Raw genomic sequence first — 115,343 nt, forward strand, 5'->3', positions numbered from 1 at the left:
AGTGCGTTAATCGCGGATTTAGCTCCTACTGAAACTCGTGGTGAAATCATTGGTTACATGACCCTGGCAACTCCCCTTGGTTTAGCAATTGGCCCTGCCTTGGGAGGATATTTAGAAGCTACAAGTGGTTACGGGATATTATTTCTGTTATCTGCTGAATTGGGTTTTGTTGCCCTTCTGGGGATTGTACAAGTCACTAATCCACCAGTGCAGATACAGGAGCAAACTGAGGCAAACAAGCGCAACTTTTGGCAAATTTTGGGCAGTCCCCGGGTGAGAGTTCCAACTATAGTTATGTTACTGATTGGTTTGTCTCTTGGTGCTGTACAGACCTTTGTGTCGCTGTTCCTCAAATCCACTCACGTGGACTTCAATGGCGGACTGTTTTTTACAGTTGGGGCAATTTCTAGTTTTAGTATCAGGGTGTTTGCTGGTAGGGCAAGCGATCACTTTGGTCGTGGTTTGTTTATCACCTTTGGTATTTTTTGCTATGTTTTAGCGTTAATACTACTGTGGCAGGCTGACAGCGCGATCATTTTCTTATTAGCTGCGATCGCTGAAGGTGCTGGTGGTGGTACACTCATCTCCATGATGATCACGATGATGGCAGACCGCTCACTGCCGCAAGAACGGGGGCAAATTTTTGCTATATGTATAGCTGGACTTGACCTGGGGATTGCGATCGCCGCTCCTCTTCTGGGTATCATCGCAGAACTTGTAGGCTATCGCGATATGTTTGGCTACGGTGCTGTGATCACTTCTGTTGCACTTGTGATCTTCCTCACCCAGTCGAGCAAAAACCTATCCAACTCGCTGCGCTTTGCACTAGGTCGTGCTCCAGATGCTTACGCCTTGAACAACTTAAAACTTAGGAGTGAGGAACTTTAATTTCTCACTCCTAACTTTCAACTTTTAACTTTCAAAAACGGGCGAGGAGGGATTCGAACCCCCGACACCGTGGTCCGTAGCCACGTGCTCTAGTCCACTGAGCTACACGCCCTCACCGACAATCTATATTAACACGTTCTAATTAAATGATGCAAGATAATTCTCCATCTAATTTTGCCAACTTAACCCATCTAGATCGCCAAGGACAGGCACAAATGGTGGATGTGTCTGATAAAGCACCCACCGTCCGCCAAGCAGTAGCCGCTGCCAATGTGCGGATGCTGCCTGCAACCTTCGCTGCCATTCAAGCCGGAAATGTGCCAAAAGGAGATGTGTTAGCAACTGCAAGATTGGCTGGGATTATGGCAGGCAAGCAAACAGCCACTTTAATTCCTTTGTGTCATCCGTTGCCTTTACAAAAAATTGCAGTCGAAATTATACCCGATCCGCAACTACCTGGTTATCAAATTCAAGCCACAGTCAAAACCAAAGCTGAAACTGGTGTAGAGATGGAAGCCTTAACTGCCGTTTCTGTGGCTGCCCTGACTTTATACGATATGGCAAAAGCCCTAGAAAAGTCGATTCAAATTGAATCGATTCGTTTAATCAGTAAGAGTGGCGGGAAATCAGGAGATTATTTCCTGCAAGAGCATTAGATAAGAGCGCATTTTACTTTGAAAAAAATCTGTAAGTATTCTGCCAACTGTTCTGCCCGTTGGCTTTTTTAATTAGATTATGACTGGTTATAGAGGTCTAATAGCAACCGCTGTCCCAAAAACCTTAGAATGAGTAAGTGTATTTAAATCTGTAACAAATATTTATGCCTCCTCGTTGGCCTCGCGAACCTGATCGCAAAGACCCTGATTACCGCAAGATAGATGACCGAATGAATTTTGCCATCCATGTGGCGATCGCTGCTAGTATTAATTCTGGCTTGTGGTTTTTCCACATTTTGAAAGCCACTGCCTGGGAGTGGCTGCCTGGGGTGACTTTAAGTTGGACAGGAATATTGTTAGTACATCTAATTTATATTGCTGCGATCGCTAACTACAGTGATCCATCTAAATCCATCTGAAGACGGACTAATGATGCTGGGGCGATTGTAACCTGTGGTAGTAGGACTAGCCTCTCAATTGAACGATAATCTGAAAAAGCCTGAGATTTTGCGCTCTTTTTTAATGTAGGGTTATTTTATGGCTAAGACTAACACCACAGAACTACTAGAAGCCCTAGCAGCTGAAATTGGCGAAAACGTCTACATAGATATTGCCAAATGGCACCTTTATTTATCTAATGCCAAATTGCATACCCTTGTTGCTGAACAGTTGTATCCCTTAATTACTTCTAATAATGTAAATGAAGACCAAGTTATAAAAGTCTTGAAATCAATTCCCGTAAAAATTGGTGGAGGTAAAAGCGAACTTCCTTTAATCGATTTACTACCACTGCAATCCCAAGTCACCTTAGTAGATATTTTAGAAAAATATCAACGTGAAATATAATCGCTAAAATCAAGATTATTTATTTTAGTTGGACAATGTTTTAGTCACCATTCCCTTATTCGATTTGAGATGCTGAATTGGGAATTTATTTGGTGTGTCAATTTTATAAAAATAAAAACTACAAATATATATAGATGAATTTCGGATAATTTATATGTATGTAGAAAAAATTTCCTTTATCAATTAAGGAATGTCGGTGTTCTAAATCAGTTTAGATTTGAGCAACTTTATCTTGAGACTCGTTTTGGACTTTCATGCAAACTCATTGAGGCAATTTCTATGCTTTTACAAGTCAAAGATAGTGGAGAATTGGTAAAAATTCTTGAAATTCAGGAATTACTTGACCCTAATACTGATGTTGTTCAGGCAAAAGACCAAGAAGGTCAAGAAGAACAGCAACCTGAAACTTTTAAAAAAGAAAATCTCATTTTCCCTTCAGGTGAAGTTTTACCACGCTGTTGGTTAGATGCCGACTATAGACATGACAACGCTTAATAATTTTAAAATCAGATAATTGGTAATAGGAGTAAACTGATTCCCTAATCTTATCAAGCCATAGATCCCCGACTTCTCAAAGAAATCGGGGATCTGCTTTTTCACAAACAATTTATGATTGCTATATATAACTATGTGCCAGATGATGACGCAGCTTTTTCTCCTACCGTCACCGCTTCATTGTGCTGAGATTTTGGGAAAAATGTCTTAGTAATCCAGCTAGTCAAGATGTGAGACAGTAATCCCAAAGGGCCAGCAAAGAAACACAGTGCAAGGGAGTGAATTGTCCAAATACCTGTTTTTTGTCCTTCCCAATAAATCCAGCGACCGACAAATAAATCCATCGCTAAAAAATGAATCCAACCCGTTGCAGCAGCCGTTTCATTTGCAAAAAATCGTGCAATATCAGCTAATTGGGGATTCGATAAAGCTTGGGCATTTTCTGGCGTAATGCTGTTGATAAACAAATACAAATATGCTCCAGCTAACAGCACAAAAGGCAGATATGATTCCATTATCCGCCGTGTCACTTTCCAATTTGGCAAGAGAATCATCAATGTCCAAAAAGGTAACACGAAAAGATTGGCAACGTTAAATAGTTGAGAAATAGTCATAGTTTTGTAAAGTCAGGATTGTTGTCTTCGACTGCGGCTTGGAATCCTAATAATATAGATATATCAAGTTGAGAACAATCGCTCTCAACAATCTTCACCACTCTGGGCAACTGTTGTTTAATCAATTCCTCAACTCTAGCTTTTGTCTCAGCATCTACCAAGTCAATTTTATTCAACATCACCAAATCTGCACAAGCAAGTTGGTCTTTCTTCAAACAGTTCTTGCAAAGGTGTTTCGTGTTCTAGACTATCATCTGCTTGGCGCTGGGCTGCGATCGCCTCTGGATCACTGGCAAATGTCCCTGCTGCTACCGCCGCACAATCCACTACCGTAATCACGGCATCCACAGTGGCCGCATTCCGAATTTCCTGCCAGCGAAAAGCCTTCATCAGCGGTTTTGGTAAGGCTAAACCAGAGGTTTCAATCAAAATGCAGTCGATGCTATCTCGCCGCTTGATTAACTCTTGGATCGTCGGGTAAAACTCTTCCTGCACAGTGCAGCATAAGCAGCCGTTGGTTAATTCAAAGATATTACTGTTGCCCTCAGCATCTTCCGGGCAAATTTGACAGGATTTTAACAATTCGCCATCAATTCCGAGTTCGCCAAATTCATTGACTAAAACCGCAATGCCGCGTCCTTGATTGTTTTGTAGCAGGTGGCGAATTAGACTGGTTTTTCCACTACCTAAGAAACCTGTGATCACTGTGACAGGAATTTTTGTTGCCATTATTTAATCAATTGTGCCTGTTTATATCTTCCTTGATCGCTGACTAGATTAGGAATCAGTGTTTATATATTCTGTAAATAGAATTAGCTAACAAACAGCAGTAGGGGCAACATCCCCGCGATCGCCTGATTTTATTCAGGTGAACCCAGAGAGGTTACCCCTAGATTTACAAAATTTTACTTAATAAAGTTTACTCAGCGGTGACGAGTTCAGTACTACCGCGTGTACGACGCCGTGTCAGGCTGTTGTACACCATCACACCGATCGCCTTGATCAAATTGCCCTCCAATTCTTGGAACATATTCATGTTCGTGCCAAAGGCGGCGTTAGCTTCATCAACGATGCGATCGGTTGTAGCATCATCAAGGGGTAATTCATCCAAAGTTTGACGATATTTCGCTTTGAATGCCTTCTCATCAGGAATCTCTGGAAACTCATAAAAGGCTGTTCCTTGCCCATCAGACAAATTCATCGCCGTTACAGCAATATTTTTGAGAATTTGTCCCCCAGATAAGTCACCCAAGTAACGAGTATATGAATGAGCGATTAAGAGTTCCGGTTCTGTGGCAGATATTTCTCGGATGCGCTTTACATAAGCTTCACCTGCGGGAGATAGTTTGATTTGCTCTTTCCAGTTAGCACCAAAGTAATAACCCAGGTCTTGCTCTAGGGTATACTTGCGGTTTAGCTGGGGAAAGTTAATTTTAGAAAGAATTGGGTGCTGGCTATGCTTTTCCATTTCCTCTTCCATCGCTGAGTAGACGAAGTAGAAGTTAGCAACTAGTTTTCGGTAAGAGTTTTTCTCGACTACTCCTCTTAAAAAGCACTTGACAAAACCTACATTTTCTGCCATTGTGTGGGCTTTCTTAGTGCCTACACGTAATTTGGTTGCTAAATTGCTGCTCATACTAAAATTCTCAACTTTAAAAAGTTAACTGCCGGAGTTTCGATTCACTAACGGCTAAAAAAGCCATTAAAACGTTACCTTAAAACTATTTGATGAGAATTTATATTAAAATTTTTTAAGCCACCATCGTTTTGTAGTTTTTTACACAGCAACAAGGCTAATACCAATTACCTGTGAGGTTGCTCCGGAACTGGGGGATTTTGCCCCAAGTCTGACCAAGCTTGGTTTTGTGCAGTTTCACAAAGAAGGAGATATAACTTTACAATTTTTTGTTGTTATTAGCTAAATTTCGCTTTCATTCTCAGCTTTGCTGAAAACACTTCAGAGAGAATTATGGTAATATTTATTACAATTGTTCTGAGGAAGTAAAATTGCAAAGTGTGAATTAATACAGATAAAAATCAAGACTAAAGTTGAGGGCATAAAAGGTTAAAAGGTGGAAACTTTACTAATAACGTAAAAACTAATACTGACTTCATGAAAGATTTACAATTAGATTTATTTAAGTATTATTACGTAATATAATTTTGATTTAGAATGAATTTCTCAAGATAAAAAGCATATCGAAATTGCTGAACAAAGTCTTAAGTGCTATTTTTCAGTGTGATTGTGTGGAGTATTTAAACATATGGTTTCATCTATAACTCGGACACCAGGCATTCCTGGGGATTCTGCTTCCGAAGCTGGCGAATTGGACAAAGGGATTGAGAGCAGTTTTGCATTGAATTTAATCCCATTACCAACAAATCCTTTATTTGGCACAGATGGTATTCGTGGACGAGTCGGAGAATTGCTAAGTGCGCCTCTAGCATTACAAGTTGGTTTTTGGACAGGTATTGTTTTACGTAACAATGCTACTCAAATAGGGCCAGTCATTCTCGGACAGGACTCTAGAAACTCCAGCGATATGCTGGCAATGGCTTTGAGTGCAGGTTTAATAGCAGCGGGGTTAGAGGTTTGGTATTTGGGATTATGTCCCACTCCTTGCGTTGCTTATCTTACCAGCATCAGTGATGCCATCGGCGGAGTGATGATTTCTGCCAGCCATAATCCCCCAGAGGACAATGGCATTAAGGTTTTTGGTGCGGATGGTGGGAAATTACCTCAAATATTGCAGGCAGAAATTGAAGCGGGACTGCGTGGCAAGATATCACCTATTGCTATCAGTAATTGCGGACGGCATTACTCACGTTTGGAGTTAGTGGGGCATTATAGCGAGGCGTTGAAAAAACCCTTAACCAGTGCCCTAAATCTTCAGGGAATGAAGATTGTCTTAGACTTGGCGTGGGGAGCAGCAGTAGGATTAGCACCATCAGTATTTACAGAAATGGGGGCAGAGGTGATCTGCTTGCATAACGAAGCAGATGGCGATCGCATTAATGTTAACTGCGGTTCTACTCACCTAGATATTCTTGCAGCAACAGTACAAGAACACAATGCTGACATCGGCTTTGCCTTTGATGGCGACGCTGATCGCGTCTTAGCTGTAGACAATACCGGAAGGCAAGTTAACGGCGATTACATTCTCTATCTATGGGGAAGCCAATTACAACAAAACCAACAACTGCCAGATAACCTGATTGTATCTACAGTCATGGCTAATTTAGGTTTTGAGAAAGCTTGGCAACAAATAGGTGGTAAGTTGATTCGCACCGCAGTCGGTGACCAATATGTGCAAGCAGAAATGCTGCGGACTGGGGGAATGTTAGGCGGCGAACAATCAGGTCATATTCTTTGCCGTCATTATGCCGTGACTGGAGATGGCTTGTTAACAGCCTTGCATGTAGCAGCTTTGGTGAAACAGGCGGATATTTCCCTAGCAGAATTAGTAGATCAAAGCTTCCAGACCTATCCGCAACTGTTGCGGAACGTGCGAGTCGTAGATCGCGATCGCCGTTTAGGATGGCAAGATTGCCAACCTGTACAACAAGCGATCGCTCTTGCTGAAGCAGCAATGGGTGATTCCGGCAGAATTTTGGTTCGCGCCTCAGGCACAGAACCAGTGATCAGGGTTATGGTGGAAGCTGCCAATGCCGACCTTGCCAACCACTGGACAAATGAATTAGTTTGGCAAGTCCAGCAACACATAGCGGTCTAAGTTACTCCCTTCACCGTCTAAGATTACCTATCTACTTTTTCTTCTTCCTTCTCTTCTCTACCAGAGGTGCAAGGAAGGCGTCTTCACGGTTAGTTAAATTAGGTATTCTTAGTGGAGAAGGGAGTGGCTACTATCTCACCTTTCAAAAGTGTAACTTTTTCGTCGTCACAACTTCTGTAAATTAACCAGCCTTGGTCATCTCTGGAAGATGTAGTATTTGCACTTTTAGGTATATTAGACCTCTTGCAAAAGTCGCTCAGGAAGATTTGATTTTCGGCAGAAAAAGCTCGTAATTGTAGAGAGCAGCAATCAGATTAAACCGCAAACTAAATCTTTTTCGGCGATTTCTATAAGTAAGAGACAAAACTTTAAATACCTTTAACCTACGATTTACATGCTCACCTAAAACTCTAATTTTGGCTAATTCTTGATTACTCTTTTTATCTTCATAACTTAATTTACCGCCCCTGGGTTTTTTCTTGGGAATCCGACTATTGCTATGCATTTTTTGAATACCTTGATAACCTTTATCTCCCAAGCACTCTATGTTTTCTCTTAACCTAACTTTACTATTTTTAAATATCCGAAAATCATGCTCTCTACCCTTGCCATGAGCGGTACAGATGATTTGACCATTGGCTTGGTCTACTATTACTTGTGACTTGAGCGTATGCTGTTTCTTTTTCCCACTGTAGAAGTTTTTCTGTTTTTTTTAGGACGTTCAATTGGACTTTCTGTCACATCTACCACTACCACTTCTAACTGATAATTAGAACTAGCCAACTTTTTCTTCCCAGGAAGAGTAAAAACTCTGGATTTAACCAGTGTATCTTCTATTTTTCGGATAATTCGGTATGCTGTAGACTCGTTTACTCCCCAAGTTTGACCAATATGAAAGTACGTGCGATATTCTCTCCAATATTCCAATGTCATCAACAATTGGTCTTCCATGCTGAGTTTACCAGGCCTTCCTGTTTTTTGTTTTGTTTCCTTTTGCGGTAAGCAAAGCCATGCCGTTAGGCTTATCGCACGATCTTTAGCATGTGGTTAAAAGTCTCTGGGCGTACACCACACAAGCGTTTGAAGTCTTCCGACTTTAGGCTCTTTACTTGTTCGTAGGTCATTCATGTTACCCAACTCTAACTTATTTGTCCCACGCATCTGGGACTTTTGCAAGAGGTCTATTGTAAACCTCTTTTCTAACAAGGAAAGAGGTCTGTGCGTATTCTTTGGTTATCTTCTATAGCAATCCGAATTGAAATGTGAGAAAATACGGAGATTAAAAGTACGTATTTATAGGCATCTCAGCGATTTTATCTCTCACGAATGATTTAGGATTGCTATATAAGGTAATAAAATGCTTGTTTTTGTTATCCCACTTAAAAGTCCGCAAGTTTCCAATTCCTGGGAGCGTGTCACACAATCATTTGAAAGATGTATCAAATCAATTTGCAATCAAATCTCTCCTGATTTTCACGCTATTGTCGTTTGTCATGAACAGCCAAAAATAGAATTTAATCATCCCCAGATTACATACATTACAGTTGACTTTCCTCCTCCCAATGAGACAAACCCTATAGCTAGAGGAGACACAGATAAAGGGCGAAAAATCTTGAAGGGATTAATATATGCTCGTCAATTTTCTCCAACTCACACTATGGCAGTTGATGCAGATGATTGCATCAGTAAAAACTTAGCCACATTTATTAAGCAACATCCTAACTCTAATGGATGGTTTATCAATAAAGGTTATAAATATAAAGAAGCTAGTAAATATATATATATTAAAAGAAAAAATTTCTATTCAATGTGCGGGACATCCAACATTATCCGATATGACTTAAATTTCCTACCAGAAAACGCAGAATATAATCGGGGTTATGGATACTACAAATATTATATAGACCACGGTAAAGTTAGAGGTATATTAGAAAACAAAGATAAACCTATTGAACCATTACCATTTCCTGGGGCAGTTTACATTGTAGAAACAGGGGAAAATCTTTTTTACGGTTCAATGAAGTTAAACTTCAATATTTTTGATCGAAAATCCTTAACTCAATCAGTTAAGGATGAATTCGGCTTGTATAGACTATAGCCATTGTAATCCATTTGTATGTAAGCTATAGATTGTTTTTAAGGCTGATAGGCTACAGCGCCACTATGCCGAAATCCAAGTCAAAAAATCAAAAATCAAAAAAACAGGCTAAAAAAGAAACTCCTACTCTTAGCCTCAAAGAACAGTTAGCCCAAAAGCGCAAAGCAGCCCAAGCACGTAAAGAATTCACTAGCTTACTCACCACTGCCACTATTAGCGGTGTCTTCTTTGGCATTGTGCTTTTTTTTGTAGGTGGAATTAAAGCGGCAGTTCCTGGTGTTTTGGGGATACTCGTCATCTCCCTTTCCTACAAATACCCGCGCCAAGCGCTATATGCCTTCATCATTTACGTACCTATTGGGGGTACTATCACTTACTACTTGGGCAATAGTCCCATACTCCAATTAGCTAAAGATGCTTTTTACGTTCCAGCGCTAGTTGGACTTTGGCAAACTTGCCGTAAACAAGGGCTACCCATAATTATTCCCCAAGGCATTAAAATCCCACTTTATATTGTTTTGGGTTGCAGTCTGCTAACGCTGTTGTTCGTTAATGGTGGACAGCAGTTTAACCCACCTAGTGTGGGACTATTGGAAAAAGCGCCCAACGAAATACCTTTAGGAATGGGAATTCTGGGACTAAAAGTATTTTTAGGCTATGTCCCCCTGATTGGTTGTGCCTACTATCTAATTCGCGATAAGCGGGATTTTCTATTTTTATCGCGCCTCCAGATTGTCCTCACACTCATTTGCTGTGTGCTGGGATTTATTCAATACCTGTTACTACTAACTGGTGTATGTCAAGGCACTAGAGGTCTTGAAGGAAATGCCCTATTTGTCACATCACTAGAAGCCCGGTGTTATTTTGGTGGAGCGCTCTTATATAGTCCCGAAGAAGGGGTTATTCGCTTACCAGGGACATTTGTAGCTCCTTGGCAGTGGGCATGGTTCTTAATTTCCAGCACCTTTTTTACCTTTGCCACCGGCTTCACCGACCCTTCGCCAATATGGCGGCTGGTCGGTTTAGGTTCTTTAGTGACAGTCTTTATCAATGCTGTAATCTCTGGACAGAGAATCGCCTTAGCTTTAGTACCAACTTGCTTCGGGATTTTGCTCTTGCTCACTGGACAAATTGGCAACCTTAAACGATTTATCCCTATAGGGATAGGACTTGCTTTAGTTTTGGGAATTGTGATGGTGACTAACCCTGCTGTCGTGCAAGAGAGAACCGAGAGTTTTACCGGTCGCTGGGACGCTTCACCACCTCAAGATTTTATTGTCCAGCAATTTGAAGAGAATTGGAAAAACGTAGACGGTCCCTTGGGAAGTGGCTTAGGTCGAGCAACTAACTCTGCTCGTGTAATGGGTTCAACCAAACTCGTAGAAACCTACTATCCCAAAGTCCTTTATGAAGTTGGAATTCTTGGAGTACTAGCTTTTCTGGGTTTAGTAACAAGTTTAACAATTATTGGCTTTAAGACCTATCGCTCCATAAAAAACCGTAATTTCCGCAGTTACGGAGCAGCTTTGTGGGTGTTTATATTGTTTATTAGTTACAACACTTACTACTATCCTCTGGATGTTGATCCGGTTGCTGTCTATTATTGGTTTTTTGCCGGAGTTCTTTTTAAATTGCCAGAACTGGAGAAACAAGATCAAGAAGATGCCAACCCTCAGCAAAAAAACAAGAGAAAACGTCTAAAAACAATTTAAATGAAATAAAAATGGCAAAAGTTATCATAGCAGGTCAAAAACACCTCAGCATTCCAAACCTACCTCGAAATTCTCGGCATACACTCATCCGCCCCAAGCCTTTCCCTGCAGGCAGATATCCTATAGAAAAAATTTGGTATCCTTTAAGCAGCTTTATGGCTTGGCAACCTGTATGGGGAAGATACCAAGCAATTCATTCTTTCAACAGAATTTTATATACAAATAAACCTTGGTTTTTCACCTTTGAAGATCATCGTGTTTTATATAGAAATCCTCAAAATCAAAGCGAAGCTACAATTTATGAAATATTAAATAATCGGTTAGCATTAGACAATTGCCAAAAACTTATCGCTATTTCCGATTATGCCAAGTTGAGATTAATTAAGCGGATAGAAGGTTGGAAGATAGAAGAAAAAGTAAGCAATAAATTAGATGTTATTCATCCAAACTTCCCAGTCAGAGTTAGCCAACCAAAACTATATCAGGAACAGCAAAATCTCCAGCTTGTATTTATCGGAAACCACATTGCCCGCAAAGGCGGAGTTGTTGCTTTAAGACTCGCCAAGAAAGCTGAAAAATTAGGTTTACCTATTACTGTACATATAATTTCGGATATGGGGCATGGTTCAGGAGTCCCGACTGATTTTCCCGATACCACAAAATATGTAGAGGATTTAAATTTACTGAAGTTAAATAATGTTGTATTTCATAACAATATTGATAATGACAAAGTTATTGAGTTATTATCGCAAAGTCATTTTCAAATAATGGCGACATTACATGATACTTATGGTTATAGTATCATCGAAGGCTTTTCCGTTGCAACTCCTGCAATTACAACAAATGTATGTGCTTTACCAGAGTTTATTCGTCATGGCGAAAATGGCTATATTTTAGAATTACCAATTAATGAACTCAGGCACTGGAGCAATTGGTTGCACGGAGATAAAATCAAAACTAATGAATATTGGGAAATTCTAAACAGCACCTATGACTATTTGGCAGAGCAAGCATTGCAACAAATCATTCAATTTTTTGATAGAAGTGATAAACGAGAACATTACGAATTTTTAAGTGCAGGAGCATTAGCTCAAGCGCGAATTGTGCATAACTCCGAAAAGCAAAATGAGTTATTTGATAATCTTTATGCAGCAGTGTCAGGAGTATATTAATTTTTATAAGGTTATTATCAAAGTAAGAAAATCGCTTAATAAAAATTATGAATAATTATCCTTTAGTTACTGTAGTTATCCCGACCTATGGTCGAGAGGAAGCGCTACAGGATAGCATTGTAGATGTCCTGAAACAAAACTATCCAAATTTTGAAGTCTTAGTGGTAGACCAAACCCCAAAACACCAACCAGAAATTCAAGCCTACTTAGAAGAGATGGTAGGGGCAGGTAAAATTAAATGGTTGCGCTTAGATTGGGCTAGTTTGCCAGGGGCGCGAAATTACGCTGTGCGGCGGTCTTCTGGTGAAATAATATTATTTATTGATGATGATGTTCAGCTAACCCCAGAATTGTTAACAGCCCATGCGAAAAATTATTTGCAAAATCCAGAAGTGGGGGCTGTGGCCGGACGGGTATTTGACAGAATGAAATTGGATGATTCTGGAGGAGATTTACAGATTGAATATCTGCCTCCTGAAGCAATGGACCCAGGAATTGCTTGGTATCATATTGATTTAGTACATACTATCAAACCCCAACAAGTGCTAACAGCAAGGGGTTGCAATATGTCATTTCGCCGTGAAATTTTTACTAAGTACGGGCTGAGGTTTGATGAGAGGTTTGGCGGTAGTGCAGTGCGCGAAGAGTCAGATTTTTGTTTACGGGTGCGACAAACAGGATATAAGATTTGGTACGACCCAGAAGCCCATTTGGTGCATCTAGGTGAAGAAACAGGGGGTTGTCATGATATTAGTATGCGATCGCTCAAATATCAACTCACCTTTTATCACAACCATTTCCTACTAGGGCTGAAAAACCTCACTCTTACTCAAGCTTTACGCTTATACGGCCGTTTATTTGACTGTCACGTTCTGGGACGCCCACCTTGCCATAAAAGCGGTTCCCCCATCAAAATTGCCACTCGTGCTATTTTCTACACTTTAGGTTTTTTCAAAGCCTTGGGTACTGTCATCCAATCACTATGGAACGATGGTCAAATTTACAGTCGATTGGATGAACAAGTTTAGTTAGGAGTCAGGAGTTAGTGAAAAACAAAGGACAACTGATAAAAAATAAATAAGAACTAATAAATATCAATGAAAATCTTAGTTGCTAGTCACACTTATATTGTAGACCTCAACTGTGAGAAATTACGCGCTTTATCTCAACTAGAACCTAACATTGAAGTGACAGTTATAGTCCCAAAGCGTTGGAAACCAGGTGGCGTGCAAAACAGAATTATTGAAACTGAATACAGAGATGAAGGCACATTTAAAATAGTTCCAGTTTCTAATTTCAGTCAAAATCATCAGGGACTCCTTACCTTTGGCACTGATTTAATATCTTTGTTAAAACAATTTTCTCCCCAAATCATCCAAGTGGAACAAGGGTCTAGAGGACTGGCTTATACTCAGATGATTGCTTTAAATAAGCTATTAGGACTCAAGGCAAAAAATGTGTTTTTTACCTGGTGGAATTTACCCTATGAGCTAAAATTACCAGTTGCTTTATTAGAAAAATATAACCTCAATCACAGCCACGGGATCATTTCTGGCAATCAGGATGGGGCAGAAGTTTTGCGACAACGGGGATATCAAGGAGTAATTAAAGTCATGCCGCAACTGGGTGTAGATGAAAGTCTATTTACTCCCAAAGCCCAACCAGAATTAGCAGCTAAGTTGGGCATTAATAAAGAGGATTTTGTAGTAGGTTTTGTTGGGCGATTTGTACAAGAAAAGGGTTTATTAACACTTTTGCAAGCCTTAGTGACTTTGAAAAATAAACCTTGGAAATTACTGTTGTTGGGACGGGGAGAGTTGCAAACTCAATTAATCAAAATAGCGGCAAAAAATAATATTAAAGAGCGGTTAATTTTAAGAGAAAGTGTCCCCCATGACGAGGTTGCAAACTATATCAATTTAATGAGTACTTTAGTACTGCCTTCAGAAACAACTTACAAGTTTAAAACCTTAACTTCAGTTGGTTGGAAAGAACAATTTGGTCATGTGCTAATTGAGGCAATGGCTTGCCAAGTACCTGTGATTGGTTCTGATTCAGGTGAAATTCCCTATGTAATTGGTGATGCTGGTTTAGTATTTCCTGAAGGTGATGTTCAAGCCCTTGCTAATTGCTTAGTTCAATTAATAGATAAACCCTATTTTGCTCACACTCTGGGTGAAATGGGTTATCGAAAAGCAATGATTAAATATACAAATAAAGCTTTGGCTAAACAGCAATTAGAGTTTTATCAAGAATTGGTTAATGGTCAAGAGTCATTGGTTATTAGCAAATGACAAATGGCAAAAAAATGAAAATATTACAAATCGTTCCCTCAATTTCTCTGATTTACGGCGGCCCCAGTCAAATGGTACTAGGATTAGCTCCAGCTTTGGTAAAAGAGAGAGTGGAAGTTACAATTCTCACAACCGATAGTAATGGTGATAATGGTCAAACACCTTTGAATATTCCCTTAAATCGCCCAATTGAACAAGATGGCTATGAAATAATTTACTTTCGTTGTGCCCCGTTTCGTCGCTATAAATTTTCCCTAGATTTATTAAACTGGCTAAAACGTCATGCTCATGAGTTTGACATAGCACATATTCATGCTCTATTCTCTCCTATAAGTAGTGCTGCTGCTATTGTGTGTCGTCAGCAAAAGCTACCTTATATTTTCCGTCCTTTAGGTACTCTCGATCCGGCTGATTTACGGAAAAAAAAGCAATTAAAACAGCTTTATGTTGCAATTATAGAACGTCAAAATTTAGCTAGTGCCGCAGCAATTCATTTTACCAGCGAACAAGAAGCTAAAATATCAGAACGATTTGGAGTATCTACGCCAGATTTAGTGATTCCCTTGGGTGTGATTCCTCCTCAATCCCCCCTTAAAAATGTATGTAGTCAGTTAGAAATACCAAAGGATGTACCTTTAGTGCTGTTTATGTCACGAATTGACCCGAAAAAGGGGTTAAATTTGTTGATTCCGGCGCTGGAGAAGCTATTAGCAGTTAATTATAAGTTTCATTTTGTCTTAGCTGGGACAAATCCCCAAGATCCAGATTACGAACAAAAGATAATATCCCAAATTCAAAATTCACCGCTGCGATCGCACACTACAATTACTGGCTTTGTCACTGGTGAATTAAAAGTTAGTTTACTACAAGCTGCTGATTTATTTGTCTTACCTTCCTACTACGAAAATTTTGGGATTGCTGTAGCTGAAGCGATGGTAGTAGGAACACCTGTGATAATTTCTGACCAAGTGCATATTTGTCAACAGGTGCGTGATAGTGAGTCGGGTTGGGTGGGTGCAACAGATGTCCAAGCACTGGTAGAGTTACTGCAAGAAGCTTTGCAAAATCCCGCAGAACGCCAACGACGGGGATTAAACGCCCAAAAATATGCATTGGAAAATTTTAGCTGGGATGCGATCGCAAAGCAAACAATCCAAGCCTACCAGGAAATTCTAACGAACAAATTAATTTAACCCAATGCAGACAATAGCAGATTACCCTAATAACTGAAAATTGATACTTCTCCAGGCGATTTTGGAGAGGATTTTTAAACAATTCTGAATACAGTGAATATTCAGATGACAATCTTTGCTTTTAATTATAAAAATGTGTAATCAAGCTGAGATTATCTAAGTACTATGAAAGATAGTGGTAATGACTGGAAGGGTTTTATCTTTGCTTTTATATTCATAAGAGCCATAATTTAAATCATATATGTGTATTTTAGTCAATACTTTTACCTCCCGATACTCTCTTATCCGAGAGTGCTGACAACCTAAAATTTTGTTTCAAACCGCTAAAGCCCGATTGGGAAATAGGGGTTTTATGTCATGATGGCAAAGTAGAACACATATGCTTTTCTAACTACAGGGAATCTCACATGGCTCTCCGTCTAGGTGACACAGTACCCAACTTTACGCAAGCCTCAACACACGGCGACATCGATTTTTACCAATGGGCAGGTGACAGCTGGGTAGTGCTGTTCTCTCACCCTGCTGATTTTACACCTGTTTGCACAACAGAACTCGGCACAGTTGCCAAGCTCAAACCAGAATTTGACAAACGCAATGTCAAAGCGATCGCACTTAGCGTTGATGATGTTGAATCCCACAAAGGCTGGGTGGGAGATATTGAAGAAACTCAAAGCACCACCCTTAACTACCCAATTTTGGCGGATGCGGATCGCAAGGTTGCTGACCTTTACGACATGATCCACCCCAATGCTAATGCGGCTGTAACAGTGCGATCGGTTTTCGTGATTGACCCCAATAAGAAACTCCGTCTCTCTTTCACTTACCCCCCCAGTACGGGACGCAACTTTGATGAACTTTTGCGGGTGATTGATTCTCTGCAATTAACTGATAATTACAGCGTGGCGACACCAGCTGACTGGAAAGACGGAGAGGATGTCGTAATTGTCCCCTCCCTGAAAGATCCAGAAGTACTCAAAGAGAAATTCCCCAAAGGTTATGAGGAAGTCAAACCTTATCTGCGGGTAACTCCTCAGCCTAACAAGTAAATCTGAAAATGATTTCGGATAAAAAAGCAAAGGCGCAAAGTTATATAGCTGTTCTCAGTTGGGTGCAGTACAGTTTTTACCTCTCTCCAAACCTCTCTCCTGCAAGGAGAGAGGCTTTGAGTCTTACTCCCCTTCCCTAAAAGGCTATCCATTACCCGCATCTTTCTCAACATTTATACAACTTACTTAAAATATGCCAAAAGCGTTGATAGGTATAGTTTTTGAGAGAAGAGAATATTTGTGGGTAATGGTGCATCATGGAAAAATGGGCTTGGGTTGAATTAAAACAGGCAGATTTAGGAGACACGAGACGAAACAAGCGTCTAGTAAGGATCGTAGAAGACTTGGCAGCACAACCAAGCAGTAGCGTACCTCAAGCCTGTGGAAACATAGCCGCAACCAGCGCAGCATACGATTTTTGGAACTCACCTTACTTTCAGCCAGATGATATACGTAACGCTCATGTAAAAAGCACAGTTGCTCGAATCAAAGAACATGATGTGGTGTTGATGATTCAGGACAGGACAAGTATAGATTTAACCAGCCATAAAGCAACAAATGGTCTCGGCTATCTTGACCATACAAAAAGCTTTGGATTAAAAGTACATTCAACGCTGGCTGCAACAATTAATGGAGTACCATTAGGAATTGCTTTTCAGCAAGTATGGGCACGAGATATTGAAAATTTGGGTATAGCAAAAAAACGTCGTCAACGGGAAACACAAGATAAAGACTCGTCTTCGTTGGTTAGATGGATTAAAAGTAACGCAACAGTTAGTACCAATAGAATTGATAGTCGTAACAATGGGCGATTCAGAACGAGAAGCAGTACGAATGATTGCGACTCTAGGCGGCTTTTTGGGTCGCAAAGGCGATGGTGAGCCTGGTGTGAAAACTAGAGGAGCGAGGATTGCGGCGATTACACGATATCACCGCCACCTGGAAATTAGTCCATCAGATTTCCTAGTTCATGATTCATTATGTTTAGCGATCACCTAGAAAATTTCCTTTCGACTACACAATTCCCTATTTTTGTCAATCTTCCTTAGAAGTTCTCATGAGCAAATCCTCTGGCTGACTTATTTTCCGCAATGTTAAGAAAGATGTGACTAATGGATAGCCGAAGCGGGAAGGGGTCGGTCGGGGGTTAGGTCTGTATTGGACTCAACTGCAAACCACTATATCTTGGCGTCTTTGTTTCTTTGCGTGAGAATATAGTTACTTGGCTAGGTATCTGAACCTGGAGGAAATCTTGATGTTTTCATCCCCTTTGGTTTTACAAATTCCGTCATCAATGCAAATGACAGACGAACAATTTTTTGAGTTCTGTCAGGTGAATCGGGACTTACACATTGAGCGGAATAAATTTGGAGAATTGGTAATTATGCCTCCTACTGGTTCAGAGACAGGAAACCGAGAAGTTAATATCTCAGGACAGCTATGGGTGTGGTCAGAACAAGATGGTAAAGGTATAACTTTTAGCTCTGGTACTGGATTTCAGCTATCAACAGGTGCAGAGCGATCGCCAGATGCTTCCTGGATTCAACTAGAACGGTGGAATTCTCTATCTCCAAAACAACAAGAAAGGTTTGCTCCCATTTGTCCAGATTTTGTAGTCGAACTCAAATCTCTTAGCGACAACCTCCAAACTTTGAAGGAAAAAATGGAGGAATATATGAATGAGCCAGGAATACAGTTAGGCTGGTTGATTGATCGTAAGCAGCGTAAAGTTTATATTTATCGTCCTGGATTGCCAGAGGAATGTTTGGATAATCCTGTTAGTGTAAGCGGCGAGTCGGTATTGCCTGGGTTTATTTTGAATATGAGTAAAGTTTGGTAAAGAAAGTTTTATAAAGCAGTTTAACTATTCACAAGCAACAAGGTTAAAAATGTTAACTAGTGTTGAAGGGAGATATTGTAATGGTCGAGTGGAACTCACTGAACAACCCACCGATGTAGATGAAGGAACACGAGTAATTGTGACTTTTATCAGGTCGGATGAGATTGACCTAGCCTCTCAAGGAATTAACGAAGCGCAGGCTGAGATTTTGCGATCGCATCTAGCAACCTTTGCAGATGACTGGGATAGCCCGAAAATGAGTATCTATGACAACTATAGGAATCATATTTGATTTTTGAAAAAAGCTAAGAGATAATACGTAGAAAGATATAGTCTAAAAAACAATAATGAGAAATCAGGCTTTCCAAGCAGCGATACCTTCGGTAAGCTTTCCTGCGAAACGCTGCGCGAACGCTAACGCAGAACTACAAGAATTTATAGATGAGCGTCCAGATGCCCGTGAAGTGAGGAAAGCGCTATTCTGTAAAACTGGTTTATCAAAACTACAAATATGAGGAAATTCAAACAATTTTAGATGTCTCACTTGGTTCGATAACAACATGGAAACAAGCCTATAGACTTTACTTTAGTTTACAAATTAGCTCTAATTAATCACGCAGATGACTATTGCAATTACTCTCATTGCTCTTGGAGTCTTAACACAAGCGGTTGTTTTGGCAACCTCACGATCATCGCTGGTTCTATTTAATCAGACTTGTCAAACTTGCGGCTATCAGATTCCGCCGATGGAGCGCTCACCCGCATTCCACGACTGCCCAGAATGTACTCGTCTATCCAATCTTAGTGACTCGCTGCCCCGCTCGTAGGCTTGGCTTTTTTGAGTAGTAGCACCAGGAGCGCACCCGCAAACAGAGCATAGCCCATAAACAGGAAGCAATCGTTAAAGGACATAACGTTTGCCTCCCGACGAACAATATTGCCAATCTGGGCAATTGCTTGATTCTGTGCATTGACAGGAGCGGCCCCTTGATTTGTGAAGAACTGCGTCAGTTGGTCAATGCGATCGCGCGTAATCGGATTTGAGAGCGATACAGCATCTACCAATCGATTCGAGTGGAATCGTTCCCGCACCGATTGCAGCGTCCCCAGAATGGCAATGCCTACGGAGCCGCCCAGGTTTCGTGCCATGTTGTAAATTGCTGAAGCAGAGCCAATCTGCTTCGGTTCAATGCCAGCGGTTGAGATACTCGAAAGTGGCGTGATGATTAGGGGTTGCCCCAATGCCCGCACAATTTGAGCTGGGATCAATTGATCTATGCCTGTATCGTGAGTCATATGAGAGTTCATAAAACAACTGACTCCAAACAGCGCCAGCCCAATTGCGACTAGTACCCGGAGGTCAACTCGTTGCATTAGCTTGGGCACAAACGGCGTGATGAAAAGCTGAGGAATGCCTGACCACATAATGGTTTCACCAATCTGCATAGCGTTGTACCTCTGCACCTGCGCTAGGTAGAGCGGTAGGATGAAGGTCGAACCATATAAACCCAATCCCAATGCCAGGGTAATCACAGTCGATAAGCCGAAGTTGCGCCGTCCTAACAATCGTAGATTCAACAACGGTTGCTGGCGCATGAACTGAATGATGACAAACAACGGCAGAGAGATTGCCGCAATAATTGCGGCTCGCTGAATTTCCTCAGAGCCGAACCAGTCTTTGCGATTTCCTTCATCCGCAAAAAACTCAAAAGAAGCGAACCCGATCGCCATTGTAATGATGCCCCACCAATCCCCATTTCGCAAGAGGTTGATCTGCATTGGCTGAGGCTTGAGTCCATACCAGACCCCCGCAATCAGCAATAGACCTGGAATGACGTTTATGTAGAAGATATATTGCCAACTATAGTTATCAGTGAGCCAGCCGCCAATCGTCGGGCCAATTGAGGGGGCGAAGGTTGCCGTGATTGAGAATAATGCCAAGCCGATTGGCTGCTTAGAGGCTGGCAAAGTCATCAAAATCACGGTAAACGACATCGGGATCAACACTCCCCCGGTAAATCCCTGCCCTGCCCGGAAAAAAATCATCATCGGCAGGTTGACAGCAAAGGCACAGGCGATCGAAAAAATTAAGAACAATACAGCATTGACCAGCAAATATCGCCGCACTGAAAACACCTGCGACAACCACCCAGTCAGAGGAATCACCACAATCTCAGCGACCAAGTAGCCTGTAGAGATCCAAGAGCCTTCATCAATCGTGGCACTCAACGCGCCCGTGATGTCATTAAGAGAAGCATTTGTCACCTGGATATCTAGCACTGCCATGAATGCACCCAATAAGGTTGCCATGACTCCAACCCAGTCTTTAAACGAAACAGTCCGTTCTGAGGAAGATTGGGCGCGAGAGGACGATTTTTGTGAACTGGTGCTGGTGTTGGCCATTGGGTGGCATTTAGTGGTTAACGATTGGCGAGCGGTTATTAGACCCATGATGGGTCATTTCTAATTCACTTGTATTAACGGTTGGAATCACCGACATTCCCGATGTAATCAGCGTTTCGTATCCTCTAATGCTGTCTGGATCAAAGATGATTTTGACTGGAACGCGCTGCACAATCTTAGTGAAATTACCAGTGGCATTGTCAGGCGGCAGCAGGGCAAAATCGGCTCCCGAAGCTGGAGATATACTATCGACTTTGCCTGTAAACCGATGATGGCGATAGGCATCAATCTTGATTTCAACAGGCTGTCCGGGTCGCATATTTTCCAACTGTGTCTCCTTGAAATTGGCAACAATCCAGGGAGTCGTCTGTACTAGAGACATCAAAGTTTGTCCGGGCTGAACCCGTTGTCCGATTTGGACTGTTTTATTGCCAATCCGCCCTGCTATTGGAGCGACAATCGAAGTATACGACAGTTGCAGTTGTGTATTTTTCAACTCGGCTTCTGATTGAGCAACCGTTGCTAATGCTGCTTGGTACTGCCGTCGATTCACCGCCGTTTGTTTACTAGCTGCATTTGCTTGTTGCAGGTTTCCTCTAGTAGAACTAAGTTTCGCTTGGGCATTGGAGAGATTTTTTTGCGCCTGCACAACTTTAGCTTGTGCTTGCTTAATCTGCTCGGCAGTCGCATCATATTGCGCTAACGCTGCCTCATATGTTGCTCTGTTTGTATCCAGGTCTTGTTGAGGCACCGCACCTTCAGCAGAGAGCGCAGTATAACGCTGATAATCACGCTTGGCTTTGATTAAATTTGCCTTGACTTGGGCAAGTTGAGCCTGTGCTACGGGTACCCCTGCCCGTGCTTCTGCCAAAGCCGCTTCTGAAGTAGAGACGGTTGCTGCCGCCGCATCAATATTTCCTTTCGCTTCTGTCGTCTGACCCGCGGCAGTCGTTGCCGTCACGCCAATATTTGCTTGAGCCACTGCTGCTTGCTGTTTCGCTGATTCTAAGGCTGCTTTTGACTGCTGTTGCACTACTTCATAGTCACGCGGATCTAATTTCGCTAGGACATAACCCTGCGATACCGATTGGTTATCATTTACCTCCACCTCGACGACTGTTCCATTAATACGAGCATTGACGGGATAAATATTAGTAGTAATATAGGCATCGTCAGTTGACTGATGAACTGAAGCAAAACGCCACCAGCGGTAGCCAAAAATAGCGCCAGTAATTAACCCTACGCCCAGCAAGCCAAACAATATCCACTTTCGACGAGGATGTCGGTGCTGCGGACTAGGAGAACTCGATGCTGGTTCAGCCGTTGAACTGACAGAAGATCCTTTTTTGTCCATTACAGCCGATTTTTGTCCGTCAACAGTTTGGTTTTCGTGAGTTGATTTATCAGGTTCCATTACTATGTCAAGTCAAGAACACTATGGTAAAGACACTACAGAGGCTAGAATCGTGTTGAAGGTGGAACGAGTAACAAATTCTGGTCGTGGTCATAGCTGATCTTTGTGCGATTTATATCAAACAAGCTTAAAACTTGCAACTCAATTGCTGTTCTGTGTTTGTATGAATTCAATATATAGAATTGTCACTGCCCTGTCGTCTACTTAAAGTTAATACTTTTATTTCATACAGCGATTGATCAATCAGTTCATATAATAAAATCGACTCTAACTTTAGTTAGATTTGAATTCCAACTAAAGTTAGTAGACCTAGCTAAAAGTTTTGCGAACGCTGTAGAACATTGATTGCCTGATGGACTGGCTCAGGGATCAAGAACGAGGGAGCGACGACAATTACATCAAATTCCCGGTTAATCGGCTGCGGCGATCGCAAATCATAAGGAAGGAACTCTGCGAATTCGGCAAATTTCGGGTCGATGTCTAGAAGCGTTACCCAACGCCCTCGTCAAGACCATTCGGCTGCAAGCCGAAGCATACAAAGGCAACAGGGATTCGCATATACATTCAACGCGCACACGAGCGCCCAAGCGGTTTGTTATGTGAAGAAAATCTGGCTCAACATGAAGTCAGGAGGCACGAACTGGTCGATGGGGTCTACTTTAGACTCAAACCAGGGCTGACCAGGCCCTCAACAATTTACGCCTAGTTATTCAACCCTTCATATTCTTTAATTTACTTAAACCCTAGCTGAAGGTTTTCCCAATTTCGCATTTATTGATTGGCTTTTTAACACTAATTGCATTAATGAATCGAATGCAGGGCGCTGTTCCAGACTCCTCATATTCCGAGGATTTTTATTTTCCTCTGCTTAGAGTGATGGAAGAGCGCTATAGCAATCCGCTTTGATTTCTGAAATTATTTACGTAGGCGAGGAACAGGGAACAGAGGAGAAGTAATAAAGGTGTGTACTGAGTTTTTTTCAAAAATCAAATAGGAGTTCTATATCACTGATTATACCAAGTTTTTCGCCACTGCTGCATTTGCTTAATCTCTGTATTTTGTGCGTTGATAATTTCTTGGCCTAATTGCTTAATTTCAGGGCGCTTAGACTTACTTAAGACATCTTTTGCCATTGTTACAGCCCCTTCATGGTGAGGAATCATCGCATTGATAAAGCGCAGATCAAATTCAGCATCAGCTGCACCTAAGTCCTGACTCATCATCATGGCTTTCGTTTGGTCAGACGACATCTCCATCATGTGACCCATTTGACTGTCATAAGCCATTGGTTTATCTCCCGCCTTGGGATACCAAGCTTGTCGCCACTGCTTCATCTGAGTGATTTCTTGGTTTTGCGATTTGATGATATTGTCTGCTAGCTTTTTGATTTCAGGGCGTTTTGATTTCTGCTGCGCTTCTTTAGCCATTTCCACAGCCCCTTGATGGTGCGGTATCATAGCATCGATAAACCGTAAATCCAAATTAGCATCGGCTGGGCCTAAATCCATTGCCATGCTGTGATTCATCTGCTTGTCGCTAGCATTGGTAGCAGTTGCGTTTGGGGCTTGGCTTTCGTTCTGGGAAGCAGTATTGGTACAGGCTGTGATTAACCCACCGGCTGATGCGATCGCAGTCAAGGTTAACGCCAAAAAGCCATTCTTCAAAGATAGCAGTTGCATAAGTCTCACCTAAACAGTTTCCTAATTTTAATCAAATTAGGATCAAATCTAAAGATCCCCGACTTTTCAAATAAGTCGGGGATCTGGTTGTTCATTTCTCATTCAAAATTGTGTAAGCTTCATTAACTAAGTGCATTTTCTCTTGTGCTTGTTTTAGCAGTTGCGGCTGATTCACAAACAAATCGGGATGCCATTTCTTTACTAAAGTTCGATAAGCCTGCTTTACCTCAGCCTGAGAAGCATTTGCTTGCAATCCTAAAATGTCGTAGGCGTGAGTAATCTTATCTGTTTGGGCTTGGTTGGGTGTTTTGTTGCTTTGAGTTGTATTTTGCTGTTTGCTAGTTTGAGAACCAGGCGATGTCTGACGACAAGCCTTAGGGCTACGCATCTCTGCTTTCATTCGCGCTATTTCCTCATTGAGTTCCCAATCACGAAATTTCGCCTCTAATTCTTCTGGACGTGGAGAAGGAGAAGCTTTTGGCCGTGGTGGAGAAACAAATTCTACCCTTGTCCCAGTATACTTAGCAGTATTTTCATCTTGTTGCTTAATATCAGGATCTTTTTGTGAGAAAGTTTTAATTCTCTCTGGCTGTGGCGAATATTTTCTATTGATATTTGTGGATTTTGGTATTTCTTTATAAGGTTGATGATTTGAGAGAATTTTGACTTTTTCTAACTCTTGTAGCAACTGATTAAAACCGTTTTGTAACTGCTGCAAAGTTTCACGCTTATTAGTTATCTCTAATGGTTCTTGACTGAGTTGAAAAAAAATTATTTCTTCGGCTTTCTGCTCATATTTAGTCAAAATTGATAACCCTTGAGCGCTGAAGCAAGATAAATAATCTTCAATTGCAGTTATACAAAGTTTAGCAACTTCTTGATGATAAGATTCTTTTACTAATTGTTCGTCTTGTTTTTGGATGTTTTTATTTAACAAATAAGAAATACTCCCAACGACAGCAGCACCCACCGGGCCGCCTAACAACCAACCAATACCACCACCAACAGCGATAGCACCAGGTTCACTCAAATCATCAGTATTGCTTGACTTTGAGGGTAGTATTAGTTGTGGTTCACTAGGAAAGGGAATTAATAAATCTTGCGGTTGTTCTTCGTGGAAAAATTCATAAGCTTGATAAAGCCATTTTACCGCAGCCAATTGCAATTGAGTCAGGTCTTTTTTAAGAGTATTTGTTTGCCAAAATTTAAAGTTATTTTCTGCTAATGCAACTGCCGCTTCAGCTTGATATTTTGTAAGTAGGTTGGATAATGCTAGCCAATCTCGTAACTCTCCCACACTAATAGCAAAACCTTTATAAATTAAGTTGGCTGCTTTTTCTTTAATTTCAATTTTAGTATTTTGTTTATCATCAAAGGATTTTATTTCAATAGCAATATGGTCAATTTTAGCTTTTAATGAGAGTTGGATTTGAGAAGCGATCGCTTGCACTCTTGGCAAACGCACACTACCACGATTTGGTTGCAAAATCCCCACAATATTTTGCAAAGCTGTTTCAAAAGCTACTAAACCGCTACTATTGGCAGCAGCAACATCGCCTTTTAATCTGGCTCTTAAGGCAGGTAAAGCATCGACGCGATATAAATTACTAAAACCTGGAGGTAATTCGGCTCGAAAGCTTTCCGCAACAAACACCAGGCGATTTTGGACTTGTTTTCGCTCGTCGGGTTCGAGTAAGTTAATAAAATTAGCAACAAATATAACTGTTTTAATACCGCGATCTAATAGCCAATCTCGTAAATTTTCCCGCTCACCCAAAGTCATTAACTTCCGTGCATCTAATAATTGGATGACTAAATCTGCACTTAATAGTTGCTCTTGGACTAAATTATCTTGTTCTTCTCTATCATTTGTTCCTGGTAAATCAAGGAATTCTACACCTGTTTCTAAGAAGGGATGCGGACAAAAAATTTCTACAGATACTACATCTTTTCGCATCTGCCTATTGCCATCAAGAATTGCAAATTCTTGTAAAACTTCTATACCACTGCGATAGATTTCTGTACCATCTACCAACATGATACGAGTTTGCAGATTAGAACCATACTTGACAGTAATTGCTGCGCCTGTGGTGGGAATTAAATCAATTGGTAAAGTGCGATTCCCCAGCATAGCATTCAATAGGGTAGACTTGCCATGATTAAAAGGCCCAAATACCCCAATGCGAAAGCTAGGATCAGCTAAATGATTGCAAATGGTAATTATATCTTGATGCAATTGCGATTTGTGCTCTAAATTCAGTAATGCGGATGCAGATTTGAGAGAATCTGCTAAATCCTTATAACCTTCATACTGTTGTTGCATAGTTCCTCGTTAGTTCCTCGTTCCCAGCTAGAAGCTGGGAATGCATATAGTTGAGGCTCCGCCTCACATTATTATGTTTATGCTATAGCAATCCTAAATAAGTCGTGAAAATCTCCGATTCCTCTCTCTGTGCTCTCTGCGCCTCTGCGGTTAATTTATTTTTACAAATGATTTAGGACTGCTATAGGCATAATTAAACATACGATAAAATCCTAGTTCGTAGTGAGCGAATCATCGCTCATAGCAAAGTTTATCATGACTCAAACCCTTACTACAAACTTTAATTTATTTACGTTTAGCTACTTATGGTTATGGGAGGCGGAGCCTCCCAGTAGGCATTCCCAGCTAGAAGCTAGGAACGAGAGGAATGAAATATATTAGCTATAGAAAGCCAATAAGTTGCTATAAGCTGCCTCAATTTTCTGCAACTGAGCTATTACATTTTCCTGTAAATTTTTTAAACGTTTGAACTCACTCTCACGATTTATCTCGCGGGTTTCTTTCTGCTTGACTAGATTATCTAATTCAGATTTGCGAGATACAATATCATCGTTAATCCGCTTACTCACTTCTCTTTCGTAAGAGTCAAAGCACTCTTTCACGGCATTGTATACAACTTGAGATTGCTCATATGCCACTTGGGGTAGGTGTTTAACTAACTCTTTTTTAGCAGTTTTAACTAACTCTTTACGCGCTTGATCTGCTTGCAAAAATCCTACCCCCAAACCTAGCAGCGCAAACCCAATAGGCCCAAGAAAAATACCTGTCACTGCGGTAATTATCCCGCCAACGCCAATTACAGTGAAGTAGTTTAACAAGATATTTTTCCAATCAAATCCAGCCCCGGCTAGTGCGAAACCAGCAAGATTTCCGTTAGATAGTGATAACAATCCCATTGCCCATTTTGCCCAGCCAGGAGAGTTATCATCTTCAGTAGTAGTGGTATTTACTTTAACGTCTTGTCCGGTGAGCTTTTCTGTAATTTGATCTGTGACTTGACTGTAAGATGCGCCATATTGTGCAGCGCTACGAGAAAGTTCTCTAAAAGCTGCATTGATATCTTTTTCAGCAGTTAATGTCCAAGCAGCAGATTTATCAGTTATATATTGCTCAAAAGCTTTTTGCAGTGCGGTGTTAAATGCTTCTCGTTTACCACTACTGAGAAAATCAAACAAATTTAATTCTGGCTGATAGCGTAAGAAATCGGTTTCAAAGGTATTACCTAAGTTTAAAACGTAGCTACGAAAAGATTCCGAAATTGTTCTTGCTTGAGTGTCTCTTGTATTGATAATTTCTTTTTGGAATTCATCTCGGATACCTGTGAGTTTGTTAAACTGAGGTTCTACTGAATCGATCCGTTTTTTCAATTCATTTATATCTTGGTCAAGTAATGGTATACGTCTAGCAACTGCTTCGCGGGTATGATTGCAGGCAAGTCTTGCTAAGGTTCTGACTTGACGGAGTTCTGCGATCGCCCGTTCTCTGGTAAGAAAAGTATTAAGCGAATCCATAAATTTCGGAAACCCAGTCCCCTCTAAATCAGCTTGGGGATTTTTCAACCGTCGTCTGAGTGCTTGAATTGACGAAAGCTCAAATACGCGTTCGTCATAAATATTCTGACCTTCTACAGTACAATATTGTGCTAAATTCGCGTTAAATACTTGCCGCAATCTTTCCTCAGATCCTTTTAACTCCTCTACATCATCAGGATCAATCAATGATTCCCGCACCTGATCCCAAGCATTAACTAAAAAGAAAACCGTCAATCCTCGACCTTTGATATAATTTTCTAGGTAGCGACGCTCACCCAAGGTACAAGGTTGAGAAGCTCTCATCACAAACAAAATTGCATGGCAATTATTTACATAACTTAAAGATAATTCGTTTCGCGCTTCTGTATCATTCAATCCTGGACTATCGACAATTTCAATTCCCTTTTCTAGTAGCGTTAAGGGATACTCAACTACTGCATAATCAACATCTGGAAATGCTTGTTTTTTCTCCTGCTCTAGTTTTTTAGCTTCAGTTGGATCAATGGTATATTTATATTTAAAGTTATGAAAATCTAGCTGTTGTGGACTTTTTCCATCATTAAAATAAATGGTGACTTTCTTTTCTGGCCCATAGCGTAAAACTGTTAACACTGCGGTACAAGGGTTAACATCGCTCGGTAGTAAATTTTCTCCAATTAAGGCGTTAAGAAAGGTGCTTTTTCCCCGTTTCATATCGCCCAAAACTAAAAGGCGAAATACACATTGACGGAGGTTTTTACTAGCTACTGTAATATCTTCAATATCTCGCTCTAAACTGAGTTTTCCTGATGAAGAGTCTCCAGCCAACTCAGGTTTATTAATTGTTTCAGCCAGTTTACTCAAACACACAGAAATCTCAGAGCGCACTTGAGCAACACGCTCTAAATCTTGGATAAATCTGTCAGTTGTTACCTGCTCAATCATAATAGTTACACCTTTATTAAAGATTGGTTATTTTAGATTCAAAAAATAATTTGTAAGACACCCACCCTAGCGCTGCAACAACAATAAACCCAGCCACCAGTGAGGCTATTTTCACTGCAACCAGCCCTACCACACCAAGAGCAAACAGCTTCCCAGCGAAAATCACTTTTTTCATCCAAGGTTCCTGGGAATTTTCTGGCTGATGCTTCACAGTTTCATCCAAAGCTGCATCGGGAGCATGCATTTTAGCTTCCATTTCTTGGAGCCGCAAATCAACTTCTCGTTGTATACGTTGCCGGTGTTCAAGTTCTTTTTGGCGATCGCTTTCAGATGTCATCGGTGTCCACCCCATTTAAGACAATGAAATGATATCAGCATTTACTCATCAATCATGCTGTATAGTAACTCACCTAAGTATTTACAATCCCCAGTAAAATTACTATTTTAATTTTCATTGCCTGGTAAACTTAAGCTAGAGTTAGATCCCCCAAAATGCACTTGCTTTCCGGAAATTTGTGGCGAAAACGAATATTACCAAATTTATCGTCTTAGTGTGCCAGAGGAATGTTTAGAAAATCCCGCGACTGTCAGCGGTGAATTGGTATTACCTGGGTTTGTTTTGAATATGAGTAAAGTTTAGTAATGTCAAAATAATATTTGTGAATGTGAATAGCTATTACACACAGAGGCGATCGCTCCTCACCAAGCTTCGTTCTAAATTTGAGTAAGATGTAGTAGCAATTTTGCACAACAAACCGCTACACTGCTACGTACTTGCTTTGAAAATAGAAATAGGCGATGCCTTCTCTGTATTCGCGTAACGTGTTGCAGACAGAGGCTTCTCTAAAGAGACGCTAGGCGTAGCTTGCTTGTATTGTAGGAGTACGCCAACGGCAACCCGAAGGTGTATGCATTACATTTAGGTAAAGAAGCTGTAAATCATGCCACCGCTATAAGCCAAAATTTTTATAGATACTCACACAGGTACAGTCAAAATGGATATTAAAAATGGCTTCGTCGGTGCTGTTGGTAATACACCTCTGATTCGCTTAAACAGCTTCAGCGAAGAAACAGGATGTGAAATCCTTGGTAAAGCAGAATTCCTCAATCCTGGCGGTTCCGTCAAAGACCGCGCCGCACTTTACATCATCGAAGATGCTGAAGAGAGAGGTTTACTCAAACCCGGTGGCACCGTTGTAGAAGGAACCGCTGGTAATACTGGCATTGGACTAGCACATATTTGCAACGCCAAAGGCTACAAATGCCTAATTATTATTCCCGATACTCAGTCACAAGAAAAAATAGACGCACTAACAGCACTAGGAGCAGAAGTCCGTCCCATCCCCGCTGTACCCTACAAAGACCCGAACAACTACGTCAAGCTATCTGGCAGAGTCGCTGCTGAGTTAGAAAATGCCATTTGGGCGAATCAGTTTGATAACTTAGCCAACCGCCGCGCCCACTACGAAACCACAGGGCCGGAAATTTGGACGCAGACAGATGGTAAAATTGATGCATGGACGGCTGCAACTGGTACTGGTGGTACTTTTGCTGGTGTGGCATTGTATTTGAAAGAACAAAATCCGGTGATTAAATGCGTTGTTGCCGATCCGCTGGGTAGTGGACTTTATAGCTATATCAAAACCGGCGAAATTAACATAGAAGGAAATTCCATCACCGAAGGCATTGGTAATGGTCGTGTCACAGCCAATATGGAAGGCGCACCTGCTGATGATGCTATCCAAATCGATGACAAAGAAGCTTTGCGGGTAGTTTACCAACTGCTGAGGAAAGATGGGCTGTTAATGGGCGGTTCAACAGGTATTAATGTTGGTGCAGCTGTTGCTCTAGCGAAGCAGTTGGGGCCAGGACATACCATTGTCACCATCCTATGTGATAGTGGTTCCCGGTATCAGTCGCGGATATTCAACCCGGAATGGCTAGCCTCAAAAGGACTTTCAATAGATTAGTTATGGGGCATTGGGGAGCCAGCGCTGTGGGCGGGTTTCCCGACTTGAGGCGACTGGCGTCATGGGGCATTGGGCATTGGAAAAAGACCCTGAGAAAGTTCTCCCTCATCTCCCCCTCCTCTGTGTTTTGTGCGTCTGGAGCGGTTCCTTAAAAAATGTCAAATATAAATCAACCATCAAACTTCCCGATCATAGACCAACCCTCTTCTGCTAAATGTGTGCAGGTTTGTCAAAATCGCACCTGCAAAAAGCAAGGTGCCCTCAAGGTTTTAGCAGCTTTTATGGCTTTGCCAATCCCTGGTGTAACGGTAACGCCTAGCAGCTGTTTGGGACAATGTGGCAATGGGCCGATGGTGTTGATATTACCCGATATGGTCTGGTATAGCGGCGTTCAACCCGATGAAGTATCTCTACTGATAGAAAATCATTTGCTAGGTGGTCAAAGAGTCGAACAGATGCTCTATTATCGGTTTCATCCCCGCAAATAAAATTAATTAACAATATCAAGGTCTGTAATCTTATTGACTGAAGTGAGGCATCCAATGAATATCCAGCAGCTGCGTCAATCCTTAAAACAAAAGTGGCTGATTTACTACGAGCAAAATATTCCCTGGCTGGTCAAAATCCGAATTTGGGCGACTTACGATGGTCTGCGGCGTCCTTTGTCCGGTTTTATTTTGGCAACACTGTCTGTTTTGGAACCCCAGTTTGATGAAATACTTTCTTTTATGCTGGATCTAAATAACGATCCAGATAAAATAGTTGCCGCTTTAGGTCTTAACTTCAATCCTGATCAAGAGTTACGTTTAATAAAATCAGAAGATTCTAAGGCTACCAGCCAAGTTGAAAGCGAGTTGCCACATGAAAAGCATTCAGAGGATCAACATGTGTCATTGGTTGTAACTGCCAGCCAGATTGCGCCTCATTCTCCTGCCAAGACTCTAGACTTCAACTTGCCACGCGCCGATCAACTTGTGCCATCATTTACAGCTAACACTGAGGTAGTTCACACAGGCAAACCTGAGTTAATAGCTGCATTTGCTACTAAAATTGCTCCAGATACTCCAGTAAAAACGCCATCCTCTAGTTTCCTAAGCGAATATCAACCAGCGCGATCGCACTCTGGTAAATTATCTTCAGAAGCATCGTTGACAATGACCAGTGAGGTTAACAGCAAAGCCAAAACTATGCCATCTGTGGCATTAGCTACCGAGGTTAAGAGCAACGACAAAACAGTGCGTAGCAGCAAAGCAGCTTGTAGTCAGACATCGCCCAAGGGGTGGCTCCCTGTAGGCGCATTGCTGGCAACTACCATTGAGATTTGTAGTAACCGCAAACCTGTGCGTAGCAGCAAAGCAGCTTGTCGTCAGACATCGCCCAAGGGGCAGTTCCCTTCAGGAGCATCGCTAGCAATTACTACCGAGGCTAAGAGCAACGGCAAACATCCGAATATCCAACCACAACACCTTAAAAGGAAAGTTAATTTAATACCAACTAGTAATGCCCGTAGTCTAGCTTCTTGGGTAGATGAATTCTGCTACGGCGCTCGGGATAAAGAGAAAGATATTTTGATTTGAATTGCTTATGGGTATTCCTGAGAAACAAACGGGATTTCTACTACTTCACCTTCAGTTTCTCCCACTTTGACTTTCAAGCCCACGCCACCAGCTTTAGTGCGAATGTAACCTAGTCCAAAATAACCATCAGCAGTTTCTGTGTAACTGGTAAGTTTGCCGACCTTTTCATCTCCAACTGCGATCGCACTTCCAACTGACACCGGGGCACTAAGGCGGATACCTAAAAGGTGTTGTTTTACACCTTTATATGTGTTTAACCGAGCGATGGTTTCTTGCCCAATATAGCAACCTTTATTAAAAGAAATTGTTTGCCACAAACCAACCTCCAGAGGATTGTAATCATCTGTGAGTTCAGCATCTGGGGCGGGGCGGCCTTGTAAGATTCGCAAGGCATCCCAGGCGCGATCGCTCATCTCTACCGCCCCAGCTTCTAACAATTTGTTCCACACCGAAGATTTATCAGTATAGGGGAAAGTTAAGGTGTATCCGGGAGCCGCTAACCCACTACCCACAGCAATCCGCACTCCCTCGGCAGAAGCAATCGTATATACTTTGTGACTACCGTAAGCTTGCCCGATGAGTTCACTAATACCCAACTTTTCTAAAACAGCGTCACTTCCTGGGCCAATCAGACTAAAGGTGTTGGTGTATTGTGTGATATCAGATAATTCCACCTTATCGGCAAAGAAAATATATTTATCCAGCCATTCCATGAGAAACTGGCGGCGATTGGGTGAGACCAGCAGGATTACTGCATTTTCTCTAACGTAGGCGGTTGCTAAATCAATTGTCCTGGCTGTGGAAGTGACAAAAACCGTATCACAACCTTGTCCTGGCTTAAGTATTTGGAAATTGTTAGTACTTTGGTTGTGTAAGAAATTGAGGCGATCATCGCCAGACACTTTGATGCGTCCCCAGCCAGAGCGATCGCATATAGCAACCCCAACTCTGGCGGCTTGGATAGCTGCTGCGTCTTTACTATCGATTGTAGATGTTGACATGGTGATCAGAAGTTGCCCTGTTTCAATGTTGTTGCACTGAAAATCTTAGCAAATAAGCGTTTGCAGCTTCAATGCACATCCTTAGTACAACTAAGGTAGTGAGCTAAGGCATCAATCATCACTTTTGTGTTTGTCATGCCATTCTGCTTGGCATAACTCATTGCCTCTGTTCAAGCTCTGGCGGAATTCTGATACTAAATTGAGATGAGGTCATACTGTAAATTCCACTGCATAATCTTAGTATAGCAGTGTCATTTTTGTACAACATAAAAAAATACGTTTTTTTATGTTGTACTGCAAATTACTAATTATGATCAAAAAATACGATGTTGTATTGTCTTTTGCAAGTGAAAATCGAGAATATGTTCGAGCAGTTGCAATTAATCTTCAAGCTGCTAGTATCAAAGTTTTCTATGACGAATTTGAACAGGTTAATCTTTGGGGCAAGAACTTGTATGTTCATTTAGATGAAATTTATCGTAATGAAGCACACTTTTGTGTCATGTTTATTTATAAACATTATTTAAGGAAAACTTGGACTAATCACGAAAGAAAAAGCGCTCAGGCTCGTGCATTCAAAAGAGAAGAAGATTATCTTTTACCTGCCAATGATGATACAGAAATTCCAGGGCTTCTTCCAACAATTGGTTATATTAATTTAAAAAAATTACACCTGACAAATTTGGACAGATTATTCAGAAGCTTATAAATGCAAACTTAAATACTTTAACTTCTACTAAGAATGTATCCAAAGCTAGTGTTATAGCAGATAGTATCGAAACACCGAATATTGATAAACCCAAGCCTGACCAAAAAACTATTATCGCACGTAACAACTCATTAAATGATGCTAAAAAACAAAAATCAAAAACCAAAAGTGTAAATTTTACTCTTGAAGGAATTAGTCAATTATCTAACGATAAACCGATAGTTTATAAAATTTTAACTAAAGGAAGCAAAAATATGAAAAAAATCAATATTTTCAAATTTCTACTGTCATTTATGGCGGTAGTTTTGTTTATAATTGGGTTGACACTGATAATACTAGCCCAGTCATCAGTAAGTGTTCACCTAACTCTTGGCAACCCCAGTAACGCTGGAACTTCCAGCTTAAATAACTACTTGCTGGTAAAACCACAGTATGTAATTAGTTACAACTGCGGAATAGGTAGACCAAATTGGGTGTCTTGGCAGTTGAATAATAGTTGGTTAGGTAGCACACCAAGGCAAGATACTTTTCGGGCTGATACAACACTTCCTTTTGGGTGCTATCAAGTTCAATCTACCGATTTTAGCGGAAGTGGCTTTGATCGTGGTCACATGATACCTAGTGGCGACAGAACTAGTAGTGTTACCAATAATTCTGCCACTTTTTTGATGAGCAACATGATTGCTCAAGCCCCAGATAACAATCAGGGGATTTGGGCAAACCTGGAAGATTATGCCAGAACTCTAGTAGGACAGGGTAAAGAACTCTACATCATCTCTGGTGGATATGGGATGGGCGGTACCGGATCTAACGGAAGGTTCTATACAGTAGCTAATGGACGGGTTCAAGTCCCGAATAGAACTTGGAAAATTATTGTTGTACTAAATACTCTAGGTTCAGGCATTGCTGGCGTGACAACCAGCACCAGAGTAATTAGTGTAAATATTCCCAATACTCAAGGGGTGCGAACAGCGAATTGGAGAAACTATCGGGTTAGCGTTGACTCATTAGAATCCCTAACTGGATACAATTTTCTCTCAGAAGTTTCAACATCTATTCAGTCTGTAATAGAAGCGCAAGTTGATAATTTATAAGTTTGGATAATTTCAAAAACGAGAAAGCCTAGCCGCAAAGATGGCTAGGCTTTTATTTAGATAAATTTCCAAACTGCTTACTAGGTTTCAACCAGTTTTGTTACTACTCCAGCTAAGTCACCATTTTTAGTTTGTCCTATGATGTAAGTGTCAATATTTATTTGTCCAACCCGATAAACGTTGATGTCACTAAGATTATCTTTAAGTGTCTGGACAAGTGTTTGAAATTTTTGAACATCTTTTTTCTGTAATTCATTGTGCCACTCTTGCTCAAATGCACAATTACGAAAGAGATAGTCCAAATCTACTACTTCTATTGGCAGGTCTTGAGAACCTGTTAACTGTAATATTTTTTCCTGTGTTGCAGGTGCAGCACCTTCCCACTGAACAACCTCGAAAGGGTAATCCGACTCGCTCATCATTAACAAGCCAGTACTAGCTTCCTTCAGTTTTTCAACAATCTCGCCGCTCATAGTTATCAGTTTTTAGCAACGCTCATACTGTATCATTCAGCTAGCAGCAAGGTAGGAAGCCGAAAGAGATACTATTGTATTTCCAGTGCAAGGAAGCAACGCCGGAGCGATCGCAGCTTACTAGCAAATATAGTGTGATGTATACACTACATAGAATTGAAATTGTGTCAAGTAAAATTCGCGCTTCGCTGACCCTGCATCAAGACTAATCGCCTGACTCATTCTCCACTGTTCAATAGCTTTCAAATCTGTAGCCCTTATCCTGCATAGCTTAGAGCTTTTATTAGTGCCATTCCGGTATTAATCAAAGACCTTAACCTCATAATCAGGGGATGGACTTCTTACTTTTCAAACTCCGACGCTAAAACAGTGGGAAATCTCGCAAAACAAGACCACCTCACATACTTGAAACTTCGACGATGAGCAAAACGCTAATGTAAAACGGCAAAAGCCGATTCAGATAAATACTGGACATCTATAAGCGACGAAAACTGGGTATTCGCAACCAGAGAAGGGAAAGCGAACCCCCTTCGGTTACTCAAACATAGCTCGTTTTTTTGCAGTAGCACTTATGTAAAAGTTAAAGGCGATAAAAGCCCCTACGATAGCGACACAGTTTATTGGAGTACAAGACTAGGGACACATCCTGAGATGCTCAATCGTAAGGCTAAGTTGCTTTTAAGCAGCAAAAGGGTAAATGTCCGTGGTGCGGATTAATTTTCCAAAATTGGGATGTTTTAGAAGTAGACCACATCACCCCCAGAGTTTTATACAGCAAGGATGAATACAAAAATCTGCAACTATTGCATCGGCATTGTCACGACGAAAAGACCACATTTGACCTAAAAGAAATACGGAATAAAGGCCACTCAAAATTCTTAGAGAGACTCTCTCAATTTTAGGAAAAATGCGAAGCAGTGAGTGTATATGTCACCACTTGCGACTTTTCATTTTCGCCGCTTTGGCATAGGACGCATCGCTTCACGTCCCAACATAAACATCCCCGTAACACCCAAACTGACAAACCAAACATATTGATACCAATATCGCTGAATCTGTTCAACCATTCTGAGTTCTGGACGCAAGGTGTTTAAGTACAGCAGCAGCACTAATATCAGCAGCGCCCCAAAACCAACAAAGCTTAAGCCAACATGAATTCGTGCAGGTCGCAGTTCAAAATCACTAATACTGTCTAGGTCAATTTTTGCCAGTTCCTTAAAGGAGTCATCTGCCAAAGATGAGGTTGCTTGGAATCTATTACTTAGTTTTGGTGGCAAAATCGGCGACAGTGTTGCTACGGTTGGGCGACGTAGCAAAGCCTCAGTATCTCGCAACAATTCCAATGGCTTACGAGTAGTAGTTGGTTGAGCAAACTCTATGTTATCTGTGGGAGTTGGGACATTGGCTTTGCTTTCAAAATCCATAGTACGCTTTGGAAGAACCAGGATATACATAGCCTAGCGAATCATAAGACAAATGCGTCAAAATAATTATAAATTATGAATTACTCGTCCATCTCTTTTAATGTAGCTAATGCTGACGGAGATAAGCGACTCAGATAGCGGAATATCCAGTATTTAAAGATAGTGTTTAAAATCACTGGAAATGTAGCAATAAAGAAAAATATTGCATTTCTACTGGCTGGCAAACCTAAATGTTCTGCAAATCCTTCAAGAAGAACCTCCCACCCATCTGGTGAGTGAAATCCTACGAATATGTCTGTAAACAAAATAATTAAAAAAGCTTTAGCACTATCGCTGAGACCATAGACAATGGTATCCATAAAAGACTTCACAATCATAATTTCTTTTTTGCTGAAAGCGATGATTATGCTAAAAGAAATTAGTGATATTAAATCTGCAAAAACATTACCAATAGCGCTACTACTTTGGATATGAGATTTTTCAGCTATTTCGATTGCTTTGTCTTTGATTTTTTCTGTTATTACCTCTGAAGAAAGTGGTGGCGCTTGATTAAGTAAATGTTCAAATTTCAATGCTTGCTCAAAATTATGTAATTCATGGAGAGCTTCTTTCTGTATATCATAATTAAGGAAAGTTTGAATTTGATCTCCTCTAATCTTTTCTAATAGGGGAACTACTAAGAATTGCTTAGAAAAATGCTGAGTTAAAAACGGTACAATAATTAGAACTAATAAAAATCTCAGAGCAGTTTTTGTCCGATTTCGAGAACTTCGGTAACTTCTAATAAATTCTTCTTCTGCCTGTGGGGAGAATCCCGCTTTAATTCTGTTAACTGTTTTGCCAAAAGACCTTGGAATTGCCCCAGTTTTTTGAGATGGAAGTAGAGCTTGAATACTATTGATATTAGATGAGTCTGGCTGTTTGTTGATTTCGCTCTGGTTAACTTGTAGTGGTTGAGAAGTTGATTCTAACGCACTGTTGCTAATTAGTTCATCTTTAATAGCGTACTTCTCTACAACTTCATCAATAACCTTCAACTTTTCTAATAAAACAGAATTAGAGATATTGACAATTCCCCGACTAAGCCGGAACTCTGCAAGCCTGATTTTGATAATAGTTAAATTCTTCTCAAGGTATCCTTGCCAGTAAGACATCACATTCTCAGTATAATTTACTGATTCTGATGATATTTTTTTGTTACCAAAATGTTCGATTTCGATGTTTTTAATTCTCTGGGCTGCTTGTTGAGCTTCTAAGAGCGACCTTTCTGGTGTATTGAAAAACCAATACTGAAGCGATCGCAAATATTCTTTGAGATTTTGGCGAAATAAATTTGCTGTTTTGGTGAATGAATTTTTCATAATCTATATGACTATTTATATAATCTGTATTATAGTTATACAAGCATGACAAATGGGTAATATCTAGTTTAAAATATTATTAACTATTAGCCCAGACATATTAGATAAATCTACTATTTTGAGTGTACACCTATTAGAGGATTAGGTACAGGTAAGGGGTGATTTTCTCTGATTTTAAATCGACCCGTATCGGCATCGTCAGCAAAGACTTCTCCACTCTCAATTTCATAAATCCAGGCGTGAAGGGTAAATTGACCTCTATGGAGTCTAGAGCAAATGAGGTATGTAGATGATGTGTCAATAATCTGACACTGATGAGAATTACACTTTACAGCTTGATTAGAAGGCTTTGTAGCGACTCACCCTGTTAAGATTTTTTAGCCTTATTTAGAAAAATTGTCAAAGAACTAAAATAGATATATCTTGAGTTAGTTTCAGTAAACTTGTCTAACAAGTAGAACTTGAGCATTTTTGATGGGAAATAAAATATCCTTATCCTGTTCTTTGTTAAAAACTCGCCATATGATTATCTGATGCTATATCGGCACAAAATAAAAGTTGGTGACTACAGCAAGCAAAAAATCTGAACCCAGAATTTATTGGCAATATGAAACTCAGTCTGTGCATGATTGTGAAAAACGAATCAGCAACACTACCTAAATGCCTGAACAGTGTCAGAAAAGTGGTGGATGAAATGGTAGTCTTGGATACAGGTTCAATTGATCGCACTCCCAATATTGCCCAACAACTCGGTGCAAAAGTCTATCATTTTAAATGGTGTAATGACTTCAGTGCTGCCCGTAATGCAGCTCTAAAATATGTCACTGGTGATTGGATTCTGGTATTAGATGCTGATGAAACTCTGACACCAGCAATTTTACCGCAATTGCGGGAGGCGATCGCAAGAGACGAATACCTGCTCCTCAACCTCCTCCGCCATGAAGTTGGTGCAGAACAATCTCCTTATTCTCTGGTTTCCAGGCTATTCCGCAATCATCCAGATATTCATTTTGACCGTCCTTACCATGCCCTAGTAGATGATAGTGTGTCAGCAATTTTAACCAAAGAACCCCATTGGCAAGTAGGATATTTACCAGGGGTGGCACTTTTACACGTAGGATATCAAAAAAGTGCGATCGCTCAAAATAACAAATATGCCAAAGCAGCTACGGCGATGGAAGGGTTTCTCGCGACTCATCCTGATGACCCTTATGTTTGCAGTAAATTAGGGGCATTGTATGTGCAAACTGGGAAAATTTCCCCAGGTATGGAGTTGCTTAGACGAGGAATCACCGCTGCTGAAGATAACTACGATATTTTATATGAACTCCACTATCATTTAGGCATTGCCTACAGTCGGTTGCAAAAATCTCCACAGGCAATTTATCACTATAAAGCTGCAATCAAATTGCCAATTTACCCCATGCTCAAATTAGGAGCATACAACAACTTGGGTAACTTACTCAAAGCAGCAGGTGATTTCGATGGTGCGAAAACTGCTTACGCCACAACTTTGAAAATTGACCCAACTTTTGTTGTTGGACATTATAATTTAGCGATGATATTTAAGGCTTTGGGTTTATTTACAGATGCGATCGCACATTATCAAAATGCAATCGAGTTAAATCCCAACTATGCCGAAGCGTATCAAAATTTAGGGGTAGTGTTGCTCAAAGTTGGCAATCATCAAGATAGTTTAACAGCTTTTAGAAAAGCGATCGCCCTTCATGAAAGGTATAATCCCGAAGAGGCAAAGAGACTAAGCCAGGGGTTGCGGGAGATGGAGTTAATGTAGATGTCAGGGGCATTGGGCAATCACTGAGAAAAAGCAGTCCTGAAATTAGTGGCAACATTATTCGCAACAGATGACCTCTCTTCACCTCTGTTACCAAATTTTGTTTGCACTATGGCGCGGTTGTTTGTGTGAATGCGGGGAACTTGAAAAACTTTAAGCTGGGAACACAAAACATGAGATTGGGAATGCCCAACTTCAGATTTGGGTATAGTCTCAAGACTTGCCTCCCCTAGTTTTCCCCGATTGTTATCTAATCTAAAAATATTAACCTAAAAGTTGAAATCAAAACTTTTGGCGACATCGAACTTTTCAACATTTTATGAATGAAGATACAAACTTCTCTCGTATATTTGGTTCAATATTCGGCGGTGTTGGCAGCATAATTGCCGTCACGGGCATAATTATTGGACTGAATACTCGTTCCTTTGTGACCTCGGCAATACCTGCACAAGGGACAATAATCGATTTGGTGCAACGTTCATCAACTGATAGTGAGGGTCGTTCTTCTTATGTCTACCATCCAGTGGTAAAATTTACTGCCCGTTCTGGTGAATCAACGGTTTTTGAAGCGGATACAGGCACCAACCCACCAGAATTTACTAAAGGTCAGCAGGTAGAAATATTATACAGTCCTCAAAAGCCAGATTCTGCCAGGATCAACTCTTGGCTAAGTTTATGGTTTTTACCTATTATGTTTACTAGTTTAGGATCAATTTTTGCCTTGGTTGGAGGAATTGTACTAGTTAGGTCGTTTCGACGTTTGATAAGTTCTAAATAAAAGTATGCTGTAGAATGTGTAGAATTCGTTTGGTTTAAGTATTGAGAGACGGTGAGGTTCAGTCATGAGAAAATCCGCAGTTATGATATTGAAATTATTTTTATTCGTTTTATTGGAACGCATTACTTGAGGTTTGGAACTCGGAACTTCAACTTCGGAACTCGAAACTTCAGCCTTTGAACTCGGAACTTCAACTTCGGAACTCGGAACTTCAACCTCGGAACTCGGAACTTCAACTTCGGAACTCGGAACTTCAACCTCGGAACTCGAAACTTCAACCTCGGAACTCGGCACTTCAGCCTTGGAACTCGGAACTTCAAGCTTGGAACTTGGAACTTCAGGTTTGAAAATGAATTCCACCTGTTCTAAGTCGAAAAGGTGGAGTTAAGAAGTTGGAGAGTTGGTAAATTCTCCTCATAAATGACAACTAACTAAATACGCGACTTGACAAATTTCTCTAATCTATCCATTCCCTTCTCAATCGTCGCCATATCTGTGGCGTAGGAAAGGCGAATGTTGTCATCAGCGCCAAAAGCAATTCCGGGAATGACTGCAACTTGATGTTCTTCCAGCAAGGCGTCACAAAATTCTAGAGATTTTAGACCGGTTTTGCTGATATCAGGGAACAGATAAAAAGCGCCATCTGGTGAGGCAGTACTCAATCCAGGAATAGCGTTGAGTCTGTCTAACATGACTTGTCGCCGTTTGGCGAAGGCTTGGCGCATTTCTTCGACACAATCTTGATCACTTTCCAAAGCTGCGATCGCACCATATTGGGCAAAGGTACACACGTTAGATGTACTATGTCCTTGAATGGTACTCGCTGCTTTAATAATTTCCACTGGCCCCGCTAAATAGCCGATACGCCACCCAGTCATGGAATAAGCCTTCGCAAACCCATTACTGATCAAACTGCGGTCAAAAATTTCCTTCCCTAGAGAACCGATGCTGACATGTTCTGCACCGTCGTAGAGAATTTTTTCGTAAATCTCATCAGAGACGACAAAGATATCTGCATCAACTACTACCTGCGCCAGTGCTTTGATTTCATCTAGCGTGTAAACCATCCCTGTAGGATTAGATGGAGAGTTGAGGATAAATAACTTCGTCTTCGGCGTGATTGCTTTACGGAGTTGTTCGGGAGTAATTTTATAACCCGTCGTGGCATCTGTGGGCACAATCACCGAAACTCCACCAACTAAAGTCACCATTTCGGGATAACTTAGCCAGTAGGGTGCAGGGATAATTACCTCATCACCTGGATCGATTAGCGCCACTATTAAGTTGTACAAAGAATGCTTACCGCCATTGGTGACAATCACATTCTCTGATTTGTAATCAAGACCGTTATCAGTTTTAAGCTTGTGGGCGATCGCTTCCCTTAACTTTGGTTCTCCAGCTACTGCACCGTATTTGGTTTTACCTTCTTCCAAAGCTTTGACTGCTGCGGCTTTAATATGCGCTGGGGTATCAAAATCTGGTTCTCCGGCGCTAAAACTACAAACATCTATTCCTTCTACCTTCAGTGCCTTAGCCTTGGCTGCGATCGCTAAGGTTAATGAAGGTGTTACCTGACTTACTCTTGCTGCCAGCTTCATTCTTACTATTTTTGGCAAATCTTTCACTTATCTAAGGATATCCCAGAATCCCTACCAAGATTTGCTTTTTCTAGATTCGTTGGGGACTGGGGAAGAATTCCTGACCCTTGATTCTTGATCCTTGACTCTTAAGAATGTATTGCATATAACTTTAATTTTAGGGAAAACTAACTGTTTATATGCAGATTAAGAAACTTTTGATTGCATCTTCTCTGTTAATTACTGGTCTTTTCATACCTAATGCTGCCATTGCTCAAAATCGCGGTACTCCGGGTCAATTCGATTTTTATGTACTGACACTCTCTTGGTCGCCGGATTATTGTGCAGCAAACGGCACCCGTGACCCGCAGCAGTGTGGTTCTGGAAAGAAACTTGGTTTTGTACTACATGGTTTGTGGCCACAGTACCAAAGTGGTTATCCTGCTAATTGTTCCACGCAAAAATTACCGTCGGAAGTAAAGCGGCGGTTTCCTAATTTGTTTCCTAGCCCTAAACTTCTCGATCATGAATGGGAAAAACATGGTACTTGTTCTGGGAAAACTCCTGCGGAATATTTGGCATTTAGTAAAAAATTAAAAGATGCGATCGCTATTCCCGCAGCTTATAATCGTCCTAATAAACCTTTGCGTACCACAACTACAAATTTTAAAAATTCATTTGTGAGTGCGAATAATCAAATTACTGCTGATGGTATAGCACCTTTTTGTTCTGGTTCGGGAAGATTTTTGCAAGAAGTCTTTTTTTGTTATTCCAAAAACGGGGAACCTGGTATTTGTAGCGCGGAGATTTTGAAGCGATCGCAAAAAAGTTGTGGTCAACCAGATTTCTTAGTGAGAAACGTTAGATAAAAATGGGAATTGGGGAAAGAATTCTTATAAATCATGTACAGACGCGATTAATCGCGTCTCTACTCCCTACTCTTTAAGCTATCGTCACATCTGGCGATAGGTAAACATCCTGAATGCTATGAAACAGTTTTACACCTTCCTCAAAGGGACGTTGGAAGGTCTTTCGCCCAGAAATTAATCCCGAACCACCAGCGCGTTTGTTGATCGTGGCGGTGCGAATTGCTTCGGCGAAATCATTTTTACCAGTCGCGCCACCAGAATTAATCAACCCTACACGCCCAGAGTAACAATTTAGTACTTGGTAACGAGCTAAATCAATTGGGTGATCGGTTGTCAATTCTGTGTAAACCCGCTCATCGGTTTTCCCGTAACTCTTACCAGTAGCTTTGGCAATTGCACCATAACCATTATTATTTTCGGGTAACTTTTGTTTGATGATGTCGGCTTCAATCGTCACACCCAAATGATTCGCTTGTCCGGTAAGGTCAGCAGCAAGGTGGTAATCTTTGTCTTGTTTAAAAGCGTTATTCCGCAGATAGCACCAGAGAATTGTGACCAAACCGAGTTCATGGGCGCGTTTAAAAGCTTTGCTGATTTCTTGAATTTGTCTAGTAGACTGCTCTGAACCAAAGTAAATTGTCGCACCGACGGCGGTGGCCCCTAAATTCCAAGCTTGTTCGACATCAGCAAACAATATCTGGTCAAATTGATTAGGGAAAGTCAGCAATTCGTTGTGATTGATTTTGGCAATAAAGGGAATTTTGTGGGCATATTTGCGCGAAACTATACCTAATGTCCCCAAAGTGGTAGCAACAGCATTGCAACCTGCGGCGATCGCTAGCTTGACAATATTTTCTGGATCAAAGTAAATCGGATTGGGTGCAAAAGACGCACCCGCCGAGTGTTCAATCCCTTGGTCTACTGGTAAAATCGAGAGATAACCTGTGTTTGCCAGACGACCAGTAAAATAAAGTAACTGGAGATTACGCAATACTTGAGGATTGCGATCGCTGTTGAGCCAGATTCGATCTACGAAGTCTGGACCCGGCAAATGTATTAAATCACGAGAAACCTTTGCTTTGTAGGTAAGCAGTTCTTCAGCCTCTTTACCTAGCAATGACTCAATAGAATTAGCCTCTTTAAGCGTTGTAGTCATAGCGTTTTCCTCAAAAATTTAGCAAATGACCTTTGCCTTTAAGATAGCATTTTTAATACTCTTAGCCTGGTTAAGCTTGCATTCACTAAATGTATATTCCTTTTGATATAAAAGTCTTAAATCATTCTTTAAAAATTGATAAAATCAATGATTATCTGAGATATAACCATGATTTAAGGCAAGATACACAAATAAAAAATCGTGCTTTTGAGGATTTTGGTGAATTGCAGACTTATAATTTGATATATTTCAATTTTGATACTCATCATCTGACAACAACAAGGTCGGTAAGTAATATCCGCAAATCCACATTGTGTTAATAATCGTTAAAAGAACAAATACAATTCTATGAGTAAGTTTCAAATCGATATCGATTTCAGCAAAATAGATTTAGCTTCCCTTGAGACAGAAGAAGATTTTCAAAGAGAGGCAAAAACATTACTACCAAAGGTACTGGTCAAACTAGGTGAAAGTGTCGGTGAAAAGACTTGGGAAGAATTACAGCAAAAGCTGCAAGCATCTGGAGGTAAATTTAAATCTTCTCCAAGCGAGAAACGTAAGTTTATGCAAGAAACAGGAAGAACTTATCAACGAAATGCCAGTAACAGAGAAAAACAAGAACTAGAAGAATATATAGTAGAGCAATTACGCCAGCACAAGTAATAAAGATCCACCTAAGCCTGATCTACGTATATTCTAACTCCTATGTTTAGCAGTAATTTTAGTGGGGTGCGTTAGCCCTTGGCGTAACGCACCACTTTACTAACTTATAGTATTCAAAATCATTGTAGTCCTTATGCCTTTAATACTCGTGAACGAGTATTTAAACTCCGTCAACGAGTCTTTGATACTCGTGAACGAGTATTTAAACTCCGTCAACGAGTGTTTGATACTCGTGAACGAGTATCTGAACTCCGTCAACGAGTCTTTAATACTCGTGAACGAGTCTTTGAACTCCGTCAACGAGTCTTTGATACTCGTGAACGAGTCTTTGAACTCCGTCAGCGAGTCTTTGATACTCGTGAACGAGTCTTTGAACTCCGTCAACGAGTCTTTAATACTCGTGAACGAGTCTTTGAACTCCGTCAACGAGTCTTTGGTAAGTACTCGGACAAAAATATTTACAGTCATTGCGAGCAAAGCGAAGCAATCACAAGGGCTGGGATTGCTTCGCTTTGCTCGCAATGACATATTTACCGGACATGATTCAAACAAACCAGCGACGAATCAACTCTACCTGGAAGCCATAGCCATCGTCAACTTCCTCAATTAACTCCCGTTGCAACAGCAAGCTGAAAGTAATATTAGCATCGGGGAACTCTTGTAATAAAGTTTGACGGCTAACTATAGCCCCTTCCCCTTGAGCAGCGATAAAACGTAGAATAGCTTGTCCAGTTGCATCAACTTGGTTGTTTTGAATGTTAGCAAAGAAAAGGCTTCCACTTTGCAAAGCTTCTGGTATTGCTGCTTCCACATCCGCTAAAATTGCCAATCGGCGGATAGAGGGGTCTTGTTCGTTCTTAAGGACAATAATTTCCGCGCACAGTAGTTGTACCAAGAACGGGTGACAGCGCGTGAGTTGTAGCACTCGCTCAACGGCGTTCGGTTCATAGCGGAGGGTAAAATCTTTGACGGGACGTTCAATTAATTGTCGTGCTTCCGCTTCTTTGAGGTAGGAGATATGCACTACTTGGACATTAATCAGATAACTCGCCCAGCGCTGATATTCTTCGATACTATGAGAGCCAGCCAGTAACACCTTGAAGCGAGGACGATGTTGGATGAGGTGACGCAGCATACCCAAAATATCATGTTCATCAAAGCGACCTCTGGCTATGGCGTTGTCTAGCACCTCGAATTCATCTAGCGCTAGTAAGGCGGTATTTTGTTCTAGAGCCTCTTCTACTTCATCTAGCCATTCATCGAAATAAGTGAAGGGGTCAGATTTTAACACTTCGCGGGTTAGGGACGGTAGAGTTAAACCTTGCTTTTTCGCTGACTTCTCCATATCTCTAGCCAAGTTGTAGAGAAAACCTGCATGGTCACTAGCTGATGAAGGTGCGCCTTGCAAGTCTACAAACATGGGGATGATGTTACTAGGTAGTAACTTTCCGATGTTGTTGAGGAGGGAAGTTTTACCCATGCGTCGTTGACCGTATAGTAGCAGAGGTGGACGACGGCGATCGCGCAGTAGTTGCTCTATGCGTAAGCCGATGCTGGTGCGTCCGGTGAAAATTTCTAGTTGCTCGTTGAGCGGTACGCCAAAAATGTAGGGATTATCAATTTCTTGGCGGAGTTCTGTGATTTTAACCAGTTCATCTATATGACTGGTGATTACATTAAGCCAACTTTGAGCAATAGGATAGAAGCGGGAAGAGTATTCGTTTTGACTGCTGCTAATTTCCTGCAAGTTAGTATCTAAACGCTCTGCAACAGCACTAAGTATTTGACTCTGGCTGTAAAAACTTCTCTGGTTCAGGGCAACATCTACATCCTCGCTGATGTCACTGAAAATGTTTAGCAGAGTGCTAACTGGGCTATCTAGTTCGCCCAATATCAGATTGTCATGAGCCTGACGGATAGCTTCAAGTTCTGTATAACGTTCTAAAATGCGTGCATCCAGTTCAATTTGGGCTGCTTGAACTGCCCAGCGTTGGGGACTAGTACTCAGGTATTCCAGGGCAGCTTTTCCTTCGACTGGGTTATGTTCAATTACGAAGAGGAGATGCTTGTCTAAACCAGGCAAATGTAAACGTTGCCACTCATCCCAGAAAGCAGAGTGAAAGCGAAATAAACAAGGGCTTTTAGCATTATGCCTTTGATCTAATCTATAAAGCAGATAATTCCAGACAGTGAGAAATAGAAAGGATAAAATAGGCCACCAGGAGTTAATAGTGAATCCTACGCCTAACCACAGTCCGAACATCGCCACGCCGCCGAACATCGCCACGCCGCCGAACATCGCCACGCCGCCGAACATCGCCACGCCGCCGAACATCGCCACACCGAACACCATGTCTCCCGCCACGCCAAATACCGCCACGCCTACCACCACGCCTACCACTATAGCGAATACCACGCCTACCACTACAGCGAATCCCACGCCGAATCCTACACCGAATCCCGCCACACCTACCACTACAGCGAATCCCATGCCGAATCCCACCATCTCTGGCACCACGGCTACGCCTACCACCACGCCGAACCCCACGCCGAATCCTCCTGTCACGCCGAATCCCGCCACGCCCAATACCACGCCCAATACCACGCCCAATACTACGCCGAACGCCACGCCGAATCCCGCCACGCCTAATACCACGCCGAATCCCACGCCCAATATTATGAATATTACCACGTAAGCAAGTATAATTGCGGTTGTTTCACCAGTTGTGGTTGTTTCACCTAACATCCACGCCACCAAGCCCAGCACTAAGCCAGCCAAGATAGGTAAAATAAAGTATCCCTGGATGAACAGCCGCCACAAAGCAAGGTTCCGCCATCGCCCTTGTCTCAACAAGATAATTAGAGAGGAGTCAGAGTCTAAAGCAGGGTCAATACGCTCAAGGTGGTTACGCCAAGCTGAAGGGCGGAAGACAAGCCAGAAAAACAATTGCAGGCTACCAAGTATTAAGTTGGGGTGCTGTTGGGGTGCATTGGTGTAGGCGTTGGGGGGGAGTTGTAGTGAGGTCAACTTTTCTGGACTCCTATTTAATACTCCATATCATTGCGGTTGCTTCGCTTCGCTCGCAATGACATACTCTGTCATTGCGATTGCAGCGCTAGCGGAATGAAGCAATCGCAAAGGCTAGGATTGCTGTGCTTTACCTTGGCGCGATCGCAATGACAAACTATTTGTTAATATGTCATTGCGAATGCAGCGCCAGCGGAATGAAGCAATCGCAAAGGCTAGGATTACTGAGCTTTGCTTTGGTGCGATCGCAATCACACCAGTAAAATTTACAATCCATCATATAAGTCTTTCCATTCTTGATTAATGCTATTGACTAAATCAATTTTCTTTTGTCTGGAACCTGCTTTAATTTGTTTTTCTCGACTAATTGCTGTATAAGCATCTTCAAATACCTCGTAATAAACTAATTTGGTAATATTGTATTTCTTAGTAAATCCTTCTATCATTTTCTCTTTGTGTTCATAAACTCTTCTTTGTAAATTGTTTGTTACTCCTGTATAGATCACAGTATTATAGTTATTCGTCATTATATATAGATAATATTGCTGGCTCATTTTCAATCCTTCTTTTGGATAAGAAATCAGTCATAGCAAATGTTTGTTATATTTGTCAGTACAAAATTATAAATAATAATGTCCTCGAAGACTTGTCTTTGTGTAGTTCTTTGGAGAACCTGTAGGCTACGAAGTGTTCACGAAGTGTCTGTAGAGTAGCAATCCCAAAACCTTGCGATTGCTTCGTCGTTCCTCCTCGCAATGACAATTTAGATTTATTATTGCAAGACTTCCCAATCTTCCAGAGGCACAGCAGGTTCAAAAGGATCGTCATAACGGTACGGTTGTTTGCCACGCAAAGGATACAAATTCGCTTCTTGGGGATGAGTGTGACTTTCTAGAATGATAATTTCAACGGCTTCGCCAGCCTGAAACGGTAAATCCTCAAGAATCAAGGTTCCGTTTTTAGTTAACTTTGTTTCAATTCGGTGTGCTTTCATAGTTACTCTGCTAGTTCTGAATCTAATAAATGAGCATATTTTTTCATTTGTTGTAATCCTTCTTCACGCCAGTTATCATTATTCTCTCTTTGTTCTAAACTAAATAATCTTTCTGTACACAGGATTTGCAACAACAATGGCCAGCAGCAACTTTGTGTCAAAATCCACTCTACATCTTCCTCAGTGAAAGCAATCGGCGAACTAGCTATAAATTCTCGCGCTTCTGGCTGAGTCAATGCTCCCAGATATGCGGTGTAGCCGAAAATATTGAAAAAGGGTGAACTGTGTCCTGTGTTTCGCGCCATTTCAATCGGTGATTCGGGGGTAGTCAAGACAAATGCTAGATTCCCGTCTGTGTGGTTAGTCGCCAAAGACCGCAAACATTCCCAAAAGCCATCGTCTAATTCTGGACAGCGTTGCAATCCAACGCCAATCTCATCCAATAAGATAACTGTGGGAAAATGTAAATTATCACTGATTACATCCATAAAACGATCTAAATCGCAAGGTGTCGGCACTTGCATCTTCAGAGATTCTAAAATGTACTTTAGCAGTCCTTCTCGGCTTTGCATTCGTGCGTCTTGTAAGTCTACAAAAATCCAATAGTAATTTTCTCGATGCGGTAGCCAGTCAGATTTTTGCTCAGGACGCAGCTGTTCTACTGGGGTAGTGGTGATATTTTTTAGGTAGTGCAGCAGGGATGTTTTACCACTGCGCTTTTTGCCGATAATGGCGGCGTTTTGCAGGGGATGGCGTTTGAGTAAGTTGAAGAGGCGTTTTAATTCTTTCTCTCGTCCAAAAAAGTAACGCGGCTGGGTGATGGGTGCGCCAGTAATGAAGGGTGATGCTTCGCCGTCAGTTGGCTGGGGTTTATTTGGTTGAGTTTCTGGTTCTTTGTATGCAATGTTTTGCCACTCTAACCCCAGTTTTTTGCTAAGTTCTACAAAATTTAGATAGTCAACAGTTTTACCACTGAGAAAGCTTTTGACTGTGGAGAGAGAAAATCCTATATCAGTAGCCAAGGACTGTTGGCTGGGATAGCCGTTAAGCTGAGGTGCTGACTTTACTTTTTTAATATACTCTGGGGCTACTTGGAGCGATCGCGCCATCATTCCTCATCGAGAAACTGCTGCGAGTATATCAGATTTGTATACTAGCTAAACAGCTTTGCTATTGCGCGATAACGTCTTGCACTCTAGAAATTATAGTCATCCTAAACTTAACCGATAATCAACTAACAACTCGTCTAATCGGTGACGATTTCTCAACTCAGTTCTCAGCCAGCACCAAGTTGTAATGAGAATGTAAGGGATTAAGGGCTTTGAGAATGAAACGTGTACTGGGAGTTTTGCAAATTACCTTATCACTTTGCGGAGTGATGATGTTTGGTACAGTAACTTACGCCGCTATTAATATGGTGAATGGTCAATACCAAGTTGAAATAACGCTCAATACTAAAGAACTAAAGATTAAGTCAGATATTGACAAAAGGCAATGCAAAGCAGTAAAAGATATTGCCCAAAAGCAAGAAAGCACAAATTCCAACCAGAAAAGGATTAAATAAAAGTAAAAATCAGTGATCAGTTAGAATCAATAACTTCTAATTTCTTGTAAATGAGTCTTTGATACTCGTGAACGAGTCTTTAATACTCGTGAACGAGTCTTTGATACTCGTGAATGAGTCTTTGATACTCGCTGACGAGTCTTTAATACTCGCTGACGAGTCTTTGATACTCGTGAACGAGTCTTTGATACTCGCTGACGAGTCTTTAATACTCGCTGACGAGTCTTTGATACTCGTCAACGAGTCTTTGATACTCGCTGACGAGTCTTTAATACTCGCTGACGAGTCTTTGATACTCGTGAACGAGTCTTTGATACTCGTGGACGAGTCTTTGATACTCGCGGACGAGTCTTTAATACTCGTAGTTTTTTTAACGAACCGCTAAGGACGCAAAGGACGCGTTCGCGCAGCGTCTCGTAGAGAAGAAGGAGAAGAAATATCTCTATAAATGAAGTGAAGTAAAGCGGTGCGTTAGCCTTTGGCGTAACGCACCCTACCAAAACGTTAAAGGAGTGGAAATTAATAAGGAGTTAGGAATAAATAACTCCTAACTCTTGTACAGACGCGATTAATCGCATCTCTCTTGTACAGACGCGATTAATCGCGTCTGTACTTTTTACACCGCACAACTCAACTCGCCAGCTTTTTGACTGAAGCGGTGATTCTCTCGATAATCTACGGGACAATCTATCACGGCGGGTACATCTTGAGCGAGAGCTTCTTTGAGGGTGGGAATCAAATCTAAAGCCGATTCAACTCGGTAGCCTTTTAAACCCATGCTTTCGGCTAATTTGACAAAATCAGGATTGCTAAAATGCACAAAGGATGAGTTTCCTTTACCAAATTGATTTTCTTGTTTCCACTCAATTAACCCATAGCCACCATCATTGAAAATTATGGTGACAAAGGGCGTACCGACACGCAAGGCTGTTTCTAATTCCTGAGAATTCATCATAAAACCGCCATCGCCTGTTACAGCAACGACTTTGCGCTTAGGATGAATCAGTTTTGCTGCTAAAGCGCCAGGAATGGCAATACCCATGGCCGCGAAGCCGTTGGAAATTATGCAAGTATTGGGGCTATGGCAATGATAATGACGAGCCATCCACATTTTATGTGCGCCAACATCAGAGATAACGATATCATCTGGACCCATCACTTGCCGTAAGTCATAAATTAACTTTTGCGGCTTAATCGGAAATCCGTCATCATGGGCATACTGTTCGTAATCAGCCCGAATATCTGACCTTAAGCTGATGGCAAAGGGATCAGGTTTACCTTGTCTGTCTGCTAATTTTAAAATTTCATACAGAGAATCTGAAATATCTCCCACGACTTCGGCGTTGGGAATATAACTACTATCAATCTCCGCCGGACTTACCCCAATATGCACAATCGGAATTTCACCATTGCGATTCCATTTCTTCGGGGAAAACTCAATCAAATCATAGCCGATCGCAATTACTAAATCTGTGTTATCAAAGGCACAAGTAATAAAATCTCTTTGCTGTAATCCCACTGACCATAAAGCTAATTGATGTGTGTAGGGAATTACGCCTTTACCCATAAAAGTATTGGCAACAGGTATATTCAGCAATGTAGCAAATTGTGTGACTGCATCACTTGCATGAGCACGAATTGCCCCATTTCCTACTAAGATTAATGGGTTAACTGCTTGGCAAATTGCAGCTGCTGCTGCCCGAATGCTAGCAAAAGATGCATAGCTTTTTTCGCTATTATCCTTACGCAAAGGGTTGCCTTCGACAGGCATGGCAGCAATATTTTCTGGCAAATCGATATGAACTGCACCGGGTTTTTCAGATTGCGATCGCTTAAATGCTTTCCGTACTACTTCTGGTGTAATACTCGGTCGCACAATCTGCTTATTCCACTTAGTAACAGGTGCAAACATTGCCACCAAATCTAAATATTGATGGGATTCAATGTGCATTCTATCTGTTCCCACCTGACCGGTAATCGCGACTAAGGGCGCACCATCAAGGTTAGCATCCGCTACCCCGGTCATCAAGTTGGTTGCCCCTGGTCCAAGAGTAGAAAGACACACTCCGGCTTTTCCTGTTAAGCGTCCGTAGACATCGGCCATGAATGCTGCACCCTGTTCATGACGAGTTGTAATAAATTTAATGGAAGAATGTTTTAGCGCTTCCAAAACGTGCAGGTTTTCTTCGCCAGGGAGTCCAAAAATATATTGCACTCCTTCATTTTCTAGGCACTGCACCAATAATTCTGCTGTATTCATTTGATTTCCTAACTAGCGACAATAAATATTGGGGAGTGGGTATTGGGCACTGGGCACTGGTAATTAAGTTTCTTTCCCATGCCCCGTGCCCCATGCCCTACCTTTTAATCACTTCACCCATACGGTTTTAACATTGACAAACTCATGTATACCTTGGATACTCAATTCTCTGCCATATCCAGAACGCTTAATGCCGCCAAAGGGCAATCGGGGATCAGATTTGACCATACCGTTGATAAACACGGCACCTGCTTCGATTTCCTCAACCAAGCGATCGCATTCTTGGTCGTTGGTTGTCCAAGCACTTGCACCTAAGCCAAAGGGACTGTCATTAGCAAGTTTAATGGCAGCATCGATATCGGAAACACGGAATAACAAGGCTACCGGGCCAAAAAATTCTTCTTTTGCAATTGGTGCCTCAGGCGGGATATCTATGATAATCGTTGGCGGATAAAAGTTCCCTGGACGATCTGATAAAGGATGTCCACCGGTGAGGACTTTAGCACCGCTGTTAATAGCATCTTGCACTTGTTGATTTAAATCCTGGAGAATACCAGGTGTTGCCAGTGGACCTAAATCGGTATCTGGTTGCATGGGATCGCCTACTTTCAGCGCCTCAAATTTTTCTAAAAGCAATTTTTCAAATTTGTCTGCGATCGCTTCTGCGACAATAAAACGTTTGGCTGCAATACATGATTGCCCGTTATTCAACATCCGCGCTGTAGTAGCTGTGACAACTGCTGTCTCTAAGTCAGCACTTTCTAACACAATAAACGGGTCACTTCCTCCCAATTCCAAAACAGTTTTTTTAATTTGTTTGCCGGCGGTGGCGGCGAGGGATGCACCTGCTGGTTCGCTTCCGGTCAAGGTGGCAGCTTTTACGCGGTCATCAGCCATCAAATCGGCGACTTTAGCAGCGCCTATTAATAGAGTTTGAAAAGCACCTTCAGGAAAACCCGCTCGTCGGATAATATCCTCAATTGCCAAGGCACACTGCGGCACATTGGAAGCATGTTTGAGTAAGCCGACATTTCCCGCCATCAATGCTGGTGCAGCAAAGCGGAATACTTGCCAGAAGGGGAAATTCCACGGCATCACCGCGAGAATTGCACCCATTGGTTGGTAGCGAACAAAACTCTGGCTGGCATCAGTTTTTACACTGACATCAGCCAAAAAATTAGAGGCGTGTTCAGCATAGTAGCGACAGACGACGGCGCATTTTTCGACTTCCGCGATCGCAGCTTTAAATGGCTTACCCATTTCTAGAGTCATTAATTTAGCAAATTCTGCTTTGTCTTGCTCTAAAATCTCAGCAGCCTTTTGCAGCCAGTGCGATCGCGTCAAAAAACTAGTCTGGCGATACTTTTCAAAAGACTGATTAGCCAAATCGAGTTTAGCAGCAATCTCTGCATCGTTGAGCGCTTCAAAGGTTTTAAGCGTCTCCCCAGTGGCGGGATTAATGGTGACGATAGCCATTACCTGATCTCCCGTTAAAAACAGCTTGAGGTAGGCTTCTTAGTGTTACACATATTAATCTTGGAAGCTACCACCCAAATTTTAGTCTTTAAGCCCAGAATTAGTTGCTTAATATTACAATTTTGCAATTATTTTTGAAACAAAATATACAATTTAACTATGTATTTATATTGATAAGTTGACAATTTTCATTAGTTATTAGTTAGTTGTTTTTCAATGCACTATCATTAAAAATTAATGATTGGACTAATAATTGTTGGCATTTGCTGCAAATTTGTCTGATAAATCTTCACTAATCGCTCAATACCTTTGAAACGATAATCTCCCATTTGTTGGAAATCAAAGGGTTGTGAAAGCATTTTATAGGTGACTTCACTAATCACGCACTCACTAGGAGGACAAACTGCTTCCATGCGAGCGGCAAGATTAATCGTCGCGCCTAATGCCGTATAATCTACCCTTTGAGAGCTACCAACATCTCCCACGACAGCTTTACCGCTGTTAATAGCAATACGTAATTGTAGGGGTTCATGCCAAAATCCATTGGCATTAAGATGTTCGAGACGAGTGAGCATTCCCTTAGCAGCTGCGGTTGCGCGATCGGCGTGATCTGGTTGCGGTTCTGGAGCGCCAAAAAATGCCATAATACAATCGCCAATATACTTATCTAAAGTGCCGCCGTAAGTAAACACTTCTTTTAGCATCTCTTCAAATAAATTATTTAATAGTTGAGCGATCGCAGTTGGTGTTAACCTTTCAGAAATTGCCGTAAAGCCAACCAAATCTGCAAACACAATACTGATTTCGCTCTCGGCGGGAGCTAAACGACCACTCGGTAATCCGCCTACAGATATCAACTGCTGTACGACTCCTGGAGAATGATAGCGTTCTAGTCGGTGACGAATCATCTCTTCAGTTTTGAGTTTCTCTACCAACAGCCAACGCTGCACGCTAGAAGCCACAAGGTTTGCTAGAGCCGAAAAAAAGCTGAGTTCTTCCTCGCCTTCATTTGCCCAATGGTAAGAAGAAAGATTGGCATCGGCATATAATACGCCCACAACTTTATTTTCATCCCATAAAGGCACCGCCATCGCGCTACGAATGCCTTTGACCAAAATACTCTGTTCACCAGCAAACCGTTCATCCTCATGGGTATCGGCGGTTTGAATGACAACTTTTTCGTCAAATACCTTTTGACAGATACTCCGACTAATCCAACTTCCATCTGAGGGGAGATGTTTTTGTTGGGAAACGTTTCTAGTGGCAGCATTCACTAACTCTAATTGACCGCAACCATTAACATCAATTAATAATGCCAAGCGCTCGATACTATCAAGGTAACGAAAAACCACTTGCTGCACCTGGGAAAAAATCTCTTCTATAGACGCAGCCGCTGAAAGATTTTTAGCTATATCCACTAAGTCTTTAAGACGGGCAATGGTTTTGTCTTTGTTATTGATGTCGCCATCTTTACTATCAGCTGCAATCCATTGCTGTTGTAATTGTTCGACATTGTGAAGGATTGTTCTTTGCTCATTAATGTCCGAAGTTCCGGGATACTCAGGTGTCGATTGGGAAACAGGGTTTGTGAGCAGTACTACCAAGCTAACATTGCCTAGCCAAACGACATCACCGTGATGTAACTCTTGGGGATAGCTAATAACATATTTATTGACTTGCGTCCCGTTTTTACTACCTAGATCCTCAATAGTCCACACACCGTCAGCCGTTTTCACAAGGCGAGCATGGTTGCGGGATACTCCAGCAAAAGGTAAATATAAGTTACATTCCGGCAAACGACCAATTGTGAATACATCTTGATCAACTGCGATCGTTGTCTCGGTATCTTCCTCTTGTAGGCGTAGCGTGAGTTCAGTCATGAGTGTGATCCATCGAAGCTAGAAGGTGCAAGCAACTCTAAGGTAAGTTATACCCTACAGGTTAACCTTCACGTTTTCTTTATGACACTGTTAACTCCATTCCGACAAGTGTATGTGAGAGATATTATATTGAAGGAAGCTATTTTGCTAGAGGTTTAGTTCAATACACAAACTCTCTGATATCAATAGCAGTACTCTCACTCGATACTACAGCATAATATGCACCTATATATAGCAGCGCCCCTTAAACCCAAAACTCTGGAGGTTAAGCGCCCGAACATTAACCCGAACTGACGTTAAGTTTTAGCGCATCTTTTGCTCAAGGAACTCTAGAAAGACTTTGACTTTCATTGGGACATATTTTCGACTGGGGTAAAGTGCGTTAATCGGAACCGGAGTTGATGACCACTGGGGTAAGACGTTTACTATATCCCCACCCTGTAACTCGTGCTGAAACAGAAATTCCGGTAGCAGCCCAATCCCTACTCCAGCAACGATTGCTTGATAAATGGGGGCAACATCATTGCTGAGTAGTCGTGGATGAAAGGAGAGCGTTACTGTTTCGTGCTGTTTATTATCCAATGTCCAGGTCACTTCGTTCTGACGATGAGCCATACAAAGCAGCGTATGACTGGTCAAATCAGCAATTGCTCTTGGTTCGCCAGCGGTTTTGAGATAGGTTGCGCTGGCAAAGAGTTTCTGACGACCTGTGCTAATCCGTCGCATGATCAAGGTTGAATCGTCCAATTCCCCAATCCGAATCGCTAGATCATACCCTTCCTTCACAATATCCTTGTATTCAGTCGTCGCATTGAGAATCACTCGAATATCAGGGTAGGTCAGCAAAAATTCCGGCAAATTGGGTGCGAGAAAAGACTGTACAAACAACATGGTGGCTGTCACTCGCACAGTGCCTTGCGGATGTCCTTGCAGGCTGGCGATCGCATCATCACCATCATGTAACGCATTGAGAATAGGTAAACAGTTTTTGTAATACAGTCGTCCTTCTTCAGTAAGAGAAACCCGCCGCGTCGTGCGATGAAATAATCGGACTCCTAGCCGTTGCTCTAGCTGATTGACCTTCAGACTGACGCTAGATTTAGGCAAGTCTAGCGATCGCGCGGCTGCGACAAATCCACCCTGTTCTGCGACTTTGAGAAATACTAAAACAGCATTCAAATCGTCCATAACCTGCACTAACTGCAATGAGAGTATCTCTACTCTGCTATTGTTCAATATTACAAACAATCAATTCATAAAAACTACCTTTATCTGTATAAGTTGATTAATCATACTGGGAGATGTTAAATACAGAGGAAATTTTAAATTGAAGCAATCGTACTTTGTGAAATCAAGCCTTGAACGAAAAATACTACGGTGGGTTCACATTGTTTTGAGCATCCCAGCGTACACTCAATCGCCACCGAAATGAAAGCTCGTTTGAAAAACACCGTCCATGTTACCCTTTGGACCTCCGATTTGATCAGAGTCTCTAAGCTAATCAGCATTTAAGTTGCATAAAAACAGGGCTGAAGCCCTTACTACAAGCAAATCATCCTGGAAAAATGAATGACGATTAGCTTAACCAAGCTAAATAGAGGTGTCATATGCAATATCTTGTTATCTTCACGCCCAAACAGAAATTCGGAAGCGATGAAATGCCCTCTGACTTCCCGCAATTGTTACTCGAGGAAGAGGCGCGAGCGAAATATCTTTACATGGAGGGACTTCTCCGTCAATCGTGGGTGCTGGGCAAGAGGGATCATGGCGCGGCCGTTCTCTTTGAAGCGGAGTCACCGAAGCACATGCAAGAGATAATCGACAGCTTTCCACTGATCAAGGTTGGCTACTCTAACACCCAGGTCTTCCCTCTCGCCCCAGATCCTGCATTCGCACAGAAGTCCTGATCAAGGCCGCATTTCTGTGAGCTGAAAACCCACTAAGCGTTACATAGGAAAGTTAAAATATGAAAGTCTTAGTCATCGGAGCCGCTGGCAAGACCGGTAGAGCTGTAGTCGAACAAGCTATAGCCGGTGGCCACCAAGTCACGGCCTTCGTTCATAAAGCTGATGAATACGAAGTCTCGGATGTTCGCGTCATCGAAGGGGACGCCACCGACAGTGCCACAATGGACGCAGCAGTTCTCGGTCAAGACGCGGTGCTTGACACGATCGGCGGCAAAACACCTTACAAGGAAACGACGCTCGAATCGAGTGCCGCCAACACCATCATTGCTGCCATGCAGCGAAACGGGGTGCGTCGTCTCGTAGTCACTTCCATGCTTGGCGAAGGGGAGAGTGAGGCGAATGCCACCCTGTATGAGCGCTTACTGGTTTCGACCTTGTTGCGCGGTGCGGACAAGGACAAAGCGGCAATGGAGTCTGCTGTCGAGTCCAGCGGTCTGGACTGGGTGATTCTTCGCCCAGCCCTCCTCACCGATGACCCCGCCAAAGGAAACGTTCGAGTATTCGATCCCGAAACGGGCGAGAAGGCCCATAAAATTACACGTGCCGACTTGGCTTCCTTCATGCTTGCCCAGCTTTCCAGTAACGAATACCTCCATCAAGCCGTTACTATCGCAAATACCTAAGAATTCGGCCCACACTCTCTTTTTCGGACCGAGAGCGTGTTTGTTGAGGCTTCGGCGTCTGCTTGACCACGCGGTATGCCTCCTTTCCTGTCCTGTTTTCACAACCAAGCAAGCTAAATAGAGGTGACATATGCAATATCTTGTTATCTTCACACCTAAAGAGAAATTCGAGACTGATGGAATGCCCTCTGACTTCCAGGAACGGGAACTCGAAGAGCAGGCGCAAGCGCAAGTCCTTTACGCAAAGGGAGGTCTCCGTCAAGTGTGGGCGCTGGACACGAAAAACCGCGGCGCAGCCGTTCTCTTTGAAGCGGAGTCACCGGAGCATCTGCAGAAGATGATCGATAGTTTTCCACTGATCAAGGTTGATTACGCTGACTACCAGATCTTGCCGCTCACGCCGTATCCAGGATTCATGAAGAAGTCCGTCTAATCGCACCGCATAAGAATACGCTCCAGCGAACGGAGGCTGGTGATCTGGCTTTCTGTGTTCGTCGGCCCTTGTGTTACCAGTCGCTGTCACTGAGCTTGGGTTCGTTAGCCCGTCTTCACTGGCAACTTAGCACAAACTGCCAAGCGGTGCCCGAACGAATTGTTACCAAGCAATGGAGAAAAAAGATGCAGTCCGACAATGAGAAGCTTGAACACAGCAATGCTAATGCAGCCGAGATCCGCCATCCGCTCACCGAAAAGGATAGCTAGCTTCCTGAAGAGCAAGACTAATCCGTAATACGTTCCATTGAGCAGAAACTTGCTAAGCAAACACTTATACAAATCAATCATGAAAAACAACGAAGCGAACAACATGCCATAAAGCTACTGCATCAATTCACAAGGAGATAAATTGACATGGCTCAAACACCGATCAACCAATTTTTGCAGCTATTAGACAAAATCAAGCGTTACAGGCACAGTGTCAAGCTGCAGGCGATATACAAACCTGCGTCAACCTTGCAGACGCACAAGGCTATCTCTTCACGACTGAAGAACTGCAGGCTGAGTTGAGCAAATTATCAAAAGAAGAGGTGGCAGAATTGGTCAATCCAGGAATAGCCCCTCGACTACATATTGAGCCGCAGTGATTTATGATTTAGGGGACTGTTGATATTTCTCAACCCGAAAGTGACAAGGAAAGCGATCGCTTTGCAGCTAGATCCATTAGAGGGTGTCTGAAAAGCTATAGGGCAAGTCGTCTGAGCATCAACAGACAAACAATGAGGTAAGCCAATGAAGATTCTCGTAACAGGTGGAACCGGCAATGTAGGTAGTGCAGTGGTGAACGAGTTGCTCAAGCGTGGAGTAGAGATCCGGGTGCTTTCGCGCAAGCAGCCTGAGCAGGGAAAGCTACCAACGGATGTAGATGTCGCGATTGGTGATTTACTCGATCCGGTCGCCGTCGAGCAGGCAATGCAAGGCATTAACAAGTTATTTCTGCTGAACGCCGTCGCAGCCGATGAGTTGACACAAGCGCTGATCGCTTATGGCATTGCCAAGCGGGTTGGACTAACCCACGTGACGTATCTCTCCGTTTACAGAGTGGAGCAGTTCCGGGATGTGCCGCATTTTGCATCAAAGCTAGCTATGGAGAGCGCCTTACGCGAGTTTGGCGTTCCCTATACGATCCTGCGTCCTGGCTACTATATCCAGAACGACGGCAGCCTGAAAGCGGCGCTTACCGAATCGGGTATCTATCCAATGCCGATTGGCACTGCGGGAATTTGTGCAGTGGACATTCGCGACATCGCCGAAGCAGCGGCGATCTCCTTAACTGAAACTGGGCACGACGGTCAGACGTACAACCTAGTCGGACCTACGCTGATTAGCGGTCCTGGCAATGCAGCGACGTGGAGCAAGCTGCTGGACAGGGATATCAAGTACACTGGTCATGACTTTGAGCAATGGGAGCAACAAATGCGTGCCGAAGTTCCGGGTTGGCGAGCTTTTGACCTACGTATGATGTTCCAGGGCTTCTTTGATCGTGGACTCGCTTCGACAGAAACCGAAGTTGCGCGTTTGACAACGCTCCTAGGTCACACGCCACGCAGCTACGAGGATTTTGCCGCCGAGACTGCCCAGATATGGAAAGCTTGAGCCAGTTGAGCGTTAAGCCTGCCGATAATGTGTTCGCAGATGCAGTGCACTCTTTCTATATTTCTTTTTGTGCAACTGACTGGAACTCTAATTTGGAGAGATAAAGATGGATTTACAACTTCAGACGGCACTAATCACAGGCAGCACCAGTGGAATTGGCGAAGCGATTGCTAAAACACTGGCAGAGGAAGGAGCGATTGTTGTCGTACAGGGTAGCAGAGAAACCGATTATTAGTTGAGTCAAGGAGCAATTGGGATAGAGTGTGCAAGCGCTTCAGAACGTACCGCCCGAGGCTGTGCTCAAGAGCCAGATATCACTGCAGCGTCTAGCGCAGCCGAAAGAAATTGCTGCTGCGGTGACATTTCTAGTCTCTGATGATGCTTCCTACATTAACGGTAGCACACTCGCGGTTGATGGCGGATGGCTCTAAAGCTGGTTAATTCGGGCGTGGAAGTTTTTGTTTAATCCAAGCGAATCTAAACAGAGAAAAATTACGATGCTGAATGTAGAAAACAAAGTCATTACCATCACCAAAGCCAGCAGCGGCATCGGTGAAGCTAGCGCCAGGCTATTAGCTCAAAAAGGCGCAACTGTTGTTCTAGGTACGCGGCGCATCCAAAGAAAAGATTGTCGGCGAGATCCGCGCAGCAGGCGGTACAGCAGAATTTAAAGCCGTGGATGTCACCAATCGCGAGGATATGAAAGCATTCATCCACTTTGCCAGAGACAAATTTGGTCGCGTCGATGTCATCTTTAATAATACAGGCGTTATGCCCCTGTCTCCAATGAACGCTCTGAAAGTTGAGGAGAGGGATATAACCATCATGGTGCGTTAAAGTCGTGTAACGCACCCATGTATTTTAGAAGAGTAGCGATCGCTGTGCCTGACAGAGATGGTGGAATTAGATGTACGGATTGTCCCCTATTCTTAATTGCTCACTTAACTCAATGACTGTCATATTGTCTGCTCTTTATAAGGAAAATGCCAAAGACCCCGAAGTAAATCCTTCAAAGATTTGACCAAGGTTGCTAGGGCACTTTTGACTGTGCCACAGAGAGTTTTTGTCTGGAAGAATAACTGTGAAAAAACTGAGAATGATCGCTTCAGCCTGGCTCGGAGTAACAGTTTGACTCACCGTGGCTAAAGCCACAGTGAGTCAATGACTTACATACCATTACAGTTATCTGCTTGATATCTTAGCTTACCCAAGGCTTGAGATGTATAATTAAAAATGTATAAAATTACACTATTAATAAAATTTAATAAACTGAGATTACGATGACAGAAGCATAGTGATATTAAGAAATATTCGCTAATTTCTCATTATCAATCTTCAATATTTATATGCATTTAGCCTGTATTCAGAACTAACCGTATTTACATTGAGTGGAAACTTTATGTGATTATGAATTAGGTTGACTTTTGATGACTCTACCGGGACTAATAAAAGAAATTCCTTGCTGAAAATCAGTACCAATCATGACTGCTTCCACTATAGGTTCGGATATATCTGTTTGGGCTACCCACTCTACAATAAAGTTTGCGCCTAAACCTCCACTAGTGTCATTTCTATTAATAAAAAAATCTGTAGAAGCTAGTGCATCAAGCTGAATAGGGCGCTCCAAATACTGCTTAACTAATTTCCCATCTGAGTTATAGTAGCGCACGGAAGTAATGATCATCGGATTGGTCAAATCTGTATTCCGAATACTGAGCGTAACTGCTAACTCAAAAATCTCCTGGCGATTGTGATGATAGATATGAGAATAGACAGGAACATAAACAGTTTGACCGTTTGCTATCTTAAAATTCTTATCCAGCGTCACTATTTTTTGAGATGGGGTTGCTTGAGTGGCATCGGGTTGTGACTTGGGTGGAATACTTGTTGATTGACAAGATACAAGAAAAATAACAGCGATCGCTAAGTAAATATGTGGATACAGCTTCATCAAAACTATTTACACCCATTTTTTATACATGTGTAGCTAACCCCACCTAATAAAGAGTTTAGGTAGGGACTGCGCTCAACATTTTTGTTCAATAAAATCAATAACTTGATGTAAACATCCTGGTTTAGTCACAATCAGCACAGTTGAATGCGGTTCCAGTATTGTACTGCCGTTAGGAATCATCAAATCTTCGTGGGGATGGGGTTGATAGCCAATAATTAGCGAACCACTAGGGAATTGGGAATCCTGAGCAATTTCGGCAAGGCTACGACCAGCAACATAGCAATTGTTTGGGATGGAAAGTTTTAGAACCTCAATCTGTCCCTGCTCAAAATGCATCATTGATTCTACTTGGGGATATTCAATGGCATTTACCATCGTTGAAACCGCTAGTTCTACAGTACTGATGATATGGTTGGCTCCAGCGATACGCAACGGTTCGGCAAAATCTCGGTGGCGCATCCGACTCAAAACATGGGGGACACCGTAGTGTTTAGCAAGAGTTACCATTGCTAAGTTTAAGGCATCACTGCGTAGGACAGCTGCCAAGGAGCCGGCTTTGCGAATCCCAGCTTCCAGTAATACTTCTGTACTAACAGCGCTGCCTTCAAAAGCCATTGCTCCTACTTGTTCACGGGCATAGCGACAAGCAGTAGGGTCAATATCAATAACGGCAACACTATGCCCCAGTTCTACGAGTTTCTGCGCTAAACTTAAGCCCACTAAGCCGGCTCCACCAATTAGTACGTACATGAATGTTCTTAATATTCTTTCAATTCTTACTTCACTCTATAGGTTAACAAAGAATGAAGGTATAGCTTGTGAGAATCGCTTAGTACTCAAACCATCTGCAATCGGCGTAGAAGCAATTAGTAAAACTGCGTTGTCTGTGAAGTTGGCACAGCAAAAACAGATATACCAATCGGATTTGATTTGTGGGCTTTTCACAAATAATTTAAAATTGTTGTCCAAGGTGAATTTTGTTCATTTATACTTTTAATTATACTCAATTATAACTTTAATTAAATAAAACTTATTCTATTATGAATGAGGTAAAAATTTCTCCTGTCTCAATTTTATATCAGTTTTTATGAAATTGCTTGCTAACAATGAATTTAATTTTTCCTCAGATAGCATTAGCAGATATTAAATCTCAAATGCTACCTTTAGCTCAGATTCAATCCCAAAATGAATCCATCTCTACCAAAGCAGCTTTAGAAAGATTATTTATTAACAAAAAAATACAGAGTGAATGGTTTGCACCAGATTTTTTAGCTCAAGTTACTATTGAGCAAGTGTGGCAAATTATTGACGGCATGAAAAGTCAACTTGAAGTCTATCAAGGCGTACAAAATAATGGATAAGATTACTTAGTTATTTTTAGTCAAGCTTCAGTGCCAACCAAAATAGCTCTAAATAGCAAAGGACAGATTTCAGGATTGCTGTTTGAGTCACCGCAAGCCCAAGTTATTAGTTTAGAAGAAGCGACTACTAAATTTAAAGCATTACCTGGTAAAGTCAGTTTTCTAGTTCAGGAAGGCAAAACAATACAAGCTGCATTAAATACCAAAACACCCCTGGCAGTTGGTTCAGCCTTCAAACTAGCCGTACTCAAAGCACTAAAATCAGAAATTGCTTCTGAGAAGCGAATATGGAAGGATGTAGTACAACTGCAACCTAGTTGGAAAATGTCCCTTACTTATAGGAATCGTCGAAAAAGATTTAGTTTGAGGTTTAATCTGATTGCTGCTCTCTACAATTATGAGCTTCATCTCTCCCAAACCGAATTTGCCTGAGCGACTTTTGCAAGAAGTCTATTCTGTCAGTAGCTGGCGGTTTGATTGGCGTTGGTGTCGGCATCAGTGGCACTACGATTGTGGGACTTTTTACCCCTTTTAAACCCAGCGTGCCAGTAGAGGCGATCGCTATAGCTGTCGGTGTCTCTGGTGAAATTGGTCTAATTTTTGGTGTTCAGGACTTACGCAACTGGCACAGGCGCTCACTAAATTTTAGTACATCAGTATTATGTGAGAGACGCAACTGGCACAGGGTGATCGCTAAATAAATTGATGTTATACATTGATGGGTTAGGCAAATATTATTATTGCCCTCTGAAACGTAATCGACTTGTTGATGATACGGCTTGTCTTGAAGATTATAAAAGAATTGAATTGTTATATTGGGGTGAAGAAGAGTTAAAATCAGGAAAAACAGTTAAAATAAAAAGGTTTCCAGGTGCGAAAAAAGTGAAACTATTCCGGGTAACTGTCTCCCCCGACAGAACGGATTTTATCGCTAAAAATGATTTATCTCAAGGTTCTACGAACGTTGTACAAAAAGTGTGCAAGTAACGATTGCAAGTTGAAGAGTTTCACCGAGAATTAAAACAATTGACTGGCATTGAATCATGTCAATGCCGTAAGGGTCGTATTCAAATAAATCATATTGCCTGCGCTATTTTAGTCTGGCTTCGACTCAAAGATTTAGCTTATAACACTGGTCAAACCATCTATCAAATTAAGCATGAATTGTTATCAAATTATTTAGTTCAACAACTCAAACGTCCGACTGTTCCTATGTTTATCGCATAGTTGTTTGGTGTGCGGCGCGATTACACCACGCCATTGCTTGTGCCAGTTGCGTAAGTCCTGGTGTTGTTCCAGTTCGTAGAGCTGGTCAACTCGACCCAATAGTTGCTTTAAGAAGCGCTTAAAATGTCAAATTCACTTTTTATCGCTCTTTCATCACTCTCTCTAGATAAAAAACAATAATCCTTGCTGCACAAGACTTTCAGCCAAAATAGATAATTCTCGCCATAATGTTAGAAAATAAAGCTCAAAACCCAGTTTGTGTCTCTTGTTTAAAAGTTGGCTGAGATTTTTCTTTGACCAGAGTGATGAAAGAGCGTTATATCAGGTTCGGTTAAACACTTATAATATCTGTAGATTGCGTTTCGTTCCTCAACCCAACATTAACAAGAAGTAAATGTTGGGTTTCACTGGCGTACCCCTACGGGGAAGCAAGCTACAACCAACCTACATTGAGAAATTTTATTATAAGTAATCACCCGAACTTGATATTACTCGTTCTTGTTCGCCTAGAAAATATTTCTCAAGTCTACGGTTATGGAGAAACACAAGTCTAAATACTATTACTTAGAAAAAATGGAAATAATAAAATTATTCCAGCGAAGGTTTTTTCAATTGTAATTTTTAAACTGGTATTTTTCGAGTAACTCTTTAACTTGAGCAGCCACCAGAGGATGTGGATCTTTTTGTAACTGGGGTAAGATTTGCAGGAGAACGCGATGTGAAACCAGATGCAAGTATGCGATCGCAGCTTCTCTAACAAAGCCAGTTGGATGACGCAAACTCATTAAAATCTCAGAACTTGTCAGTCGGATGCGAGTCACTTGAGCAAAATGGAAACAGCAAGCTAGGCACCAGTCAGAAAGCAAGTTACCCAACATCAGCAATCTGTGGAGGCGATCGCTAACTACCATATTTTCATATTCTAGGATCTTGGCTTCTACAAGATGTTGCAATTTTTCTGCCTGCGGTCGGTTATCTAAAGTATTCAGCAACAGAGACTTTGAAGACAGAGTTACAGTGTGCTCTAAGATTTCTAAGCCCCGCGCTAAGTTTACCACTGAGAGCGATCGCAGATTAAATGCTGCTGCCTGCATCTTTTCTGGCGAGTAAAGCAGTCTCAGTAACAGTAGCAACCGCTCTTTGACATCCAATTCCAATTCTAGGAGGGCGCGTTGCAATAATTCAGAGACAATCACAATCCTCTCACTTGATTGATAATTTTCTTTTCCGTCTAGTGTTTTGAAGTCAATGTAGGCGGCGTAAATCTCACCTAAAAACTTTAATTCCTGTTCTATTAAATTTTCTACCTGACTTTCATAAAACCGATCTACTAAACCTGTAATTCCTGGTTGTTTGTGTATTTTTAGTAAGCTGTGGAGAATATGATCCCTAGTAGTTCCCCAAGATGATTCCAAGTTTTCCCATAAAGTCTCCAATGCTTCCTGGGTACCAATTTGAGCAATAGTCCGCCAAGCATACATCCGCACTACTTCTGGTTTATAAATATTGATAGCCAACTGCAACAGCATCTCTACAGCTTCATTCTCCAGTCGTATTAGGGCTGACATTGCTGTACTGCGGGTTGATTTATAATAAAGTGCTGCAATCAGTGCCGAATAGTACTCCTCTAAATGGGTTGCTGCAATCATTTCTAATACAGCACAGCGCACTCGTAACGACTCATCTTGTAATAAATTCGGGATGTAAATCCGCAACGCCTGCAAATAAACTGCTTCTCTGAGCGCTCTGACTCCATTCACCCGTTCCCGTTCTTGCTTATGAGTCAACATCCGGCGCATGGTTTGAGTGGCTGCTACCTTTTGCATGGGCGTTCCTTGGCGTAAGACTAAAGCGGCGGCAGTGGCGCGGATGAGTGAGTTTTGGCGAGGGTTCAAGTATTCTTCTAAAATACTTAAATTGGGATTTGGTTCAGCCAGCCAAACATAGCGCAGCGCTAAAGCAAAAACTTCAGGGTTGGTTTGTTGGGGTTGTTCTAACAAAGGACGGATGGCGGCTAGGTAAGCGGGATTGGCACCTGCCATCAGCATCACCTCCAAACTTTGACGCTGCAAATCTGGGGTTAACTTGAATAATAGGGGTGCTAAAACTTCCGCAGCTCCTTGGGAATCAATTTGGGCTAAAAGTTCAATACAAGAACGTTTATCAGCCTCACTGCCTTTTTCTGCTAAAGCTTTGACTACCCCCTGCTTAAAGAATCGCAGACCCACATTCGTTGCACTTAAGTGACCCCGTGCCACACTTAAGACTAATAGTTCAACATAACGCGATCGCAATTCCCAAACTACTTTTAAACAGGCACTAGCTATCAGCATTGTTTCTGCTACCAACACCCACTTATGCATGGGTACAGGTACAAACCTCCCACAAAACAATAGAGTTACAAAAATTAGCGCTCCTGTCAAACCTGTAGCGATCGCTTCGGCGGTTCCGCCAGATAAAGTCTGCATCCGGCTGCGAATTGCCTCTGGAATCGGTTGGTACAAAATGGGGCCGCTACTCATGACAAAGGTGTAGCGCAGAAGTTCATCGCAGAATTTAACAATCACCAGACCCCAAAAAAAGCTTTGCGATTGTATGGCTGGAATTAAATATAGGAATACCAGCACTCCTGGTAGTGAAAAGCCTACGGTGATTGGTAAAAGTGTGGCTGTGAAAAATACTCCCATCCGTTCGATGAGTCGGCTGGAAATAAACCACTGCAACAACAACTCACACAGTCCTAACATGCCACCAAAAAGACCCAAGAAGCTAGCGAGTTCTCGATCACCCAAATTAGATTGAAGTTCGCGCAGATATTGAAAATCTACTAACAACCCAATGACTTGCAACAGACCGACAAAGGCAAATAATTGCCAGACATAGCGTTTCAGCGGACTTTTAATGAAACGCTCTCGTGAGGCTTGTTCTTCAGAAATTAGTCTTTGTGGAGTTTCAGGAAAAGCTGCTCGATAGTGATGAGTTAAATAGAAGAGAATCCCCGATCCGAATAAAATTACTATACAGGCGATGAGGATGATCTTATTCAGCGTGGTGTATTGCACTAGCCAAGGCAAACTAAAGCCACTAATCACATCTGCTACCAAAAGACCACTACTTACCAGTGGGTAAGTGCGCTTAATCTCTCGAATGTTAAATAGTTGGTTGGCGACAATGGAGGTGTTGAGGTCATTAACCACATAAAGTGCATCTACCCACAGCCGCAGCAGAAATACCGAAATAACTGCCAGGTATGAAACATGCCATCCCCAACGTAATAAAATTAATAAAACTAATGGCATCAACATGCAAGGTGCGATCGCTACAATCACCCGGCGTAAGGGAAAAATCTTTTGCAGCCAAGAGTATAAAAAAACCAGTACTGCACTCATAGCGGCACTGGCAATATACATCCACGGCAGTAGGTTCGTTCCGTATTTATCCAAAAACAGCGCCACCGTACTGTCCTCTGCCCACCGCAATCCTACACATACAGTTGTGTAAAAAACAAACATTATCCGAGTCCGTTCACTCTCCTCTGGTCGGAGATTCACCCACTGTAATAGTCGTGGTAAAGCAACTTTATTTGCAACCAACCAGTGATTTTTCAGTTCCATGCAGTTTTATTTTCTGGTAGTATCACCGCGCAATAGGCGAGTAGGGATCTGGCGTTGCAGGGGAAGAAAATACTTCCTTGTCCTCCTCGTCCCTCATCTCCTGGAAATAGCGAAAGTCCTGAGCAACTGAGTCTTATGTTTCCCACTCAGCCTTCAGGACTATCGATTTTCGATAAATTTAAATGACCTCAGTACCTTTGGGCGCATGTTGTATCCAAACGAAAAACGAAAAAATCCCCTGGCTATAAGTCAGGGGATTTTCAAACTTGGTCTATTAAATAGTTAGAGAATTATTTTTTGGGCGAGATGAGCATCATCATGTTTCGCCCTTCTTTTTTAGGCATTTGTTGAACCTCACCAAATGGCTCCAAATCCGTTGCCATTCGCTTGAGCAAATCTTCTGCTAGGTCGCTGTGTTGAATTTCTCGACCCCGGAACATCACAGTAGCTTTGACTTTATCGCCATCTTTCAAAAAGCGCTCTGCTTGCTTGACACGCACATTGTAGTCGTGTTCTTCTATTTTATAGCGCATCTTAACTTCTTTGACATCAGCCGTGTGCTGCTTTTTCCGGGCTTCTCGTGCTTTTTTCTCCTGCTCAAACTTATATTTCCCGTAGTCCATAATCCGACAAACTGGCGGGTCAGCTTTATCACTGAGTAGCACCAAATCTAACTCTTTTTCTTCTGCTAGTTGTAGTGCTTCCAATGGGGGCATAATTCCCAGTTGGCCACCGTCAGTGTCAATCACCCGAATTTTCGGGAAGCGAATTCGTTCGTTAATTTGGGGCAGATCGCGAGTTCTTTTCTTCTCAATCACAGGCATTATGATTTGTGGGAGCTCTTAATGAAGGATTTGGTGTGGTCTTGATTGGTATGCCGCAGAGGCAAAATACTTAAATAACTCAGGACTGAAAACATAGTCTACAGTTCCAGGGTAACTAATCTATAAAATAGTTGCCTGGTTGTATTTGTCATTCTACTGACTCTGAAAGAATTTCTTTGCAATAGTTAATCTAAATAACACAACATCAACTCATGTTAAATATTATTACAATTATTTCGCAATACAATACTTTTTCTGATGGCGTAACCGCCCACTGTAGGTGATCGCATTAAGCAACATATCTCCAAAATACCTTGATCACAGATGCAGGACATCTAGCAAAACTAATGAAGTTTTCGCTTACCCACTCACCCACCAGGGATTTTAATCCCTGGAACCAATAGCCAAAGTCCTTTAAACAGGACTAATAAAAGGTTCCAGTCCATTTGAGTGGACTTCAGCTATTAGCTTTGCACTTGAGTGTAACGCAGGATAGGTTGACTCAAGGTCAAAACCTGCACACAAATCTAGATTTAGATGAGCTTATGACCAATTCAGCGCACCTACCTAAAGATAACCTTATGATCGTTGACTGCAACAATTGGCTTGAGGGATTGAGACGTCTGTGGGGCAGTTTAAGCTGATTTTGGCACGGTGTAATAATGATATTGCGCGATCGCCTGATCCAAAGATTGGGTCAAATCTGTCAAGTCGAAATTCGGCTTTTGCTGGTGCAGTAATCTCGTAGAACTCTTTATACCGCTTCAAATGGACGAATTCGGACAGAAGGCACTAGTACCGCAAGGCGGAAGTCAAAAGTCAAAAGTCAAAAGTATTATGGAATGGGCATTTTAAGGATTTTAAATGGTTGCTCTATTTACGCCGTAGCGTACTAGCCTGTGTGATGGTAGTGGGTTTGTCAACAGTGCAGGATTTGGTAATGATGTTAACTTCTGCTAATCAGGTGCGGGAGGAGTTTGGCATGTGGATTGATGATGAAGTCTATAAGCAACTAATGCAAGTAGCTGCTGATTTAAAGAGTTGGGCTACTACAAGAAATTTTGCGATCGCAACTGCTGAATTAATTGATTTTTGGCAACAAACAATAGTGCAATTCTTTAATAATTATTTGCTGAAATAAAATCAGCATGGGAATCATGGATATATGGTGAATTCCAAAAATCAGATGTTGCTTGGTTTACTGTTTTATTACCTAATGCTTGGGGTACACTGCAATCTGGCTGTGCCGCTAAATTTTCCAGGATTTTTATCAGACGTTTCTGGCCTCTAGGGTTTTAGATGGGGTTCCAATCCCGATCTGCAAAATTCCCCTTGTCCCCAAGTCTCTTTCTTCAATTTTATGGTAGCTGGCATTATCTAGGATAAATAAAATTAATAAGCTATTAAAGGTAAAAAGATTAAATTTTCTTTTTACCTTTGCCCTTTAACCTGATTATGCAAGAACTTTAATGCATTTTGTGGAGGACTAAATCAGACTTTTACTAGGGCGTGGATGCGGCGCGGCTTGTCGTCAGACATCGCAACCTAGATGTAATCAAATAGCTCCTCTGGTTTTAGCAAAATATTAATTGAAAAGTGGATAGATATAGTATTACTTCACTTCACTAGGTTCAAACATAGTCACCTTACCTTTCTTAATTGCTACAATCACATCGTAGTGTGCACAGTAAGAGAATGTGATATCATTGGCTTTGTTGTAAAGGTTAACTACGTGACCTGCACCACCTACCTGGATACCGATTGGCTCCAAGTCACCATAAAAGAAACGACGTAGTTGATCACCACTACCAATCTTACCCTTACTCTTAGTTAGCAAGTCTAGTTTCTGTGTTAAAGACATCTCTTGGGCTGCCGATGCCTGCACTAATAACGGATTGATCACCTTTAATGGTGCGTCCCAAACTGTGAGAAAACCAACCAAGGCGACACTTGTAAGTATGGGTGCAAGTTTCATTTGTATACTCTCTTCTTTGTTTTATCCTGAACATCCCAAGCATCTCAGGTGGGAGTGAGAGCTGATTGAAACTAAGCCACTATTTTCATGAATTTATCCTTTGAGAAAATTTAGTTGATTATCAGCACTTTCTCAGGCAATCATGGTTACCCTAAGTCACAGCAGAATTTAAGTATTTTCTCAACAAAATCTCATTCAGAACTGAATGACGGCAACTTAATATAATCAGCAATGCTTTCATTGCAGTAGTGTTATTGTGACTAGACCCAAAAGACCACATCGCCTAATTCATAGAATTTCTGGACAAACATATCTCTGGCTAGCAATGCTAATTTTTGCAGCATCTGGCGCAGTTACCCGGAAGCTAACAGAAATTGGTGCTGAACATTTCATAGGCAATCGCAATCCGATTTCTTTTTGTAATGTTTTATTCGTGGGAAACCTTTGCGCCTTGATACTTCTGATCCTAATCTATGGGCGACAGTGGAACAAAGCTACTTTGAAGCAACTCTCAAGTCAGGATTGGGTCAGTCTAACAACAGTAGCTATTTTATCGGGTGCGTTGGCCCCTGGCTTAATTTTCCAGGCATTTGCACTCACAGGAGTGAACAATGTCATCTTGGTGGGACGTTTGGAACCGCCTCTAACTCTGGCTTTATCAGTCTGGTTATTGAGGGAACGGGTAAATATTTGGGAATTTATCGGAGCGATCGCAGCCTTTGTCGGTGTTATCCTAACTATCATCCTTCAGCCTCCAACAGAAGGCATGATGAACATAGGAGGTTTCAGTTTAGGCATAGGGGAACTTTTGGCAGCAGCAGGATCTGTGGCTATAGCTGTTTCCATGATTATTGGTAAGAAACACCTTTCGCAGATCCCTCTGGGAATCCATAGCATCTTTCGGACTGCACTAGGAACCGTAATCTTTTTCTTCATTGCTTTAGTCGTGTATGGCAGCGATCATTTTGCTAATGTCCTCTCACCGTTCTTGTGGCAATGGATGTTTCTCTATGGTGGGTTGATTGTGGTATTAGGTCAGTCTTTTTTGATTAAAGGCTTGAAAACTTCCACTGTATCTATGGCTTCCTTAGTTAGCTCATTTAGCCCAATTGTGGGCATTCTCGCAGCCTATTTAATTTTAGGTGAAACTCCTACCCGACCTCAATATATTGGCGGTAGCTTGATTTTAATAGGTCTATTCTTAAGCCAAGTTGGTATTTGGCGTCAAACTTCTAGCATTGCGTCTGGTAAGATGAGTTCTACTCAAGCACAGCAACAGGTAGAAACTGGTATGGGATTCAAGGGGATTTGAAGGAGGCAGAAGAATTTTAGATTTTAGACTTCGGCTACGCTCAGTCGAACGATTTTGGATTTTAGTGAAGCAGCGCGGTCTTCTCCCTTGGCGCTAGCCTCTCACGAATGGGAGAAGGGGAGAAGACCGGACTGCCGACGCTCCTACGGACGCTCGTTCCTCGCTACCGCTTCGCTAACGCTAACGCTGCGCTAACACCACAGCGCTGGCTCCTTTATGCCGGGGAACCCGTCCACCGCAGTGGCTCCCCATGAGTGACTGCACCAAGCCGAAGGGATTGAATAAGACTTACCTAGAAGAGATCCCCCAAGCCCCTTAAAAAGTTAGCTCTTAAAATCTTCCCCTTTTTAAGCTACGGTATACACACATCTCTACACAGGATGCAAAACATCGTACTGTTGAACAATCTAAAACCGTAAATCCAAAATTGAAGGGGCAGGGGACAGAAGGGAAGAAAGCTTATGTCCTAAGCCTTTGCGTTATTTTTAACTGTACAGTTATTATTACGTTGCGGTACTATTATGTCAAAATGAAAATACTCGATACCTCAAGGTGAGCGATCGCTCCGAAAGCTAGATTAAAGGATTGACCTGAGCAATGGCAGACCAAACCAATCACAATCAAGCGGGAGAAGTAGCTCCCAGCACTGTTGACAAGCAAGCTCCCAGTGTAGCTGAAGAACACGCTCCTAGTACAGACTCATCCGAAGCCACAGATATTCCTACTGCCAACGCGCCAGATCCTAAAGCCGCAAATCCTGAAGATAACCCCAATGCTGCTAAACCCGCTGCTGTACCACCCAAGCGAGAAAAACCCGCAGCCGCAGCTAAAGCCGCAGGAGGCGAAAAAGCCGCAGCAACAGGAGAAAAAGCCGCAGGAGGCGAAAAAGCCGCAGCAACAGGAGAAAAACCAGCCGCCGCAGCTAAAGCCGCCAAAAAGGAAAAAGCCCCAGCTGTAGAAGATAAGCCATTTGTAGAGTTCATCGAGCAAGATTACTTGCCAGCTTTACAAAAAGCGATCGCTCAACAAGGCGTGCAAGATTTACAGGTGTCTTTTGGCAAGCAAAAGGTGCCAATCACTGGCTTTGAATCCGCCGAAGAATGCTGGCAAATTATCGGCAGTTGGACAGAAATCGGTCAGCGTCAGTTTAACCTGTATTTCCCCGAAGAAGATATTCAAGGGAAAAAGGGATTTTCCTGTAATGAAGGCAAAAAACCTAGCACTCTTGAGTCATTCTTAATCGATGAGCGCAGAATTACACTCGATTTATTGGTATTTGGCTTAGTTCAGCGCTTAGACGGTCAAAAGTGGTTAGGTATAAATTAGTCATTGGGCATTGAAAAGAGGCAGAGGGGCAGTTCTTGCTGGGAGCAGAGGGGGAAGAGGTAATTTTTTATTCTGCCTCCTACTCCCCTGCTTCTTCCCCACTCCCCTTAAAGTTCGTGGAAATGGTAAGTAACGGCTCCAGTATTGGGGTCGTTATCAATTTTCACATAACCTGATTTGTACATCTCATTGAGAGTAGCTTCCACTTCGACAAAGCTAGCTCCGGTGAACTTCACGCCTTGAGTGACAGTTAAAATACCACCCTTGCTTTCCGCCGCTTCGATTAGTTTAATCATCAGTTGGTTACCAGTTGGCCGATGGACTTGAGAGGCAACCACTGCTTGATTTAACGGTACACCTAAGGGAGATACACCCGCTTTTAGTCTCAGCTTGTGTTCATATTCGTCAACCATACCGGGCATGAAGTACAAATCCACGACCTGCCCTATACCAAACACACCACCGGTCAACAGCCACAACAACCCAGTCCCGATCTTGCCATTGTAGAAACGGTGCAGCCCTCCCACCCCGAAAAATCCGACTGCACACAAGATGTAAGAGACAAGAAGTCGGTCTTTTTGCTGATTATTTTCAAGATTCATCTTGTTTTCAACTCTTTGGATTTGCTCTTGTTGTCTAAGATAGTTTTTCCATACTGTTTTTTATACCAAGCATGAATAGCTAGATTTACATCTTACACCAGTTGCTTTCTGGCAATTTTTGTTGGTGGGTACTGATGTTCACTCCAACTATAATTTGACCTTATGGGCAGTCTCCAACCTACAGTTATTGGAAAGGGTGCAAGATATCACTAAATAATTATAATTTTTCAGTAATTATGCTAGTCATAGTTTGCTAATTTTAAGATGATCAACGTATTGAGAAAACCGCATTAATTTATTGTAATAAAAACCAAAGAAAATTACTGAGATAGTAGTGCTTTCAGAATACAAGAGGGGCGTCCTACTCCACTTGATCAAAACAATCCTGATCACTGAACTACGTTTATTTGACTACTAATTTGCGATTTTTGATTCCGCAAACAGTGAATTATTGTTGCAACTCTTAATGTTTTGCTTGCAAATTTCTAACCCGTACCTTGGTAGACTGAACTTTATACAAATTGGATTCTTGTGGGCTGTTGCGCCTTGCCAGAGCTTTACCCTTGGCTTTCTGGTAAGTCAGTTCGGTCTTCTCCCAAGGGGAAACGCCAAGGGCGATGGGGGTTTCCCCCATGAGGAACTGCCGTTAGCGTAGCGGTAGCGACGTAGGAGCGTCACCCGAAGGGTCTACTTAAGATAATAAAGACGAAAGAGCAATCAAGACATGGTAGATTCCCTCAAAAAACCAGGCTTTGAAGAAATCCGGCCAGGGATTAAAGTCCCGGCAAAAGAAACCCTGTTAACACCTCGGTTTTATACTACCGATTTTGATGAAATGGCGCGGATGGACATCTCCGTTAACGAAGACGAGTTAAGAGCCATTCTCGAAGAGTTTCGCACTGACTACAACCGCCATCACTTTGTTCGGGATGCCGAGTTTGAACAATCCTGGGATCATATTGATGGGGAGACTCGCCGGTTGTTCGTTGAATTTTTAGAACGTTCATGTACGGCAGAGTTTTCTGGCTTTTTGCTGTATAAAGAACTCGGTCGTCGCTTGAAAGGCAAAAGCCCCGTCTTGGCAGAGTGTTTTAACCTGATGTCACGGGATGAAGCACGTCACGCTGGCTTTTTGAACAAAGCTATGTCGGACTTTAATCTGTCCCTAGATTTAGGGTTTTTGACTAAGAGTCGCAATTATACCTTCTTTAAGCCAAAATTCATCTTTTACGCCACTTATCTTTCTGAAAAGATTGGTTATTGGCGCTATATCACCATTTATCGCCACTTAGAAGCACATCCCGAAGATCGGATTTATCCAATCTTCCGGTTCTTTGAGAACTGGTGTCAAGATGAAAACCGTCACGGTGATTTCTTCGATGCGATCATGAAATCCCAGCCGCAAATATTGAATGATTGGAAAGCACGGCTGTGGAGTCGGTTCTTCCTGTTGTCGGTGTTTGCGACAATGTATCTCAATGACATTCAACGCAAGGACTTTTATGCCACCCTTGGATTGGATGCGCGAGAATACGACATCCATGTTATTCAGAAGACTAACGAAAACGCAGGTAGGGTGTTCCCGCTGATGCTGGATGTAGAGAATCCAGAGTTTTATCAGCGGTTGGATACTTGTATAAGCAATAATCAGAAGCTGAGTGCGATCGCTAACTCTAACACTCCCAAATTCCTGCAATTCTTCCAGAAACTGCCGCTTTACATCTCCAATGGCTGGCAGTTATTGCGGTTGTACCTGATGAAGCCAATTGATACTGTTTCTGCTCAAGGGGCAGTTCGTTAAGTTATAACAGGTTTGCGAAAGCTTTAGTGGTTCTGCCGATTGCAGAGCCACTTTTTTTTGTCAAAATCAATACCATAAGGGGTACTACTCGTCAAGTTTTAGGTTTAACAGGCTGATCTATTACTGGAGTAAGTGAGTGAATCATTAACTCTACTTCTTGACTTGATAAACGACTACTCACGTGGCTATATAACCGCCATCTACAACCAGAGACTGACCAGTTATGTAGGAAGCAGCTTCTGAACATAAGAAAAGTACAGTCGAAGCTATTTCTTCAGCTTTGCCCATTCGTCCCATTGGAACCATTGTTGTCAACTGTTGACTTGCGGTTTCAGCATCATCCCTTTTCTCTATCATACGGTCTATCAAATCTGTATCAATAATACCAGGGTTAACAGCATTAATCCGGATACCCAATTTAGCATAATCAAGGGCTGCTGACTTTGTTAACCCCATAACAGCGTGCTTGCTTGCATGATATGGTCCAATGCGGGGGAAGGCTATAAGTCCACCCATTGAAGAATTGTTGACAATCACGCCTCCTCCAGTACGAAGCATTTGGACAATTTCATACTTCATGCACAGGAATAATCCGCGTACATTGACTGCTATAAGTTGATCGAACTGTTCAAGCGATTGTTCGTGGAGAGGAGCGTTCCCACCATCAATACCAGCATTGTTGAATGCAAAATCTAGGCGACCGTAGGTTTCTACCGTCTTGCTCACAAGTGCTTCCACCTGAGATACTTGGGCGACATCTGTTTTAACAAACAAGGCTTCACTCCCAGCTTGTTTAATTAGATTCACGGTTTCTTCACCTTCTTCGTCTCGACGAGCCGCAACGACGACTTTTGCGCCTGCTTTGCCGAAAGCGATCGCCGTCGCCTTACCAATTCCCGAACTCCCACCTGTAACAATTGCGACTTTGCCATCAAATTCACCTGCCATCAATTTACCTTTGTAATATTATTTAGACGCTTTTATTGTAAACGTTCACAGGATTTACTTAGCTACCGCGAAAAATAGGTAGACACAGATGGTAAATTCAGAGACATGGACAAAAAGTTTCAACCTTTGAACTGCTAGTAAAAGCAATTACACCGAGTTAAGCTGATTTTTCGATTCTAATTACATCTGGGGTGAATGTTTGATGCTTGGCTGCTTGTGCCTCGTAACATCTGAGAATCAGTGATGTCAGCTGATCAAAATTAACTGCTTTCACGGTTTTTTTCTTTCTTGACTTGATAAACGACTACTCACGTGGCTATATAACCGCCATCTACAACCAGAGACTGACCAGTTATATATGAAGCAGCTTCTGAACATAAGAAAAGTACAGTCGAAGCTATTTCTTCAGGTTTGCCCACTCGTCCCATTGGAACCATTTTTGCCAACTCTTGACTTGCAGTTTCAGCATCACCCATTTTCTCTGCGAAACTGGACATCATATCTGTATCAATAAAGCCAGGATTTACAGCATTAATCCGGATACCCAATTTAGCATAATCAAGGGCTGCTGATTTTATTAAACCCATAACAGCGTGCTTGCTTGCATTGTATGGTCCAATGCGGGGGGAGGCCATAAGTCCACCTACCGAAGAATTGTTGACAATCACGCCTCCTCCAGTACGAAGCATTTGGACAATTTCATACTTCATGCATAGGAATGATCCGCGTACATTGATTGCCATAAGTTGATCAAACTGTTCAAGTGATTGTTCGTGGAGAGGAGCGTTCCCACCTAGAATACCAGCATTGTTGAATGCAAAATCTAGGCGACCGTAGGTTTCTACCGTCGTGCTCACAAGTGCTTCCACCTGAGATACTTTGGCGACATCTGTTTTAACAAACAAGGCTTCACTCCCAGCTTGTTTAATTAGATTCACGGTTTCTTCACCTTTTTCGTCTCGACGAGCCGCAACGACGACTTTTACGCCTGCTTTGCCAAAAGCGATCGCCGTCGCCTTACCAATTCCCGAATTCCCACCTGTAACAATCGCGACTTTGCCATCAAATTCACTTGCCATCAATTTACCTCTGTAATATTATTTAGACGCTTTTATTGTAAACGTTCACAGGATTTACTTGGCTGTACTTTTGCCAACAAGATTGATAGCAGAGGATGAAACAGTATCCTTGTGTTCCGCTTCAAAATTTAACTCCTTATAGTTTGGTAATGCTTTAATTTTTTTCAAGGCTTCAATTTATTCAGCAGTTGTTAGTAGTTTTGATTCTTGATATTTTTGTTTATTCTCTTCTTCAATATCTTGTTCTATTTTCACTTCAACAAGCTGAGTTATTTATTGACTAAGTGAGCGAGTCATTAACTCTACTAAACTTCCCTGAATCGACTTTTTAACAAAGAGTTCTCTTTTTTCTGTTTTTCTTTTTCTGTAGTTAAAGCATTATTTTAGCTAGCAATCAATAGTCCAAGTTTTTACTTCTCTAAGCTGAATAAGTCTGGTAATTTCTCACAAATAATTTACAATTGCTATAAAAGTTGAGTCAAGAGAAAAAAGTACTATTTTATACTATAATTCAAAAATTATATTTGCAGAATAGCACTCCGCACTAACTAGCTGGAGTTAATATATACTTATTGGTTCAGTTACAAAAAAGGTAGATATAACATGAGTAGCAAAACATCCAAAATTGGTGTGATTGGCGCGGGGAATGTGGGTGCAGACGTAGCAAATGCGTTAGTGCTACTCCGTAAATGTGTAAGAGTCGTCCTTTTTGACCGAACCTTATCAAAAGCTGAGGGGCAAGCATGGGATATTGAAGACAGCATTCCCCTACTTAATGATATGGAGATTATACCATCAAATCAGTATGAAGATTTAGCTGATTCTGATGTGATTGTCGTGACTGTTGGGGTGTCGCATAAACAAGGACAGACCCGATTAGATACGTTGAGCGACAATGCAGAGATTATGCGTTCGACGATGAAAGAATTGGATCGAGTTGCACCGAATTCAATCATACTTATTGTTAGCAATCCAGTGGATGTAATAACGCGGATTGCGATCGCCAGTTCCACGAGAGCAGAAAATTTAATTTTCGGTTCGGGAACCGTTCTTGATACTGCTAGACTGAGATATCAACTTGGTAAGCGACTGAATGTTAGTAAACAAGACGTTCATGTTTATGTGATTGGAGAGCATGGAGACAGTGAATTTATCGTTTGGTCTAGTGCATTTATTGGGGGAATTCCGTTAACGGAATTTCCCATACCACAAGGAGTAACGCTGGAACAAATTCAGCAAGAGTATGCAGAGTTAACGCCTAAGCGAGGCTATAACATTTCTGAACGGAAAGGAAATACTAGCTATGGCATATCAATAGTAGTTTGTCAAATAGTTGATACCATCGTGCGAGATGAAAAGCAGATATTTCCAGTATCGGTGAGAGCAGATTCTAACTATGGAGTTGGCAATCAAGTTGTTCTTGGACTTCCATGTATCATTAGCTCCCAAGGTATTGAGCGCCAACTGGTGTTACCAAGAAATGCTGATGAACAACGTTTATTAGAAGAGTCAGCTACCAAACTCAATCAAGCCTACGATTCTTTGCATAATTAAAATCAACTCATATAGCCTGTCTAAAAATGCCCTTTTTTGAATATGTATAAGATGATAATTGGGATGACGAGTAACTAACCAGCGCATGACTTAATGATGGCTGATGGTGTCGGAGGATGCCGGGTGTAGTACTGTTGTTGGCCCAATCAAGGCTAACATTCTTGTCAGTTCTGTAACTTCCGCCACATCTGGCCATAACAGTGTTAGCACCACTGCGATCATCAACGGGAAGTTAAGAATTCTGTCCCTTAGTCCCAGTTGACGATAGTAGTTTTCTTGTGCAGTCATGTTAGATGTAACTAATGCTACTAGTAGAAGCCATTATACTGAGTTAAGCCGACTTTTCCATTCTAAGATATCATATTCCAAGATGTTAAAACTAAAAAATGGCTCCTTGTCCATGACATTTTTATCACGCAAGTCTGTAAAGAAACGGTACTCAACCCCATTAGTGACGATAGCTACTTTTGTTGTCAAAAGTCCATTAAAATAGCGGCTCAATTGCCCATCATGTGCTTCAGCTTTTTGACCACGGGCTTTTGCCTCTACGAGCATAACTATATTATTGTTAATAGCTAAGGCGTAATCTACCTTTTCAAACTGCCCTGCTTTTTTAATAGCAAAATCTGCCACGTATTCCGGCATTACTTCACTAGGGTCATAGACATCGTAGCCAAGAGCACTCAAAAAAGGAACAATCAGTGCCATCTTAGTAGCTTCTTCACCAACAACTTGGTCAGCCCGCTTACGGACTTGTTCAGACAGCTTGGTAATATCTTCAATGAATCCCATCTTATTTGCTCCTGGTATATTAGTGAGTATTAATACAATATTTTTTGTAAAATAGGAGTGATTGTAAGGTGATAAAGTACATTTAAATTGAAAGTGTTAGCGCGATCGCCTTCCTTATCACTCCTATAAAAGTATTCCCAATCAAGTATCAGACGGTAACACTTATGACTTGTTCCCAGGTGCAATGGCATCGGTAATGAATGACAATAAGTCAGAATAATTTTTGATGAAGCCTCAGTCTATAGGCATTCTCAAAAGAAAAATGCTCAAGCTAACTTGTCGTAGCTGCTTTGTTGCCATTTTTGCTGCCGTTGCCGTTCACACTGGCAATGAATGAGGGTTGCTGTGAACTGTGAACTGGTGACTCGCCTCGCAGTCCCTTGTGGCGCTGGTTCTTAGGAACACCTCCCGCCATACCGTACTCCACACTGCTTTTACCATATTGAGTAGCAACTCCCAACAGCATATGCTCTGCCATATCTGCTAACTCACGCTCTGTTTGGAGCATATCATGGTACATCTTATCAAGGTTGGAAAGAGCAGTGTTGTATAAATGCTCTCTAGTTCGCATCGTCTCAATTAAGGTTGAGAATGCCGATAGTGTGAGTCCATTGCCTACATTTAAATTCGGATCAATTGAGTTGATACCAGCAGCACGACGCGCTGCTTTTTCTAACACCTGAGAGGTTCTTTTTCTCCGAGCCATGATCTAAACCTTGTAATCCAGTACGGTTAATATTCTTTACTTTAAGAAACTTCCGTATTGATCCGCTTGAGAGAACTCCGGCAATTCTGCAATGGTTTTTGTTACATAGCGATCATTGTCATGAATGTGCAATATACCGAAATTAATAAGCAATCAAGCTTTTGAGAAAGTAATATGCCTTTTTGCTTGCTGAATCTACCGAAATTAGTAAGCAATCAAGTATTTTGAGAAACCAATATACCTTTTTGCTTACTGAATTTACTGAAATGAATACGTGATATACCGAAATGAGAAAGCAATCAAGCATTTTAAGAAAGTAATATGCCTTTTTACTTGCTAAATCTACCGAAATCAGAAAGCAATTAAGCATTTTGAGAAAGCAATATGCCTTTTTACTTGCTAAATCTACCGAAATCAGAAATCAATATGCCTTTTTGCTTATTAAACATCTATTGAAATTAATTATGCGTTCCCCGAAATCCTTGGTAGGCAGAATTCATGAATTGTGCCTACGTCGTTTTTGGCGAAGGTATTGTTATTTGAGGATAATTTCTGGGAACTATCTCAATATCAGGTGTTACTGAATTATTTGATGATGCCTTGAAAAGCAGTATTCTTCGATGGCTGGTTTGTAGAACAGCAACAAAGACGACTTCACCCCCGACAAGTTGTAGAGTTTGCACTCATTCTGCTCTCCTTGATTGTCATTAGTCAGATAGCCTTTTGGGGTGGATATCCTGTGGAGTATATGATGATTCTCCCTCTGCTCTGGTCGGCTTTTCGGTTCAGAGCGAGGGAATCAACACTGCTGGTAGTGATCATGTCAGCGATCGCAGTTTATGGAACAGCTCATGATTTTGGCTCATTTGCGAGGAAGTCGATAACAGAATCTCTGGTGCTATTGCAATCCTTTATTGGTGCGATCGCTCTCACCACCTTCGTTCTATCTGCGATTGTTAACGAAAATAGAAAAGCCGCAGCCAACCTCCAAAAAGCAAATGATGAATTAGAGCAACGAGTTCAACAACGCACCACTGAACTCATAGCTGCAAAACTTTTGGCTGACAGCGCCAATCAAGCTAAAAACGAATTCCTGGCAAACATGAGCCATGAGTTGCGTACACCCTTCAACGGTATCCTCGGTTATGCCCAAATCCTGCAACTCTCTCTAACCTTAACTGACAAAGAACGCAAAGGTGTTGAGGTTATTCACCAGTGTGGTTCCCATCTACTAATACCAATTCTCCGTGAGCTTGCACTTAATGATTACTCCTTCTGTCAAGGCGTACAAGGCGTGAACCAGCGCTATAGGCGGGTTTCCCGCCGTATGCGACTGGTGTTAGCGCCACAAAGAGCGAGTCTTCTCCCTACAGCCCTTTGGGCATCCTACGGCAGGCGTTAGCCTCTCCCAATGTGATTCGGGGAGACGATGCCGCGCAACGAGCGTCACCCGTTCGCCCAAGGCGTTCCCGCAGGGTAGGGCGGTTCGTTTAATAATTAAGTGCATCTTCATAGCGAATTGGTATGAGCAGAAATAATTCATTAAAAATCTGAGCGATCGCTATATTCAATTCCCCATACTTATCTTTTAAGTTTCCATCTGTAGGTAATCTAACTTTTACGGTTTCTGGAAAACCTCACTTCCATATAGCAAATTGGTATTAGTTAATTTGCCAAATATGAATAGTACTATCCTCATTGCTACTCGCGAGGGTTTTACCATCTGAGCTAAGAGCAACCGCTAAAACAGGACTTGAACCATCCTGAAAGGTATGCAACAGTTTTAAAGTCTTTAAGCTCCACAGTTTAATACTGCCATCATAATTGCCGCAGATCATAATTTTTCCATCGGGGCTGATAGTAAGAGATTCAACTGAACTAAAATTATCAGGAAACTCATGCAGTAGTTTTCCAGTTTGAAGATTCCATAACTTCAGGGTGCTAATTGCATGATTTCGAGAAACTAATTGACCAAAACTGCCAGTGACGAGCTTTTTGCTATCTGGAGTAATGGCAATAGCATCAACTCCGGTTTTATGTCCTTTGAGAACATAACGCGTTTTTTTAGTTCGCAGATCAATCAGCCTAATTGTATTGTCATCGCCACCCCCAGTACTAACAAGGGTTTGCATATCAGGGCTAATTGTAACGTTACTCACATAATCTGAGTGTGCAGCAATGGTATTAAGCAACTTAAGCGTGTGTAAATCCCAAAGCTTGATTGTGTGATCATCACTGCCACTAACAATCAATCTACCATTTGAACTAATAGCAACGGTTTCTACTGGCAGCGGATGTCCACTTTCGATGTTAAGCATTAATTGAGTGCGTAAATCCCAAACCTTCATTGTTGGGGTGGTTATTCCACCACTTACAAGCAGCTTGCCATCTGGACTAATAGCAATTGAAGTAACACCATCTGAGTGAGCATCTAAACTACGCAGCAATTTTCCAGTCCGGAGATTCCAGAATTTAATAGTATCATCTCTACCTCCACTAATCAGGGTTTGCCCATCTGGGCTAATCACAACTGCTGGAACACCAAAAGTCACTTTTTTATGGCCAGTCAGTGTGTGAACAAGTTGAATATGTGATTGCGACTGAGTAATTGTACTCTTGCTAATGGGAGGATTTGAACTGGAAGAATAGACATCAATGACAATGACAGTGATGTTTACTGCAATAGCTAAAGCTGTAATAGCTAGTTTGGATTTGAGGAAATTTAATAATTTCATGGCAATGAGGAACGCAATTGTCATATAACAGGGTTCCCATTTTATGGGGTGCGTAGTTTACCGCACAACTCTTGGAGACGCTCTTGCTAGCTTGCTTCCCCGTAGGGGTACGACAGGCTCAGTGACCACCGTAGGCATCGCCCTTCATCCTCTTGATTCAAGTAAGGAAATATGCCAAGGGATGTCTGCCAAATCTAAGCAGTCTATCTACTGCTCAATTGCTATGTGTTTTCTAGTACATTACTAGCCAGTTGTAGCGAAGCGATGACCGAGCGCTGTAAGTTGCCTGAGAAGTGATTCTACAGCGTTGGGTCAACAACTGGCGATTTGTGGAGCTACTGAGGCATAGGGTAAACTATTCCTCGTGTAACCTTTGGGCTATCCCGTTCTCTTGATATCTCATTTAAACTGCAAAACAGAGACTTGTAATGCCAAATTGGCAGAATCTTTCTGTGTTCATTTGAAGTGCTACCGTCACTTCACCTTTTTCTTAACGCAGGAATGCAAAGAGTTGATGGCAGTATGGTCAAATACCTCTGCTAGTTCAATAGATAACTTTTAGCAAAGTTCGTTAAGCACGTCCAATTTAGGTCGGTTGTTACACACACCAGTTTGATTGTGATTAGTCATAATGTAGTGTAGTAGTGCAATACATTGCACTGTTACAAAAGCTAAATACAGAGGTAAACTATGTTTCCTTTTTGGGGTAATCCCTGTTATGGAAGCGAACCCATTTCGCGCAGAGCTGGCTTAGAGCGGAAATTAAAATTCTTGATTTGGATGCGAGATGATTTAGAGTCCAAACTAGCTGGCATTAATGCTTCTATTGATACCATTCGGCAGCAAATAGAACGTTCAGACTCAACTGTTTAGAACTTAGTTCTTGCATTTGTACTTAAGCCGATTGTAACTTCTTTGTGACAGAGCGCTGTAAATGGGCTGCATCAGTGTTGTAGGTCTTTGTGCAGCGCCCTGTCATAAACTGGCGCACAAAAGAGGCAGTCTTGAAAAACGAAGTCCAGCCTTTTGTGTCGCTGGAACTAACCTTGAATAAATGACTTAAGACAGAGGTAGAATAACTTAGAGTTTATTAATATCTGGAAGTTAAAGCCGTAATCGTCACTTAACGTGCCAAAACTTATAAAAATGAAAAATATTATCTCGATTGGTTGGAATAGCTGGTTAAAACGGCACAAGGAATTTATTTTATTATTTGACTCAATTGCTGCCGCTAATGAGATTGCCTTTATACTTAACGGTCAATGGGATGGCTGCAATGGTGTGATAATAGCTAAACCTGATGAGGTAGCTGTTAATACTGCGGCCAAACTATTAGAAGCTACATGGTGTTATCAAGGCGCATCAAAAGCTGTTTTAGACAGAGTAACAACTGATGAACTTTTACGCCGTTATGCAATGGGAGAAAGAAATTTTATTAATGCTAATTTGAGGTGTGCAGTACTTGCATCAGTAAAGCTGAGTGAAATTAACCTAAGTTATGCAAAGTTGAGTTGGACAGACTTAAGTCAAGCCAATCTAAGTAAAGCTGATTTAACGGCAGCAGACCTAAGTGAAGCTAATTTAAGTCGAGCCGACCTGAGTAAGGCATACCTAATGAGGACAAACCTAACCAAGGCAGACCTGCAACAAGCAGATATGAGGGGAGCTAATTTAAGTAGCGCTAACTTAAGTGAAGTTAACCTCACTGATGCAGACCTAAGAGGAGCTAATCTAGCATTAGCAGACCTAAGAGGGGCAAATTTTAACTTCTGCAATTTGAGTGGAGCTAACCTAACAGGTGCCAAGTTAATTGAAAGTGACTTGGCTTTTGCTCTCTAATGAGCACACCTGGAGGCGATGTATTTTAAGTTAAAAATAGTAATTTATATTATTTCAACTTAAACCAGGTTTTTGCAATGATTTATATTCAAATTCAGCAACGTTTAAATTTTAATCGTTGCTAAATCATGAGATGATTTTGCCCAATTTGGAATCAATTTTCAATAGTTTCAACCGCTGATTCATCCCGCATTTATGCAATGTTGAAATTTTACTTAGTTTGAAAGATATTTTGTACCATTTTTTTGTCTGCATTCGCTGCCGCCCTATCCAACTCTGCAATTTCACTGGCGTCTAATTGCCAACCCAATGCACCAATATTCTCCCTTGCCTGTTCCACACTTTTTGCTCCAGGAATAGGAATGGTTCCTTTACAGATGCACCAGTTAATTGCTACCTGTGACATGGTTTTGTTTCTAGACTGTGCCACCTCTTGTAAACATGCCAAAAGCGATCGCATTCCTGGTAATATCTGCTTAAACAGCAGACCTCGGATGCCTTTGGGCAAAGGGCCTTGCTCAGAGTATTTTCCTGTCAGTAGTCCCAAAGCTAGAGGGCTGTAAGCAATCAATTTGATTCCCAACTCATCACAAAGGTCTTTAAGCTTTAGTTGAGTGACAGGATATGTAGACAACAAAGAGTATTGAACTTGCACAGTAGTAATAGGAACGCCTCGTTCAGCAAACTTTTTCTGTACCTGCTTAAGCCGCTTAGGCCCATAATTAGATAGTCCCACTCCCCTAACCAGTCCTTGCTCATACAAATCGCCAAGACCATCTAACAGCCCTCCCTCTTGCCAAGGAGCGTAATTCGCTGTAGACCAGTGCATCTGTACCAAATCTACGTTTCTTCCCAGGCGTTGGGCAGATGATTTGCAAGCTTTTACCATTGACTGACGTGTCCATCTCCACGGGTAAGCAGCAAGCTTAGTAGCAATACAAATATTTTCTTTATCTGAACCTACATATTCTCGGTTGAATCGTCCCAGGAGTAACTCACTGCGACCATTCAATCTCCCAGTTCCGTAAGAATCACCTGTATCAAATAAAGTCACAGCGTTGCTTACACAAAGGTTAAAGACGGCTTGCAACTGGTCATCCATACTTTCGTTATATCCCCAAAGCAATTGGTTGCCCCAGGCCCAAGTCCCGCAGCCCATGCTTGGGAGGGAGAGTTGTTGGAGAGTCTGCATCTTTGCTCTCTGTAGATTGCCTTATTAATTATCAGGCATATAGCAGGTATTAACGCGCGAGTAGCATGATTATCAAGCAAATCAGGAGAACCTTTTAATACTTGTGCAACGTTGGCTATTTTGTTTTAAAAATTTACATAGTTTAGTCTGTCTCTATAATCCATCCAAGATGCGATCAGTGAATTAAAACCACTGCGATCGCTTGTAACGTAAAATTAATTTCCATCTGGCATTTGCTAACACCTCGACACCCATGTATTGCGACTACCTGATCCAAATTCTGACTGCCCGTGTGTACGATGTTGCCCAAGAAACACCACTTGAGTATGCCCCAAATTTGTCTGCACGGCTGAATAATCAACTCCTGCTGAAACGTGAGGATATGCAGTCAGTATTTTCCTTTAAACTGCGGGGTGCTTACAATAAAATGGTGCAACTGCCACTAGATATATTGGCGCAGGGTGTAATCGCAGCGTCTGCGGGGAACCATGCTCAGGGGGTCGCCCTTGCAGCCCAGCGCTTAGGAACCAGAGCGATTATCGTCATGCCAATAACCACACCCCAAGTCAAGGTGGATGCAGTTAGAATGAGGGGCGGAGCAGTCGTATTACATGGAAATACCTACGACGATGCTTATAGCTATGCCCGTGAATTAGAAGTAGAAAAAGGGTTGACCTTTATTCATCCTTTCGATGATCCGCATGTAATTGCTGGACAGGGAACAATCGGGATGGAAATTTTACGGCAATATCAGCAACCCATCCATGCGATTTTTGTAGCGATTGGAGGGGGCGGATTAATTTCTGGGATTGGGGCTTATGTGAAACGGTTGCGTCCGGAAATCTTGATTATTGGCGTTGAACCAGTAGATGCTGATGCGATGTCTCAATCACTAAAAGCCGGACATCGGGTGCGCTTGTCGCAAGTCGGGTTATTTGCTGATGGCGTGGCGGTGCGGGAAGTAGGTGAAGAAACCTTCCGTTTATGTCAGCAGTATGTAGATGAAATCATTCTGGTGGATACAGACCATACTTGTGCTGCAATTAAAGACGTGTTTGAGGATACGCGATCCATTCTAGAACCAGCCGGTGCATTGGCGATCGCAGCTGCCAAAGCCTACGCAGAACGAGAACAAATCGAAGGACAAACCTTAATTGCTGTAGCCTGCGGTGCAAACATGAATTTTGATCGCCTCCGCTTTGTGGCAGAACGGGCAGAGTTTGGCGAACGCCGCGAAGCTATCTTTGCAGTCACAATTCCTGAGGAACGGGGAAGTATTCGTCGGTTTTGTGAATGTATTGGCAACCGTAATCTTACTGAGTTTAATTATCGCATTGCTGATGAAAAAACAGCCCATATTTTTGTAGGTGTGCAAATTCAAAACCGGGCCGATGCTGCAAAGATGGTAGAAACCTTTGAAGCTCAAGGATTTGAAACCTTTGATTTAACAGACGACGAACTAACTAAATTACATCTGCGGCACATGGTGGGTGGGCACTCTGCCCTGGCTCACAATGAATTGCTCTACCGTTTTGAGTTTCCCGAACGTCCCGGCGCATTGATGAAGTTTGTTACTTCCATGAGTCCCAACTGGAATATTAGTCTTTTTCACTACCGCAACAACGGGGCAGACTACGGACGAATCGTTATTGGTATCCAGGTTCCCCCCCACGAGATGAGAGAGTGGCAAGCTTTTCTCGATAACCTGGGCTATCGCTATTGGGATGAAAACAAGAATCCGGCATACAAGCTGTTTTTGGGATAAGGGAGTGGGGAAGAGGCAGGGGGGCAAGGGAGCAGGGGAGCAGAAGAAGAATAACAATACTCAATGCCCCGTTTGCCCAATGCCCAATGCCAATTTAGCGAGAACTACCCTCCAATATCAGATTGGAGTCCCAAGTATAGAAGCCAATTTGGTTAGGAACCCTAGAAAATCTGCCTGTCCGATAGCCTCTAGATAATTCATTCAGCACCTTATTTTTGATCTCTCTAAGTTGCTGAGAATCTAGTTCTCCATAAATTCCGGCAATGACTTCAGCAACGCTGAAAACTTTACCTGGATTTTGTTCTAACAGAGAAGTGAGGGCATCAATTAAGAATTGACCCTCAAAGGCTTTGAGCATTGGTACTGTTTTTATCGGAGGTAGGAAAGGCTTCTTATTTTTGTTTTTGATGCTCCTAGAAGCACCATTGCGGTTACTTGAGGCTACCAAACTTAAATCCAGAGTATAACAACCTGGTTCATCGGGAATAGTTACCCAGTAATTCCTTTCTCTGCCTTGGGTGAGGGAAGATTGAACCCTACCTTTAACTACTTTGAATAGATTGGAATCCAACTCTCCATAAAGCGAGCGCACGATAAAATCAATATGACAGACAGTGCCTATCTGCTCTTGCAATAGCTGTTTTATGGCTTCCATTCGCGACAGAGCGTGATCATACTGGGGTAGCATGGGGATTTCCGCCACCTTCGTTGAACTATCGTTGTTCTCTAAGGCGATCTTTGGAGCTGGCGATGTAGTTGAAGATTGACTCTCTTTTGTATCAACAGCAGAAAAAGAATTATCTATCTCAACCTTATCTGAGTCTGCGAGTTCTGATACAGACTCCACCAAGTTGATTTCGTCGATATCATCAAGAGGTGATAAAAACCGCAAAGAGCCTTGTTGAGAAAGATTTGAGGTTTCATCAGCTGCCGTCAGACTTGATATCTGCTTGTTGGTATCAGAAAAAGACCAGTTAGACAACAACGCTTCTACATGATCGAGTTGCGATCGCGCCTGCACAAAAAGGCGTTCATACTCTTCTGTAAGGCGAGCATAATAGTCTCGTAATTCCAACAGTGGTGAAACAAAGGTGCCCGGAGGTGGTTCTAATTGTCCATTTTGAGTCATAAGGCTTCAATCAATTTAAGTTGATGTCACTTTTGTAAGACATTGCTCTGGGTTTTGCTTTGTGAGATGTTGGTTGGGATTTCTTAGGCGGTTGGGGAGGGCGACATCTCTCACAATATAAAGGTCGAGGTCCGAAAGTCTCGCGTTTTGTCAGATCGTTACACTCTTTACAGACAAACTGGAAAACACGAGTATGAATCTGTCTTTTGTGCGCCCTGACAGTATATTCCTTAACATCAATGAATTTACTTGCCATAATTAGGAATTGTGAATTGCCGTCGTATCAATGTCTTATCAATATAGCTATTCAAGCAAATCAAACTGCATCAGTGTGTGTTTATGTAGAAGTTTTATTGAAATCAGTGAATTTGACGCCTAGCATAAAGTGCAGATGAGTAACTTGAGGTTAGCCATTGATTATCCTCTCAGCATATAATTGGTGATAAGCAAACACTACCATTCCTTAGATACAGGCGATTTTCATCGCCCTGATCAGAGAAATAGGGGATGGGGAAGTGGGAAGTATGGGATTATTCACTTCCACTTCCATTGATTGGCAAATCAAGCGATCGCCAGTGTGTCTAATTGCCCATCACAAAATTACCGCACTCCTAACCCCTCTTCCTCATGGTAGTGGGATGATGCTTAATGTAGCCATTCGGATTTAAAAAACAACCGCCTCTTAAAAACAGGAGGCGGCGATCGTCGCTAATCAAAGTATGATTTTTGTAAGTTTTGTCCCTCTACTGGTAGTCTTTGACAGACTACTGCTGACTGGGAGCAGCTGGTTGTGATTGAGGTTGTGGGCGTAAACGGCGCAAAGACTCCCGCAACTTATCCTGGCTAGTGTTTTCTGCTCGCCGCCGCCGAGTTGGGGTTGCTTGTGGCTGTTGTGATGAATCGGTAGCCGCTCGTTGACGCTGGATGTTGCGTAGGGAGTCTCTGGCACTTCCTTGAGTGCGATTTATCCTCGCTTCAGATGATGAGCCTGAGGTAATAATTTCTCGTCTTTGAGGTTCCAACCGTCTACTCAATCCAGATATTGCTGGTCTTGTGGCTGTAGCTTCACTAGATGGGGGTGTCAACTCTCTGCGCCTACGTCCTGGATGTTCTTGTGTGGAGTTAGCAGCTGCTGCCTGCTGGGTTCTCTCTTGTGCTTCTCTTTGTGCTTGCCGTTCTTGAACTTGGCGCGATCGCCGTGAACCTTTTATGGCAAATTCAGTGGCTATAGCTACTCCTTGTCTGCCTCCTTCTGCGGGTTTTAATTTCCAATCACGCGCTTGTCTGGCGGTTTCTTCATCTAATTCGCGGTTTCCACTGGAGCGAGCAATCCGCACATTGGTAACATTGCCTTGTGCATCAGTATCGACAGCTACTTCTACTCTGCCTTCGACTCCTCGCCGTCTTGCAGCATCAGGATACTTGGCACTACATTCACGGCAGGCTGCACGACCATTAAGATTACCATTACCATTACCTGAACTGTTAATTTGTGGAGGTGTTGGCACTGTTGGCGCTGTTGCTACTGTTGGACGGTTTCCTACTCCATTGCCTATACCACTGCCAATTCCTGAACCTCTACCACTGCCTATACCACTGCCAATTCCTGAACCTCTACCACTGCCTATACCACTGCCAATTCCTGAACCTGTACCACCGCCAGAGCCTGTACTTAAAGCAACGCCAGGACCAGAGCTACCATTATCTGTCAGGACTGGACTACCGCCACCACCACCGCCACCACCACTCACAGGTGCAACAGTTTTCACAGGGGCTTCTGGCTTGGGAGCAATTTCCCTATTTGTTGGTTGTGGGTTTTGAGTAGTTTGTTTTGGTTGTTGTTCAACTGGCTGAATTTTTGGTCTTTCAATCAATTCTTGTACTGGTTTTTGTACTACTGCAGTTTCTCTAGGCTGTTTTTGAACAATTTCTGGTTCTTTTTTGGGTTCTTCTGGAATTTTTGCAAGTGGTTTTTCTGGTTCCGGAGTCGGAGAATCTATGATCGCAACCTCTATTGGTTCATCATCGTTTGTGGGCACTCTCGTCAAATAATTACCTATACCTGAGGACAGTACGCCGATATGCAGCGCCAGCGAACCTATTAGACTGTAAGTCAGAAAAGACTTGAGAGCCTCAACTTCTTTGGAACGTTGCTCGACAGTAATGCCATAAAAGCTCATAGCTATTGCTACCTATTCTCACTAATTAAGTTATTTTAGAATGCATGGTTGCAAATATCAAGTAAAAAATTAAAATTATTTTGGGCAGTGTTACGGAACAGCATACTACTCAAAAAAATAAAATATTTTTGAATAATAGTATTTTTTGTCATGATTTCTAAATAAAATTAATTTTTATATTAATTAAATTATTTTATACAAAATAAAAAAAGAGTAAAAAAAAATAATAATAATTAAATTAGATTTGAAAAAATTTTAATTATATCTTAAACTCTATTGAGAAAAAGTTTCATTTTTTTGCTTGATTCTGGTAATCTGATTTTGTATTGTTGATGACATTTAGAGGCACTACATGGGAATTCAGAAGTTGTTTGAAGCAGGTGGTGTGGTTATGTGGCCCCTGTTGCTGTTTTCTGTATTGGCAGGGGCACTAATGATTGAGCGGGCGAAGTTTTGGCTACAAATTGGTAAGCGTCAAAACCGGGTGGTGCGAGAGGTTTTAAATCTTTATCGACTTGATAATGTCGTCAGTGCTATTGATAAGCTGCAAAAAAATGTAGATTTACCTATAGCACGCATTTTTCTGGCTGGACTACAGCTAGAAAGACCGACTCCAGAAAAATTTCGTTTGGCTTTGAAAAGCGAGGCGCAAGCAGAAATCCCTATACTGAAGCGATTTCAACCTGTATTTGACACCATTATCGGTTTAGCGCCTCTGTTGGGACTTCTCGGCACAATTTTAGGATTAATTCGCTCATTTGCTGGACTGAATGTTGGTGATGTCGGAGCTACTAAAACTGGTGCAGTTACTGCTGGTATTAGTGAAGCTTTAGTTGCTACCGCCTCAGGATTGATTGTGGCTATCTTTGTGCTTTTAGGAGCCAGCATCTTCCGGGGACTATACCAGCGACAGATAACAATGATTCAAGAGTACGGCGGACAGCTAGAAATACTGTTCCTTGACCGCTATGAAAAACACGATCGCTACGAACAACAGGAGAAGTCCTATGGATCTAGATGAGAATGAACCAGATTTAGCACCATTTATAAATGTAGTACCTCTGATTGATGTGATGTTTGCTCTTTTGACATTTTTTATTATGTCAACACTGTTTTTAACACGCTCAGAAGGATTGCCAGTAAATCTACCGAAGGCAGCCACGGCGAAGGAACAGCAAATTCCCACTAAAGTTACCATCACGGTAGATGAAAAAGGTCAGATAAGCCTAAACCGCGATCCAATAGCAGTTAATGATTTAGCAGCGCGAGTACGGACTTTAGTTGGTTCTAACCCAGATGCATTGGTGATTATTAATGCTGATCAAAAAGTCTTGCACGGTGAGATAGTGGGGATAATGGATCAAGTACGTCAGGTGAAAGGAGCAAGGCTAGCGATCGCTACCCAAAAATAAACAGTAGAAATATTGTGCAGAAGAAGTTCAGAGAGTCAGGAAAATTATATACTCTGACTCTTAACTCCTTCTTGTCTAATAACTACTACCAGCTACGCTTACGGATCTGCAATTCTTGAGATATAAGTTTAAATAATGAATCTTGGTGGGAATGGATAAAAAAGTGGTCACCGTTAAATTCATGTAATGAAAAAGCAGCGATAGTCTGTTCTTGCCATGCTTGCAGATACTCATGACTAACTTCTTGGTCTTGCAAACCACCAAAAACAGTAATAGGACACTTCAATGGCTGTTTTTGAGTGTAAATATAAGTTTCCAGAACTGCAAAATCTGCCCGTAAAATAGGGAGGAACATCTGCATCAGTTCCGGGCTTTCTAGTACTGCTTTGGGTGTACCGTTAAGACTGTGTAGCTCGTTGATCAAATCAGGGTCTGATAGGACGTGGAGGGGTGGTTTTATCAACGGGATTTGCGGGGCGCAACGAGCAGATATGAAGAGATGAAAGGGAGCAAGACTATACTTAGAGCGAAGTAGATGGGTCAACTCGAAGCTAACTAATCCGCCCATACTGTGACCGAAGAAGGCGAATGGTTTGTCTAAATATGGTAACAGAATTGGAGCGATCGCTTCAACAAGAGGTTCTAATCGCGTTAAGGGTGCTGACTTAATTTGTCTTCCCCGTCCGGGATATTCCACTGCACAGACTTCGACATTACTAGGTAGACTATTAGGCCATGTGCGAAAAATCATTGAGTTACCACCAGCGTAGGGGAAGCAGAATAAACGCAAGTTTGCTTGAGGATTTGGTTGGGGACAGATAACCCAGGAATTGAAGCTTGGTGTAGTTGTCATAATAGACCCGGAATTAGCTGTTTCACCTTTTGTAGCTTATAGAACCTGCTTCATATCATACCAAATCACTGCACAAGGGCAGGTATTTACTACTATGAAAACTGTAAAAAATGTAATAGTGTATTCGTGAAGCAGACATCTTGCTTATTTTATAATAAGGAGTCTTTGATGAGCGTTTATATTATTCGACCCAGAGCAACATCATTAGCGCGATCGCTAAAACTTGGATTTAGAAAATTTACACCAGAAAGTCGTAAGGCGCAAGTTGCAGAAGTTGTAAGTTTTTGGCAAGAAGATCCAGTACACCAACAAATTGAGGACTGGTTGGAGGATGCACAAAAGGACACAAGCGAAGTAGCAAAGTATCCAGATTACTCAGGGATTACTGGTGCAAGTGTTGTAGAAATGCCGGATGAAGCAGCCCAGAGGATTCGTGAGGAGTTACCCAATGTCTTAATTTTACGCGATCAGCCGATTGAGTTGATTCAGCCGCAACGGAATGCAGATACTAAAGATGAACTCACCAAAAATGAATTGTGGCATTTGGATGCGATCGCTCTCAACATAGCACGTCAAAATGGATTTACAGGCACTGGCAAAAACATCACCATTGCTGTCCTCGACACGAGTATCGACTCAACTCACCCAGAATTGCAAGGCAAGGTAACTGAATCTTATAGTTTTAATGATAGAAGCAAGCAAATCCAGTCAATCTCTTCCCAAGATACCAATGGTCATGGTACTCATGTAGCTGGACTGATTTGTGGTAAACAGGTTGGCGTTGCACCAGAAACTAAACTAATTGACGCTGTATTGATCCCAAGAGGTACTGGCAACTTATCAAACTTAATTTTGTGGCTGGACTGGTTGGCACTCCGGGCGGACGTGAATATTGCTAATATCTCCGCTGGCATTCCCAGATATTTCGATGAAATTAGCGATTTGATTGATACCCTGCTGGCAGTGGGAATACTGCCTGTTTGCGCCATTGGTAATGATGGATTTAACAATCATATTGCGCCAGCAAATTGTAAGAATTCGCTTTCAGTTGGTGCTGTTAACTCAAATAATCAAGTTGCCTCTTTTAGTGGCAATGCCAGAATGATCGTGAATCAACAGTTATATAACGTTCCCTATTTGGTTGCACCTGGGGAAGGAGTTTATTCATCAGTTCAAGGTGGCGGCTATGAAGCTTGGGATGGAACCTCAATGGCAGCCCCAATCGTTTCTGGTGTAGCAGCGTTAATCTTAGAGAAGTATAGCAAGCAAATTACAGTAGGGAGTTTAATTGACGGACTGCTCACAAATTGTCAAGATTTGGGACATGACAGGGAACGCCAAGGTAAAGGTTTAATTCAAGTAACCGCAGCCCTATGAAACTTAACGAAAGTCAAATTGCCAAAATTGATCCCCTGCTTGAAGAAGTTCTGATGCGGGCTAAGGGAGATGAGGTAATTCGGGCAATTATGAGTTTGGGGGATGAAAATCAACTCAACTCAAATGCTAGGAATTTACCGCTGGAACCTCAGCAATTTACATCATCTGAGGCTTATCGACAGGCGTTGATTGATCGGCGCAAAAGCCAACTTACCGAAGTGCTGGGTGATACTATCCAAGCACTCCAGCAACTTTCTTTAAAAACTCTTGGAGGTGGACTCAGTCGCGTTGTGGTTGTGGAAGGTTCGGCTGATGCAATTTTGCGTTCATTAACACTGTCTGGAGTTAATCATGTCACTTTAGATCAGCTGATTGCCCTGCCGGAAGTTGCACCAGATGCAGCAGTTAAACATTTTGCTGATATTTATATAAACACGCTTGACCGCCCTTCAGATGAGAAAACCACAAAATTAATTTATCAAGCATCTGAGCAATATATTATTAATTACTACAAGCGTCATAACAAGTTGCAAATATTGGGAATGCAACAGCCTGTAGATTTGGATTCAATTTACACAGCTGTGCAATGTTTGCAGCCAAATGATATCCGGCGATTTGAATCAATTGAAGCTTTACAGAATCTTTTCCGCGAAACTGGAAAACGTGGCTTTCAACTTGAAAAGGCTGGTAAGCAAGAGGGCATTAAAGTTGCAAATCAGCAGCAATATTTAATGGTACTCGGCGCACCAGGTGCAGGGAAGTCTACATTTTTGCGGAAGATAGGACTAGAAGCACTCAAGGGCAAATCTGGTGAATTGCAATATGAATGTATTCCGGTTTTTCTTGAATTAAAACTATTTATCGAGAGCAATATCAATATTGAGGAAGTAATTAGACAAGCATTCAGGTTATGTCAGTTACCATTCTTTGAAGAATTTACTACTAAAGCGTTACAACAAGGCAAGTTATTAATTTTGCTGGATGGTTTAGATGAAGTGCCAACGGTAAATACCGATTTAGCAATTAAGCAAATTCAAAGCTTTGTTGAGCAATACAAAGATAATCGGTTTATTATCTCTTGTCGGACTGCTGCCTATAAATCGCAGTTTAGAAATTTGATGGAAATTGCCATTGCAGATTTTGACGATGCCCAAATTCAGCAGTTTATTCACAATTGGTTTTCTTCAGAAGTAGATAGACAAGCCAGAACTGCTGACAAGTGCTGGAAGTTAATCAAAAACCAAAAATCAGCTAAAGAATTAGCTCGAACTCCTTTATTGCTAACTTTTCTCTGTTTAGTATATGACGAATCTCAAGACTTGCCTAAAAACCGAGCTACGCTTTACAGTGATGCTCTTGATATATTACTCAAAAAATGGGCTGCGGAAAAACGAATTCAAACCGATCCTATTTATCGTCAGCTTGGCATCGATTTAGAGAAAATCATGCTAGCTGAGATTGCATATCACAGCTTTAAATCACAGCGGCTATTCTTATCTCACGAAGAACTTGTCAGTCAAATTAAAGAGTTTCTGCACAATAACGACAATGCACCCAAGGATTTAGACGCTGAAGCAGTTTTAAATGCGATCGCTATTCAGCAGGGAATTTTAGTAGAACGAGCAAGGGATATCTATTCATTTTCTCATCTGACCCTTCAGGAATATTTAACAGCACAATATATAGATGACCATCGCCAAGTTGAGAAATTAGTTACTGAACATCTTGTAGATGAGCGCTGGGAAGAAGCGTTTTTGCTGGTAGCTGGTTTAATACGGGGTGGTGCAGATGAGTTGCTGTTGTTGATGGAAAAAGAAGCGCAAAAATATATTCAAAGCAATAAATGGCAAAGTATATTTCGCACACCTAAGTTGCAAGCTTTACTCAGATGGGCAGAAGAAATAACAGTTGGATCTCAAGGAAATTATAAACCTGTGGGTAAACGTGCAGTTGCGATTGCGATTGCGATTGCGATTGCCTACGCCTACGCCTACGCCTACGCCTACGCCTACGCCATCGCCAAAGCCTACACCTACGCCAACGCCATCGCCAACACCTACGCCAACACCTACGCCAACACCTACGCCAACACCTACGCCAACGCCAACGCCTATGCCAACGCCATCGCTAACGCCATCGCTAACGCCATCGCTAACGCCATCGCCAACGCTATAAAGTATACTAGGAGACTTGAAGAATTAAAAATCTTCAATAACGTTGATTTTACTGCACTGATTGCCCAATTAGAAGCTCTCAAAGCTCAAATCCCTGACGATAAAGAATCAACAAAAGTGCGTCGGGCATTTGCTAACCGCTTCCAACAAACCTTACTCAAAGCTTTCCATCTTACGCCAGAAATGATCGATTTATCTGAGGAAGAAATAAAAGCACTGGAAAATTATCTCTACGCCAATCACCTCATCATCCAATGCAAACAAGCAGCAGTGCGGGTATCGCCCCAAACCTGGGAAGCAATTGAGGCGCAGATGTTGTTGGTTCCAGGTGGTTAAGCAACAATAGAAAAATGAAAAGCTAGCCAAATAAACGCTCCATGAGTTCATTACAACAGGCTAAAGATACAAAACACTCGAACCTTTACAGCAATCCTGCACTGGGAAGAGGATGTATATGTAGCTGAATGTCCAGAAGTGGGAACCGCCAGTCAAGGAGAGACGATAGAAGAAGCGATGCTAATTTACAGCAAGCAACGGAACTTTATTTAGAAGAATTCTGACTTACTGAGATAGCACGTCGTCGGTTGCTTACCACATTTGAGATAACCAGTGCCTAAGCTACCAAAAGTTCCAGCTTTTGAAGTTATTAGTGTTCTGGAACGCTTAGGAACGTGGATTAAATAAAATGCAAAACTTCATCCTGTATCTAGCTTCCCTCTCCTTTATAAGGAGAGGGATTGAGGGTGAGGTAAGCTAGGGACATAAATTGTATGTTATTTAATTCTTGTTCCTTAGTACAGTTTTGCATAAAAGCGTAGCGTTTTTAATGCAGAGGGATACATTGGCATTGCATTCAGACGCATTAACATTGTATCGGGATGCATTAGCATTGCATCAGGACGCATTAACATTGTATCGGCACGCATTAACAATGCAGAGGGATGCATTGGCATTGCATTCAGACGCATTAACATTGTATCGGAATGCATTGGCATTGTGAGAGTATTGCCAAGTTTAATTTGCTATGAATTAATGAAATGCTGTACTAAGTTCTGTGGTTATGAATGCACAAGCTGTGGTTTTTTCTCTTCATCCACATACAGCGTTTTTCAGGTAAATGAGGTACACAGGTAGGGGCACAACATTGTTGTGCCCTTACAATAATCTATACCTCACTAAGTTGCAATCTGCTGTATATCTCATCTTCTCTGTTGATAAACACCTGAGACAACGCCTGATAAGCTTCACTCCAAGCTGCCATCACTTCTTCTGTAGCTGCTTCCCCTAAAACATCTTTCATTGCTTGCAGTAAACTTTCTCCAACAATAGGATATTGCTCTGGTGTAACATCCGTCTGCACATGGCGATAGGCAATCTTTTCCACCATCGATTTTAAAGCAGGCAAATTATCAATCTGGGCAGCATAGCCATAAACTGCTGTAGCTAACCTCGCTGGCTGAGAACCATTTGCTTGAGCAGACATATCAAATTGTTCTCTGATTTCTGGATGATTTTGAAACATAATTTCATACATCCGAGTTGTAATTTGCTCACCGTTCTTTTTTAAAACAGGTGCTGTAGATTTGACGATATCTATTGTTTGTTGGCTAATCATAGTTTTTTGAACCACTTGGAATGTTGATTGACTTCAATTTAGCGGTTATTCCCATTCGTTACTATGAGCTAGCTCAGTTAAGGAGTAATATCATGTCAAAGCCTCTATACATCTACAGCTAGAGGCATTGTTAAACAATTGCAGCAAAGATGAAAATGTAAGACATGCAGCTATGTACATCGATAATTTATCAAGCGATAATTTTATATGCATACCATTGAGAAAAAGTCAACAACAAAAGCCTGGGCAGGTGCGATCGCAGAACCAGCAAAAGAATTTCCCTCTACACAACTGCCAATTATTTCTGGCAAAATCCCAGATGCCTTGCGTGGCACACTTTACCGCAATGGCCCCGCACGACTAGAACGCGGTGGCGATGGCGTGGGACACTGGTTTGATGGAGATGGGGCAATTCTCGGCGTCCATTTCACTGATTCAGGAGTCACGGGAGTCTATCGCTATGTGCAAACAGCAGAATACCAAGCTGAAACTAAAGCAGATAAATTCCTCTATGGTGTTTATGGAATGCACACCCCAGGGCCGATCTGGAAGCGCTGGGGCCAAAAGATCAAAAATGCAGCGAATACCTCAGTCTTGGCTTTACCTGATAAACTGTTGGCTTTATGGGAAGCAACCAATCCTTATGCCCTTGACTTAGAAACTTTAGAAACGAAGGGATTAGATGATTTAGGTGCTTTAGACAATAACTTACCTTATTCTGCTCATTACAAGCGTGATCCAGACACAGGCGAGATTTTTAACTTTGGAATCAGTATCGGAAGTTCTGTACAACTTAATCTCTACAAAAGCGATGTTACTGGCAAAATTATTCAAAAAGCTGCTTTTAAGCTAGATCGCTACTCTATAATGCATGATTTTGTTTTAACTCAAAGGTATCTAGTGTTTTTTATGCCACCGATACGCATGAAAATGCTGTCAGCTATGCTAGGTGTGACTACCTTTAGTGAATCTCTGTTGTGGGAACCTCAGTTAGGAACCCAGGTGTTAATTTTTGACCGCGAAAACTTATCCTTAGTTAGTCGTGGCGAAACCGATCCCTGGTTTAATTGGCATTTTGGCAATGGCTATGAAGATGAAGACGGTTCTGTGATTTTAGACATGGTGCGATATTCAGATTTTCCCCAAACTAATGAATATCTGAGAGAATTCGCAACTGGCCAGACGCATACAGTTCCTAAAGGAAGATTATGGCAAGTGAGTCTCAATCCCCAAACAGCTAAAGTCACAGCAACGCAAGAAGTTATCAACCGCAGGTGTGAGTTTCCCGTAGTGCAGCAATCGCAAGTTGGACAACCTTGGCGTTATACTTATGTATCATTAATGCCTCAAGGTACAGATACAGGCAAAGAATCGTTCGGTGCGATCGCTCGCTTTGATTACAAAACCGAAACCCTCACTGAAGCAGACTTAGGAGAAAACCGTTATCCTTCAGAACCCATCCACGCCCAAGACACCCAAAACCCTGAACAAGGTTGGGTGCTAACTGTTGTCTACGATGGTAATTCTCATAGTAGTGAAGTTTGGGTATTTGATAGCGATCGCCTGGATGCAGAACCCGTTTGCAAACTAGGATTACCCAGCGTCATTCCCCACAGCTTCCACGGTACTTGGAACCCAGCATAAAAGTTATAAGTTATGAGTTATAAGTGAAGAATTCAATACTTACTTTTAACTCATATAGTAATCCGATTTGATTTTTGAAAAAATCTAAGTATATGTAGGGTGTGTTATCGCGTAGCGTAACGCACCTAGAATCAGAGGTAGTGCGTTAGCCTTTGGCATAACGCACCCTACGTATATTTCAAAAATCAAATATCAGTCCTATAAAAGAACAAGAGTTTCAGAGAGTTATTGCGTAACTCCTAAAATTAAATTTGGCAATGCCAATGCATCCCTCTGCAATGCTAATGCGTCTCTCTGCAATGGCAATGCGTCTCTCTACAATGCCAATGCATCCCTCTGCAATGCTAATGCGTCTCTCTGCAATGCCAATGCATCTCCCTGCAATGCTAATGCGTCTCTCTGCAATGCCAATGCATCTCCCTGCAGTGCCAATGCGTCTCTCTGCATTTAAAAACGCTACGGTTATTATGCAAAACTGTACTTAGCAATTAGCAAAGATGTGTATACAATCTCTTCAAAATCATCTAAACATAAGTATTTTGGCAAAATTGGGATACTCCCCCATCCCTGTGCTGGAAACGATAAAATAAAAAATAAACTACATTCATGCTGTGTTTATGGCAACCCAACTCAGCAAAGCCAAATCACCAACAGAACTGGTAATATCTTGGGAAGCGTTGCCCGACGACTTTCAACTAGAGGATGAACCAGTGGAGAATACGGGTCAGCCAATTTTGGCTGGTGCTTTGCGTGAAAGTCTAGAAATCAGTGGATTCATTCAACCCCAGATGTTAATAGCCTCGAATTTTGGTCTTTGTGCGACTGTCAACGGGCAATTTATTGCGAAAGCACCTGACTGGGTTTATGTGCCGTCGGTTAATGAAGTTGTAAATAATCGGAAAAGTTATACACCCAATTTAAAAGGTGATATCCCGGCGATTGTTATAGAATTCCTATCCGACACTGAGGGTGGGGAATATTCGGTAAAGCGAACTTATCCACCAGGAAAATGGTTTTTCTACGAGCAAATTTTGCAAGTTTCGATTTACGTGATTTTTGAACCAGATAGCGGTTTATTAGAATTTTATCAACTAGAAAATAGACGCTATGAGTTAAAGCAACCTGACGAAAATGGTCGTCATTGGGTTGAGACAATGGGCTTATTTTTGGGAACTTGGCAAGGAACAAAAGAAGCTCGAACTGGTTATTGGTTGCGCTGGTGGAATGAAGCTGGTAATTTGTTACCTTGGGCTGTAGAACAAATTGAACAAGAACGTCAACGTGCTGAACAAGAACATCAACGCGCTGAACAAGAACGTCAACGTGCTGAACAAGAACGTCTGCAAAAAGAACAACTGATTGCTTATTTACAATCTCAGGGTATTGACCCGAATAATTTGCCTCCGTTCTAGTAGAAAGTAAAAAGTTACTAATAACTCCAAGATTTTGTTTTCGTAGAGTGCGTTAGTGACAACCTAACGCACATAGAATAAAAATAAACCTTATATACATTACGCTGATTAAGCATAATTGCCCATGACCTCCTCTAAACGCCAATACCACATTACTACCTTCGGTTGTCAGATGAATAAAGCTGACTCAGAGCGCATGGCTGGCGTTTTGGAAGACATGGGCTTTGAATGGTCAGAAGACCCGAATAATGCAGATGTGATTCTCTACAATACCTGCACAATTCGCGATAATGCCGAGCAAAAGGTATACTCCTACCTCGGCAGACAGGCGAAGCGCAAACATGATCAGCCTGATTTAACTCTGATTGTTGCTGGTTGCGTTGCCCAACAAGAAGGTGAAGCGCTGTTGCGGCGAGTCCCAGAATTAGACTTGGTAATGGGACCACAACACGCCAACCGCCTCAAAGATTTGCTGGAGTCAGTCTTAGAAGGCAACCAAGTTGTAGCAACCGAGTCGGTTCATATTATTGAAGATATCACCCAGCCGCGACGGGATAGTAAAGTGACAGCTTGGGTAAATGTAATTTACGGCTGTAACGAACGCTGCACCTACTGTGTGGTTCCCAATGTGCGGGGTATCGAACAATCTCGTATACCGTCAGCTATCCGGGCTGAGATGGAAGAATTAGGACGCCAAGGTTACAAGGAAGTTACTCTACTCGGTCAAAATATTGACGCTTACGGCAGAGATTTGCCAGGAACAACAGCAGAAGGTCGGCATCTGCACAACTTCACAGATTTACTTTATTACGTGCATGATGTTCCGGGCATTGAAAGGTTAAGATTTGCTACTAGCCATCCCCGTTATTTTACAGAGAGATTAATTAAGGCTTGTGCTGAATTGCCCAAAGTCTGCAAACACTTCCATATTCCCTTTCAATCTGGGGATAATGAACTTTTAAAGGCGATGGCGCGGGGTTATACCCATGAAAAATATCGCCGCATCATCGATACCATTCGGCAGTATATGCCAGATGCTTCGATTAGTGCTGATGCGATTGTCGGTTTTCCTGGGGAAACAGAAGCACAATTTGAAAATACCCTGAAACTAGTGGAAGATATTGGCTTTGATATGTTGAATACAGCAGCATATTCACCGCGTCCAGGGACACCAGCTGCTTTGTGGGACACTCAGCTGAGTGAAGAAATTAAAAGCGATCGCCTGCAACGCCTGAATCATTTAGTAAACTTGAAAGTAGCAGAGCGATCGCAACGTTACTTCGGACGCATTGAATCCGTTTTAGTAGAAGACCAAAACCCCAAAGATCAAACTCAAGTCATGGGACGTACTGGCGGTAATCGTCTGACATTCTTCAGTGGCGACATTAAAGAATTGAAAGGGCAGTTAGTGAAGGTAAAAATTATCGAAGTTCGCCCTTTTAGCTTGACGGGTGAACCAATTGAAGTGAGACAAGCCTTGTCTGTTTAAGAATTAGACATCTGGTGAAATTAAATATGCATCATCCAGAATCCTTGTAGAGACGTAGCACTGCTATGTCTTTACATTCTTTGTCACCAGATATCTATTTCACCTTAACCCGGAAACGGATAAACCCGTAGGAATTAATTGGTGTACCTGGTGCAGTTGCATTTGGCACATTTCCCAAATTCACAACCACCACACCGTTAGTATTACTACCATTACATTTGATACTAGGATAATTATTCGTGGGGTCAACGCCTGGGGATAAATATTCTGCTGTATCCCCATCTTTGGTATTAGTTAAGGATTCAGTTACACCATTGTTTTGCCAAATGATCCCTCGATCGCCACTTGCAAGACCACTTGTGTTTTTGGTTGCGAAATTATTGAATGCAGTTGGTAGGAAAGTGACATTATCAGGAACGCGATCGCAAATCAAAACATTATTTGCTGTTACCTTACCTGCGGAGAGGAAATAGATAGTGTATTCTATTTGATCACCCGGCTTGACATAACCACCATTGATGCCACCGAGCATGAAGCTATTTAAGGATGGCCAATTGTCAGTGTCCTGGGGCGGGTCTGTTGGTGTGGATTGGGTTGGAATGGTGATGTTATTATCATCGTAGGGATTAGTTGTGGCATCAATATAACTGCTCAAAGAATCCCCCCCAAATGTGGTAGTGCCGCCATTAATCGCTGTAATCCGTTTCACAAGCAAGACATTAGGTATTGTAGCGAGAGTGACATCTGCTGCGCTAAAAGTCATACTCACCGTTGCAGGCGTGGGATCAACTTTCCCTGCGGCATCCACGGCCGCATAGGTAAAGCTGACAGTAATCGCTCCATCATTGGGGTCAAGCTGCAATAAAACAGGGTTATAGTTAGAAATTGTCTGCCCTGCGGTGACGGCGCTGCCATTATAGGTCAGCGTGCCATTGGTTGGCAAGGTGACAATCTTGAACGTCTTACCACTGCCCAATGTCCCATCTTCTGGGTCAGTTCCCGTTAATGTTGGCACCTGCACAGTCGCTGTGCCACCAGGATTGGTTTGAGACGCTGGATTTAAGTTGATCGTATCCGGGAGTTGCTCAATCCCAAAGTCTTTACTAGAGATGTTTGTGCCAGTATTAAAAGCAGCTGTTGTTAGTGGGCTAGTATTGACCCAGTTAGGAGGGAGCGATGCTGTAGGGGCAGTATTACCTACTGTGCCAGCAGTTGTACTTAAGAGAATTTTAACGTTGCTTTGATTCAGAGGAACATCGAGAAAAGTGTAAGTACCGTCTGCTGCGATAGATGTTGTTTTTAATACCTTATTGTTAGAATCCACGAGAATAGCATTTAACAACCCACCTGCATTAGTGCCAGTTTCCGAGCCAGTATTAATATTAGTAAAAGTATTGTTAGCGCTATTGTCGGCATCATTCCAAACCTTACCGCTAAGGAAATCATCATCATATATGGTGTAGTTAGAAACAGCTGTTGGAGTACCACCACAAGTTGTTGTTGAACTTGTAAAAAAACTAGATGAAGTTTGTACGGTGAATACGATTGTCCTCACACCTTGAGGAATATTGTTATTAATGACAGTAAAGGGAATGGTAAAGACACTATTAGTGGCATCGCTGCCATCGTAGTTGCCCGCAGGAATAGTGATATTAAAAGTGGATGTGCCTGATGTCGTATTGTAGTCTGTACCCAAAGCCGCTGTACCAGAGACAAAAATCGGAACACTGATCCCCCCAGTTGGCACTAAACCAACAATCCTAAGTTTAGGTGGGTTGGTAGTAGGGTTAGTTTCTGATTCTGCTGCACCACCTGAACTGGCTGTAAACTCGACCACAGGTTTACCAGCAAATTGCACGTCATCAAGGAAGTTACCTACAGTATTATTCCCACCCGCTGTGGAAACGGCCGCAAACCCTACAGGTCGATTACCAGAAGCACCAGTGTAAGGCACTGTGCCAGTGTATCGTACCCAGCCATTTGCTGCATTATTGTTAGTTACATTAGGAATAGTTGCACCATTCTGCGCTACAGGTTGTGCCGTAACTGTTCCATCACTAGTTGTTGAAAAAGTGCCAAAAACAGTTGATGTTGAATCGGTATTTAGTCCAATTAAAAAATTAGCCACATCAGCAACAGTTGCACTTGACCGCCCATGATGTAAAAGAGAGAATGTGATCGTTTCATCTTTAATTAGGCATATATTCTGATACAACTCAGAAGCTTGTTCAGCATTTAACTCAGCAAATTGATTCCCTGCATTGGTTGCTGTACTAACACCAATAAATCCTGAAGTCCAAATTTCAATGAGATTGGACGTTGTTTGTATAAAACCTGAACAGTTGCCTGTTCCTGTTACTGGAGTATGAGTTGTTTCCCAACCAGGGATAAGACTTTTATCCACTTGAACGTAACATTGTTGACCAGGAGAACCAAAAACAGGTTGCTCAAAGCTGGGATTTAAGAATGATCGCTGGATATATTGAGCTTGCGCTGACGTAGGTTGAAGTACTAATGTCACACTGATCAGCCCCCAGCCAAAAATATTAAAATTTTGCCATAAATTCTTCATTAGTAAATCACCATAAAATAACCTTTAAAAGATGCTGATTACCCTAACCATAATCATCAATGAGGGCTGATTAACCTCAAACAAATCTTCAGTCTTTAGCTTGCCCAAAGTCGTAGATAATCTACCATCTGTATTCAGATTTAGTGTGGCGATCGCTTTTAAATACCTAAATAAAGATGTCATTCTAAAAGTAATAATTAATAAATTTAAATTGCTCCATCTTTTTTTACCTGCGCTTCTGTTTGATTTGGCTGCTGTTGCTGACGTGGCACAGGCTTTTGCTGTCCAAAGCCATCAAATAATTCGTTGAGTTTGACGCTGATACCCAAATATGCGCCGCCTGCGGAACGTGTTCCTGAGAAATCTCGGTCATCAACTTTACCAAACACATATCCAGCCGAAACGCGCAGGTTAGGCGTGAGGTAGTAGCCTGTTTCTATGACAAACCCTGTTTCGCTGTAGCTAGACTGACTAATTACACGAGCCTCACCCACTAAATCCCAGCTATATCCCAAACGATAGGTTGCCCGGAATTGTGCCAGATTTACTGTACTAGTACCAGCTAAATCGCTGGCTATATAAGAGGTGCTGTTACGCAAGGCATATTTGCCATAGAATTCCCATTGCCAGTTAGGAGCATAAATAGCTTCTAAGGCAAAAGTATGGTCTTGAGAACCCGTACCACTACCTAAAAGGATGGTGTCAGGGATAGTTGATGGATTTTGACGATATTCATAACGCAATAAAGCATTAAATTTATCGTTATTGGGGTCGCGGTAGGCTAAACCTAGCTTCAGGTTCGCTGTATCCCCCAATCCTGAAAGTTTTTGATTGGAAGAACCAGCTTGTTGATAACGTACCAAAGCTGTGAGAGCCGGAGAAATTTTACCCGTAACACCTGCGGTAATTACTGTATTACCACCACCAGAAGAGGAGCGATGTTCGTAACGAGCGCTGGCTTGAAACTGTGGATTATCAGAGTATTCCAGCCCCACACTGTAACTATCGCCCCCATCAAATCCGATCGCAGATGCTGATTGACCAAAAGCGAAGGGTTGAGCATATTGTTGACCCGCCGCAGTCCGTCCGAAGAAGTTGCCAAATACGTGTTCGTAAGCAACGTTCAGCCGCAATCCCGAAGCAATAGTCCAGCGATTATTTAGACCAATCGCCCCTTGGGTAGTCATTTCGTTAGCACCACCCAAAATTGAGTAACGACCGGTCAAGGTAGTATTTGGTCCGAGTTTGTGTTCACCATTGACACTCAAGCTGGTGATGGAATTACCCGAATATTGACCGCTAGTGTAAAACTGTTGGGCCAGACTGATATTGACACCAGGAATTGCTGCCCAATTCAACCCTAAGATAGTACGGTCTGGGTAAACAGTATCTTTTTGGGAAGATAAACTCAGTTCATTTTGGGCTTGGAAAGTCAGATTCTTAGCAATGGGAACTGAAAAACGCGATCGCAATTGATCAGAATTACCACTCAGGGCACTATCGGGGATGCGGTCTTCCCGATGACGATGAATCCAATCCACATCAAGGGTAGCGCTACCCAAGCGTTGTTGAATCCCAGCGGAAATCGTCGTCAGTGAATTATCAACATTGCTCCCAGGTATGGCCTCAGAACGGGGTGCAAACAGTTCTTCAAAGGTGTCTAGGGGTTGGGGAGCAATCCCAAAGTTGTCTTCGTGGTCATACTGCGCCCTGACATTGGTACTTGAGGTGAGTTTAGCTGTAACCTGCGCTCCATAACGGGTTTGTCCTGGGACAAAGCTGATAGTGGCATTATTAGCAAAACCCGTATCAGCAAAGCGATAATAGGCACGACCTAAAATCCCATTGGCAATTTGTCCCTCAGCTTCTAACCGATACGCATCACCCCTGACTTTTCCCACCACATCAGAATCATTACTGGAATGGGCATATTCTGCGATTAACTTACCTTGATCACCCAAAGCAATCAGTGCATCTGCGCCGTAGAGTTGAAAGTCACGCACCCCCTGATTTTCTTGGACGTAAGTTGCTCCGATCCAACTTTCCTGATTGAGCTTACGGGAAAGGTTATATTGCAGACGACCAGCATAAATATTGCTGTCAGAATCTTGGCTGTCGTATTGGTAGGTAACAACAATGCGGCGTACCAACACTTGTCCAGTTTGATCAATATCGGTGCGTAAAATGGGTTCACGAAATAATAAGGTACCGCGATCGTAGTCGATTTCATAGTCTGGGCCTCGGTTAAGCTGTTTGCGTTCTAGTACAGTCCCAGGACGATTGAGTTCTTCTAACTCGATAAAGACATTTTCACTACCTGGTTGTAGTAGTCTGCGAGAGAGGAAGTAATAGCCACTAGTGCCATCGGGAGGAATAGTATCCCGTTGAAACCCTTCTAAATGGTTGCCATACAAACCTGTAATTTGTAAGTTGCCTAAGTTGTAGTTAGCTTTAAAGCCGTGAAGTTGACGGGTGATAGAAGTAAATTGCTGCGATCGCCGAGCAAATTCTTCTGTGTTGTAGTCACCCCACATGGCATAATCAGGATCAGATCCGGGGATACGAGTTGAACGCTCAAAACGTAGAAAGAAGCTGTCAATAGAAGGAGCGATGGCATCAACTTTGGAGCTATCGCCATAGACAGGATAATTTTGCTCGCTGAATTGGTAAGTTTTAAACAGGCGATTATCGCAGTTGCAATCTTCATTGAGGTTACGAGAACTGTTGTATGCGCCTGTAAACAACCATTCCCCGATCGCACCAGTTGCAAATATTGCTGAATGGAAATCTAATTGCGTTCTGTTGTCTTTATCAGGTGGGAGGAAATCACGGAAACTGCCGTAATAATCTGTACCTCTAGCCCCCAAACGTAAATCTATTACCCCACTAACCAAACTCGGACGCAGTGCAGTTTCAAATTGCAGTTGGGTAAATGCTTCTAAATCATTAGTGATCGCGCGAATTCTGACAGTTTGGGCATTCAGTTGCGATCGCAAAATCGCTGTAAATTGCCCCCCTTTCGCCTCTACTTGAAATCCGGGTTCATCGGGTTTGAAATCTTTGCCAACAAACTCCCCTGCAGTGGGTATCAAAGTGACAACAGCATCACGGTTAGAGCGATTGCCACTTGCATCGATCAGTTGACCCCGGATTGTAGCCGTAGAACGTCCATCTGCTGGAATCCGAGACTCAACAGCTTCTAAGGTTAGTTGCTGTGGCGTTCCCCGGACTGCGACTTGAACCGTTACAGCGGGTTCTGTTCCTCCGATTACTTGTGCAGAGATGGTGTTATTACCTTCTTTTAACGAGACACCATACCATGTCTGCGTTACCAAGTTAGCAGTAGTATCAGTTTCCGTCCGTCCAACTAAGGAGGGGTCTACTAACGCGCCATTCACCCGCAATTCCACCTGACCACCAGCGGGAAATTGCACAATCACCGTGGTAGCTTGTACATCTACAACACTATTAGCTGCCGGAGTCAGGATTTTTATTGCTGTAGACATAGGGAGAGTGGGGGACACGGCAAGATTTTCATTCACCCCTTGTCTTCTTGTCCCTGCGTCCTCTACTCCAGCAATTTTGCGTAAGCCTCTAGGCAAACCTACGGAAGTTGCTGGTTGAAATGGTTGTATTTTCGTTGAAGAAGCTTGCAACTGTATCTCGGTGTCTTTGCGTCCATTGTTCTTGTCCTCGATTCCGGCAATTTTGCGTAAACCTCTGGGCAAATCAACAGAAGTTACTGGTTGAAATGGTTGTATTTCCGTTTCACTTGGCTGGACATCTGGAATTGAAGTATCAGTAGCTGGTGCTGGAGAAGTTGAGGCAACTTCGAGGAGTGGAAATTGCTGCTCAGAACTTTGCAGGAGTTCAGCAGAATTTGGGCGTTGCTCAATTCGACTATAAATCATTCTCCTGATCTCTGCGCCTTTGTCCAGCATTCGCTTGGCAGTTTGAACGGAGGTTCCCTGCTCAACGTACTGCTTCCCCAATGCGCTACCTTGTCTTTGCGTCAGTTTTTCATATCCTGAATCACCAATGCCAGAATTTGAACCTGTACTTTTTTCAACCCCTTTGTCTTGATCCGCTTGATCTTTGATAGCATCCTCTGCTTGCAAAGGGGAATCAGGAAAAACCTGGTTTTCATGGGTAATTTCTGCTTTAACTATGGCAGGATACAAAACGAGGCTGAGAGCTACTGGCATTACCCCGATTCTCTTCAGGTGAAATATAGTTGCATGGTGCAGTCTGGGCTTCATTTCTTGACTGGCTCCTGGAAGGCGGGGGTAACTGCGAAGTTCATACGTACCAAGCCACCAGGCTCTAAACGCACTAGACGAGATTGGCTATTCCGTTCACGGAATTTTTCGTTGGGAGCTAGGGTGTAACCGGGTACACTGCTGAGGTCTAGTACACCCGTATGGTTTCCTGGTAAGGCATTGGCTAAGGAAAACAAACCATTGGGATCTGTGGTGATGCGGTTTCCGTCCTCCAAAAAAATCACTGCATTGGGGACTCCAGGCTCACCAGGTTGTTGTTCACCGTCAAAGTTTTTATCAATAAATACGCGACCGATAATAGTGCCACAGTCGGAAACGATTCCTGAACGAATTTTTAACTGATGTGTTGCAGGGCCATCCTTGGTGCTAAAACGGTTATCAGCCCGTTGGGCATTAACGATCGCACTGTTGCGACCGTTACCACGCAGAGCATCGGCTGTTAGTTGAGCCGCATAGGCAATATTTAGGATTTTTTCTGTAGTAATTGTTACCTCTGTGCGGAATGTCACCGTGTTTCCATTGCGTTCTGAGGTGAGAGTGATTGCTTGACCATCCAACTCTCCCCGCACAGATTTAGGTAAGAACTGGAATCCTAAAGGTAAGTTGTCCGTGACAACTATATTATTCAAACCAGCATCAGCTAGATTTTTTACTGAGAGGCGGTAGATTACCGTATCTCCAGGTTCAGCAGCAGCGCGATCGCCTGTTTTAATAATCTGCAACTGATTGGCTTGACACATATTTACAGTGAATTCAAAGGCTAATAAGTCCAGTCCCACTGTTTCTGCGTTGGGAACTAAGACAACTGTTTCCTCTAGCCTGGTCTCACCTGTGAGACTGATTGGTTGTCCATCCAGAGAAGTAGCGATGTATTGCACGACATTATTATTATTTTTTGCAACAATTTCAATCTTGATGCGCCGTTGTTTGTAGATAGAATTTGGCGGTGGATTGACTACAAAAATATAGGTTTTACCTGGATCAGTTTGACCTTTATTCGGGTCAAGTAAAAAATTGTAGAAACCCGCAGGGTTATTTGTAATGAAATATGGATTACTATTCTCGGTATTTGGCGGTTTACCGCCAGGAACGTTGTTATTATAAATATCTGGTAACTCTGTTCGAGTCAAAGCAAGCAAGCTGCCCAATTCTGTCCCCGTTGGGTCACTAGGGTTAAGTTCGTATACGCCAACTGAAAAACCTGTATAGTCAGGTAAAATAGCACCAGCACAACCTAATATTCGCCCTAATGGGTCAATTAATGGATTCGAGTTAACATTAAGCTGATTAGAACTTCCTTGATATTCATAATTACTAGCAGAATCTGTATAAGTATAAGTAGCTTGATTAGTTATTGGCAAAGACGCAGCCAGATTGTTAGTTGCTTGCGCTCTGGCTGGTATAGATATAGTAGTATGCAAAAAACTTACCAAAAGAACGGTTGCTGTTAACCTTTGACACCAGATATTGTTAGAAGTAATTTGCTTTTCTTTTTGAGGGCGGCTCACTGAATACATTTCCTCTGGGATGCCAAATTTATTAATAAAAGCAATTAGTTGTTGGAAAAACTTCATAACTGTTAAAGGATATTTACCACACCAAAAAATTAGTAATTCATAATTTAAAATTCCTATTACGAATTACTAAATTTCGGAGTTTTTGTATCTTATTAAATCAACGCACTTGGGTTTGATAAGTCGCTTTGACTGTTGTCTTTGCTGCAACTAATGGCACTTGCAAACGGATATGGGTATAAAGATTCGCTGGTGCTGGTTTGGTTTCGACTTTGCCGTCAGGAAGAGTAACTTTAACAGTGGGATTTTCGACAAAGCTGCGTCCGCCATCAATGCTGTAAATAACTTTGGCATTGTTAGTAACAGTGGTTGATTGAAGTACGTACACCATTCCTTTAGGAATAGGTTGATTGAGAATCAAATTCTTCACTGGGCGATCGCTCTTATTTTCACCACTCAAGGTATATCGCAACACATCTCCTGGTCGCACCACAACTTGACCTTTCAAAGGTTGCCATGTCTTGCTTTGCTTACCTTGTTGATCCTGAGCCACGACTTGCTTCTCAGCCTCTAAGCGCAATTGTATTTGCCCTTGAGTTTTGACATTTTGAGCGATCGCACTTGTAGAATGCCATAGAGAAGCTACTCCCGGCACTTGACTGACAAATGGAACTGTAGCAATGAGTACGAACGCTCCTAAACTTGCAAAAGAAAGATGCTTCATATCAATAACCTCAAAAACACTTTCAGAATGTTGATTGTTGATTTATCTTTCCCTGTTTTGGCTAGGGAATAATCAGTTTGTAGTTAGCGCTTCAGCCCTAAATCGCCAACTACAAACACATAGGAGCTATTACACCTCTCTTTGCAAACAAAGAGGGGTGAGGTCAAACTACCTAGTTAACCTTACGTTGGAAGGTAAATGTTCTTTGAACACCTGGTGCAACCTGTCCGGTAGCAGTATCTACATACTTGGTGATATCAGTGTTAACCGTGGTTCCAGTTTGGTCGATGCCAGAATTACTAGCTGGATTACCATTGAAGAATTGAATAGTTGAAGCTCCAGAATCCTTAGCTGAACCAACAATGTTGCTAGTATCAATTTGAGTGTTATTGTCGTTGTCTAGCGCCCAGTTGTTGCCCGCTGCGCCTACTGTACCATCTTCAGTAATCACAACTTTGTTAGCATTCAAAATCACGTTACCGGTTCCAGCTTGAGCATCAGAAATATTTTTGTACCGAATCTGGTACTCAATAATGTTGCCTGGAGCAGGATTTCTGGGTACATCAGCAACTCCTGAATTCGGATCAATAACAGTGGTGGTAAAAGGATTTGTGTAAGCTGGTGTAGACTCAAAATCACCTTGACCTGCACCAACTGCTGGCCCAGTTCCTTGTAAAACTCGTGATACTTTCACCAGTTGTAAGAAGCCAGTGTAGACGCGATCAATGGAGATGTTGTTGATTTCACCAACATCAACTACACCATCATTATCAGTGTCAATGAAGGCAGTAATGGGTACTGGGAAACCTTTGCCAATATCAGTTGATAGTTGCGTACCAGCTGGTAGGTCAACTTCTACACCATAATTAACACTGGCACTAGCAGCAACACCAGAGACTTTAACTGGTGTATTACCGACTGCTAAGCTAAAAGCACCAGTAGTACTATTGTAGGTATAAACAGCAGATTGATTGTTATAGGTAACAGTCACATTTGTACCATTTGGCAAATCTGTAGCTGTTGCTGGTGCGGTTGGCACTATTGTGATGTCGTTAGTGGCAGTACCGTTGTTCTTAATTGTGTTAGTGAAGCCAACTGATTGCGGGTCAAGTGTACTACCAGGCGCTGTGTTAGGAGGAACAAAGGAAGATTTGTTGGTAAAGTCATCG

The 115,343-nt window shown here is 42.1% G+C and carries 106 protein-coding genes, 1 tRNA gene and 9 pseudogenes (2 of these 116 cut by a window edge); 65 read left to right on the top strand and 51 right to left on the bottom strand.

The features are described from left to right. A protein-coding gene (locus V7K40_RS26645; RefSeq protein ID WP_334965098.1) for an MFS transporter crosses the window boundary here: on the top strand, positions 1 to 888 show its 3' portion. The gene continues 366 nt to the left of window position 1, outside the view; only the last 888 of its 1,254 coding nucleotides appear in the window; its start codon lies off the left edge, out of view; its stop codon occupies positions 886 to 888. Between the two features lie 38 nt (positions 889 to 926). Here V7K40_RS26645 and V7K40_RS26650 read toward each other — a convergent pair. Then, positions 927 to 1,000, bottom strand: a tRNA-Arg gene (locus tag V7K40_RS26650). A 37-nt stretch (positions 1,001 to 1,037) separates the two neighbouring features. Here V7K40_RS26650 and moaC point away from each other — a divergent pair. The 4 genes from moaC (at position 1,038) to V7K40_RS26670 (ending at position 2,885) form a co-directional block, all read left to right on the top strand. Then, entirely contained in the window at positions 1,038 to 1,544 is a 507-nt protein-coding gene (gene moaC, locus V7K40_RS26655) for a cyclic pyranopterin monophosphate synthase MoaC (protein ID WP_334965388.1), read from the top strand. 164 nt (positions 1,545 to 1,708) lie between these two features. After that, a complete protein-coding gene (locus V7K40_RS26660) occupies positions 1,709 to 1,963 on the top strand; it encodes a hypothetical protein (RefSeq protein ID WP_334965100.1) in 255 nt (84 codons plus the stop codon). A 118-nt stretch (positions 1,964 to 2,081) separates the two neighbouring features. Next, positions 2,082 to 2,390, top strand: a complete 309-nt coding sequence (locus V7K40_RS26665) for a DUF3181 family protein (protein WP_273767386.1) — start codon at positions 2,082 to 2,084, stop codon at positions 2,388 to 2,390. Positions 2,391 to 2,669: 279 nt separating this feature from the next. Beyond that, a complete protein-coding gene (locus V7K40_RS26670) occupies positions 2,670 to 2,885 on the top strand; it encodes an acetyltransferase (RefSeq protein WP_334965102.1) in 216 nt (71 codons plus the stop codon). Between the two features lie 131 nt (positions 2,886 to 3,016). Here the strand turns inward: V7K40_RS26670 and V7K40_RS26675 are convergent, their stop codons facing one another. The 3 genes and pseudogenes from V7K40_RS26675 to V7K40_RS26685 form a co-directional block, all read right to left on the bottom strand. Beyond that, on the bottom strand, positions 3,017 to 3,499 hold the full coding sequence (locus V7K40_RS26675; RefSeq protein WP_334965104.1) for an ABA4-like family protein: 483 nt from the start codon (positions 3,497 to 3,499) through the stop codon (positions 3,017 to 3,019). Positions 3,500 to 3,519: 20 nt separating this feature from the next. Next, positions 3,520 to 4,228 (bottom strand): annotated as a pseudogene (gene cobW / locus V7K40_RS26680) (cobalamin biosynthesis protein CobW); the annotation flags it as partial. 190 nt (positions 4,229 to 4,418) lie between these two features. After that, complete coding sequence (locus V7K40_RS26685) at positions 4,419 to 5,135, bottom strand: heme oxygenase (biliverdin-producing) (protein WP_334965106.1); 717 nt, start codon at positions 5,133 to 5,135, stop codon at positions 4,419 to 4,421. A gap of 628 nt (positions 5,136 to 5,763) precedes the next feature. On the opposite strand from V7K40_RS26685, the gene glmM reads away from it, so the two are divergent. Then, the gene (gene glmM, locus V7K40_RS26690) at positions 5,764 to 7,233 is read left to right on the top strand and encodes a phosphoglucosamine mutase (RefSeq protein ID WP_334965108.1); all 1,470 of its coding nucleotides are present in this window, start codon (positions 5,764 to 5,766) and stop codon (positions 7,231 to 7,233) included. A 256-nt stretch (positions 7,234 to 7,489) separates the two neighbouring features. Here glmM and V7K40_RS26695 read toward each other — a convergent pair. Further along, positions 7,490 to 8,357: pseudogene (locus V7K40_RS26695) on the bottom strand (IS5 family transposase). Positions 8,358 to 8,590: 233 nt separating this feature from the next. Here V7K40_RS26695 and V7K40_RS26700 point away from each other — a divergent pair. The 12 genes and pseudogenes from V7K40_RS26700 to V7K40_RS26755 form a co-directional block, all read left to right on the top strand. After that, positions 8,591 to 9,331: a glycosyltransferase family 2 protein gene (locus V7K40_RS26700; RefSeq protein WP_334965110.1), complete on the top strand. Its 741-nt coding sequence runs from the start codon at positions 8,591 to 8,593 to the stop codon at positions 9,329 to 9,331. A gap of 65 nt (positions 9,332 to 9,396) precedes the next feature. After that, positions 9,397 to 11,043, top strand: a complete 1,647-nt coding sequence (gene hpsL / locus V7K40_RS26705; RefSeq protein ID WP_334965112.1) for a hormogonium polysaccharide biosynthesis protein HpsL — start codon at positions 9,397 to 9,399, stop codon at positions 11,041 to 11,043. A gap of 11 nt (positions 11,044 to 11,054) precedes the next feature. Beyond that, positions 11,055 to 12,215, top strand: a complete 1,161-nt coding sequence (locus tag V7K40_RS26710; RefSeq protein WP_334965114.1) for a glycosyltransferase family 4 protein — start codon at positions 11,055 to 11,057, stop codon at positions 12,213 to 12,215. A 47-nt stretch (positions 12,216 to 12,262) separates the two neighbouring features. After that, positions 12,263 to 13,243 carry a hormogonium polysaccharide biosynthesis glycosyltransferase HpsN gene (gene hpsN, locus V7K40_RS26715; protein WP_334965116.1) on the top strand — a complete coding sequence of 327 codons (981 nt, stop codon included), beginning with the start codon at positions 12,263 to 12,265 and terminating at the stop codon, positions 13,241 to 13,243. A 69-nt stretch (positions 13,244 to 13,312) separates the two neighbouring features. Next, positions 13,313 to 14,509 carry a hormogonium polysaccharide biosynthesis glycosyltransferase HpsO gene (gene hpsO, locus V7K40_RS26720; RefSeq protein ID WP_334965118.1) on the top strand — a complete coding sequence of 399 codons (1,197 nt, stop codon included), beginning with the start codon at positions 13,313 to 13,315 and terminating at the stop codon, positions 14,507 to 14,509. A 14-nt stretch (positions 14,510 to 14,523) separates the two neighbouring features. After that, positions 14,524 to 15,702: a hormogonium polysaccharide biosynthesis glycosyltransferase HpsP gene (hpsP, locus tag V7K40_RS26725; protein ID WP_334965120.1), complete on the top strand. Its 1,179-nt coding sequence runs from the start codon at positions 14,524 to 14,526 to the stop codon at positions 15,700 to 15,702. A 407-nt stretch (positions 15,703 to 16,109) separates the two neighbouring features. Next, complete coding sequence (locus tag V7K40_RS26730) at positions 16,110 to 16,748, top strand: peroxiredoxin (protein WP_334965122.1); 639 nt, start codon at positions 16,110 to 16,112, stop codon at positions 16,746 to 16,748. A gap of 257 nt (positions 16,749 to 17,005) precedes the next feature. Continuing rightward, a pseudogene (locus V7K40_RS26735) lies at positions 17,006 to 17,573 on the top strand (transposase DNA-binding-containing protein); the annotation flags it as partial. Then, positions 17,571 to 17,645: pseudogene (locus V7K40_RS26740) on the top strand (IS4 family transposase); the annotation flags it as partial. The pseudogenes V7K40_RS26735 and V7K40_RS26740, both read left to right, overlap by 3 nt. Before the next feature lie 358 nt (positions 17,646 to 18,003). Next, a complete protein-coding gene (locus V7K40_RS26745) occupies positions 18,004 to 18,588 on the top strand; it encodes a Uma2 family endonuclease (protein ID WP_334965124.1) in 585 nt (194 codons plus the stop codon). A gap of 49 nt (positions 18,589 to 18,637) precedes the next feature. Beyond that, on the top strand, positions 18,638 to 18,880 hold the full coding sequence (locus V7K40_RS26750) for a hypothetical protein (RefSeq protein WP_334965126.1): 243 nt from the start codon (positions 18,638 to 18,640) through the stop codon (positions 18,878 to 18,880). A gap of 118 nt (positions 18,881 to 18,998) precedes the next feature. Continuing rightward, positions 18,999 to 19,164 (top strand): annotated as a pseudogene (locus V7K40_RS26755) (IS630 family transposase); the annotation flags it as partial. A 225-nt stretch (positions 19,165 to 19,389) separates the two neighbouring features. Here the strand turns inward: V7K40_RS26755 and V7K40_RS26760 are convergent. The 6 genes from V7K40_RS26760 to V7K40_RS26785 form a co-directional block, all read right to left on the bottom strand. Further along, on the bottom strand, positions 19,390 to 21,039 hold the full coding sequence (locus V7K40_RS26760; RefSeq protein WP_334965128.1) for an MDR family MFS transporter: 1,650 nt from the start codon (positions 21,037 to 21,039) through the stop codon (positions 19,390 to 19,392). Next, positions 21,002 to 22,405, bottom strand: coding sequence for an HlyD family secretion protein (locus tag V7K40_RS26765; RefSeq protein ID WP_334965130.1), 1,404 nt, complete (start codon positions 22,403 to 22,405; stop codon positions 21,002 to 21,004). Before V7K40_RS26765 ends, V7K40_RS26760 begins: the two co-directional genes overlap by 38 nt. A gap of 1,004 nt (positions 22,406 to 23,409) precedes the next feature. Then, positions 23,410 to 24,084: a DUF305 domain-containing protein gene (locus V7K40_RS26770; RefSeq protein WP_334965132.1), complete on the bottom strand. Its 675-nt coding sequence runs from the start codon at positions 24,082 to 24,084 to the stop codon at positions 23,410 to 23,412. A 91-nt stretch (positions 24,085 to 24,175) separates the two neighbouring features. Beyond that, positions 24,176 to 26,407: a dynamin family protein gene (locus V7K40_RS26775; RefSeq protein ID WP_334965134.1), complete on the bottom strand. Its 2,232-nt coding sequence runs from the start codon at positions 26,405 to 26,407 to the stop codon at positions 24,176 to 24,178. A gap of 377 nt (positions 26,408 to 26,784) precedes the next feature. After that, positions 26,785 to 28,863 carry a dynamin family protein gene (locus tag V7K40_RS26780; protein ID WP_334965136.1) on the bottom strand — a complete coding sequence of 693 codons (2,079 nt, stop codon included), beginning with the start codon at positions 28,861 to 28,863 and terminating at the stop codon, positions 26,785 to 26,787. A gap of 16 nt (positions 28,864 to 28,879) precedes the next feature. Then, entirely contained in the window at positions 28,880 to 29,200 is a 321-nt protein-coding gene (locus V7K40_RS26785; protein WP_334965138.1) for a DUF3040 domain-containing protein, read from the bottom strand. A 201-nt stretch (positions 29,201 to 29,401) separates the two neighbouring features. On the opposite strand from V7K40_RS26785, the pseudogene V7K40_RS26790 reads away from it, so the two are divergent. The 4 genes and pseudogenes from V7K40_RS26790 to V7K40_RS26805 all read left to right on the top strand — a co-directional run. After that, a pseudogene (locus V7K40_RS26790) lies at positions 29,402 to 29,503 on the top strand (Uma2 family endonuclease); the annotation flags it as partial. A 355-nt stretch (positions 29,504 to 29,858) separates the two neighbouring features. Continuing rightward, on the top strand, positions 29,859 to 30,833 hold the full coding sequence (locus V7K40_RS26795; RefSeq protein WP_273767418.1) for a cysteine synthase A: 975 nt from the start codon (positions 29,859 to 29,861) through the stop codon (positions 30,831 to 30,833). Between the two features lie 155 nt (positions 30,834 to 30,988). Beyond that, complete coding sequence (locus tag V7K40_RS26800; RefSeq protein WP_334965140.1) at positions 30,989 to 31,321, top strand: (2Fe-2S) ferredoxin domain-containing protein; 333 nt, start codon at positions 30,989 to 30,991, stop codon at positions 31,319 to 31,321. A 54-nt stretch (positions 31,322 to 31,375) separates the two neighbouring features. Further along, entirely contained in the window at positions 31,376 to 32,410 is a 1,035-nt protein-coding gene (locus V7K40_RS26805; RefSeq protein ID WP_334965142.1) for a DUF5331 domain-containing protein, read from the top strand. A 5-nt stretch (positions 32,411 to 32,415) separates the two neighbouring features. Here V7K40_RS26805 and V7K40_RS26810 read toward each other — a convergent pair whose 3' ends face one another. Continuing rightward, a complete protein-coding gene (locus V7K40_RS26810) occupies positions 32,416 to 33,411 on the bottom strand; it encodes a folate-binding protein (RefSeq protein WP_334965143.1) in 996 nt (331 codons plus the stop codon). 310 nt (positions 33,412 to 33,721) lie between these two features. Here V7K40_RS26810 and V7K40_RS26815 point away from each other — a divergent pair, with 310 nt between their 5' ends. Continuing rightward, complete coding sequence (locus V7K40_RS26815; RefSeq protein ID WP_334965145.1) at positions 33,722 to 34,120, top strand: TIR domain-containing protein; 399 nt, start codon at positions 33,722 to 33,724, stop codon at positions 34,118 to 34,120. Positions 34,121 to 34,374: 254 nt separating this feature from the next. Beyond that, complete coding sequence (locus tag V7K40_RS26820) at positions 34,375 to 35,214, top strand: DNA/RNA non-specific endonuclease (RefSeq protein ID WP_334965147.1); 840 nt, start codon at positions 34,375 to 34,377, stop codon at positions 35,212 to 35,214. Between the two features lie 80 nt (positions 35,215 to 35,294). Here V7K40_RS26820 and V7K40_RS26825 read toward each other — a convergent pair whose 3' ends face one another. Then, positions 35,295 to 35,687 (bottom strand): nuclease A inhibitor family protein, encoded by a 393-nt coding sequence (locus V7K40_RS26825; RefSeq protein ID WP_334965149.1) that lies wholly within the window; start codon positions 35,685 to 35,687, stop codon positions 35,295 to 35,297. 324 nt (positions 35,688 to 36,011) lie between these two features. Here V7K40_RS26825 and V7K40_RS26830 point away from each other — a divergent pair, with 324 nt between their 5' ends. Together V7K40_RS26830 and V7K40_RS26835 are read left to right on the top strand one after the other, a co-directional pair. Continuing rightward, positions 36,012 to 36,110, top strand: coding sequence for a hypothetical protein (locus V7K40_RS26830; RefSeq protein ID WP_334965390.1), 99 nt, complete (start codon positions 36,012 to 36,014; stop codon positions 36,108 to 36,110). A gap of 329 nt (positions 36,111 to 36,439) precedes the next feature. Continuing rightward, complete coding sequence (locus V7K40_RS26835) at positions 36,440 to 36,589, top strand: HNH endonuclease (RefSeq protein WP_334965392.1); 150 nt, start codon at positions 36,440 to 36,442, stop codon at positions 36,587 to 36,589. Between the two features lie 45 nt (positions 36,590 to 36,634). Here V7K40_RS26835 and V7K40_RS26840 read toward each other — a convergent pair whose 3' ends face one another. Both V7K40_RS26840 and V7K40_RS26845 read right to left on the bottom strand, forming a co-directional pair. After that, entirely contained in the window at positions 36,635 to 37,111 is a 477-nt protein-coding gene (locus V7K40_RS26840) for a hypothetical protein (protein ID WP_334965151.1), read from the bottom strand. A gap of 80 nt (positions 37,112 to 37,191) precedes the next feature. Next, positions 37,192 to 38,472 (bottom strand): proton extrusion protein PcxA, encoded by a 1,281-nt coding sequence (locus tag V7K40_RS26845; protein WP_334965153.1) that lies wholly within the window; start codon positions 38,470 to 38,472, stop codon positions 37,192 to 37,194. 607 nt (positions 38,473 to 39,079) lie between these two features. Here V7K40_RS26845 and V7K40_RS26850 point away from each other — a divergent pair. The 3 genes from V7K40_RS26850 to V7K40_RS26860 all read left to right on the top strand — a co-directional run bounded on the left by V7K40_RS26850 (position 39,080) and on the right by V7K40_RS26860 (position 41,392). Continuing rightward, the gene (locus tag V7K40_RS26850) at positions 39,080 to 40,267 is read left to right on the top strand and encodes a glycosyltransferase (protein ID WP_334965155.1); all 1,188 of its coding nucleotides are present in this window, start codon (positions 39,080 to 39,082) and stop codon (positions 40,265 to 40,267) included. 319 nt (positions 40,268 to 40,586) lie between these two features. Further along, positions 40,587 to 41,045, top strand: coding sequence for a DUF3592 domain-containing protein (locus tag V7K40_RS26855; protein ID WP_334965157.1), 459 nt, complete (start codon positions 40,587 to 40,589; stop codon positions 41,043 to 41,045). Positions 41,046 to 41,221: 176 nt separating this feature from the next. Then, on the top strand, positions 41,222 to 41,392 hold the full coding sequence (locus V7K40_RS26860; protein WP_334965159.1) for a hypothetical protein: 171 nt from the start codon (positions 41,222 to 41,224) through the stop codon (positions 41,390 to 41,392). A gap of 84 nt (positions 41,393 to 41,476) precedes the next feature. Here V7K40_RS26860 and V7K40_RS26865 read toward each other — a convergent pair whose 3' ends face one another. Continuing rightward, positions 41,477 to 42,643 (bottom strand): pyridoxal phosphate-dependent aminotransferase, encoded by a 1,167-nt coding sequence (locus tag V7K40_RS26865; protein WP_334965161.1) that lies wholly within the window; start codon positions 42,641 to 42,643, stop codon positions 41,477 to 41,479. Between the two features lie 179 nt (positions 42,644 to 42,822). Between V7K40_RS26865 and V7K40_RS26870 the strand changes: the two genes are divergently transcribed. Beyond that, positions 42,823 to 43,491 (top strand): ribonuclease, encoded by a 669-nt coding sequence (locus V7K40_RS26870; protein WP_334965163.1) that lies wholly within the window; start codon positions 42,823 to 42,825, stop codon positions 43,489 to 43,491. Positions 43,492 to 43,564: 73 nt separating this feature from the next. Here the strand turns inward: V7K40_RS26870 and V7K40_RS26875 are convergent, their stop codons facing one another. Beyond that, positions 43,565 to 44,647: a class I fructose-bisphosphate aldolase gene (locus V7K40_RS26875; protein WP_334965165.1), complete on the bottom strand. Its 1,083-nt coding sequence runs from the start codon at positions 44,645 to 44,647 to the stop codon at positions 43,565 to 43,567. A 348-nt stretch (positions 44,648 to 44,995) separates the two neighbouring features. Between V7K40_RS26875 and V7K40_RS26880 the strand changes: the two genes are divergently transcribed. Together V7K40_RS26880 and V7K40_RS26885 are read left to right on the top strand one after the other, a co-directional pair. Next, positions 44,996 to 45,310: a hypothetical protein gene (locus V7K40_RS26880; RefSeq protein WP_334965167.1), complete on the top strand. Its 315-nt coding sequence runs from the start codon at positions 44,996 to 44,998 to the stop codon at positions 45,308 to 45,310. Positions 45,311 to 45,443: 133 nt separating this feature from the next. Beyond that, positions 45,444 to 45,920 carry a hypothetical protein gene (locus V7K40_RS26885; RefSeq protein WP_334965169.1) on the top strand — a complete coding sequence of 159 codons (477 nt, stop codon included), beginning with the start codon at positions 45,444 to 45,446 and terminating at the stop codon, positions 45,918 to 45,920. Here V7K40_RS26885 and V7K40_RS26890 read toward each other — a convergent pair. The 4 genes from V7K40_RS26890 to V7K40_RS26905 all read right to left on the bottom strand — a co-directional run bounded on the left by V7K40_RS26890 (position 45,855) and on the right by V7K40_RS26905 (position 50,444). Next, complete coding sequence (locus V7K40_RS26890; RefSeq protein ID WP_334965171.1) at positions 45,855 to 48,338, bottom strand: AAA family ATPase; 2,484 nt, start codon at positions 48,336 to 48,338, stop codon at positions 45,855 to 45,857. The two genes, V7K40_RS26885 and V7K40_RS26890, sit on opposite strands and share 66 nt — an antisense overlap. A gap of 266 nt (positions 48,339 to 48,604) precedes the next feature. Beyond that, complete coding sequence (locus V7K40_RS26895; RefSeq protein ID WP_334965173.1) at positions 48,605 to 48,892, bottom strand: GIY-YIG nuclease family protein; 288 nt, start codon at positions 48,890 to 48,892, stop codon at positions 48,605 to 48,607. Positions 48,893 to 49,110: 218 nt separating this feature from the next. Next, positions 49,111 to 49,332 carry a hypothetical protein gene (locus tag V7K40_RS26900; RefSeq protein ID WP_229456196.1) on the bottom strand — a complete coding sequence of 74 codons (222 nt, stop codon included), beginning with the start codon at positions 49,330 to 49,332 and terminating at the stop codon, positions 49,111 to 49,113. A gap of 2 nt (positions 49,333 to 49,334) precedes the next feature. Next, entirely contained in the window at positions 49,335 to 50,444 is a 1,110-nt protein-coding gene (locus tag V7K40_RS26905) for an ATP-binding protein (protein WP_334965175.1), read from the bottom strand. Between the two features lie 215 nt (positions 50,445 to 50,659). Here V7K40_RS26905 and V7K40_RS26910 point away from each other — a divergent pair, with 215 nt between their 5' ends. Continuing rightward, positions 50,660 to 50,896, top strand: coding sequence for a hypothetical protein (locus V7K40_RS26910; protein WP_334965177.1), 237 nt, complete (start codon positions 50,660 to 50,662; stop codon positions 50,894 to 50,896). Between the two features lie 67 nt (positions 50,897 to 50,963). Continuing rightward, positions 50,964 to 51,281 carry a hypothetical protein gene (locus tag V7K40_RS26915; protein WP_334965179.1) on the top strand — a complete coding sequence of 106 codons (318 nt, stop codon included), beginning with the start codon at positions 50,964 to 50,966 and terminating at the stop codon, positions 51,279 to 51,281. Between the two features lie 231 nt (positions 51,282 to 51,512). Here V7K40_RS26915 and V7K40_RS26920 read toward each other — a convergent pair whose 3' ends face one another. The 4 genes from V7K40_RS26920 to V7K40_RS26935 form a co-directional block, all read right to left on the bottom strand. Continuing rightward, positions 51,513 to 53,156 (bottom strand): acetolactate synthase large subunit, encoded by a 1,644-nt coding sequence (locus V7K40_RS26920; protein WP_334965181.1) that lies wholly within the window; start codon positions 53,154 to 53,156, stop codon positions 51,513 to 51,515. A 108-nt stretch (positions 53,157 to 53,264) separates the two neighbouring features. Beyond that, on the bottom strand, positions 53,265 to 54,632 hold the full coding sequence (locus V7K40_RS26925; protein WP_334965182.1) for an NAD-dependent succinate-semialdehyde dehydrogenase: 1,368 nt from the start codon (positions 54,630 to 54,632) through the stop codon (positions 53,265 to 53,267). 227 nt (positions 54,633 to 54,859) lie between these two features. Then, on the bottom strand, positions 54,860 to 56,512 hold the full coding sequence (locus tag V7K40_RS26930; RefSeq protein WP_334965184.1) for an adenylate/guanylate cyclase domain-containing protein: 1,653 nt from the start codon (positions 56,510 to 56,512) through the stop codon (positions 54,860 to 54,862). A gap of 303 nt (positions 56,513 to 56,815) precedes the next feature. Beyond that, a complete protein-coding gene (locus V7K40_RS26935) occupies positions 56,816 to 57,700 on the bottom strand; it encodes a LysR substrate-binding domain-containing protein (protein ID WP_334965186.1) in 885 nt (294 codons plus the stop codon). Positions 57,701 to 58,119: 419 nt separating this feature from the next. Between V7K40_RS26935 and V7K40_RS26940 the strand changes: the two genes are divergently transcribed. From V7K40_RS26940 to V7K40_RS26980, 9 genes are all read left to right on the top strand, one after another. Beyond that, the gene (locus V7K40_RS26940) at positions 58,120 to 58,419 is read left to right on the top strand and encodes a muconolactone Delta-isomerase family protein (protein ID WP_334965188.1); all 300 of its coding nucleotides are present in this window, start codon (positions 58,120 to 58,122) and stop codon (positions 58,417 to 58,419) included. A 59-nt stretch (positions 58,420 to 58,478) separates the two neighbouring features. Continuing rightward, positions 58,479 to 59,102 carry an NAD(P)H-binding protein gene (locus V7K40_RS26945; RefSeq protein ID WP_334965190.1) on the top strand — a complete coding sequence of 208 codons (624 nt, stop codon included), beginning with the start codon at positions 58,479 to 58,481 and terminating at the stop codon, positions 59,100 to 59,102. Positions 59,103 to 59,232: 130 nt separating this feature from the next. After that, positions 59,233 to 59,535, top strand: coding sequence for a muconolactone Delta-isomerase family protein (locus V7K40_RS26950; RefSeq protein WP_334965192.1), 303 nt, complete (start codon positions 59,233 to 59,235; stop codon positions 59,533 to 59,535). 451 nt (positions 59,536 to 59,986) lie between these two features. After that, positions 59,987 to 60,184 (top strand): Nif11 family protein, encoded by a 198-nt coding sequence (locus V7K40_RS26955; RefSeq protein WP_334965394.1) that lies wholly within the window; start codon positions 59,987 to 59,989, stop codon positions 60,182 to 60,184. A gap of 145 nt (positions 60,185 to 60,329) precedes the next feature. Further along, positions 60,330 to 61,193 (top strand): NmrA family NAD(P)-binding protein, encoded by an 864-nt coding sequence (locus tag V7K40_RS26960; protein WP_334965194.1) that lies wholly within the window; start codon positions 60,330 to 60,332, stop codon positions 61,191 to 61,193. 106 nt (positions 61,194 to 61,299) lie between these two features. Continuing rightward, complete coding sequence (locus tag V7K40_RS26965; RefSeq protein WP_334965196.1) at positions 61,300 to 61,428, top strand: SDR family NAD(P)-dependent oxidoreductase; 129 nt, start codon at positions 61,300 to 61,302, stop codon at positions 61,426 to 61,428. A gap of 61 nt (positions 61,429 to 61,489) precedes the next feature. Continuing rightward, on the top strand, positions 61,490 to 61,624 hold the full coding sequence (locus V7K40_RS26970) for an SDR family oxidoreductase (protein ID WP_334965396.1): 135 nt from the start codon (positions 61,490 to 61,492) through the stop codon (positions 61,622 to 61,624). Between the two features lie 66 nt (positions 61,625 to 61,690). Next, positions 61,691 to 61,864, top strand: coding sequence for a hypothetical protein (locus V7K40_RS26975; RefSeq protein ID WP_334965198.1), 174 nt, complete (start codon positions 61,691 to 61,693; stop codon positions 61,862 to 61,864). A 4-nt stretch (positions 61,865 to 61,868) separates the two neighbouring features. Then, entirely contained in the window at positions 61,869 to 62,030 is a 162-nt protein-coding gene (locus tag V7K40_RS26980) for an SDR family NAD(P)-dependent oxidoreductase (protein ID WP_334965200.1), read from the top strand. 568 nt (positions 62,031 to 62,598) lie between these two features. On the opposite strand, the gene V7K40_RS26985 is transcribed toward V7K40_RS26980, so the two are convergent. Together V7K40_RS26985 and V7K40_RS26990 are read right to left on the bottom strand one after the other, a co-directional pair. Beyond that, positions 62,599 to 63,144, bottom strand: a complete 546-nt coding sequence (locus tag V7K40_RS26985) for a DUF3124 domain-containing protein (RefSeq protein WP_334965202.1) — start codon at positions 63,142 to 63,144, stop codon at positions 62,599 to 62,601. 75 nt (positions 63,145 to 63,219) lie between these two features. Continuing rightward, positions 63,220 to 63,897, bottom strand: a complete 678-nt coding sequence (locus V7K40_RS26990) for a TrkA family potassium uptake protein (RefSeq protein ID WP_334965204.1) — start codon at positions 63,895 to 63,897, stop codon at positions 63,220 to 63,222. 356 nt (positions 63,898 to 64,253) lie between these two features. Between V7K40_RS26990 and V7K40_RS26995 the strand changes: the two genes are divergently transcribed. From V7K40_RS26995 to V7K40_RS27015, 5 genes are read left to right on the top strand one after another with little or no spacing between them, the layout of a single operon-like run. Further along, positions 64,254 to 64,508 (top strand): hypothetical protein, encoded by a 255-nt coding sequence (locus tag V7K40_RS26995; RefSeq protein ID WP_334965206.1) that lies wholly within the window; start codon positions 64,254 to 64,256, stop codon positions 64,506 to 64,508. A gap of 30 nt (positions 64,509 to 64,538) precedes the next feature. Continuing rightward, complete coding sequence (locus V7K40_RS27000) at positions 64,539 to 64,940, top strand: hypothetical protein (protein WP_334965401.1); 402 nt, start codon at positions 64,539 to 64,541, stop codon at positions 64,938 to 64,940. 41 nt (positions 64,941 to 64,981) lie between these two features. Then, positions 64,982 to 65,209, top strand: a complete 228-nt coding sequence (locus tag V7K40_RS27005) for a hypothetical protein (protein WP_334965208.1) — start codon at positions 64,982 to 64,984, stop codon at positions 65,207 to 65,209. Between the two features lie 4 nt (positions 65,210 to 65,213). Beyond that, on the top strand, positions 65,214 to 65,495 hold the full coding sequence (locus V7K40_RS27010) for a hypothetical protein (RefSeq protein ID WP_334965210.1): 282 nt from the start codon (positions 65,214 to 65,216) through the stop codon (positions 65,493 to 65,495). A 3-nt stretch (positions 65,496 to 65,498) separates the two neighbouring features. Then, the gene (locus V7K40_RS27015; RefSeq protein ID WP_334965212.1) at positions 65,499 to 65,735 is read left to right on the top strand and encodes a hypothetical protein; all 237 of its coding nucleotides are present in this window, start codon (positions 65,499 to 65,501) and stop codon (positions 65,733 to 65,735) included. Positions 65,736 to 66,343: 608 nt separating this feature from the next. Here V7K40_RS27015 and V7K40_RS27020 read toward each other — a convergent pair. Both V7K40_RS27020 and infC read right to left on the bottom strand, forming a co-directional pair. After that, a complete protein-coding gene (locus tag V7K40_RS27020; protein WP_334965214.1) occupies positions 66,344 to 69,349 on the bottom strand; it encodes an MFS transporter in 3,006 nt (1,001 codons plus the stop codon). A gap of 290 nt (positions 69,350 to 69,639) precedes the next feature. Further along, positions 69,640 to 70,173 (bottom strand): translation initiation factor IF-3, encoded by a 534-nt coding sequence (gene infC / locus V7K40_RS27025; protein ID WP_334965216.1) that lies wholly within the window; start codon positions 70,171 to 70,173, stop codon positions 69,640 to 69,642. An 868-nt stretch (positions 70,174 to 71,041) separates the two neighbouring features. Here infC and V7K40_RS27030 point away from each other — a divergent pair. Further along, positions 71,042 to 71,314 carry a hypothetical protein gene (locus V7K40_RS27030; protein ID WP_334965218.1) on the top strand — a complete coding sequence of 91 codons (273 nt, stop codon included), beginning with the start codon at positions 71,042 to 71,044 and terminating at the stop codon, positions 71,312 to 71,314. Here V7K40_RS27030 and V7K40_RS27035 read toward each other — a convergent pair. Together V7K40_RS27035 and V7K40_RS27040 are read right to left on the bottom strand one after the other, a co-directional pair. Then, positions 71,292 to 71,450, bottom strand: a pseudogene (locus V7K40_RS27035) (transposase DNA-binding-containing protein); the annotation flags it as partial. The gene V7K40_RS27030 and the pseudogene V7K40_RS27035 overlap by 23 nt on opposite strands. A gap of 335 nt (positions 71,451 to 71,785) precedes the next feature. Further along, positions 71,786 to 72,148 (bottom strand): hypothetical protein, encoded by a 363-nt coding sequence (locus V7K40_RS27040; protein WP_334724351.1) that lies wholly within the window; start codon positions 72,146 to 72,148, stop codon positions 71,786 to 71,788. 256 nt (positions 72,149 to 72,404) lie between these two features. On the opposite strand from V7K40_RS27040, the gene V7K40_RS27045 reads away from it, so the two are divergent. Further along, positions 72,405 to 73,460: a DMT family transporter gene (locus tag V7K40_RS27045; protein ID WP_334965220.1), complete on the top strand. Its 1,056-nt coding sequence runs from the start codon at positions 72,405 to 72,407 to the stop codon at positions 73,458 to 73,460. Between the two features lie 597 nt (positions 73,461 to 74,057). Continuing rightward, entirely contained in the window at positions 74,058 to 74,786 is a 729-nt protein-coding gene (locus V7K40_RS27050) for a DUF2996 domain-containing protein (protein ID WP_334965222.1), read from the top strand. Between the two features lie 107 nt (positions 74,787 to 74,893). Here V7K40_RS27050 and V7K40_RS27055 read toward each other — a convergent pair whose 3' ends face one another. Next, a complete protein-coding gene (locus V7K40_RS27055; RefSeq protein WP_334965224.1) occupies positions 74,894 to 75,388 on the bottom strand; it encodes an NINE protein in 495 nt (164 codons plus the stop codon). Between the two features lie 463 nt (positions 75,389 to 75,851). Beyond that, positions 75,852 to 76,022, bottom strand: coding sequence for a hypothetical protein (locus V7K40_RS27060; RefSeq protein WP_334965226.1), 171 nt, complete (start codon positions 76,020 to 76,022; stop codon positions 75,852 to 75,854). A 90-nt stretch (positions 76,023 to 76,112) separates the two neighbouring features. Between V7K40_RS27060 and acsF the strand changes: the two genes are divergently transcribed. Then, a complete protein-coding gene (acsF, locus tag V7K40_RS27065) occupies positions 76,113 to 77,189 on the top strand; it encodes a magnesium-protoporphyrin IX monomethyl ester (oxidative) cyclase (protein ID WP_334868580.1) in 1,077 nt (358 codons plus the stop codon). A gap of 177 nt (positions 77,190 to 77,366) precedes the next feature. Here acsF and V7K40_RS27070 read toward each other — a convergent pair whose 3' ends face one another. Together V7K40_RS27070 and V7K40_RS27075 are read right to left on the bottom strand one after the other, a co-directional pair. Further along, a complete protein-coding gene (locus V7K40_RS27070; protein ID WP_334965228.1) occupies positions 77,367 to 78,137 on the bottom strand; it encodes an SDR family oxidoreductase in 771 nt (256 codons plus the stop codon). 308 nt (positions 78,138 to 78,445) lie between these two features. Continuing rightward, a complete protein-coding gene (locus tag V7K40_RS27075; protein ID WP_334965229.1) occupies positions 78,446 to 79,216 on the bottom strand; it encodes an SDR family oxidoreductase in 771 nt (256 codons plus the stop codon). A gap of 603 nt (positions 79,217 to 79,819) precedes the next feature. Between V7K40_RS27075 and V7K40_RS27080 the strand changes: the two genes are divergently transcribed. Then, positions 79,820 to 80,770, top strand: coding sequence for an L-lactate dehydrogenase (locus V7K40_RS27080; protein WP_334965231.1), 951 nt, complete (start codon positions 79,820 to 79,822; stop codon positions 80,768 to 80,770). Positions 80,771 to 80,920: 150 nt separating this feature from the next. On the opposite strand, the pseudogene V7K40_RS27085 reads toward V7K40_RS27080, so the two are convergent. From V7K40_RS27085 to V7K40_RS27095, 3 genes and pseudogenes are all read right to left on the bottom strand, one after another. Next, positions 80,921 to 81,058 (bottom strand): annotated as a pseudogene (locus tag V7K40_RS27085) (IS4 family transposase); the annotation flags it as partial. Between the two features lie 33 nt (positions 81,059 to 81,091). Beyond that, complete coding sequence (locus tag V7K40_RS27090) at positions 81,092 to 81,562, bottom strand: type I restriction endonuclease (RefSeq protein WP_334965233.1); 471 nt, start codon at positions 81,560 to 81,562, stop codon at positions 81,092 to 81,094. Between the two features lie 271 nt (positions 81,563 to 81,833). Further along, positions 81,834 to 82,268 carry a hypothetical protein gene (locus V7K40_RS27095; RefSeq protein WP_334965235.1) on the bottom strand — a complete coding sequence of 145 codons (435 nt, stop codon included), beginning with the start codon at positions 82,266 to 82,268 and terminating at the stop codon, positions 81,834 to 81,836. Positions 82,269 to 82,905: 637 nt separating this feature from the next. Here V7K40_RS27095 and V7K40_RS27100 point away from each other — a divergent pair. Beyond that, positions 82,906 to 83,502 (top strand): annotated as a pseudogene (locus V7K40_RS27100) (MASE1 domain-containing protein); the annotation flags it as partial. Between the two features lie 427 nt (positions 83,503 to 83,929). Here V7K40_RS27100 and V7K40_RS27105 read toward each other — a convergent pair. Continuing rightward, positions 83,930 to 85,027, bottom strand: coding sequence for a WD40 repeat domain-containing protein (locus V7K40_RS27105; protein ID WP_334965237.1), 1,098 nt, complete (start codon positions 85,025 to 85,027; stop codon positions 83,930 to 83,932). Positions 85,028 to 85,693: 666 nt separating this feature from the next. Here V7K40_RS27105 and V7K40_RS27110 point away from each other — a divergent pair. Both V7K40_RS27110 and V7K40_RS27115 read left to right on the top strand, forming a co-directional pair. Beyond that, on the top strand, positions 85,694 to 85,876 hold the full coding sequence (locus V7K40_RS27110) for a hypothetical protein (RefSeq protein WP_334965239.1): 183 nt from the start codon (positions 85,694 to 85,696) through the stop codon (positions 85,874 to 85,876). Between the two features lie 273 nt (positions 85,877 to 86,149). Beyond that, on the top strand, positions 86,150 to 86,842 hold the full coding sequence (locus tag V7K40_RS27115) for a pentapeptide repeat-containing protein (protein ID WP_334965241.1): 693 nt from the start codon (positions 86,150 to 86,152) through the stop codon (positions 86,840 to 86,842). 211 nt (positions 86,843 to 87,053) lie between these two features. Here V7K40_RS27115 and V7K40_RS27120 read toward each other — a convergent pair whose 3' ends face one another. Further along, entirely contained in the window at positions 87,054 to 88,034 is a 981-nt protein-coding gene (locus V7K40_RS27120; protein ID WP_334965243.1) for an aldo/keto reductase, read from the bottom strand. A gap of 253 nt (positions 88,035 to 88,287) precedes the next feature. Between V7K40_RS27120 and ilvA the strand changes: the two genes are divergently transcribed. Beyond that, positions 88,288 to 89,799, top strand: a complete 1,512-nt coding sequence (gene ilvA / locus V7K40_RS27125; protein WP_334965245.1) for a threonine ammonia-lyase, biosynthetic — start codon at positions 88,288 to 88,290, stop codon at positions 89,797 to 89,799. 94 nt (positions 89,800 to 89,893) lie between these two features. Here the strand turns inward: ilvA and V7K40_RS27130 are convergent, their stop codons facing one another. Both V7K40_RS27130 and V7K40_RS27135 read right to left on the bottom strand, forming a co-directional pair. Beyond that, complete coding sequence (locus tag V7K40_RS27130) at positions 89,894 to 90,928, bottom strand: hypothetical protein (protein ID WP_334965247.1); 1,035 nt, start codon at positions 90,926 to 90,928, stop codon at positions 89,894 to 89,896. A 10-nt stretch (positions 90,929 to 90,938) separates the two neighbouring features. Further along, positions 90,939 to 91,184 carry a hypothetical protein gene (locus V7K40_RS27135; RefSeq protein ID WP_334965249.1) on the bottom strand — a complete coding sequence of 82 codons (246 nt, stop codon included), beginning with the start codon at positions 91,182 to 91,184 and terminating at the stop codon, positions 90,939 to 90,941. Between the two features lie 268 nt (positions 91,185 to 91,452). Between V7K40_RS27135 and V7K40_RS27140 the strand changes: the two genes are divergently transcribed. Further along, positions 91,453 to 91,596, top strand: a complete 144-nt coding sequence (locus tag V7K40_RS27140) for a hypothetical protein (protein ID WP_334965250.1) — start codon at positions 91,453 to 91,455, stop codon at positions 91,594 to 91,596. Positions 91,597 to 91,692: 96 nt separating this feature from the next. On the opposite strand, the gene V7K40_RS27145 is transcribed toward V7K40_RS27140, so the two are convergent. Further along, the gene (locus V7K40_RS27145; protein ID WP_334965252.1) at positions 91,693 to 93,108 is read right to left on the bottom strand and encodes a TonB family protein; all 1,416 of its coding nucleotides are present in this window, start codon (positions 93,106 to 93,108) and stop codon (positions 91,693 to 91,695) included. A gap of 352 nt (positions 93,109 to 93,460) precedes the next feature. On the opposite strand from V7K40_RS27145, the gene V7K40_RS27150 reads away from it, so the two are divergent. Together V7K40_RS27150 and V7K40_RS27155 are read left to right on the top strand one after the other, a co-directional pair. After that, entirely contained in the window at positions 93,461 to 94,129 is a 669-nt protein-coding gene (locus V7K40_RS27150) for a MotA/TolQ/ExbB proton channel family protein (RefSeq protein WP_334965254.1), read from the top strand. Beyond that, the gene (locus V7K40_RS27155) at positions 94,116 to 94,520 is read left to right on the top strand and encodes a biopolymer transporter ExbD (protein ID WP_334965256.1); all 405 of its coding nucleotides are present in this window, start codon (positions 94,116 to 94,118) and stop codon (positions 94,518 to 94,520) included. Before V7K40_RS27150 ends, V7K40_RS27155 begins: the two co-directional genes overlap by 14 nt. Before the next feature lie 85 nt (positions 94,521 to 94,605). Here V7K40_RS27155 and V7K40_RS27160 read toward each other — a convergent pair whose 3' ends face one another. After that, positions 94,606 to 95,373, bottom strand: a complete 768-nt coding sequence (locus V7K40_RS27160) for a thioesterase II family protein (RefSeq protein WP_334965258.1) — start codon at positions 95,371 to 95,373, stop codon at positions 94,606 to 94,608. Positions 95,374 to 95,541: 168 nt separating this feature from the next. On the opposite strand from V7K40_RS27160, the gene V7K40_RS27165 reads away from it, so the two are divergent. Together V7K40_RS27165 and V7K40_RS27170 are read left to right on the top strand one after the other, a co-directional pair. After that, positions 95,542 to 96,750, top strand: coding sequence for a S8 family serine peptidase (locus V7K40_RS27165; protein ID WP_334965260.1), 1,209 nt, complete (start codon positions 95,542 to 95,544; stop codon positions 96,748 to 96,750). Then, on the top strand, positions 96,747 to 99,260 hold the full coding sequence (locus V7K40_RS27170) for an NACHT domain-containing protein (protein WP_334965262.1): 2,514 nt from the start codon (positions 96,747 to 96,749) through the stop codon (positions 99,258 to 99,260). Before V7K40_RS27165 ends, V7K40_RS27170 begins: the two co-directional genes overlap by 4 nt. 829 nt (positions 99,261 to 100,089) lie before the next feature. On the opposite strand, the gene V7K40_RS27175 is transcribed toward V7K40_RS27170, so the two are convergent. Continuing rightward, complete coding sequence (locus V7K40_RS27175) at positions 100,090 to 100,539, bottom strand: globin domain-containing protein (RefSeq protein WP_334965264.1); 450 nt, start codon at positions 100,537 to 100,539, stop codon at positions 100,090 to 100,092. Between the two features lie 207 nt (positions 100,540 to 100,746). Here V7K40_RS27175 and V7K40_RS27180 point away from each other — a divergent pair, with 207 nt between their 5' ends. The 3 genes from V7K40_RS27180 (at position 100,747) to miaB (ending at position 105,084) form a co-directional block, all read left to right on the top strand. After that, positions 100,747 to 102,183: a carotenoid oxygenase family protein gene (locus V7K40_RS27180; RefSeq protein WP_334965266.1), complete on the top strand. Its 1,437-nt coding sequence runs from the start codon at positions 100,747 to 100,749 to the stop codon at positions 102,181 to 102,183. Between the two features lie 617 nt (positions 102,184 to 102,800). Next, positions 102,801 to 103,595: a Uma2 family endonuclease gene (locus V7K40_RS27185; protein ID WP_334965268.1), complete on the top strand. Its 795-nt coding sequence runs from the start codon at positions 102,801 to 102,803 to the stop codon at positions 103,593 to 103,595. A 124-nt stretch (positions 103,596 to 103,719) separates the two neighbouring features. Next, positions 103,720 to 105,084, top strand: a complete 1,365-nt coding sequence (gene miaB / locus V7K40_RS27190) for a tRNA (N6-isopentenyl adenosine(37)-C2)-methylthiotransferase MiaB (protein WP_334965270.1) — start codon at positions 103,720 to 103,722, stop codon at positions 105,082 to 105,084. A 94-nt stretch (positions 105,085 to 105,178) separates the two neighbouring features. Here miaB and V7K40_RS27195 read toward each other — a convergent pair whose 3' ends face one another. The 6 genes from V7K40_RS27195 to V7K40_RS27220 all read right to left on the bottom strand — a co-directional run. Beyond that, positions 105,179 to 107,605 carry a hypothetical protein gene (locus tag V7K40_RS27195; protein ID WP_334965272.1) on the bottom strand — a complete coding sequence of 809 codons (2,427 nt, stop codon included), beginning with the start codon at positions 107,603 to 107,605 and terminating at the stop codon, positions 105,179 to 105,181. 75 nt (positions 107,606 to 107,680) lie between these two features. Further along, the gene (locus V7K40_RS27200) at positions 107,681 to 107,839 is read right to left on the bottom strand and encodes a hypothetical protein (protein ID WP_334965274.1); all 159 of its coding nucleotides are present in this window, start codon (positions 107,837 to 107,839) and stop codon (positions 107,681 to 107,683) included. Between the two features lie 23 nt (positions 107,840 to 107,862). Continuing rightward, the gene (locus V7K40_RS27205; protein WP_334965276.1) at positions 107,863 to 111,915 is read right to left on the bottom strand and encodes a TonB-dependent receptor; all 4,053 of its coding nucleotides are present in this window, start codon (positions 111,913 to 111,915) and stop codon (positions 107,863 to 107,865) included. Beyond that, entirely contained in the window at positions 111,912 to 113,453 is a 1,542-nt protein-coding gene (locus V7K40_RS27210; RefSeq protein WP_334965398.1) for a hypothetical protein, read from the bottom strand. Before V7K40_RS27210 ends, V7K40_RS27205 begins: the two co-directional genes overlap by 4 nt. Before the next feature lie 157 nt (positions 113,454 to 113,610). Next, positions 113,611 to 114,174: a hypothetical protein gene (locus tag V7K40_RS27215; protein ID WP_334965278.1), complete on the bottom strand. Its 564-nt coding sequence runs from the start codon at positions 114,172 to 114,174 to the stop codon at positions 113,611 to 113,613. Between the two features lie 172 nt (positions 114,175 to 114,346). Next, positions 114,347 to 115,343, bottom strand: partial view of a hypothetical protein gene (locus tag V7K40_RS27220; protein ID WP_334965280.1) — the 3' end only. Its footprint extends 1,553 nt past the window's final position; the window shows 997 of its 2,550 coding nt (coding positions 1,554–2,550); its start codon lies beyond the right edge, outside the window — the gene reads right to left on this strand; it ends in the stop codon at positions 114,347 to 114,349.

This window comes from Nostoc sp., from assembly GCF_036917195.1.
In the GTDB taxonomy this organism is placed as follows: domain Bacteria; phylum Cyanobacteriota; class Cyanobacteriia; order Cyanobacteriales; family Nostocaceae; genus Nostoc.

Excerpts from the sequence above, each read along its gene's own strand:
- moaC (WP_334965388.1), top strand. The coding sequence starts at position 1,038 with ATGCAAGATAATTCTCCATCTAATTTTGCCAACTTAACCCATCTAGAT.
- V7K40_RS26660 (WP_334965100.1), top strand. The coding sequence starts at position 1,709 with ATGCCTCCTCGTTGGCCTCGCGAACCTGATCGCAAAGACCCTGATTAC.
- V7K40_RS26665 (WP_273767386.1), top strand. The coding sequence starts at position 2,082 with ATGGCTAAGACTAACACCACAGAACTACTAGAAGCCCTAGCAGCTGAA.
- V7K40_RS26670 (WP_334965102.1), top strand. The coding sequence starts at position 2,670 with ATGCTTTTACAAGTCAAAGATAGTGGAGAATTGGTAAAAATTCTTGAA.
- V7K40_RS26675 (WP_334965104.1), bottom strand. The coding sequence starts at position 3,499 with ATGACTATTTCTCAACTATTTAACGTTGCCAATCTTTTCGTGTTACCT.
- V7K40_RS26685 (WP_334965106.1), bottom strand. The coding sequence starts at position 5,135 with ATGAGCAGCAATTTAGCAACCAAATTACGTGTAGGCACTAAGAAAGCC.
- glmM (WP_334965108.1), top strand. The coding sequence starts at position 5,764 with ATGGTTTCATCTATAACTCGGACACCAGGCATTCCTGGGGATTCTGCT.
- V7K40_RS26700 (WP_334965110.1), top strand. The coding sequence starts at position 8,591 with ATGCTTGTTTTTGTTATCCCACTTAAAAGTCCGCAAGTTTCCAATTCC.
- hpsL (WP_334965112.1), top strand. The coding sequence starts at position 9,397 with ATGCCGAAATCCAAGTCAAAAAATCAAAAATCAAAAAAACAGGCTAAA.
- V7K40_RS26710 (WP_334965114.1), top strand. The coding sequence starts at position 11,055 with ATGGCAAAAGTTATCATAGCAGGTCAAAAACACCTCAGCATTCCAAAC.
- hpsN (WP_334965116.1), top strand. The coding sequence starts at position 12,263 with ATGAATAATTATCCTTTAGTTACTGTAGTTATCCCGACCTATGGTCGA.
- hpsO (WP_334965118.1), top strand. The coding sequence starts at position 13,313 with ATGAAAATCTTAGTTGCTAGTCACACTTATATTGTAGACCTCAACTGT.
- hpsP (WP_334965120.1), top strand. The coding sequence starts at position 14,524 with ATGAAAATATTACAAATCGTTCCCTCAATTTCTCTGATTTACGGCGGC.
- V7K40_RS26730 (WP_334965122.1), top strand. The coding sequence starts at position 16,110 with ATGGCTCTCCGTCTAGGTGACACAGTACCCAACTTTACGCAAGCCTCA.
- V7K40_RS26745 (WP_334965124.1), top strand. The coding sequence starts at position 18,004 with ATGTTTTCATCCCCTTTGGTTTTACAAATTCCGTCATCAATGCAAATG.
- V7K40_RS26750 (WP_334965126.1), top strand. The coding sequence starts at position 18,638 with ATGTTAACTAGTGTTGAAGGGAGATATTGTAATGGTCGAGTGGAACTC.
- V7K40_RS26760 (WP_334965128.1), bottom strand. The coding sequence starts at position 21,039 with ATGGGTCTAATAACCGCTCGCCAATCGTTAACCACTAAATGCCACCCA.
- V7K40_RS26765 (WP_334965130.1), bottom strand. The coding sequence starts at position 22,405 with ATGGAACCTGATAAATCAACTCACGAAAACCAAACTGTTGACGGACAA.
- V7K40_RS26770 (WP_334965132.1), bottom strand. The coding sequence starts at position 24,084 with ATGCAACTGCTATCTTTGAAGAATGGCTTTTTGGCGTTAACCTTGACT.
- V7K40_RS26775 (WP_334965134.1), bottom strand. The coding sequence starts at position 26,407 with ATGCAACAACAGTATGAAGGTTATAAGGATTTAGCAGATTCTCTCAAA.
- V7K40_RS26780 (WP_334965136.1), bottom strand. The coding sequence starts at position 28,863 with ATGATTGAGCAGGTAACAACTGACAGATTTATCCAAGATTTAGAGCGT.
- V7K40_RS26785 (WP_334965138.1), bottom strand. The coding sequence starts at position 29,200 with ATGACATCTGAAAGCGATCGCCAAAAAGAACTTGAACACCGGCAACGT.
- V7K40_RS26795 (WP_273767418.1), top strand. The coding sequence starts at position 29,859 with ATGGATATTAAAAATGGCTTCGTCGGTGCTGTTGGTAATACACCTCTG.
- V7K40_RS26800 (WP_334965140.1), top strand. The coding sequence starts at position 30,989 with ATGTCAAATATAAATCAACCATCAAACTTCCCGATCATAGACCAACCC.
- V7K40_RS26805 (WP_334965142.1), top strand. The coding sequence starts at position 31,376 with ATGAATATCCAGCAGCTGCGTCAATCCTTAAAACAAAAGTGGCTGATT.
- V7K40_RS26810 (WP_334965143.1), bottom strand. The coding sequence starts at position 33,411 with ATGTCAACATCTACAATCGATAGTAAAGACGCAGCAGCTATCCAAGCC.
- V7K40_RS26815 (WP_334965145.1), top strand. The coding sequence starts at position 33,722 with ATGATCAAAAAATACGATGTTGTATTGTCTTTTGCAAGTGAAAATCGA.
- V7K40_RS26820 (WP_334965147.1), top strand. The coding sequence starts at position 34,375 with ATGAAAAAAATCAATATTTTCAAATTTCTACTGTCATTTATGGCGGTA.
- V7K40_RS26825 (WP_334965149.1), bottom strand. The coding sequence starts at position 35,687 with ATGAGCGGCGAGATTGTTGAAAAACTGAAGGAAGCTAGTACTGGCTTG.
- V7K40_RS26840 (WP_334965151.1), bottom strand. The coding sequence starts at position 37,111 with ATGGATTTTGAAAGCAAAGCCAATGTCCCAACTCCCACAGATAACATA.
- V7K40_RS26845 (WP_334965153.1), bottom strand. The coding sequence starts at position 38,472 with ATGAAAAATTCATTCACCAAAACAGCAAATTTATTTCGCCAAAATCTC.
- V7K40_RS26850 (WP_334965155.1), top strand. The coding sequence starts at position 39,080 with ATGAAACTCAGTCTGTGCATGATTGTGAAAAACGAATCAGCAACACTA.
- V7K40_RS26855 (WP_334965157.1), top strand. The coding sequence starts at position 40,587 with ATGAATGAAGATACAAACTTCTCTCGTATATTTGGTTCAATATTCGGC.
- V7K40_RS26865 (WP_334965161.1), bottom strand. The coding sequence starts at position 42,643 with ATGAAGCTGGCAGCAAGAGTAAGTCAGGTAACACCTTCATTAACCTTA.
- V7K40_RS26870 (WP_334965163.1), top strand. The coding sequence starts at position 42,823 with ATGCAGATTAAGAAACTTTTGATTGCATCTTCTCTGTTAATTACTGGT.
- V7K40_RS26875 (WP_334965165.1), bottom strand. The coding sequence starts at position 44,647 with ATGACTACAACGCTTAAAGAGGCTAATTCTATTGAGTCATTGCTAGGT.
- V7K40_RS26880 (WP_334965167.1), top strand. The coding sequence starts at position 44,996 with ATGAGTAAGTTTCAAATCGATATCGATTTCAGCAAAATAGATTTAGCT.
- V7K40_RS26885 (WP_334965169.1), top strand. The coding sequence starts at position 45,444 with ATGCCTTTAATACTCGTGAACGAGTATTTAAACTCCGTCAACGAGTCT.
- V7K40_RS26895 (WP_334965173.1), bottom strand. The coding sequence starts at position 48,892 with ATGAGCCAGCAATATTATCTATATATAATGACGAATAACTATAATACT.
- V7K40_RS26900 (WP_229456196.1), bottom strand. The coding sequence starts at position 49,332 with ATGAAAGCACACCGAATTGAAACAAAGTTAACTAAAAACGGAACCTTG.
- V7K40_RS26905 (WP_334965175.1), bottom strand. The coding sequence starts at position 50,444 with ATGATGGCGCGATCGCTCCAAGTAGCCCCAGAGTATATTAAAAAAGTA.
- V7K40_RS26910 (WP_334965177.1), top strand. The coding sequence starts at position 50,660 with ATGAAACGTGTACTGGGAGTTTTGCAAATTACCTTATCACTTTGCGGA.
- V7K40_RS26920 (WP_334965181.1), bottom strand. The coding sequence starts at position 53,156 with ATGAATACAGCAGAATTATTGGTGCAGTGCCTAGAAAATGAAGGAGTG.
- V7K40_RS26925 (WP_334965182.1), bottom strand. The coding sequence starts at position 54,632 with ATGGCTATCGTCACCATTAATCCCGCCACTGGGGAGACGCTTAAAACC.
- V7K40_RS26930 (WP_334965184.1), bottom strand. The coding sequence starts at position 56,512 with ATGACTGAACTCACGCTACGCCTACAAGAGGAAGATACCGAGACAACG.
- V7K40_RS26935 (WP_334965186.1), bottom strand. The coding sequence starts at position 57,700 with ATGGACGATTTGAATGCTGTTTTAGTATTTCTCAAAGTCGCAGAACAG.
- V7K40_RS26940 (WP_334965188.1), top strand. The coding sequence starts at position 58,120 with ATGCAATATCTTGTTATCTTCACGCCCAAACAGAAATTCGGAAGCGAT.
- V7K40_RS26945 (WP_334965190.1), top strand. The coding sequence starts at position 58,479 with ATGAAAGTCTTAGTCATCGGAGCCGCTGGCAAGACCGGTAGAGCTGTA.
- V7K40_RS26950 (WP_334965192.1), top strand. The coding sequence starts at position 59,233 with ATGCAATATCTTGTTATCTTCACACCTAAAGAGAAATTCGAGACTGAT.
- V7K40_RS26960 (WP_334965194.1), top strand. The coding sequence starts at position 60,330 with ATGAAGATTCTCGTAACAGGTGGAACCGGCAATGTAGGTAGTGCAGTG.
- V7K40_RS26965 (WP_334965196.1), top strand. The coding sequence starts at position 61,300 with ATGGATTTACAACTTCAGACGGCACTAATCACAGGCAGCACCAGTGGA.
- V7K40_RS26975 (WP_334965198.1), top strand. The coding sequence starts at position 61,691 with ATGCTGAATGTAGAAAACAAAGTCATTACCATCACCAAAGCCAGCAGC.
- V7K40_RS26985 (WP_334965202.1), bottom strand. The coding sequence starts at position 63,144 with ATGAAGCTGTATCCACATATTTACTTAGCGATCGCTGTTATTTTTCTT.
- V7K40_RS26990 (WP_334965204.1), bottom strand. The coding sequence starts at position 63,897 with ATGTACGTACTAATTGGTGGAGCCGGCTTAGTGGGCTTAAGTTTAGCG.
- V7K40_RS26995 (WP_334965206.1), top strand. The coding sequence starts at position 64,254 with ATGAATTTAATTTTTCCTCAGATAGCATTAGCAGATATTAAATCTCAA.
- V7K40_RS27010 (WP_334965210.1), top strand. The coding sequence starts at position 65,214 with ATGTTATACATTGATGGGTTAGGCAAATATTATTATTGCCCTCTGAAA.
- V7K40_RS27020 (WP_334965214.1), bottom strand. The coding sequence starts at position 69,349 with ATGGAACTGAAAAATCACTGGTTGGTTGCAAATAAAGTTGCTTTACCA.
- infC (WP_334965216.1), bottom strand. The coding sequence starts at position 70,173 with ATGCCTGTGATTGAGAAGAAAAGAACTCGCGATCTGCCCCAAATTAAC.
- V7K40_RS27040 (WP_334724351.1), bottom strand. The coding sequence starts at position 72,148 with ATGAAACTTGCACCCATACTTACAAGTGTCGCCTTGGTTGGTTTTCTC.
- V7K40_RS27050 (WP_334965222.1), top strand. The coding sequence starts at position 74,058 with ATGGCAGACCAAACCAATCACAATCAAGCGGGAGAAGTAGCTCCCAGC.
- V7K40_RS27055 (WP_334965224.1), bottom strand. The coding sequence starts at position 75,388 with ATGAATCTTGAAAATAATCAGCAAAAAGACCGACTTCTTGTCTCTTAC.
- V7K40_RS27060 (WP_334965226.1), bottom strand. The coding sequence starts at position 76,022 with ATGGGGGAAACCCCCATCGCCCTTGGCGTTTCCCCTTGGGAGAAGACC.
- acsF (WP_334868580.1), top strand. The coding sequence starts at position 76,113 with ATGGTAGATTCCCTCAAAAAACCAGGCTTTGAAGAAATCCGGCCAGGG.
- V7K40_RS27070 (WP_334965228.1), bottom strand. The coding sequence starts at position 78,137 with ATGGCAGGTGAATTTGATGGCAAAGTCGCAATTGTTACAGGTGGGAGT.
- V7K40_RS27075 (WP_334965229.1), bottom strand. The coding sequence starts at position 79,216 with ATGGCAAGTGAATTTGATGGCAAAGTCGCGATTGTTACAGGTGGGAAT.
- V7K40_RS27080 (WP_334965231.1), top strand. The coding sequence starts at position 79,820 with ATGAGTAGCAAAACATCCAAAATTGGTGTGATTGGCGCGGGGAATGTG.
- V7K40_RS27090 (WP_334965233.1), bottom strand. The coding sequence starts at position 81,562 with ATGGGATTCATTGAAGATATTACCAAGCTGTCTGAACAAGTCCGTAAG.
- V7K40_RS27095 (WP_334965235.1), bottom strand. The coding sequence starts at position 82,268 with ATGGCTCGGAGAAAAAGAACCTCTCAGGTGTTAGAAAAAGCAGCGCGT.
- V7K40_RS27105 (WP_334965237.1), bottom strand. The coding sequence starts at position 85,027 with ATGACAATTGCGTTCCTCATTGCCATGAAATTATTAAATTTCCTCAAA.
- V7K40_RS27110 (WP_334965239.1), top strand. The coding sequence starts at position 85,694 with ATGTTTCCTTTTTGGGGTAATCCCTGTTATGGAAGCGAACCCATTTCG.
- V7K40_RS27115 (WP_334965241.1), top strand. The coding sequence starts at position 86,150 with ATGAAAAATATTATCTCGATTGGTTGGAATAGCTGGTTAAAACGGCAC.
- V7K40_RS27120 (WP_334965243.1), bottom strand. The coding sequence starts at position 88,034 with ATGCAGACTCTCCAACAACTCTCCCTCCCAAGCATGGGCTGCGGGACT.
- ilvA (WP_334965245.1), top strand. The coding sequence starts at position 88,288 with ATGTATTGCGACTACCTGATCCAAATTCTGACTGCCCGTGTGTACGAT.
- V7K40_RS27130 (WP_334965247.1), bottom strand. The coding sequence starts at position 90,928 with ATGACTCAAAATGGACAATTAGAACCACCTCCGGGCACCTTTGTTTCA.
- V7K40_RS27135 (WP_334965249.1), bottom strand. The coding sequence starts at position 91,184 with ATGGCAAGTAAATTCATTGATGTTAAGGAATATACTGTCAGGGCGCAC.
- V7K40_RS27140 (WP_334965250.1), top strand. The coding sequence starts at position 91,453 with ATGGGATTATTCACTTCCACTTCCATTGATTGGCAAATCAAGCGATCG.
- V7K40_RS27145 (WP_334965252.1), bottom strand. The coding sequence starts at position 93,108 with ATGAGCTTTTATGGCATTACTGTCGAGCAACGTTCCAAAGAAGTTGAG.
- V7K40_RS27150 (WP_334965254.1), top strand. The coding sequence starts at position 93,461 with ATGGGAATTCAGAAGTTGTTTGAAGCAGGTGGTGTGGTTATGTGGCCC.
- V7K40_RS27155 (WP_334965256.1), top strand. The coding sequence starts at position 94,116 with ATGGATCTAGATGAGAATGAACCAGATTTAGCACCATTTATAAATGTA.
- V7K40_RS27160 (WP_334965258.1), bottom strand. The coding sequence starts at position 95,373 with ATGACAACTACACCAAGCTTCAATTCCTGGGTTATCTGTCCCCAACCA.
- V7K40_RS27165 (WP_334965260.1), top strand. The coding sequence starts at position 95,542 with ATGAGCGTTTATATTATTCGACCCAGAGCAACATCATTAGCGCGATCG.
- V7K40_RS27170 (WP_334965262.1), top strand. The coding sequence starts at position 96,747 with ATGAAACTTAACGAAAGTCAAATTGCCAAAATTGATCCCCTGCTTGAA.
- V7K40_RS27175 (WP_334965264.1), bottom strand. The coding sequence starts at position 100,539 with ATGATTAGCCAACAAACAATAGATATCGTCAAATCTACAGCACCTGTT.
- V7K40_RS27180 (WP_334965266.1), top strand. The coding sequence starts at position 100,747 with ATGCATACCATTGAGAAAAAGTCAACAACAAAAGCCTGGGCAGGTGCG.
- V7K40_RS27185 (WP_334965268.1), top strand. The coding sequence starts at position 102,801 with ATGGCAACCCAACTCAGCAAAGCCAAATCACCAACAGAACTGGTAATA.
- miaB (WP_334965270.1), top strand. The coding sequence starts at position 103,720 with ATGACCTCCTCTAAACGCCAATACCACATTACTACCTTCGGTTGTCAG.
- V7K40_RS27200 (WP_334965274.1), bottom strand. The coding sequence starts at position 107,839 with ATGACATCTTTATTTAGGTATTTAAAAGCGATCGCCACACTAAATCTG.
- V7K40_RS27205 (WP_334965276.1), bottom strand. The coding sequence starts at position 111,915 with ATGAAGCCCAGACTGCACCATGCAACTATATTTCACCTGAAGAGAATC.
- V7K40_RS27210 (WP_334965398.1), bottom strand. The coding sequence starts at position 113,453 with ATGTATTCAGTGAGCCGCCCTCAAAAAGAAAAGCAAATTACTTCTAAC.
- V7K40_RS27215 (WP_334965278.1), bottom strand. The coding sequence starts at position 114,174 with ATGAAGCATCTTTCTTTTGCAAGTTTAGGAGCGTTCGTACTCATTGCT.